Raw genomic sequence first — 112,731 nt, 5'->3', positions numbered from 1 at the left:
CCGACACCGCCGGCAATGGTGCAATGCCTGCCAATCTTGGTGCTGCCGGAAATCCCGACACATGCCGCCATCGCCGTATGATCGCCGATCTGCACGTTATGGGCGATCTGGATCTGGTTGTCGAGCTTGACCCCGTCACCGATGCGAGTGTCAGCCAGGGCACCACGGTCAACCGCAGTATTGACGCCGATCTCGACATCATCACCGATGCTCACGCCGCCAATCTGGGCAATCTTCTGCCAGACACCCTTGTCGTTGGCAAAGCCGAAGCCTTCGCCACCGATCACCGCGCCAGACTGAATAACCACACGTTTACCGATACGTACGTCGTGGTACAGGGTCACCCGCGGAGCCAGCCAGCCGCCCTCGCCGATCACGCAACGCGCGCCGATAAAGCACTGGGCACCGATGGTTACGCCCGGGCCGACCTGCGCACCGCTTTCGATCACCGCGCAGGCACCAACGCTGGCACTGGCATCAACCTGGGCATCGGCGGCAACCACGGCGCTGGGATGAATTCCCGCTACAGCCCTGGGCTTCGGATCGAACAGGTGGGAGAGGCGTGCGTAGGCGAGGTACGGGTCGGGAACGATCAGCGCGTTACCGGCAAAGCCTTCGGCGTCGGCCGGCTTGAGCAGGATCGCTGCCGCGTGGGTTTCACCCAGGTACTTGCGGTACTGCGGGTTGGCCAGGAAGCTCAACTGCCCCGGCCCGGCTTCCTGAAGGGTCGCCAGGCCAGTGATTTCCAGCTCCTCAGGGCCACTCAGGGTGGCTCCGAGGAACTCGGCCAACTGACCGAGTTTCATGGTCACGGTCATGATCAACGGGACTGATTCATGCGCTCGATGACCTGGCGGGTGATGTCGTACTGAGGTTTGACATCAATGACCGCGCCACGCTCAAGCACCAGGTCGAAACCGCCTTTCTTGATCACTTCTTCAACCGCGCCGTCCAGTTTCGGCTTCAGTTGCTTGAGCATTTCGCGGTCGGCCACGGCCTTGGACTCGTTCAGTTCCTTGGACTGGAACTGGAAGTCACGGGCTTTCTGCTTGTATTCAAGCTCCAGGCGCTCGCGCTCAGGCTGGGCCATCTTGTCACCACCGGCACGGATGCGGTCGGCAATGCCCTTGGCGCTGCTTTCCAGGTTCTTCAGCTTGGTCAGCTGTGGGCCGAACTTCTTCTCGGCGTCGACGGCGTACTTCTTCGCCGCGTCCGACTCGAGCAGGGCCATTTGGTAGTTCAGGACGGCAATTTTCATTTCGGCGAAAGCCGGGGTTGCGACCAGGGCCGCAGCCAGTACTGCCAGTTGAGTCAACTTACGCACGATGCACTCCTACAGAATCCGTTGTCGTTAGCAAGGGGCAGACCTTAGAAGGTCTGACCCAGAGAGAATTGGAACACCTGGGTATCGGCTTCGTCCGGTTTCTTCACCGGCATTGCCAGGCTGAAGCTCAACGGGCCGAGAGCGGTAATCCAGGTCACGCCCAGGCCGACGGAGCTGGCCAGGCCCGACAGGCCGACCTTTTCGCAGTTCGGCTTGGAACCGCAGTTGGTGTCGAAAACGTTACCCACATCCCAGAAGACCGAGGTGCGCAGCGAGCGTTGGTCCTTGACGAACGGCAGCGGGAACAGCAGCTCTACACCACCTTGGACGAGGACGTTACCACCGAACGGCAGCGGGTCCTGATCCGGGTCTTCAATGGTGCCTGGCTTGTTGCCCTTGCTCGGGGTACTGCGTGGGCCCAGGCTGCTGTCCTTGAAGCCACGTACCGAGTTGAAACCGCCGGCATAGTAGTTCTCGTAGAACGGCAGACCGGAGGTCGAACCGAAGCCATCACCATAGCCCAGCTCGGTGTGCAGGCGCAGGGTGTAGTCGTTGGTGATCGGCTTGAACAGCTGACCACGGTAATCCAGCTTGAAGAACGACAGGTCGCTACCCGGAGTGGTGGCTTCCAGTACCAGGCTTTGCGAGTGACCACGGGTGGCCAGCACGCCCTTGTTCAGGGTCGACTCGGACCAGCCGGCCGAGGCCTTGAAGTTCAGGTACTTGTCGCCTTCCTTGTCGACGAAGTCAAAGATCTCGTCAACGGTGTATTTACCGGTCTTGATCTCGTCCTGCTGTACGGTCAGGCCGAAGGTCAGGCGCGAGGTCTCGCTGATCGGGTAACCGACGCTGACACCGGCACCGAGGCTGTCAACCGCATAGCTGGCGACGTCGACGTCGAGGTCATCGTAGTCGGTGGTGCGGTAGAAGGCGTTGTAGCCCAGGCTGACGCCATCGGCGGTCCAGTAGGGGTCAACGAAGCCGAAGTTGTAGCGGCTCTGGTATTCGCTGCGGGTCAGGCCGATGGAAACCTTGTTACCAGTACCGAGGAAGTTGGTCTGGCTGATCGAACCACCGAGGATCAGACCGGCGCTCTGGGCGAAACCGACGCTGGCGGTAATCGAACCGGAAGCTTGCTCTTCAACGCTGTAGTTGACGTCGACCTGGTCGTCGGTACCTGGGACAGCCGGGGTCTCGACGTTGACTTCCTTGAAGAAGCCCAGGCGCTCCAGACGGGTCTTGGACTGGTCAATCAGGTAGGTCGAAGCCCAGCCACCTTCCATTTGGCGCATTTCGCGACGCAGCACTTCGTCTTCGGACTTGGTATTGCCACGGAAGTTGATGCGGTTGACATAGGCGCGCTTGCCCGGATCGACCACGAAGGTGATGTCGACCGTGTGATCGTCATCATGAGGTTGTGGCACGCCGTTGACGTTGGCGAAGGTGTAGCCTTCGTTACCCAGACGACGGGTGATCAGCTCGGACGTGGTGGTCATCACCTTGCGCGAGAACACCTGGCCTGGCTGCACCAGCAGCAGCGACTTGACCTGGTCTTCCGGCACCTTGAGGTCACCGGAGAGCTTGACGTCACGAACGGTGTACTTCTCGCCCTCGTTGACGTTGACGGTGATGTAGACGTGCTTCTTGTCCGGGGTGATCGACACCTGGGTGGAAGCGATGTCCATGTTGATGTAGCCACGGTCCAGGTAGTAGGAACGCAGGCGCTCCAAGTCACCGGAGAGTTTCTCCCGGGCGTACTTGTCGTCATTCTTGAAGAACGACAGCCAGTTGCTGGTCTTGAGCTCGAACAGGCCGATCAGGTCTTCGTCAGGGAAGACGGTATTGCCGACCACGTTGATGTGCTGGATTGCAGCAACGGTGCCTTCGTTGATCTTGATCTTCAGGCCCACGCGGTTGCGCGGCTGCGGCACCACTTCGGTGTCGACCTCGGCCGAGTAGCGGCCCTGGGCAACGTACTGGCGTTGCAGTTCGTTACGCACGCCCTCAAGGGTGGCTCGCTGGAAGATCTCGCCTTCGGACAGACCGGACTGCTTCAGCCCCTTCATCAGGTCTTCAGTGCTGATCGCCTTGTTGCCTTCGATCTCGATGCTGGACACCGAAGGACGCTCGACCACGGTAATGATCAGGACGTTGCCGTCCCGGCTCAGTTGGATGTCCTGGAAGAAACCGGTCTTGAACAGGGACCGGGTGGATTCCACCAGGCGCCGGTCATCGGCCTCATCGCCGACGTTCAATGGCAAGGCACCAAAAACGCTGCCCGCGGAGACCCGCTGCAGACCATTGACACGAATATCGGAGATGGTGAAGGACTCGGCGTGAACTTCAGCGATCATCAGTACGGCGAGAACCGCAGTTAGCAGCAGACGTTTCATGAAGTCCTTTCTTATTCCAACTGGCAATAAACGACCCGCCGCGGGACGCGGCAGGTTCGCAATTGAGCGAAGCTTTACAGTCGACCCAAATCGTTGATCAGGGCAAGCAACATCACCCCGACTACCAAACTGATACCGATCTGGATCCCCCAACCTTGCACCCGATCCGATAACGGACGACCACGCGCCCACTCGATCAGGTAGAACAGCAAATGCCCCCCATCCAGTACAGGAATGGGCAGCAAATTAAGAACCCCCAGGCTAATGCTCAGGTAGGCGAGGAAATTCAGGAAATCCCCAACACCGGACTGGGCCGAAGCGCCCGCCACTTTAGCAATGGTTATCGGTCCGCTCAAGTTTTTTACCGAGAGCTCGCCGAACAGCATTTTCTTCAACGATTCGAGGGTCAGGACGCTCATGTTCCAGGTGCGTGAAAGTCCCTCCCCTACAGCCTCGAGCGGCCCGTAGCTGACCTCGCGAAGCATGGCATCCGGCCACTTCACCCCTTTGACCCCGGCGCCCAGATATCCCGTGGCCGTTTTGCCCTCGCCACGGCTGGCCAGGGTTACCGGCAACTCCAGCGGCGCACCGTCGCGCTCGATGCGCAGGACGATCTTGCTGCCAGCCCGACCACGTACGGTATCGACCACTTGCTGCCAGTTGTTCAGCGCCTGGCCATCGAGCGCCAGCAAACGGTCACCGGTTTTCAACCCGGCAGCCTTTGCCGGCCCCTTCGGGTCGAGTTCAGCCAGCACCGGCGGCAATACCGGGCGCCACGGGCGCAAGCCCAGCGAGCGAATCGGGTCCGGATCGTCGGCGCCCTTGAGCCAGTTATTGAGGGTCAGCACGTGCGGGCTGTCGACCGACGCGCCCTCCTCGCGCACACTGATGTGCAACTGGCCGCTTTCACCCAGACGGCGGATCAGTTGCAGGTTGACTGCCGCCCAGCCACTGGTTGGCTTGCCATCAATGGAAACAATTTCCTGGCCAGCCGTGAGCCCGGCCACTTCGGCGATACTCCCCGCTTCGACCGCACCGATGACCGGACGCTCCTGCTGGGTGCCGACCATGGCCAGGATCCAGAAGAAGAAAAACGCCAGGAGAAAGTTGGCCACCGGGCCCGCCGCGACAATCGCGATGCGCTGACGCACAGACTTGCGGTTGAAGGATTGTTCGAGCTGCTCGGGGGGCACCGCACCTTCGCGCTCGTCGAGCATTTTCACGTAGCCGCCCAGCGGAATCGCCGCTACCACGAACTCAGTGCCATGCCGGTCATGCCAGCGCAGCAACGGCATGCCAAAACCAACGGAAAATCGCAAAACCTTGACGCCGCAACGCCGGGCCACCCAGAAGTGACCGAATTCGTGAAAGGTGACCAGCACACCCAATGCCACCAGGGTGCCGATAATCATGTAGAGCGCACTCATGTCTTTCTCCGAATGACGTTCAGCGGCACCGGGCCTGACGCACTGCTGCGCCAGACCTCAGCGGCCGTGATGAGCCAACCATTGTCCGGCCAGCTGCCGCGCACGCTGGTCGGCGGCAAACACCGCATTGAGCGACTCGACTGCAACCACCGGCTCTTGATCGAGCACTTGTTCGATCATACTCGCGATCTCGGGGAAGCGGATGCGCCGCTGGAGAAATGCTTCCACCGCCACTTCGTTGGCCGCATTAAGTACCGCCGGCGCGCTATTACCCGCCTCGGCCGCCTCGCGGGCCAGGCGCAGGCAAGGGAAGCGCTGTTCGTCCGGCGCCTTGAAGTCCAGGCGGGCAACCGCGAACAGGTCCAGTGGCGCCACCCCCGAATCGATACGCTCCGGCCAGGCCAGGGCATTGGCGATCGGCGTGCGCATGTCCGGATTGCCCAACTGGGCCAATACCGAACCGTCGACATAATCGACCAGCGAGTGGATCACACTTTGCGGGTGCACCACCACCTCGACCTGGCTGGGCCGTGCATCGAACAGCCAGCACGCCTCGATAAGCTCCAGGCCCTTGTTCATCATGCTTGCCGAATCGACCGAGATCTTGCGGCCCATGGACCAGTTCGGGTGGGCGCAAGCCTGTTCAGGGCTGACATCCATGAGCTCGGCCATCGGCGTTTCGCGAAACGGCCCGCCAGAGGCGGTCAACAGGATACGGCGCACGCCAACCTGGGCCAGGCCGCGGGAATAATCACCCGGCAGGCACTGGAAGATCGCATTGTGCTCGCTGTCGATCGGCAGCAGCACGGCGCCACTGCGCCGCACCGCCTGCATGAACAAGGCGCCGGACATCACCAGCGCCTCCTTGTTTGCCAGCAGCACCTTCTTGCCTGCTTCGACTGCTGCCAGGGTCGGACGCAGGCCGGCAGCGCCGACGATCGCAGCCATCACGGCATCGACCTCGGCAGCTGACGCGACCTGGCACAAGCCCTCTTCACCGACCAGCACCTGGGTGGCCAAACCCGCTACTGCCAGGCCTTCACGCAGCTGCTGTGCAGCCTCGGCCGAAGGCACCACAGCAAACGCCGGGGCATGGCGCACGCACAGGGCCAATAGCTCTTGCAGGCGCGAGTAGCCGCTCAGGGCGAACACCTGGTAACGATCCGGATGACGAGCGATCACATCCAGGGTACTGAGGCCGATCGAGCCGGTCGCGCCCAGCACGGTAATACGCTGTACGCCGCTCACATTACGCCCCAATTGGCTGCCCAGAGCAGCACGGCAAACACCGGAATGGCTGCGGTGAGGCTGTCGATACGGTCCAGCACGCCGCCATGACCCGGCAGCAGGTTGCTGCTGTCCTTGATCCCCGAGCGGCGCTTGAACATGCTTTCGGTCAGATCGCCAACTACCGAGACGAAAACCACGGCTGCAGCGCCGAACAGGCCGAGCACCAGCTCACCCGCGCTCCAGTCACGAGAGATAGCCACTACTGCGGTAATCACCAGGCTCAGGGCCAGGCCACCGTAGACGCCTTCCCAGCTCTTGCCCGGGCTCACCTGCGGGGCCAGCTTGCGCTTGCCGAAGGCGCGGCCGGAGAAGTACGCACCGATGTCCGCCCCCCAGACCAGCACCATGACCGCCATGATCAGCCAGTTGCCCAGCGGCCACTGCTTGAGCAGCACCAGGCCTTGCCAGGCCGGCAACAGGATCAGCAGACCGATCAGCAGGCGGCAGGCAGCACTGGCCCACAGCTCGCTGCTGCGCGGGTACGTCAGCACCAGCCAGGTTGCCAGCGCCCACCACAACACCGAAGCCCCCAGCACCCAGGGTGCCAGGTCCGGCATCAGGTAGAGCAGCATCAGCAGGCCGGCGACCACGGCAGCGTAAGCCACACGCAGGGCTTGCCCGACCAGGCCGGCCAGACGCGCCCATTCCCAGGCCCCCAGGGTCACCACTACGCCGATGAACAGGGCGAAGTCGCCGCCGTTCAACAGGAAGAAGCCACACAGGGCGATCGGCAGCAGGATCAGCGCCGTAATGATGCGTTGTTTAAGCATTAAGCACGGGCTCCAGCTTCGACCTGCTCGCTGGTTTTCCCGAAGCGGCGCTGGCGCGAAGCGAAATCGGCCAGCGCGGTACGCATGGCCTCGTGTTTGAAGTCCGGCCAGAACAGGTCGGAAAAGTACAACTCGGCGTAGGCCAGCTGCCACAGCAAGAAATTGCTGATGCGGTGCTCGCCACCGGTACGGATGCACAGGTCGGGCAGCGGCAGGTCGCCTGTGGCCAGGCAGGTCTGCAGCAGCTCGGGGGTGATGTCGTCCGGACGCAGGTGGCCGGCCTGGACTTCCCGCGCCAGGCGCTGGGCGGCCTGGGCGATATCCCACTGACCACCGTAGTTGGCGGCGATCTGCAGGATGAAACGATTGGCGCCGGCGGTCGCCGCTTCGGCCTCACGCATGGCAGCCTGCAGCTCAGGATGAAAGCGCGAGCGGTCACCGATGATACGCAGGCTGATGTTGTTGTCGTTGAGGCGCTTGGCTTCCCGGCGCAGGGCCGAGAAGAACAGCTCCATCAACGCCCCGACCTCTTCGGCCGGGCGCTGCCAGTTTTCACTGGAAAAGGCGAACAGGGTCAGCACCTCGACCTTGGCCTCGGCGCACACCTCGATGACCGCGCGCACTGCGTCCACGCCGGCCTTGTGCCCGGCAACACCGGGCAACAGGCGCTTCTTCGCCCAGCGATTATTCCCATCCATGATGATCGCGACATGGCGCGGCACCGATGGGGACACACCTTGCTTGGTCTTTTCCATTGAAAAAAGTCCCGACCCTTAAACGGCCATCAGGTCCTTTTCTTTTGCCTTCACAGCGACTTCGATGTCAGCTACGGCCTTGTCGGTCAGCTTCTGCACATCATCAGCTGCACGACGCTCTTCGTCTTCGCTGATTTCTTTCTCTTTGACCAGATCTTTGAGCTGGCTCAGCGCATCACGACGAATGTTACGCACGGCAATACGGGCATCTTCAGCCGCATCGCGCGCCTGCTTGGTGAAGCCCTTGCGGGTTTCTTCAGTCAGGGCCGGCATCGAGATCAGCAGCAGTTCACCCAGGTTGGTCGGGTTGAAGCCCAGGCCCGAGTTGAGAATGGCTTTTTCCACCGCAGCCAGCATGTTGCGCTCAAACGCCACGACCTGAAGGGTACGGGCATCTTTAACAGTCACGTTGGCGACCTGGTTGATCGGAGTGTCAGCGCCGTAGTAAGGCACCTGGACACCGGCCAGAATCTGCGGGTTGGCCGCACCGGTACGAATCCGGCTGAACGCGTGCTGCAGCGATTCCAGGGACTTGACCATGCGTTCCTGGGCGTCTTTCTTGATTTCGTTGATCATTTTTGAACTTCCTCGATCAGAGTTCCTTCAGCGCCGCCATGCACGATGTTCAGCAGGGCGCCGGGCTTGTTCATATTGAAGACGCGCAGCGGCATCTTGTGATCGCGGCACAGGCAGATTGCCGTCAGATCCATCACGCCCAGCTTGCGATCCAGTACTTCATCGTAGGTCAGATGATCGAACTTCTCGGCATGCGGGTCTTTGAATGGGTCTGCAGTGTATACACCATCGACCTTGGTTGCCTTCAATACCACGTCGGCATCGATTTCGATGGCGCGCAGGCAAGCCGCGGAGTCGGTGGTGAAGAACGGGTTGCCGGTACCGGCAGCGAAGATTACGACTTCTTTGGAGTTCAGGTGGCGCATGGCTTTGCGACGATCATAGTGATCGGTAACGCCAACCATGGAGATGGCCGACATGACGATCGCGGTAATGTTGGCGCGCTCCAGCGCGTCGCGCATGGCCAGGCCATTCATTACGGTCGCCAGCATGCCCATGTGGTCGCCAGTGACGCGGTCCATGCCGGCTGCACTGAGCGCCGCGCCACGGAACAGGTTGCCACCGCCGATTACCAAACCGACCTGAACACCAATGCCGACCAATTGGCCGACTTCCAATGCCATGCGATCCAGGACCTTGGGGTCGATCCCGAACTCTTCCGAGCCCATCAGGGCCTCGCCGCTAAGCTTGAGTAGAATGCGTTTATAGCGAGCTTGATAACCACTGCCCTGCTGAGCCATTGCGAATCTCTCCTGCGGCGTTTGTAAAAAAATCTGGCGGGCTGTTTTCAGCCTGCGCGTAACTCTAGCGTGGCGCAGCTACTGCGCCAACGAAAGGCGGCTTTGTAAGCCGCTCCCGCTTTGACAAAGAGGCTGCGCGCGTGAGCGGGCAGCCTCTTCGGGGCGACAGAGGTGAATCTGTCTTATTGCTTGGCAGCAGCCAGCTGAGCAGCAACTTCTTCAGCGAAGTTGTCGACTGGCTTCTCGATGCCTTCGCCTACTTTGAAGTAGGTGAAGGAAACGATTTCAGCACCGGCTTTCTTGGCCAGCTCACCGACCTTGATTTCCGGGTTCATGACGAACGCTTGCTCGACCAGGCTGGCTTCGGCCAGGAACTTCGAGATACGGCCTTTGACCATGTTCTCGACGATGTTCTCAGGCTTGCCCTTGATCTTCTCTTCGTTCAGGGTCAGGAAGACGTTCTTCTCGCGCTCGATTGCTTCAGCCGAAACTTCCGACGGCAGCAGGAACTCTGGGTTGCTTGCCGCCACGTGCATGGCGATTTCTTTGGCCAGCTGGACGTCGCCGCCCTTCAGGACAACAGCAACACCGATCTTGTTGCCGTGCAGGTAGGTGCCGACAACGTCACCTTCAACGCGCACCAGGCGACGGATGTTGACGTTCTCACCAACCTTGGCAACCAGCGCTTCACGAGCCGATTCGCGGGAAGCGATCAGCGGAGCGGCGTCGGTCAGCTTCTCGGCGAAAGCTTGGTCAACGCTTTCAGCGACGAAGGTTTTGAAGTCGTCTTGCAGAGCCAGGAAGTCGGTCTGCGAGTTGACTTCCAGCAGGACGGCGGATTTGTCGTCGGCCTTGATGGCGATTGCGCCTTCAGCGGCAACGTTGCCAGCCTTTTTAGCGGCCTTGATGGCGCCCGAAGCGCGCATGTCGTCAATGGCTTTCTCGATGTCGCCGCCGGCCTTTTCCAGGGCCTTTTTGCAATCCATCATGCCTTCGCCGGTACGCTCACGCAGTTCTTTGACCAGCGCTGCAGTAATTGCTGCCATTTCAAATTCCTCTTGGATAGGTTTTCAACCATTCCACCCGATACTTGACGGGCGTTCAATTCTGTAAATCCACTCACCAGCACTCATGCAGTAACAAGGTTGCAACGGCGATGCTGACAAGAGGATTTCAAGGTGGCAAAAAGGGGGCAAAGCCCCCTTTTCGCGTGCCGAGTAGACGCCAGGCGTCAATTACTCAGCAGCTGGTGCTGCTTCTTCGGCGTACACTTCGGTACCGCCAGCAACGTTGTTGCGGCCACGGATCACGGCGTCAGCCATCGAACCCATGTACAGCTGGATAGCGCGGATGGCGTCATCGTTACCTGGGATGATGTAGTCAACGCCTTCTGGGCTGGAGTTGGTATCGACAACGCCGATGACCGGGATGCCCAGCTTGTTGGCTTCGGTGATAGCGATGCGCTCGTGGTCAACGTCGATCACGAACAGGGCATCAGGCAGGCCGCCCATGTCCTTGATACCACCCAGGCTGCGATCCAGTTTTTCCAGGTCACGGGAGCGCATCAGGGCTTCTTTCTTGGTCAGCTTGGCGAAAGTGCCGTCTTCGGCCTGGGTTTCCAGGTCGCGCAGACGCTTGATCGAAGCGCGGATGGTCTTGTAGTTGGTCAGCATGCCGCCCAACCAGCGGTGATCGACGTACGGCGAACCGCAACGTGCTGCTTCTTCAGCAACGATCTTGCCAGCGGAACGCTTGGTGCCGACGAACAGAATCTTGTTTTTGCCCTGGGCCAGACGCTCTACGAAGGTCAGTGCCTCGTTGAACATTGGCAGGGTTTTTTCAAGGTTGATGATGTGAATCTTGTTGCGCGCACCGAAAATGTACTTACCCATTTTCGGGTTCCAGTAACGGGTTTGGTGACCGAAGTGCACACCGGCCTTCAGCATATCGCGCATGTTGACTTGGGACATGATAGTTCCTTGATAAGTCGGGTTGGGCCTCCACGTATCCCAATGACCAACCCGCGATCCGTGGATCGAAGGCACCCAGGTCATCGTGTCGACACGTGTGTGGGTTTAGTGCTTCCGGAGCTATCCCCGGAAAGCGGCGCATTTTATACCACACAAGCCCGCCAAGCGAAACCAGAATTACCATTGAACGTCACAGGCTTTTGCACACATCGCCCATTAGCGCCAGAATGGCCCTTATATAAAGGCTGTATCAGCGCCATGGCCGCCTGAATCGGGCCTGGCTCTGTTAGAATCCGGCCTTTCCCCAGATTATTTGCGCCTTGCTGCGCCGTAGAGAGCCTGTAATGACCGTTACCATCAAAACCGCCGAAGACATCGAAAAGATGCGCATCGCCGGCCGCCTGGCCGCCGAAGTCCTGGAGATGATCGAAGAGCACGTCAAGCCCGGTGTCACCACCGAGGAGCTCGACCGCCTGTGCCACGACTACATCGTCAACGTCCAGCAAGCGATTCCGGCGCCGCTCAACTACAAGGGCTTCCCCAAGTCGATCTGCACCTCGGTCAACCACGTGGTCTGCCATGGCATCCCGGGCGACAAGCCGCTCAAGGACGGTGACACCCTGAACATCGACGTCACCGTGATCAAGGATGGCTACCACGGCGACACCAGCCGCATGTTCCACGTCGGCACCGTACCGGTATGGGCCGAGCGCCTGTCCCAGATCACCCAGGAGTGCATGTACAAGGCCATCGAGCTGGTCAAGCCAGGCTGCCGCCTGGGCGACATCGGCGAAGTGATCCAGAAGCACGCGGAAAAGAACGGTTTCTCGGTGGTGCGCGAGTTCTGCGGCCACGGCATCGGCAAGGTGTTCCACGAAGAGCCGCAGATCCTGCACTACGGCCGCGCCGGCACCGGCATGGAGCTCAAGGAAGGCATGACCTTTACCATCGAGCCGATGATCAACCAGGGCAAAGCCGACACCAAGGTGCTGGGCGACGGCTGGACCGCCATCACCAAGGACCGCAAGCTCTCGGCCCAGTGGGAACACACCCTGGTGGTGACCGCGACCGGTTACGAAATCTTCACCCTGCGTAAAGACGACACCATTCCCCGCACGTCGGCCTGATTGTCACAGGAAAGCCTCTCGATGCCCCAGGTGGATCCCGAGCTGTTCGATCGCGGTCAGTTCCAGGCGGAACTGGCCCTCAAGGCAAGCCCTATCGCTGCCTTCAAGAAAGCCATCCGCCAGGCCGGCGAGGTGCTCGACAACCGCTTTCGCAGCGGCCGCGAGATCCGCCGGCTGATCGAGGACCGCGCCTGGTTCGTCGACAACATCCTGCAACAGGCCTGGAACCAGTTCACCTGGAGCGAAGACGCCGATATCGCCCTGATCGCCACCGGTGGCTACGGGCGCGGCGAGCTGCACCCCTACTCCGACATCGATCTGCTGATCCTGCTCGACAGTGCCGACCACGAGGTTTTTCGCGACTCGATCGAACGCTTTCTGACCCTGCTCTGGGACATCGGCCTGGAAGTCGGCCAGAGCGTGCGCTCGGTCGATGAATGCGCAGAACAGGCCCGCGCCGACCTGACGGTAGTCACCAACCTGATGGAAAGCCGCACTATTGCCGGCCCCGAGCACCTGCGCCAGCGCATGCTCGAGGTCACCAGCACCGCGCACATGTGGCCGAGCAAGGAATTCTTCCTGGCCAAGCGTGCCGAGCAAAAAGCCCGGCACCACAAGTACAACGACACCGAGTACAACCTGGAGCCCAACGTCAAGGGCTCGCCAGGCGGCCTGCGTGATATCCAGACGGTACTGTGGATCGCCCGGCGCCAGTACGGCACCCTCAACCTGCACGCTCTGGCCGGCGAAGGCTTCTTGCTGGAAAGCGAGAACAACCTGCTGGCCTCGTCCCAGGAATTTCTCTGGAAAGTGCGCTACGCCCTGCACATGCTGGCCGGGCGCGCCGAGGACCGCTTGCTGTTCGACCACCAGCGCAGCATCGCCGCCCTGCTCGGGTTTGGCGACGAAAACCCCAAGCGCGCCATCGAGCAGTTCATGCAGCAGTACTACCGGGTGGTGATGAGCATCGCCGAGCTCAGCGACCTGATCATCCAGCACTTCGAAGAAGTCATCCTCGACGACGACAGCGCCAGTGCCCAGCCGCTGAACGCGCGTTTCCAACTGCATGACGGCTATATCGAGGCAGTACGCACCAACGTCTTCAAGCGCACGCCGTTCGCCATGCTGGAAATCTTCGTGCTGATGGCCCAGCACCCGGAAATCAAGGGCGTGCGCGCCGACACCATTCGTCTGCTGCGCGAGCACCGGCACCTGATCGACGACGATTTTCGTAATGATATCCGCAACACCAGCCTGTTCATCGAGCTGTTCAAGTGCGAGATCGGTATCCACCGCAATCTGCGGCGGATGAACCGCTACGGCATTCTCGGCCGTTATTTGCCGGAGTTCGGCCTGATCGTCGGGCAGATGCAGCACGACCTGTTTCACATCTATACCGTCGATGCGCACACCCTTAACCTGATCAAGCACCTACGCAAACTGCAGTACACCCCGGTTTCGGAAAAATTCCCGCTGGCCAGCAAGCTCATGGGCCGCCTGCCCAAGCCAGAGCTGATTTATCTCGCCGGGCTTTATCACGACATCGGCAAGGGTCGTCAGGGTGATCACTCCGAGTTGGGCGCGGTGGACGCCCAGGCCTTCTGTGCGCGTCATCAGCTACCGAGCTGGGACAGCCGGCTGATTGTCTGGCTGGTGCAGCATCACCTGGTGATGTCGACCACCGCCCAGCGCAAGGACCTGTCCGACCCGCAGGTAATCTACGACTTCGCCCAACTGGTGGGCGATGAAACCCGCCTGGATTACCTTTATGTACTAACGGTGGCCGACATCAACGCCACCAACCCGAGCCTGTGGAACTCTTGGCGCGCCAGCTTGCTGCGCCAGCTCTACACCGAGACCAAGCGTGCCCTGCGCCGCGGCCTGGAAAACCCGCTGGACCGCGAAGAGCAGATCCGCCAGACCCAGAGCGCAGCACTGGACATCCTCATTCGCGAGGGCACCGACCCGGACGACGTCGAGCAACTGTGGTCGCAATTGGGTGACGATTACTTCCTGCGCCATACCGCCGCCGACGTGGCCTGGCACAGCGATGCCATCCTCCAGCAGCCGGCCGACGGCGGGCCGCTGGTGCTGATCAAGGAAACCACCCAGCGCGAATTCGAAGGCGGCACCCAGATCTTCATCTACGCCCCCGACCAGCACGACTTCTTCGCCGTGACGGTGGCGGCCATGGACCAGCTCAACCTGAACATCCATGACGCGCGGATCATCACCTCGAGCAGCCAGTTCACCCTCGACACCTATATCGTGCTCGATAACGATGGCGACTCGATCGGCGACAATCCCGTGCGGGTCAAGCAAATTCGCGACGGCCTGACCGACGCCTTGCGCAACCCCGACGACTACCCGACCATCATCCAGCGCCGGGTACCGCGCCAGCTCAAGCACTTCACCTTTGCCCCGCAGGTGACCATCCATAACGATGCCCAGCGCCCGGTGACCATCCTCGAACTCAGCGCCCCCGACCGCCCCGGCCTGCTGGCGCGGATCGGCAAGATCTTCCTGGAGTTCGACCTGTCGCTGCAAAATGCCAAGATTGCCACCCTCGGCGAACGGGTCGAAGACGTGTTCTTCATCACCGACGCCGACAACCAGCCCCTGTCCGACCCGCAGTTGTGCAGCCGCCTGCAGGATGCGATCGTCGAGCAACTGCGCGTCGACCAGGCGACCGGGGTGCCTTTGACCCGCCTGACCATTTGACCGTTTGACGAGACCTTGCGCCGATGAACAACGCTTTGAACCAGCTTCAGCCCTACCCGTTCGAGAAACTCCGTGCGCTGCTCGGCAGCGTGACGCCTGCGGCGGACAAACGCGCCATTGCCCTGTCGATCGGTGAACCGAAGCATGAGTCGCCGGCGTTCGTCGCCCAGGCCCTGGCCGACAACCTGCAGCAGATGGCCGTGTACCCGACCACCGCCGGCCTGCCGGCGCTGCGTCAAGCCATCACTCGCTGGTGCGAACGCCGTTTCAGCGTCCCGGCCGGCTGGCTGGATGCCGACAAACACGTACTGCCGGTCAATGGCACCCGTGAAGCGCTGTTTGCCTTCACCCAGGCGGTGGTCAATCGCGCCGAGAACGGCCTGGTCATCAGCCCCAACCCGTTCTACCAGATCTACGAGGGCGCAGCGCTGCTGGCCGGCGCTACCCCGCACTACCTGCCCTGCCTGGACAGCAACGGCTTCAACCCGGACTTCGACGCCGTGTCGGCCGAGACCTGGCAGCGCTGCCAGATCCTTTTCCTCTGCTCCCCAGGCAACCCGACCGGCGCCCTGGTGCCAATGCAGACCCTGAAAAAACTGATCGCCCTGGCCGACCAATACGATTTCGTGATCGCCGCCGACGAGTGCTACAGCGAACTGTACTTCGACGAACAAAGCCCACCGCCCGGCCTGCTCAGCGCCTGCGTCGAGCTTGGGCGCAGCGACTTCAAGCGTTGCGTGGTGTTCCACAGCCTGTCCAAGCGTTCCAACCTGCCGGGCCTGCGCTCGGGCTTCGTGGCCGGCGACGCCGAGATCATCAAGCCGTTCCTGCTCTACCGCACCTACCACGGCTGCGCCATGCCGGTGCAAACCCAGCTGGCGAGCATTGCCGCCTGGAACGACGAAGAACACGTGCTGGCCAACCGCGACCTGTACCGCGAGAAGTTCGATGCAGTACTGAAGATCCTCGCCCCGGTACTGGATGTGCAGCGCCCGGACGGTGGTTTCTACCTGTGGGCCAAGGTGCCAGGCGATGACGCCGAGTTCACCCGAGACCTGTTCGAAGCCCAGCACGTGACCGTGGTGCCGGGTTCGTACCTGTCGCGCGAAGTGGATGGCGTCAACCCGGGTGCCGGGCGGGTGCGCATGGCGCTGGTGGCGCCGTTGGCCGAATGTGTCGAGGCGGCCGAACGGATTCGCGCGTTCTTGCAGCAATAAGCTCAGACTCATCGCGGGTCAAGCCCGTTCCCACAGTTGCAGGAGCGGGCATGGCCGGTGATTGCCTTACTTTACCGGCCCCAGATTCGCCTCACTCATATCCAGCTCCCCCAGCACCTGACGCACCACGTCATCGCCGATCTGGTGCTGACGATGCAGGTTGTACAGCTCCAGGCGCTGGGCCCGCAGCGCGCGCAGGCGCAAGCGCCGCTCAAGGTGGTCCATCTGTGCGGCCAGGGCCTGGGCTTCGGCGCTGTCGTTGAAGGTTTCGAGCTGATGCCGGTACTCGGCCATCAACCGCGCCTTGAGCTCGGCCGCCAGCGCCGCCTGGGAGGCATCCAGCGGCGTACCAGCCTCGCTCAGGTCTTTGCCCTCAAGGGCGTGAATCGCCGCTTCAGCGGTGCGCCGCCAGGCGTCCTGGGCCTCTTGGCGCAGGGCGTCGTCGGGGCTCTTGGTGACACCGCGCAATAGCAGTGGCAAAGCGATACAGGCAGCGACCAGCGACAGCAGAATGACCCCGGCCGCGATGAAAATCAGCAAGTCTCGCTCGGGGAAGTCCTTGCCGGCGCTGATCAGCAGCGGCACCGACATGACACCGGCCAGGGTCACCGCCCCGCGCACCCCACCAACCGTCAACAACCAGCAGGAACGGGCGTTGGGCACCAGCACCAGGTCTTCCTTGCCGCGCCAGCGGCGGATCACCCCGATCAGGCGCCAGATGCTCTGCACCCAGATAAAACGCAAGGCCAGCAGCACGGCGAAGATCGCCACCACATCCATGCAGCGCCACAGCAAGGTCGGCCACAGCGAGGCTTCGTGGCTGGTCACCGCCTTGATGATGTCGGGCAACTGCAAGCCCAACAGCAGAAAGATCAGACCGTTGAAGGCGAACTCCAGCAACGACCAGACGCTGCGGTTGAGCAGGCGCGTGCTGGTCTGGCGCGGCAACAGGTCGAGCCAGCTCTGCATCATCCCCGCCGCCACCGCCGAGAGAATGCCGGAGGCGCCCAGGCGCTCGGCCAGCACATAAGCGGCAAACGGCAGCAGCAACATGAACACCACGTGAGTGGCCGGGTCGTCCCAGCCGCGGGCGATCATCCAGGCGCGCAAGCGCCCGACCAGCCAGCTCAGGGCCACACCAATGGCCAGGCCGCCGACAGCGACCAGAACAAAGGTCAGGCTGGCCTCAGCGAGGGAGAACACCCCGGTGATCGCCGCCGCCAGGGCGAACTTGAAGGTCACCAGGCCCGAGGCATCGTTCATCAGCGCCTCGCCCTGGAGCATGTGCATCAAGGGCGTCGGCAGGCGGTCCTGGGTGATGGCCGAGACCGCTACGGCGTCGGTCGGCGACAGCACCGCGGCCAGGGCAAAGGCCACCGGCAACGGAATGCCGGGCAGGATCCAGTGAATGAAATAGCCGGCACCGACCACGGTAAACAGCACCAGGCCGACCGCCAGGGTCAGGATCGGGCCGCGCAACCGCCAGAGGTCACGCTTGGGCATCCGCCAGCCATCGGAAAACAGCAACGGCGGCAGGAACAAAAACAGAAACAATTCCGGGTCCAGGGCCACGTGCAGGCCCAGGGTAGGCCATGCCAGCAAGGCGCCGGCGGCAATCTGCACCAGCGGCAAGGGCAGCGGGATCATCCGCCCGACCAGTTTGGAAACACTCACCAGCATCAGCAGGATGAGAACGGTGTAGGCTGATTGCATTCGGCGAGTCCTGTTCAATTCAAACGCATTCAACGACTTATGCTGGCCTGGGCACGGCATTGCCATTGAAACGACATATTAGCCGCTTAGGCTGCCGGCGCACCGCTGCACAAAAGTCGCAGAACCGCCCAGAACCTGTAACACAATGCTACAAAGAGCCATGGCAACGGCAACCCAAAGCCGCCGACCATGGCATAATCCTTCACCATTTTTTCCCAGGAGGGGCAAGACATGACCAAACGCGACACGCCATTGCACCTTTATGGAATCAAGGCCTGTGACACCATGAAGAAAGCCCGTACCTGGCTTGAAGACCAAGGCCTGGGCTACGATTTCCACGACTACAAGACCCAGGGCATCGACCGTGCAAGCCTTGAGCGCTGGTGCGATGAACATGGCTGGCAAACAGTACTCAACCGTGCTGGCACCACCTTCCGCAAACTCGAAGACGCCCAGAAGGCCGATCTCGACCAGGCCAAGGCCATCGAATTGATGCTGGCCCAACCGTCGATGATCAAGCGCCCTGTGCTCGACCTCGGTAAGCGGACCCTGGTCGGCTTCAAGCCTGATCTGTACGCGGCCGCCCTTCAGTAAACCGGCGCCGAGCTTTCATTCAATTCGCAAGAGGTAACTGCATGTCCACTACCCTGTTCAGCCTGGCCTTCGGTGTCGGCACCCAGAACCGTCAAGGCGCCTGGCTGGAAGTCTTCTACGCACAACCGTTGATCAACCCGGCTGCCGAACTGGTTGCGGCCATCGCCCCGGTCCTGGGCTATGAAGGCGGCAACCAGGCGATCGCCTTCAGCACCAGCCAGGCCGCGCAGCTTGCCGAAGCCCTCAAGAGCGTCGACACCGCCCAGGCCGCACTGCTGACCCGCCTGGCCGAAAGCAACAAGCCACTGGTCGCCACCCTGCTGGCCGAAGACGCCGCACTGACGTCCACCCCGGAAGCCTACCTGAAGCTGCACCTGCTCTCGCACCGCCTGGTCAAGCCGCACGGCCTGAACCTGGCCGGCATCTTCCCGCTGCTGCCGAACGTGGCCTGGACCAGCCAGGGCGCCATCGACCTGGCGGAACTTGCCGAGCAGCAACTGGAAGCGCGCCTGAAGGGCGAGCTGCTGGAAGTGTTCTCGGTGGACAAGTTCCCGAAAATGACCGACTACGTGGTCCCTGCCGGCGTTCGCATCGCCGACAGCGCCCGTGTGCGCCTGGGGGCCTACATCGGCGAAGGCACCACCATCATGCACGAGGGCTTCGTCAACTTTAACGCCGGCACCGAAGGCCCGGGCATGATCGAAGGCCGCGTCTCCGCGGGCGTCTTCGTCGGCAAGGGTTCAGACCTGGGCGGCGGCTGCTCGACCATGGGCACCCTGTCCGGTGGCGGCAACATCGTCATCAAGGTTGGCGAAGGCTGCCTGATCGGCGCCAACGCCGGTATCGGCATCCCGCTGGGCGACCGCAACACCGTCGAAGCCGGCCTGTATATCACTGCCGGCACCAAGGTAAACCTGCTGGACGAGAACAACCAGCTGGTCAAAGTGGTCAAGGCCCGCGACCTGGCCGGCCAGACCGACCTGCTGTTCCGCCGCAACTCGCTCAACGGCGCCGTGGAGTGCAAGACCCACAAGTCGGCCATCGAGCTGAACGAAGCGCTGCACGCCCACAACTAAGTGGTACCATCGGGTCTGGCCTAACGCCAGGCCCGATTTTCAGGTCCGATCATCATGTTCCAGCCCTCCCCCTGGCGCGCTGACTTTCCAGCCATCGACGCCCTGCAACGCCAGCACCAGACCTACCTGGACAGCGCCGCTACCACGCAAAAACCGCAAATCCTGCTCGATGCCTTGAGCCACTATTACGGTCATGGTGCTGCCAACGTGCACCGTGCCCAACACCTGCCCGGCGCCCTGGCTACCCAAGCCTTCGAACGCAGCCGGGAAAAGGTCGCCGGCTGGCTGAATATCGCCGACAGCCAGCAGATCGTCTTCACCCATGGCGCCACCTCGGCCTTGAACCTGCTCGCCTACGGGCTTGAGCCACTGTTCGAAGCCGGCGACGAAATCGTCATCAGCGCCCTGGAACACCATGCCAACCTGCTGCCCTGGCAACAGCTGGCGCAGCGCCGCGGGCTGAAGCTGGTGGTCCTGCCACTGGACAGCCGCGGCCTGATCGATCTGAACATCGCCCTGCAACTGATCGGCCCACGCACACGGGTGCTGGCGGTCAGCCAGCTGTCCAACGTGCTCGGCGCCTGGCAGCCACTGGAGCCCCTGCTGGCCCATGCCCAGGCCCAGGGCGCGCTGACTGTGGTCGATGGCGCCCAAGGCGTGGTCCACGGCCGTCACGACGTACGCCAGTTGGGTTGCGACTTTTATGTATTCTCCAGCCACAAGCTCTACGGCCCTGACGGCGTCGGCGTGCTCTACGGCCGCAGCGAGGCCCTGGCGCGCCTGCGTCATTGGCAGTTCGGCGGCGAGATGGTGCAGATCGCCGACTACCACAGCGCCAGCTTTCGCCCGGCACCCCTGGGTTTCGAAGCCGGTACCCCGCCGATTGCCAGTGTGATCGGCCTCGGTGCCAGCCTCGATTACCTCGCAGGTCTCGATGCCAATGCGGTCGCCGAGCATGAAGCCGGCCTGCACCGGCATCTGCTGCGCGGCCTCAACGACCGCGAAGGCATCCGCCTGCTCGGCCAACCGCAACTGGCCCTGGCCAGCTTCGTGGTCGAGGGGGTGCATAATGCCGATCTCGCCCATATGCTCACCGAGCAAGGCATCGCCGTGCGCGCCGGCCATCACTGCGCCATGCCGTTGCTGAAAAGCCTCGGCCTGGATGGCGCGATCCGCGTGTCCCTGGGCCTGTACAACGACTCCGACGACCTGCAGCGCTTCTTCGAAGCCCTGGACCAAGCCCTGGAGTTGCTGAGATGAGCCTGCCCCTGGCTGCGCAGCAAGCGCTGGATGTTTTCGAACAGGCGACCGGCTGGGAACAGCGCGCACGCTTGCTGATGAAATGGGGCGAGCGTCTGGCGCCCTTGAGCGCAGAGGAACAGTCCGAAACCAACCGTGTACACGGCTGCGAAAGCCAGGTCTGGCTGGTGGCCGAGCAGCAGGACGGCCAGTGGCGCTTCAAGGGGGCCAGTGATGCACGGATCATCCGCGGCTTGCTGGCACTGTTGCTGGTGCGGGTCGAAGGGTTGTCCAGCGCTGAGCTGACGCAACTGGACCTGCCCGCCTGGTTCAATCAGCTGGGCCTGGGCCGCCAGCTCTCGCCTTCACGCAGCAACGGCCTGAACGCCGTCCTGCAACGCATGGCTCAGCTTGCCGCCGGTGCCTGAGCCTTGCTGCGCTCGGACGGGCGGCGGGCGCCAGCCACAAGCTTTTCCACCGCCTTGCTGGCGGCGACCATGCCGAAGGTCGCGGTGACCATCATCACCGCGCCGAAGCCGCCGGAGCAGTCCAGCTTCACCCCCTCGCCAACAAAACTCTTCTGCAAGCAGACGCTGCCGTCACCTTTGGGATAGCGCAGCTGTTCAGTGGAGAACACACAGGGCACGCTGTAGTTGCGGGTCACCGTGCGAGAAAAACCGTAATCGCGGCGCAACGTCGAACGCACCCGCGAGGCCAGCGGGTCATTGAAGGTCTTGTTCAGGTCGGCAACGCGGATCTGGGTTGGGTCGATTTGCCCGCCGGCACCACCGGTGCTGATGATGGTGACCTTGTGGCGCTTGCACCAGCCAATCAGCGCGGCCTTGGCCATGACGCTGTCGATGCAGTCGATCACGCAATCGATGTGCTCGCCGATGTACTCGGGCAGGGTTTCCTTGGTGACGAAATCCACCACTGCATGCACTTTGCAGGCCGGGTTGATGGCCCGCAGGCGCTCAGCCATGACCTCGGCCTTGGCGCGGCCGATATTGCCCTCCTGGGCATGCAACTGGCGGTTGGTATTGCTGACGCAGACATCATCGAGGTCGAACAGGGAGATTTCGCCGACGCCACTACGGGCCATGGCTTCGGCCGCCCAGGAGCCGACCCCGCCGATACCGACGATGGCCACATGGGCCTCGCGCAGGCGCTGCAGGCCGTTGTCACCGTATAACCGGGCGACACCGGCAAAGCGTGGATCTTCTGTACTCATGGCCCAACCCCGAAAAAACCGGCGCGCATTATAGGCCTCTTGCGGCGCGAAGGCACCCTGCAGTACCTGCCGCCCGAGCCATGCATTGGTAAAGGTAGTTGTAATCCTGCTTTAATGTCCTATGCAATCCAAAGACTTGGACGACAAAAGTACGGGCTAAGAACTTCAGCGCCTGAAGCTAATCCAATCTTCTGCCACCGACCTGTTCCCACACTGCCTGGGCAGGAAGTACGCAGGATTCGCGCCCTCTGGCGCCCGCCCGTTCCACCTTTCGGAACCCGAACTATCTATGTCATCGCGTAAATTTGGTATCAACCTGGTGATAGTCATGGCAATCGCCGCGCTATTCACCGGGTTCTGGGCGCTGATCAACCGCCCGGTTTCCGCCCCCAACTGGCCGGAGCAGATTTCCGGCTTTTCCTATTCGCCGTTCCGCCAGGGCGAGAGCCCGCAAAAGGGCCAATACCCGAGCGAGGACGAGCTGCGCCAGGACCTTGAGCAGCTCAGCAAGCTGACCGACAGTATCCGGATCTATACCGTGGAAGGCACCCAGGCGGAAATCCCGCGCCTGGCCGAAGAGTTCGGCCTACGCGTGACCCTGGGGGTGTGGATCAGCCCGGACCTTGAGCGCAACGAGCGGGAAATCGAGAAAGCCATCGAACTGGCCAACAGCTCGCGCAGTGTCGTGCGGGTCATGGTCGGCAACGAAGCGCTGTTCCGCAAGGAGATCACCCCGCAGGCGCTGATCCAGTACATGGACCGGGTACGCGCCGCGGTAAAAGTACCGGTGACCACCAGTGAGCAATGGCACATCTGGAAGGAACATCCGGAGCTGGCCAAGCATGCCGACCTGGTCGCCGCGCACATCCTGCCGTATTGGGAGTTCATCCCGATGAAGGATGCCGGCCAGTTCGTTCTGGACCGTGCCCGCGACCTCAAGCAACAATTCCCACGCAAACCCTTGCTGTTGTCTGAAGTCGGCTGGCCGAGCAACGGCCGCATGCGTGGCGGCGCCGAGGCCACCCAGGCCGACCAGGCCATCTACCTGCGCACCTTGGTCAACAAGCTCAACCGCCAGGGCTACAACTACTTCGTCATCGAAGCCTACGACCAGCCATGGAAAGCCAGTGACGAAGGCTCGGTGGGCGCCTACTGGGGCGTGTTCAACGCCGCCCGCCAGCAGAAGTTCAACTTCGAAGGCCCAGTAGTGGCCATTCCGCAATGGCGCGTACTGGCGGTCGGTTCGGTGGTACTGGCGATGCTCTCGCTGACCCTGCTGCTGATCGACGGCTCGGCCCTGCGCCAGCGCGGCCGCACCTTCCTGACCTTCATCGCCTTCCTCTGCGGCTCGGTGCTGGTATGGATCGGTTACGACTATAGCCAGCAATACAGCACCTGGTTCAGCCTGACCGTGGGCTTTTTGCTCGCCCTTGGCGCCCTTGGCGTGTTTATCGTGCTGCTGACCGAGGCCCATGAACTGGCCGAAGCTGTATGGATTCACAAGCGCCGCCGGGAGTTTTTGCCGGTACAGGCCGACGCCGCCTACCGGCCGAAAGTCTCGGTGCATGTGCCGTGCTACAACGAGCCGCCAGAGATGGTCAAACAGACCCTCAACGCCCTGGCGGCGCTGGATTATCCGGACTACGAAGTCCTGATCATCGACAACAACACCAAGGACCCGGCGGTCTGGGAGCCGATCAAGGCCCACTGCGAGATGCTCGGCGAGCGCTTCAAGTTCTTCCATGTCGCGCCCCTGGCCGGCTTCAAGGGCGGTGCGCTGAACTACCTGATCCCGCATACCGCCAAGGACGCCGAAGTGATCGCGGTGATCGACTCGGACTACTGCGTCGACCGCAACTGGCTCAAGCACATGGTGCCGCACTTCGCCGACCCGAAAATCGCCGTGGTGCAATCCCCCCAGGACTACCGCGACCAGAACGAGAGCACCTTCAAGAAGCTGTGCTACAGCGAGTACAAGGGCTTCTTCCATATCGGCATGGTCACCCGCAACGACCGTGATGCGATCATCCAGCACGGCACCATGACCATGACCCGGCGCTCGGTGCTCGAAGAGCTGGGCTGGGCCGACTGGTGCATCTGCGAAGACGCCGAGCTCGGCCTGCGCGTGTTCGAAAAGGGCTACTCAGCGGCGTATTCCCACGAGAGCTATGGCAAGGGCCTGATGCCCGACACCTTCATCGACTTCAAGAAGCAGCGCTTCCGCTGGGCCTACGGCGCCATCCAGATCATCAAGCGCCATGCCGCAAGCCTGCTGCGCGGCAAGGACTCGGAGCTGACCCGTGGCCAGCGCTACCACTTCCTGGCCGGCTGGCTGCCGTGGATCGCCGATGGCATGAACATCTTCTTCACTGTCGGCGCCCTGCTGTGGTCGGCGGCGATGATCATCGTGCCGCAACGGGTCGACCCGCCGCTGCTGATCTTCGCTATTCCGCCACTGGCGCTGTTCGTGTTCAAGGTCGGCAAGATCGTGTTCCTCTACCGCCGCGCGGTGGGCGTGAACCTCAAGGACGCTTTCGCCGCGGCCCTGGCGGGCCTTGCGCTTTCGCACACGATTGCCAAGGCGGTGCTGTACGGTTTCTTCACCAGCAGCATTCCGTTCTTCCGTACGCCGAAGAACGCCGACAGCCATGGCTTGCTGGTGGCGCTTTCCGAGGCGCGTGAGGAGCTGTTCATCATGTTGCTGTTGTGGGGCGCCGCGGCCGGGATCTACCTGGTCCAGGGCCTGCCGAGCAATGACATGCGCTTCTGGGTGACGATGCTGCTGGTGCAGTCGCTGCCGTACCTGGCGGCGCTGATCATGGCCATGCTGTCGTCGCTGCCTAAGCCTGTGGATGCAGCGCAGCCGGCCCAGGCCTCCTGATCCTGAGATAACCTGTAGGAGCGGGCTTGCCCCGCGATGCGATGCCGGCCGAAAGTCCGCAATCGCGGGACAAGCCCGCTCCTACAGGGCTCTGAATTGCTATAAGATAACCCCCCTCGAATTCGTGCCCTGCCTTGCCCCGGAGTTCCTCATGACGGCCCCAGCCGACCTCTCGCCTACCCTTGAACTGGCCTGCGACCTGATTCGCCGTCCGTCGGTAACCCCGCTGGACTTCGACTGCCAGAAACAGATGATGCAGCGCCTGGGCGATGCCGGTTTCATGCTCGAACCGATGCGGATCGAAGACGTCGACAACTTCTGGGCCACCCATGGCACCCAGGAAGGTCCCGTGCTGTGCTTCGCCGGCCACACCGACGTAGTCCCGACCGGCCCGGTGCAGGCCTGGCAGAACGATCCGTTCGACGCCCTGATCGATGCCGACGGCATGCTCTGCGGGCGTGGCGCTGCCGACATGAAAGGCAGCCTGGCGGCCATGGTGGTGGCCACAGAGCGCTTCGTCGCCGACTACCCCAACCATCGCGGCAAGGTCGCCTTCCTGATCACCAGCGATGAAGAAGGCCCGGCCCACCACGGCACCAAGGCCGTGGTCGAGCGCCTGGCGGCACGCAACGAGCGCCTGGACTGGTGCATCGTCGGCGAGCCGTCGAGCACCAGCCTGGTCGGTGACGTGGTCAAGAACGGCCGCCGCGGCTCGCTCGGCGCCAAGCTCACCGTGCGCGGCGTCCAGGGCCATGTGGCCTACCCGCACCTGGCGAAGAACCCGATCCACCTGGCAGCTCCCGCCCTGGCGGAACTGGCAGCCGAACACTGGGACGAAGGCAATGCGTTCTTCCCGCCGACCAGCTTCCAGATCTCCAACCTCAACTCCGGTACCGGTGCCACCAACGTGGTGCCAGGCGAGCTGACTGCGCTGTTCAACTTCCGTTTCTCTACCGAGTCGACGGTCGAGGGCCTGCAACAGCGGGTTGCCGCCATCCTCGACAAACACCAGCTGGACTGGCACGTGGACTGGGCACTGTCGGGCCTGCCGTTCCTCACCGAGCCGGGCGATTTGCTCGACGCGGTATCGGCCAGCATCAAGGCGGTTACCGGCCGTGAGACCAAGGCATCGACCAGCGGCGGCACTTCCGACGGGCGCTTCATCGCCACCCTCGGCACCCAGGTGGTCGAGTTGGGCCCGGTCAACGCCACGATTCACCAGGTCAACGAGCGGATCCTGGCCAGTGACCTCGATGTGCTGACCGAAATCTACTACCAGACCCTGACCCGGTTGCTTGCCTGATGCTCACCTGCCCGATCTGTAGCGCCGCGCTGAGCACGCTCGACAATGGCGTGGCCTGCCCGGCCGGCCATCGTTTCGACCGTGCTCGCCAGGGCTACCTGAACCTGCTGCCAGTGCAGCACAAGAACAGCCGTGACCCGGGCGACAACCAGGCGATGGTCGAGGCCCGCCGCGACTTTCTCAACGCTGGCTATTACGCCCCGGTAGCCCGGCGCCTGGCCGAGCTTGCCGCTGAACGCGCACCCGAGCGCTGGCTGGATATCGGTTGTGGCGAGGGTTACTACACCGCACAGATCGCCCAAGCGCTGCCCGAGACCGATGGTTACGCCCTGGATATCTCCCGCGAGGCGGTCAAGCGGGCCTGTAAGCGCAACCCGGCGGTGACCTGGCTGGTGGCGAGCATGGCCCGGGTGCCGCTGGCCGATGCCAGCTGTCAGTTCCTGGCCAGTGTCTTCAGCCCGCTGGACTGGCAAGAGGCCCTGCGCCTGCTGAGCCCCGGCGGCGGCCTGATGCGCGTCGGCCCGACCAACGAGCACCTGATCGAGTTGCGCCACAAGCTCTACGATGAAGTGCGCGACTACGCCGACGACAAACACCTGGCACTGGTGCCAGCGGGCATGCAGCACGCCCATAGCGAAACCCTGAAATTCCACCTCAGCCTTGCCGATAGCAAGGCCCGCGCCGACCTGCTGGCCATGACCCCGCATGGTTGGCGCGCCAGCGCCGATAAACGCGCGCGCGTCATCGACCAGGCCGAGCCTTTCGAGGTCACGGTATCGATGCGTTACGATTACTTTGTGCGCCAAGACTGAGCGCACCCGGAGCCCCTATGCGCCAACCCGATATCGAGATTTACCTGAAAGACGCCGACGTCGACCACAAGCAGATCGCCGCCTGGCTCACCGAGGCACTCGGCCCGTGCAGCGATTGGCAACAGAAAGGCCAGACCTACAAGTGCAAGGCCGGTAACATTCCAGTTACCTGGTTACCGAAAGCTGTGGGCAAATGGAACAGTCTTTACCTGGAAAGCGACCAGACGCCGTGGGCAGACGACATTGAATGCGCTCGCGCCGCCTTTGCCGCGCTGAACGTCGAAGTGCGTTGCGCACCGGGCAGCTGGGTCGAGGAAGAAGGTGAAGAGGACGCCGATCGCTGGATCCGCATCAGTGCCGACGGCGAAGAAGAAATCACCTGGCGCACCAGCTGAAAGAACTTTTTCGAAAAGGCCCGCCCCGGTCGTCCGGCGGCGGGCCTTTTCGCTTCTGGGCCCAGGCTCGAGGCTTGTGGCCCGGCGCTTACAGCCCGACTACGTCTTCTGCCTGCAGGCCTTTCTGGCCCTGAGTCAGACTGTATTCGACCTGCTGCCCCTCGAGCAGGGTGCGATGCCCCTCACCCCGGATGGCACGGTAGTGAACGAACACGTCCGCGCCACCTTCACGCTGAATGAAGCCGTAACCTTTGGCGTCATTGAACCACTTTACACTTCCAGTCTCACGAGACGACATCTGAACTACTCCGGATTTTTATTTTGGAATCGCCTTGCATGCAGAGAGGTCACCACCCCCTGCCGACGCAGCTTGCCGAAATCTCTTGCAAGCGGCGGACCGAGTATATGACACACTTAAATTAATTTTCATGACCGGGGCGCTTTTTGCTGAACTTGCGCAGATACGGCACACTAGCCCACTGAGCAATTACTCGAAAATCTCATCCAGAGCACACACCGTATGACCCGTTCTCCCCTGCGCCGCCTGATCTTCGGCGCCCTGCGTCGCCTGTTGTACCTGTGGGTTCGCTCCGAGACCATCAACCAGTCATCCTTCACCTTGAACCTGGATCGCAGCCGGCCAGTGTTTTACGCCCTGCAATCGCCATCGCTGACCGACCTTGCGGTACTCGATCGCGAGTGCACCAAAGCCGGGCTGCCTCGCCCGGTACTGCCCGTAGCCGTCGGGACCCTGCAAGAACCTGCCGCGTTCTTTTACCTGACCCCGGAGCCAGACTGGCTTGGCCGTCACGACAAGCGCGGCGCCCCGCCCACCCTGGCACGGCTGGTCAACGCCGTCAGCCAGCATGCCGAGGAAGACGCGCAGATCATCCCCGTCAGCGTGTTCTGGGGCCAGTCGCCGGCCAGCGAATCCAGCCCCTGGAAGCTGCTGTTCGCTGACAGCTGGGCGGTTACCGGGCGCCTGCGGCGCTTGCTCACCGTGCTGATCCTTGGGCGCAAGACCCGCGTGCAGTTCTCGGCGCCGATCCATTTGCGCGAGCTGGTGCAGCACAACAAGGGCCACGAGCGCACCATGCGCATGGCCCAGCGGCTGCTGCGTGTACATTTTCGCAACCTCAAGACCGCCGTCATCGGCCCGGACATCTCCCACCGCCGTAACCTGGTCAAAGGCCTGATCCACGACCCGCTGGTGCGCCAGGCCATCGCCGATGAGGCCGAGCGCGAGAAGATCCCGCTGGCCAAAGCCGAAGCCCAGGCCCTGCGCTACGGCAATGAGATCGCCTCGGACTACACCTACACCGCCATCCGCTTCCTGGAAGTGGTGCTGAGCTGGTTCTGGAACAAGATCTACGACGGCATCAAGGTCAACCACATCGAGCAGGTGCAAGGCATCGCCCCGGGCCATGAAGTCATCTACGTGCCTTGCCACCGCAGCCATATCGACTACTTGCTGCTCTCCTACCTGCTGTTTCGCAACGGCCTGACCCCGCCGCATATCGCCGCCGGGATCAACCTCAACATGCCGGTGATCGGCGGCCTGCTGCGCCGCGGCGGGGCGTTCTTCATGCGCCGCACCTTCAAGGGCAACCCGCTGTACACCGCAGTGTTCAACGAATACCTGCACACGCTGTTCACCAAGGGTTTTCCGGTCGAGTACTTCGTCGAAGGTGGGCGCTCGCGCACCGGACGCATGCTGCAACCGAAAACCGGCATGCTCGCCATTACCCTGCGCAGCTACCTGCGCTCTTCGCGCACGCCAATCGTCTTTGTCCCGGTGTACATCGGCTATGAACGCGTGCTCGAAGGCCGCACCTACCTGGGCGAGTTGCGCGGTGCGAGCAAGAAGAAAGAATCGATCTTCGACATCTTCAAGGTCATCGGCGCACTCAAGCAGCGCTTCGGCCAGGTCGCGGTCAACTTCGGCGAGCCGATCCGCCTCGGCGCCTTCCTCGATCAGCAGCAACCTGGCTGGCGCGAACAGGAACACGGCCCGCAGTTCCGCCCGGCCTGGCTCAACGAGACCACCTCGCGCCTGGGCGAGAAAGTCGCCCAGCACCTGAACGAGGCGGCGGCGATCAACCCGGTCAACCTGGTGGCCCTGGCGCTGCTCTCCACCAGCCGCCTGGCCCTGGATGAACGTGCTCTGGCGCGGGTGCTGGACCTGTACCTGGCGCTGCTGCGCACGGTGCCCTATTCGCCGCACACCACCTTGCCCGAAGGTGATGGCCTGGCCCTGATCAGCCACGTCAAGGGCATGGACCTGCTGGCCGAACAGAGCGATGCGCTGGGCAAGATCCTCTACCTGGACGAGCAAAATGCTGTCCTGATGACCTACTACCGCAACAACGTGCTGCACATCGTCGCTCTGCCGGCCTTGCTGGCGAGCTTCTTCCAGAGCAGCTCGCGCATGAGCCGCGAGCTGATTCTGCAGTACACCCGGGCGCTGTACCCGTACCTGCAATCGGAGCTGTTCATTCGCTGGGAGCTCGATGAGCTGGACGCGGTCATCGACCAGTGGCTGGAGGCTTTCGTCGAGCAAGGCCTGCTGCGCTTCGAAAACGGCGTGTACCTGCGCCAGGCACCGAGTTCGCGGCAGTTCGTGCTGCTGACCCTGCTGGCCCGTGCCATCACCCAGACCCTGCAGCGCTTCTACATGGCCACCGCCCTGCTGCTCAACAGCGGCCAGCACACCCTGAGCGCCGAAGAGCTGGAAGACCTGTGTGTGATCATGGCCCAGCGCCTGTCGATTTTGCATGGCCTGAACGCCCCGGAGTTTTTCGACAAGACCCTGTTCCGCCACTTTATCCAGACCCAGATCGAGCAAGGCGTATTGCACCCGGATACCAACGGCAAGCTTGGCTATCACGCGAAGCTCAGCGAATTGGCCGAAGGCGCAGCCAAGCGGGTGCTGTCGGCAGAGGTGCGCCTGTCGATCCGCCAGGTGGCCCTGCATCGCAGCGAAGAAACCACCGAGACTGCGGCATAGGCCATACTGGCCTGAGCCTTTGGAGCTATACCCATTGACCCGGTTGGCGACCGTCCCAGCGGCGCCACCGATAAGGAGCTACTGATGAAGAAACTGTCCCTGATCCTTCTGGGCAGCCTGCTGGCCGCGTGCAGCAGCACCCCTGAAGCGTCCAAGGCCAGCCTGGATGGCGAAGTGTTCTACCTGCAGCGCATCGCCCTGCCGCCCGCCGCCACCCTGAGCGTCGCCCTGCAGGACGTGTCGCTGATGGATGCCCCCGCCGTCACCCTGGCCAGCCAGAGCGGCCCGGTCAAAGGCAATGTGCCGCTGCCCTTCCACCTGAGCTACGACCCGGCGCAGGTCAAGCCCGGTCACCGCTATGCAGTCAGTGCGCGGATCGAACTGGATGGCAAGCTGCTGTTCATCAATACCGAGCATCACGGCGTACAGCTCGACGGCAACGACCCGCAGCCGGTGCGCATCAAGGTCGATGCCGTTCGTTGATTGATTGTTTTTCCTTCGCATAAGGATGCTGCCATGTTTCGCCCAGCTCTAACCTTCACCGGCCTGTGCGCCGGCCTGCTGCTGTCGGCCAGCGCCCTGGCGCTGTCGCTCGGCGACCTCTCGCAGAAAGATGCCTCCACCGGCCTTAAAGACGCCCTGACCCAGGGCGCCCAGGTCGCGGTCAAACAACTGGGCACCCCCGGTGGTTTCAGCAATAACCCGGATGTGCGCATCGAGCTGCCGGGCAACCTTGGCAAGGTGGCCAAGAAGATGAAGACGTTCGGCATGGGCGCCCAGGTCGAGCAACTGGAATCCAGCATGAACAAAGCCGCCGAAGCGGCCGTGCCGCAAGCCCAGGCGCTGCTGGTCGATGCGGTGAAAAAAATGACCGTGGATGATGCCAAGGGCATCCTCAGCGGCGGCAATGACTCGGCCACCCAGTACCTGAGCAAGACCAGCCGCGAACAGATCCGCGCCAAGTTCCTGCCGATCGTCAAGAAGGCCACCGACCAGGTCGGCCTGGCCCAGCAGTACAACAACTTTGCCGGGCAAGCGGCGACCCTGGGCGTGCTGGATGCCAAGAATGCCAACGTCGAAGGTTACGTCACCGAACAGGCGCTCAACGGCCTGTTCGAGATGATTGGCAAGCAGGAACAAACCATCCGCCAGAACCCGGCTGCTGCGGCTACCAGCATCGCCAAGAAGGTGTTTGGCGCGCTTTGAGCCTCTCGCTCCAAAGGGCTGCTTGCGCAGCCCATCGCCGGCAAGGCCGGCTCCCACAATAGATCTGTGTCACCGCCCTCAGGCTTTCTTGACCCTGAACCACGCCGCATACAAGGCCGGCAGGAACAACAGCGTCAACGCCGTCGCCACGATCAGGCCGCCCATGATCGCCACCGCCATCGGCCCGAAGAACACGCTGCGTGACAGCGGGATCATCGCCAGCACCGCCGCCAGAGCGGTCAGCACGATCGGCCGGAAGCGCCTTACCGTCGCCTCGATAATTGCCTGCCAGCGGTCAAGCCCAGCGGCGATATCCTGCTCGATCTGGTCGACCAGGATCACCGAGTTGCGCATGATCATGCCCGACAGGGCAATGGTCCCGAGCATGGCGACAAAGCCGAACGGCTGGCGGAACACCAACAGGAACAGGGTCACGCCAATCAGCCCCAGGGGCGCGGTGAGAAACACCATCACCGTGCGCGAGAAGCTGCGCAATTGCAGCATCAGCAGGGTCAGCACCACGACGATGAACAACGGCACCCCGGCGTTCACCGACTTCTGCCCGCGGGTAGAGTCTTCCACCGTGCCGCCTACCTCCAGCAGGTAGCCATCGGGCAGTTCGGCACGCACCGGGTCCAGGGTCGGCAGGATCTGCTGGACCAGGGTCACCGGTTGTTCTTTGCCGTAGATGTCGGCGCGCACGGTGACATTGGGCAGACGGTTGCGGTGCCAGATGACGCCCTCCTCAAAGCCGTATTCCAGGGTCGCCACCTGAGACAGCGCCACACTACGGCCATTGTCGGTCGGCACCGCCAGGCTTGGCAGGTTGGCAAGCTCGCTGCGCTCCTGCTGGGTACCGCGCAGGAGGATCTCGATCAGCTCGTTGTCCTCACGGAACTGGCTGACCGCAGAGCCGGTCAGCGAGCTTTGCAGAAACTTCGCCAGGTTCGCCGTGCTCACTCCCAGGGCGCGGGCGCGGTCCTGGTCGATGTTCAGGTAAACCACCTTGCTCGGCTCTTCCCAGTCGAGGTGGACGTTGACCACATGGGGGTTCTCACGAACCTTGGCCGCCACTTTGCGGGCCAGGGCGCGGACTTGCTCGATATGCTCGCCGGTGACCCGGAACTGCACCGGGTAGCCCACGGGCGGGCCGTTTTCCAGGCGCGTGACCCGCGAGCGCAGGTCGGGGAATTGTTCATCGAGGGTGGCGATCAGCCAACTGCGCAGTTGTTCACGCTCCTCGATTGTTTTCGCCAGCACCACGAACTGGGCGAAGCTTGGCGCCGGCAGTTGCTGGTCCAATGGCAGGTAGAAGCGTGGCGAACCCGTGCCCACATAGGCTACATAGTTGTCGATGCCGGCGCGTTCCTTGAGCAGTGCTTCCAGACGTTTGACCTGCTCGGCGGTGTTACTCAACGAGGCGCCTTCGGCAAGCTTGAGGTCGACCATCAGCTCCAGGCGCCCGGAGGCCGGGAAGAACTGCTGGGGCACGAAGCGGAACAACAAAATGCTGCCGATAAACAGGGCGATGGTTGCCAGGATCACCGTCTTGCGCCGCTCCACGCACCAGCCGACCAGGCGCCGCACGCGCTGGTAGAACGGTGTGCCATACGGATCTGGCCCACCTTCGGCAGTGCCATGCTTGGCCGCGTGCAGCTTGGCCAGGTCCGGCAGCAGGCGCTCGCCCAGATAGGGCACGAACACCACCGCGGCAATCCACGAGGCGAGCAAGGCGATGGTTACCACCTGGAAGATCGAGCGGGTGTATTCACCGGTGCCGGACTGCGCGGTGGCAATCGGCAAGAAGCCTGCGGCGGTGATCAAGGTGCCGGTCAGCATCGGGAAGGCGGTGCTGGTCCAGGCATAACTGGCGGCCTTGAGCCGGTCGAAGCCCTGCTCCATCTTGATCGCCATCATTTCCACGGCAATGATCGCGTCATCCACCAGCAAGCCCAGGGCCAGCACCAGCGCGCCAAGGGAAATCTTGTGCAGGCCGATGCCGAAGTAGTACATGGCGGCAAAGGTCATCGCCAGCACCAGCGGGATCGCCAGCGCCACCACCAAGCCGGTGCGCATGCCTAAGGAGAAGAAGCTCACCAGCAAAACGATGGCCAGCGCCTCGACCAGCACCTGGACGAACTCGCCCACACCGGTCTTCACCGCCGCCGGCTGATCGGACACCTTGCGCAGCTCCATGCCGGCCGGCAGGTTGTGGGCAATGCGGGCGAACTCGGTTTCCAGCGCCTTGCCCAGTACCAAAATGTCACCGCCGGCCTTCATCGATACCGCCAGGCCGATGGCGTCCTCCCCCATGAAGCGCATGCGCGGCGCGGGTGGGTCGTTGAAGCCCCGGCGCACCTCGGCAACATCGCCGATACGGAAGGTGCGATCGCCCACCCGGATCGGGAACTGCTGGATCTGCTCGACCGTGGTAAAGCGCCCGCTGACCCGCAGTTGCAGGCGCTCGCTCGGCGTCTCGAAGAAGCCTGCAGTGCTCACCGCATTCTGCTCTTCCAGCGCCTGCTGCACCGCCGCCAGGGGCAGGCCGAGGGTGGCCAGCTTGAGGTTGGACAGCTCGATCCAGATCTTCTCGTCCTGCAGGCCCAGCAGCTCGACCTTGCCGACGTCCTTGACCCGCTGCAGCTGGATCTGCACGCGGTCGGCGTAGTCCTTGAGCACGGCGTAGTCGAAGCCGTCGCCGGTCAGCGCATAGATATTGCCGAAGGTGGTGCCGAATTCGTCGTTGAAGAACGGCCCCTGGATACCCTGGGGCAAGGTGTGGCGGATATCGGCGACCTTCTTGCGGATCTGGTACCAGAGCTCGGGGATGTCGGCCGAATGCATCGAGTCGCGGGCCATGAAGGTGACCTGCGATTCACCAGGCCGCGAGAACGAGACGATCCTCTCGTACTCGCCGGTTTCCATCAGCTTCTTTTCGATGCGTTCGGTGACCTGGCGCGAGACTTCCTCGGCGCTGGCGCCGGGCCAGAGGGTGCGAATGACCATGGCCTTGAAGGTAAAGGGCGGGTCTTCGCTCTGCCCCAGTTTGGTGTAGGACAGTGCGCCGACCACGGCCAGCAAAATCATCAGGAACAGCACGATCTGCCGATTGCGCAGGGCCCAGGCGGAAAGGTTGAAACCCATCGGGACTTACTCCTTGACCGCCAGATTCACCACACGATTGGACCGATCCACCGGACGCACCTGTTGCCCCTCCTGGAGCACATGCACGCCGGCCGCTACCACCCAGTCCGAGGCATTCAGGCCTTCGAGCACCGGCACGCTGCTTTCACCGTAAGCACCGACCCGCACCGGCACGCGCTTGAGGGTGTTGTTGGCATCGACACGCCAGACGTAGGTCTGGCCGTTCTCTGCGGTCAGGGCCGAGAGCGGTACCGCCAGGGGAATCTGCTCGGTGTGCTGGATGAACACCCGGGCGCTCTGGCCAAGCTCGGCCGGCACCTTGCCGGCGGTAAAGGCGATGCGCGCCGCAAAGGTTCGCGAGCGTGGATCGGCCGAAGGTGACAGCTCACGAATACGGCCATTGAAGCGTTGATCCGGTTGCGACCAGAGCTCCACCGACACCGGCTGACCTACCTTGAAACGGCCGAAGTGCTGTTCCGGCAGGCCGATCAGCACTTCACGCTCGCCATCGGTGGCCAGGGTGAACACCGTCTGGCCAGCGGACACCACCTGCCCCACTTCGACCTGGCGCTTGGCAATCACCCCATCCTGAGAGGCCCGCAGCACGGCGTATTCCGCCTGGTTGCCGGCCACATCAAACTCGGCGCGCACCTGTTTGAGCCGGGCCAGACCCGCGCGGTAAAGGTTTTCAGCATTGTCATATTGCGAACGGCTGACCATCTGCCGGTCGAGCAGGGTCTTGTAGCGGTCGCGTTCGGCCTTGACCAGGCTCAGGTTGGCTTCGGCGGCGGCCAGTTGTGCACGGCTGGCTTCCAGTTGCAGGCGCACATCCTGAGGGTCAAGCTCGGCCAGCGCCTGCTCGGCCTTGACCCGCTGCCCTTCCTCGACCAGGCGCTTGCTGACCTTGCCACCGATACGGAATGCCAGCTCCGGCTCGAAGCGCGCACGCACCTCGCCGGGGTAACTGTCGGCAGCGGCGCTGGCCGGCTGCGGCTGCACCACCATGGCCGGACGAAGGGAAGTCTGCGGTGCGCTTTCCTGCCCACAGGCAGCAAGCAGCAACACAAGACCGACGGGCAAAGCGAGGGGCAAGGCATGGCGCAACATGATGAATGACCTTTCGCGAATGGCGCTTTGAATATTTATACTGATGGGTATATTAAATCAGGGAGCCGGACCGGGGAAGCAGGCGTACGAGAGAATTCCGACATTTATGCCGGGCGCAGCACGTCGATATTTGCCCGCCGAAATACCGGTCGCGATGTACCATGTGCACTTACTGGAATATGTAACTTTTCACTCATGCCCAAAGTCACTGCTGCTACCGGCCCCGGCCGGCCCAAGGACCTGGCAAAACGCCAGGCCATTCTCGAGGCAGCCAAGGCGCTGTTTCTAACCCTTGGCTATGCCAACACCAGCATGGATGCGGTCGCGACAGCGGCAGGTGTGTCAAAACTCACGGTCTACAGCCACTTCACCGACAAGGAGACGCTGTTCTCTTCAGCGGTGGTCGCCACCTGCACGGCGCAATTGCCCGAATTGATCTTCGAGCTGCCTGAAGGTGTACCGCTGGAGCAGGTGCTGCTGAAGATCGGTCGCGGTTTTCAGGCGCTGATCAGCAGCGACCTGTCGGTCAAGCTGCATCGGCTGATCATGGCCCTGGGCAATCAGGACCCGAAGCTCAGCCAGATCTTCTTCGAGGCCGGCCCGATGCGGGTCCTGCATGAGATGGAGGCGCTGCTGCGCCAGGCGGATGCGCGCGGGTTGCTGCGCATCGAGCTGCCGGCCAACGCCGCCGAGCACTTCTTCTGCCTGCTCAAGGGCGCGGCCAACTTCCGCCTGTTGCTCGGCTATGCCCCGGCGCTGGATGCCGAGGCCGCCGAGGCCCATGTCCAGGAAGTGGTGGCGCTGTTCATGCGCGCCTACCGCCCCTAAGGCTTGAGGGCTTTTTTCGGGTAGATGTCGTAGCGGCTGGATTTGCCTTCCAGGCAGTGGCTGGGCTTGGGCCCGTCGATGATCGGCGCCTTGCGCGGGCGCTTGACCACCACCCGGTGGCTGGCCAGGGCCAGGGCGGCGGCGAGCAGCGCCGGGGCGTCGAGGTCGTCACCGACCAGCGGGCGGAACACGCGCATTTCCTTTTTCACCAGGGCGCTCTTGTCGCGGTGCGGGAACATCGGGTCGAGGTAGATCACCTGCGGCGGTTCGCCCTGCCAGTTGTGCATGTGCTCGATGGCATTGCCGGTGAGCAGGTGCATGCGCGCGACGATCGGGCCCACCTCGGCATCATTGCGGGCGCGGGCCAGGCCATCTTCGAGCAAGGCCGCCACCAGTGGCTGGCGTTCGATCAGGGTCATCTGGCAGCCAAGGCTGGCCAGCACGAAAGCGTCCTTGCCCAGCCCCGCCGTTGCATCGAGCACCTGTGGGCGTACGCCTTGAGCAATACCCACGGCCTTGGCGATCATCTGCCCGCTACCGCCGCCGAACACCCGCCGGTGGGCCGCCGCGCCTTCAACGAAATCCACCCGCACCGGCCCCGGCGCCTGCGGGCCGAGCTGCTGGATCTGCAGGCCACTGGCACCGACCTGCACGGCAAAGCCTGCGCTATCGTCGCTCAGCGGCAACTCCAGGCGCTGTGCCCACTCGACAGCCTGGGCCTGAAAATCGGCCGTCAATGCCTCGACCCGGATGCCGCCGTCCGCCAGTTGCTCCACCATCAAATCCTGTACTCAAAAAAATTAAATGATCGTCGGCCACGGCCGATATACGAAGTATTCGCTATTTTGCCAGACCAGAACCCTCTGCGACTGCCATGACCGACATTCTTCAGCTCAACTCAGGTTATATCTCGCCCGTCGGCGACTATGGCCGGCACAATACCCAGGCACTGGGCGGCGTCAGCCACCTGTGGCAGGACTTTTTTGCCCGCGCCCTGGCTGAGCAGCAAGGTCAGGAAGACGCAGCCAAGGCCATGGCCGCCGAGCAATTCGACAAGGTCACCGGCGAACCGCTGGGCGGCAGCCAGGTGCTGGCGCAGATTCACAGCCAGCGCCTGTGCGATGTGCATGACACCGAACTGGCCCCGCCCGAGCCGCTGTTCCTGCCGATTGCCGAACTCGAACCTGAACTGCTGGAAAAACTCGCGCCGCCGTTCAGCGCCGCCGAACTGATCGAGCAGCAGCGTCAGTTGGACATCAGCAACACCTGGGTACGCCCGATCGTCATGAGCCAGGGTCAGCCATTGCCTGAGCCAGGCCCGGCACCACAGGCCAAGCCGCTGTATCTGCCGATCGCCGAATTCGAGATGGACCTGCTGGACAAGGCACCCGAACCTTTCGACGAAGCCACCATGGCCGTGCAGCAATCGCAGCTGGACTTCGACAATCGCTGGGCCCGCCCGGTGGTGCTGAACAACGTTCGCATCGCCGCCTGAGCCTCAGCGGCAGATCTGCCAGAAGCCCATGTCCAGATGAAAGTGATTACGGTGCGCGCCGTTGTAGTCGGGCCCCAGCACCGTATTGAAGCTGTCGCAGGCACTGGCGTGCACATCCCTTAAGAACTTCGCTTTGACGCCCTCCCCCGGCCAGTCCTTGAGCAACTGAATACGCTGCCCGTCGGCCAGGCGAAAGCCGGCGATGTCCAGGGCATTGGCCGTGGCGTGCTGGCTGAGGCGGCCATTCTTGCGGTTGTACATGTTGCGACAGGCGAAGCTGCCCAGGTGATCGACCTGCACCACCGGTTGGGCAAAAGCACGCTGCGCCGCCGGTTGCAGGGCATGGCGTTCGAACAGCGCATAAGCCACCGCCATCGGGCAACTGGCGAGAAAGCTGCTGCTCAGGCGCACCGAGGAGCCTTCGACCCGCACCACGTTTTCCAGCGGGCACGGCGCGTTGGCCGGGCTGTCGGACTGCCTGCGATAGCGCAGGTTCGAGGTTGCCAGGGCCTGCTCGCACAGCTGCGGATCATCCTGCAGACGGCCCAGCTTATACGGTGTCAGCAGGTTCGGCGGCTGGCGCACATCCAGCGCCGCCCAGGGGTTCCAGGCATCTGGCAAACGCCAGCCCATGCGCCAGGCAACGACGCTTACGGCAATCGACATCAGGCACAGCACAGCGAGCAGTCCTTTGCGCATGGTCGATCAACGCCTGAATAACTGGTTGAGCTGGTCGAACGACAACGCCTGGTCGGCGTAGTCGAAACGGCCTTGATCGTGAATCCGTTGCGCGGCGTAGAAAAACGCGCCGTAGGCCGCCCGCGCCAGCGACGAGCCAACACTGATGCGCTTGACACCAAGGGCCTGGACATCGGCAAAACTCAGCTGCACACCGCTCAGGCCCATCAGTACGTTGACCGGCTTGGGCGCTACCGCCTGCACCACACGGCGGATCTCTTGCGCGGTGCGCAGGCCCGGGGCATAGAGCACATCGGCGCCGGCTTCGGCGAAGGCCTGCAGGCGGGCGATGGTGTCATCCAGGTCCATGCGCCCGTGCAGCAGGTTTTCCGCGCGGGCACAGAGCATGAACGGGAAGTCCAGGCTACGGGCGGCGGCCACCGCCGCTTCGACCCGCTCCACGGCGTGATGAAAGCTGTAGATCGGGTCTTCGGCGTTGCCGCTGGCATCCTCGATGGAACCGCCGACCAGGCCGACGGCGGCGCCCTGCAGGATCGCCTCGGCGCACCCCTTGGGATCGTCGCTGAAGCCATTCTCCAGGTCCGCGGCCACCGGCAACGCCGTGGCGTCGACAATGCAACGGGCGTTATCGAGGGTTTCATCCAGGCTCATGGCCCCTTCGGCATCCGGACGCCCCAGGGAGAACGCCAGCCCGGCACTAGTGGTGGCCAGCGCCTCGAAGCCGAGGCTGGCCAGCAACTTGGCGGAACCGGCATCCCAGGGGTTGGGAATGACGAAGGCGCCATCGCGTTCATGCAGGGCTTTGAAGGCTTCGGCACGCAGGGTTTGCACATCCATGATCATGACTCCCGGGCAGGCGGCAGGGCAGGTCAGAGCAAGCCGAGTTGTTCGGCTTCTGGTGTCCTGTCCAGTTCAGGCAAGGCTGCAAGCCCCGGCAGACGTTCCATCAGGCCCTGATGGAAACGCTGGGCCAGGGCGGCGGCCAGGCGGTTGTCGGCAGTATGCAAGAAAACGTAGGGGCTGCGCCCCTCCTCGATCCAGGCCGCGACTTTGTCCAGCCACGGCTGCAGGAACGGCTCGTTGGCAGCAAGCTCGGGGTGGCCGATGAACCGTATCTGCGGGTGCTGGGTGAAGGCGGTCGGGCGTGGCGGCACGCGCGGCTTTTTCGACTGGGCGTGAAGCACCTCGGGGCTGCGCGACGTGCAGCTGAACAGCGCCCGGGGATCAAGACAGATGCGCTCGACGCCGCGATCGAGCAGCAAGCGGTTGAGCATGCGCTCTTCATCGCCCTTGCTGAAGAACGCCGCATTGCGTACCTCCACGGCGATGGGCACGGCGGCCTCGTCGAGGAAATTCACCAGCTCACCGAGGCGCGCCGGACCGAAGGTTGCCGGCAACTGCAGCCAGTAAGGGGCTACGCGTGCGCCCAAGGGCTTGAGCAAGTCGATGAAGGATTGCGCAGCCGCCAATTGACCGTGCAGGTCACCACTATGACTGATATCGCCGGGGAACTTGGCGGTAAAACGAAAGTGCGCGGGCATTACCTGCGCCCAGCGCTCGATCGTCGCCGGTGCCGGACGGGCATAAAAGGTGGTGTTGCCTTCTACGGCATTGAAGACCTGGCTGTAGAGGCCGAGAAACTCGCCGCTTTTGGCGTCAGCCGGGTACAGGTACTCGCGCCAGGCGTTTTCACTCCAGGACGGACAACCGACAAAATAGGGAAGCGTGGACAGACTCATCCATCAAATGTACAGGTCCAGCCCCAGTACTTCCATCTCCCAGTCAACGAAACCAGCAGTGGTCAGGTAGCTGGCCAGGGCATGGGCGGTGCGTTTGTTGCGGGCCCGCGGGAAGATCATGTCCTGGGGCCGTGCCGGCAGGCCGCCAGGGCGCGCCTGGCCGTGGCTGGCGCTGGCTTGCGGCTGCACTTCGAACTCGCCCGGCAGATCCTCGTCGTCCACATCATCGCTGCGCACCGGCGCTTTGCGCGGGGCACGCTTGATGGGGTAGGACTGCGAGGAAAAACCGTCGATACGCATGGCGATTACTCAAGAGCAATGATGGCAATTTAGCAGCATCGTTGATCCTTCGCTAATGCCCGATTGATAACTGGACCACAGTTCGGGCAAAAGGTTTTACTTGGCCTGGGAATAGTCGACGAGTTGCACTCAGCGCGCTTTCGGCGTGGCCACTTTGTCGCGCAGGTACACAGGCTGCGCAAGGTCTGCGGCAATGGCCTCGCCACGCTGCCAGGCGAACGTCGCCAGGCTCAGCAGGTCCTGGGCATGGGGCAGCAGGCTGGCATCCTGAGCGTTGACCTTGACCGCCAGGCGGTCGGCATAGCCCCAGCCGGTGCCGGCACCGAACCAGTCGCCGCTGGCGCCAAGCGGCAGCGCAACCTGCTCCGGTGGCAGCACTGCCTCGGTGCCCTGCAGGCGCATTTCGCCGTCGACATTCTGATAGCAGCCCCAGTAGACCTCGTCCATGCGCGCATCGATTGCCGCCGCCACTTGCTGTACGCCCTGCTCGCGCAGGGCACGCTGGGCCAGCACGGCCAGGTTGGACACCGGCAATACCGGCCGTTGCAGGGCAAAGGCCAGGCCCTGGACCACGCCAATGGCAATGCGCACGCCGGTGAAGGCACCCGGGCCACGGCCAAAGGCGATGGCATCGAGCTGTTGCAGGGTGACGCCGGCATCGGCCAGCAGTTGCTGGATCATCGGCAGCAGCTTCTGCGCGTGCAGACGCGGGATCACCTCATAATGGCTGGAAACCTTGCCGTCATGCAGCAAGGCAACGGAGCAGGCTTCAGTGGCGGTATCGAGGGCCAGCAAGGTGGTCATCGGGGGTTCCAGGGGCAAGAAAAAAGAGCGGCATTATAAACAACAACGGCCCGCAAGCGGGCCGTTGTCTGCACTACCGAGCGTCGATCAGCTCAGTGCGGCCAGGACCTTGGCGGTGATCGCATCCACCGAGCCGACGCCTTCGATATGGCTGTACTTCGGCTTGCCTTCCGCGGCCGCCAGCTTCTGGTAGAAGTCAACCAGAGGCTTGGTCTGGGTGTGGTAGACCGACAGGCGATGACGTACGGTTTCTTCCTTGTCGTCATCACGCTGGATCAGGTCTTCGCCAGTGGTGTCATCCTTGCCTTCCACCTTCGGTGGGTTGTACTGGATATGGTAGGTACGACCCGAAGCCAGGTGCACGCGGCGACCGGCCATACGACCCACGATCTCTTCGTCGTCTACGGCGATTTCCACAACATTGTCGATGGTCACGCCCGCTTCCTTCATGGCTTCAGCCTGAGGAATGGTGCGCGGGAAGCCGTCGAACAGGAAGCCGTTCGCGCAGTCAGCCTGGGCAATGCGCTCTTTGACCAGGCTGATGATCAGTTCGTCGGAGACCAGCTGACCGGCGTCCATGACCTTCTTCAGTTCCAGGCCCAGCGGGGTGCCGGCCTTGACTGCGGCGCGCAGCATGTCGCCAGTGGAAATCTGTGGAATACCGAACTTCTCGGTGATGAACTTTGCCTGAGTACCTTTACCGGCCCCGGGAGCTCCCAGCAGAATTACGCGCATCTCGTGCTCCTCATTTTTTTGTAAGCAAATCAGTGGGTTTGCCACGCAGGGCCAATCCCGGAATTTGGGTGATGATCGTAATTTCGATCAAAAGGCTGCTCAAGATACACAGCGCCCGCAAGCCACACAAGCGGTCGAAAGTCGGAAAAACCCGTGCACAGTGGCCGTCTTGAGCACAGGTTGCGCTGGGCGCAACCTGTTGCTTTACAAGCATTCTGCCCGCCCTGTGCAACGGATCGGCGGGCCGGGTTTTGCACTCACCCGGTATTGCGCAAACCCGCCGCGATACCGGCCACGGTAACCAGCAAGGCCTGTTCCAACGGGCTATCCAGAGCGGCTTCGCGCCCGCGCGAGCGCGCCAGCAGTTCGGCTTGCAATAGATGCAGCGGGTCCAGATAGGTGTTGCGCAAGCGGATGAATTCCAGGGTCTCGGGGCTGTGTGCCAGTAGCACCGGCTGCCCGGTCAGCCCCAGTACCACCTGGCACGCCTGCGACAATAGGTCGCGCAAATGTGCACCCAAAGGTCGCAGTTCTGGTTGCACTAGACGTTCGTCGTAGGAGCGGGCGATATCGGCATCGGCCTTGGCCAGGACCATTTCCAGCATGTCGATGCGTGTGCGGAAAAACGGCCACTGCTCGCGCATCTCGGCCAGCAACGGCCCCTGGCCACGGGCCAGGGCATTGTTCAGTGCCGCTTCCCAGCCAAGCCAGGCCGGCAGCATCAGGCGCGTCTGGGTCCAGCCGAAAATCCACGGGATCGCCCGCAGGCTTTCAATCCCGCCGGCGCGACGTTTGGCCGGGCGGCTGCCCAGCGGCAGGCGGCCCAACTCCTGCTCCGGGGTGGATTGACGGAAGTACTCGACGAATTCGGGGTTGTCACGCACCACGCCACGGTAAGCCTTGACGCCGTCGGCGGCCAACTGGTCCATCAGCGCGCGCCAGGCCGGTTGTGGCGGCGGCGGTGGCAGCAAGGTCGCCTCCAGCACCGCGGCCAGGTAGAGGTTGAGGTTCTGCTCGGCGATGTCCGGCAGGCCGAACTTGAAGCGGATCATCTCGCCCTGCTCGGTGGTACGGAAACGCCCCGCCACCGACCCCGGCGGCTGCGACAGGATCGCCGCGTGGGCCGGGCCGCCGCCACGCCCGACGGTACCGCCGCGACCGTGGAACAACAGCAACTCGACCTGTTGCTCGCGGCAGATGCGCACCAGGCTTTCCTGGGCGCGGTACTGGGCCCAGGCCGCCGCCGTGGTACCGGCATCCTTGGCCGAGTCGGAATAGCCGATCATCACTTCCTGCGGGCCATGCAAGCCGGCGCGGTAGCCCGGCAGGCCGAGCAGGCGCTCCATCACCGGCCCGGCGTTGTCCAGGTCGGCGAGGGTTTCGAACAGCGGCACCACGCGCATGGGCCGCAGTACGCCGGCTTCCTTGAGCAGCAGTTGCACCGCCAGCACATCAGAGGCGGCACCGGCCATGGAGATGACATAGGAGCCCAGCGAGGCCGCTGGCGCTGCGGCAATCTCGCGGCAGGTGGCAAGCACTTCGGCGGTGTCGGCCTGGGGCTTGAAGTAGCTTGGCAACAGTGGCCGACGGCTGTTGAGTTCCTGCTGCAGGAAGGCGACGCGTGCGTCTTCATCCCACTCGGCATAGCGACCAAGACCCAGGTATTCGGTGATTTCGCTGAGCGCCGAGGTGTGCCGGGCGGCGTCCTGGCGCACATCCAGGCGTACCAGGAACAGGCCGAAGGTCACCGCCCGGCGCAGGCAGTCAAGCAGCGGGCCATCGGCAATCACGCCCATGCCACAGGCGTGAAGCGACTCGAAGCACAACTGCAAGGGCTCGAACAGTTCGCGGTTGTCCTGCAGCACTTCGGGGGCAGGAGCCTGCGCGGCGGTCAACGAGGCGTGGGCCCAGGCACGGGTGATCCGCAAGCGCTCACGCAACTGCTTGAGCACGGCCCGATAGGGCTCGGCGGAGTCACCCACTTTGGCCCTGAGCGCCTCGCTGGCCTGCTGCATCGACAGCTCGGCAGCCAGGGCATCGATATCACGCAAGAACAGGTCAGCGGCCATCCAGCGCGCCAGCAACAACACTTCGCGGGTAACCGGCGCGGTGACATTGGGGTTGCCATCGCGGTCGCCGCCCATCCACGAAGCAAAGCGAATCGGTGCCGCCTCCAGTGGCAGGCGCAGGCCGGTGGCCTGGTGCAGGGCCGTGTCGACCTTGCGCAAATGATGCGGGATCGCCTGCCACAGCGAATGCTCGATCACCGCAAAGCCCCATTTGGCTTCGTCCACCGGGGTTGGCCGGGTGCGGCGGATTTCTTCGGTGTGCCAGGCTTCGGCGATCAGGCGTTGCAGGCGTTCGCGGATCTGCTCGCGCTCGGCGGGGATCAGGTCGCGGTGATCCTGGGCGGCCAGCTGCGCGGCAATCGCGTCGTACTTCTGGATCAGGGTGCGCCGGGCCACTTCAGTCGGGTGAGCGGTCAGCACCAGTTCAATGCTCAGTTTGCCCAGTTGCCGGGCCAGGGCATCGTCGCTGTGGCCGGCAGCCTTGAGCCGCGCCAGCAACTCGGGCAGCACACGGGCTTCGAAAGGTTCGGGCTGGCCGGCGTCGCGGCGGCGGATCAGCTGATACTGCTCGGCGATGTTGGCCAGGTTGAGAAACTGGTTGAAAGCCCGGGCCACCGGCAGCAGTTCGTCTTCGGCCAGGTCGTTGAGGGTCGAGCTCAGTTGCTCGGCACTGCCGCTGCGGTCGGCCTTGGCACTGCGGCGAATGTCCTCGATGGTCTGCAAAAACGCTTCGCCGTGCTGCTCGCGCACGGTGTCGCCCAACAACTCGCCCAACAAATGAACATCTTCACGCAAGCGCACATCGATATCAGTCATCAGCCCTGTCTCCGGCATTCGGGAAAACCGCTCTGGGCCCAGAGTGCCCCAGTAGTGGTCGAGCTTCAAGGCAGAGCCACGGCTGAACTACGCTCAACTTAGGGCTCAACTTCGGACTCAGCTCAGCGCTCAACTCAGGCCCACAGGAGAACATCATGAAAATCCGTGATCTTGCCCAGCATTGGGAACAGAACGCCAAAGGCCCGTTGAGCCCCACTGGCCATGTCCTGCACCTGGACATGGAAGCAGCGGCGCGCCTGGCGGCCCTGGCCGAAATGTACCCCAAGCGCCAGCCCGAAGAGCTGCTCGGCGAGCTGCTGGGGGCAGCGCTTGAGGAGCTGGAAGCGAGCTTCCCCTATGTCCAGGGCTCGCAGGTGATTGCCACCGATGAAGAAGGCGATCCGCTCTACGAAGACATCGGGCCGACCCCGCGTTTTCTTGCGCTGTCTCGCCGTTACCTACAGGAAATGAGCAGCGCCAAAGGCGACATCAGCGCTTGATTCACCCCGTCTGCAGCTGCGTTCCGAGCGCCTGCGCAGGCGCTCGCGTACCGCGGACACAGCTGAAAGTTCAACGAAAAAACCACTGACCGATCAGTCAGAAAAAACCGTAACCACGCGGCACATTTTTCTGAACTATTGAAAAAACGCTTCGGTCACAGCCAATAGCCATTACGGCAAAACCCTCTCAGAACCGGGTAAAAACACTCCCGACGCTGATGGGGCACGCCGATGGACTGTTATGGAATTCGTTGTTCATCAGGAGTGATCCAATGGAGTTGACCACCATGCAGACCCGTACCGCAAACACCTCATCCACTCACCTGCGCGGGCTCAAACTGGCCGCGCTGGCACTGGGCAGCAGCCTGGTCCTGGCCGGCTGTGCCGGCAATCCACCCAGCGAGCAGTACGCTGTGACGCAATCGGCGGTCAATTCCGCTGTCAGCGCCGGCGCTACAGAGTTTGCCGCCGTTGAAATGAAGGCCGCGCAGGACAAGCTCAAACAGGCGGAAATCGCCATGCACGACAAGCAGTACGACGACGCCAAGCGCCTGGCCGAACAGGCCGAGTGGGACGCCCGCGTCGCCGAGCGCAAGGCCCAGGCCGCCAAGGCCGAGAAAGCCGTACAGGATGCCCGCCAGGGCGTTCAGGACCTGCGTGAGGAAGGCATGCGCAGCGTCGAGTGACGCCCGCCCGCCGACCCGTGCATTCGTAATCGATCAAAGGATGAACCATTATGCGTAATCACGTGATGATCCCAGCCCTTCTGGCCCTGAGCGTTGGCCTGGCCGCCTGCGCGACGCAGCCGAACGCCAACCTGGAGTCGGCCCGGAGCAACTTCTCCGCCCTGCAGAGCAACCCGCAGGCCGCCAAGGTCGCGGCCCTTGAAACCAAGGACGCCCAGGACTGGCTGAACAAGGCCGACCAGGCCTACATGGACAAGGAAGACCAGAACAAGGTCGACCAGCTCGCCTACCTGACCAACCAGCGAGTTGAAGTGGCCAAGCAGACCATTGCCCTGCGTACCGCCGAAGGCAACCTGAAGAACGCTGCCGCCCAGCGTGCCCAGGCCCGTCTTGATGCCCGCGATGCGCAGATCAAGAAGCTGCAGGACAGCCTCAACGCCAAACAGACCGACCGCGGCACCCTGGTGACCTTCGGTGACGTGCTGTTCGACTTCGACAAGGCCAACCTCAAGAGCAGCGCCTACCCGAACATCACCAAGCTGGCGCAGTTCCTTCAGGAGAACCCTGACCGCAAGGTAATAGTGGAGGGCTATACCGACAGCAAAGGCAGCGCCAACTACAACCAGTCGCTGTCCGAGCGTCGCGCCGCCGCCGTGCGCATGGCGCTGGTACGTGCCGGGGTGGATCCGGCGCGGATCGTCGCCCAGGGGTACGGCAAGGAGTATCCGGTTGCCGAGAACACCAGCAACTCGGGCCGTGCCCAGAACCGGCGGGTGGAAGTGACCATTTCCAATGACAACCAGCCAGTGGCACCGCGCTCGGTGAGCCAGCTGAACTGATGTTCGCTGCGCAGTAACAAAAATCCCGCCGAGTCTGGCGGGATTCTTGTTTGTGTTGCGGGCCTCATCGCGGGTCAAGTCGAGGCGTCGCACCGCCGCTCCCGCAGAGGGCCTGCATTTACCCCTTCTGTGGGAGCCGGCCTTGCCGGCGATTGGGCTGCAAAGCAGCCCCGGGGCTTACTGGACTTCTTGCGGGGTCTCCTGCCCCAGGCAGCGCACGGCCTGCTTCTTGTTGTTCACCAGGACGCCGGTCAGGCCCTTCTGTGCGGTGTCGAACAACACCAGCACACCATCAACGCATTGCGCCACCTGGTTGGCCGGCTGCAGGGAGATCTTGTAGTCCTCGCCCGGAATGGTCTTGAGCATGGTGAAATCGGACAACAGCAAGGCATCCTCAGGCTTGGCGAAATGCAGGTAACCGTAGTACCACAGGGCCGCGACGGTACCGATGATGCTGCAGACACCGGTAATGATCAGCGGGATGGCGTTGCGTTCTTCACTCATTGCGACTTCTCGTCAGGGTAATTGGGGACTTCGGCCAGGCGCCGCAGCCCGTTGAAATGGCTCGGGTCGTCCAGAAAGCGCAACATGACCTGGCGCCAGGTCTTGTCGGCAAAGGTCTGCACATGCCCGCCACGGGTCAGCTGCAACACCCTCGGTGGTGGCGCAGCCTGGTACAACTGGATGCCGTTGGCCAGCGGCACGATGGGGTCGTCGATGCTGTGGAAAAACAACTTGGGCGGCGCCTTGATCCGAGCAATCGAATGGATCGCACTGTCGCCATCGGGCACCAGCCACGACAACGGCACCTGTAGCGGCCAAGTCATCCAGGAGTTGCTCAGGGCAAACCGCCCGACCTGGCGATAGCTGGCCGGCACGCCATCGAAGACCATGGCCTTGAAGCGCTCGGCCTGCCGGGGATGCTCGGCCAGGTAGTGAATGGCCATTGAACCGCCCAGGCTTTGACCGAGCAGGACCTGTGGTTTGCCCTGCACCTCGGGCGCCTGGTCCAGCCAGTCCAGCGCTGCGGCGATGTCCTGGTAGACCTCGGGCAACTGCGGTTTGCCCTCGGACAGGCCGTAACCGCGGTAGTCGAGCAACAGCACCTGATAACCCTGCTCCGGCAACCACCAGCTGCCACCCAGGTGCCAGGCCAGGTTGCCGCCATTGCCATGCAGGTGCAGCACCGTGCCCTTGACCTCGACACCGGCCTTGGCCGGCAGCCACCAGCCGTGCAGGCGGGTGCCGTCGGCCGCGGTCAGGGTAACGTCGCGGTACTCCAGCCTGGCTTTTTCCGGGGTGAACGGCTGGCCAGGCTCGGGAAAGAACAACAGCGAACTGCAGCCGCCCAGACTCAGCAGCACCAGCAGCAGGCCCAGGGGCCTGCGCCATGCATCAGAGAATGTTCGAATAATCGGCTTCAATCCGGTCCAGGCTCAGGTGGTTGAGGAAGTTGGAGAAACACATCCAGGCCGACAGCGCGTTGAGGTCGCGAAACTGCTCCGGCAGGTACTTGGGCGGTTCCACCAGGCCTTCATCGACCAGTTGGCGCAAGGTGCGCATGTCTTCAAGGGTGGTCTTGCCGCAGAACAACAAGGGGATCTGTTCGAGCTTGCCCTTGCGCACGGCCAACTGAATATAGTTGTAAACCATGATAAAGCCCTTGAGGTAGGACAAGTCCTTGGTAAACGGCAGGCCGTTGGGCACCGACCCGCGGAATACCCGGCTGGCGTTGCCGTAGCTTTCGGCCATCTCGAAGCCCTGGGCGCGGAAAAACTCATAGACCTGCATGAAATCCGCGCCCTCCTCGACCATATGGATGGCCCGGGTACGGTTGGTCAGCTTGCGCAGGCGGCTGGGGTAGGAGGCAAAGGCGATCACCTCCATGAGGATCGCCAGGCCCTCCTGGGTCACGGTCGATGAGGGCGGGCCCTTGGCCAGGAAGGTGCAAATCGGCTGGTTGAGGCCGTTCAGGGTAGTGCCGACGTGCACCAGGCCTTCATGCACCTCCAGCGCCCGTACGTCGCGGCTGTTGAACATGGCGTCGGCGCGGATCTTGATGTAGTCGGCACCGGCGGCGGCGTCGGCGACGATACCGTCGGACTCGAACACGCGGATGGTGTCTTCAGCCTCATTGAACACTTTGTTCAGGCGGCCCTGGAGCATCTCCACGGCCTGCTTGGCGGTGAGGTTCTTCGGCTCGTCCTTGAGGTCGCCGCGGCCGTCGATGTTGTTCAGGTAATCCGAGAGCATCAGGCCCAAGTCGGCCAGGGTCGGGTCACCGGCATGGAAGGCGTCGGAGGCGGCGCCATACAGCTCTTGGGAGATCAGGCCGAAATCCTCGGTGCCACGCGCTTCGAGCATGCGCACCACCATGCGGTATTCCTTGCACATGCGCCGCATGATCTGCCCGACCGGGTTGAACTGGCCGAGCTGGCGAGTGATGTCGCGCTCGATGTTCTGGAACTCGAGCTTGACCGCCGCAGAATCGAACGACAAGGGCCGGCCCTGGTAATAGGCGCGGTCTACCGCTGGCGGCTCCTTGCCTTTGGACATGAGGAAACCCTGGCGAATGCTGTCATCCCACTTCACCGCATCGAGCACGCGAATGGGCGTTTGCGCCAGGACAATGCGATCAGACAGGGCGCGTATCGTCTGCTGGTACTCGTCCACCCTACACTCCTTGAGTTGCAACTATCACTTGCCGGCCCGCGTGAAGCGCGCCACTTCGATGAACAGGTCGGAGTTGGCCGGGTCGTCCAGATAGGCCAGGACACGCTCGGCCGGGCTGTCGATCAGGATGCCTTCGCCGTTGTCTTCCGGCACCTCGATGGTGCGACCACTGAGTTCTTTCTTGCGTACGGCTTGGTTGACCTGCTCGACATCGAGGTTGTAGACCACCAGCTCCTTGTTATCGAGCACTTCGAAGCCGCCGATCAGGAAATTGCCGCCCAGGCGTTTGGGCACGCCGGCCGAGAGGTACCAGCGATTGCCGTGCTGGGACACAGTGAAGGCGTACTCGTCGCGCTTCTTGTCCTTGCCGATGGCCACCGCCTTGTAGGCGTTGCCACCGCTGCGGCTGATCTGCAGGGTCAATGATTCACCCCAGGCGTCCTTGCTCGTCCATGTGCCCAACAGGGCCTTGGGCGCGGGCTTATTGGCCGGGATCGGCTCGTTGAAGGTGACCAGACAACCGCCAAGCAGCAAGAACGACAATGCCAACAGCAGGGTTCTGGCTTTCATCAACCTCTCCTTGAATTAGGTTCGCGCCTTACACCGACGCCAATACCAGATGCAGGTACCGGGTAAGAATAGCGAGCATCGGCGCTTCAGCCTGGGCGTGTTCGCCGTCGAGCAGGCCCTGATATTCCATCTGCTCGATAATCGCCGTCAACACCAGGGCATCCTGTTGCGGCTGATGCGAGCCTACCACTTGCAGCATCTGCACGGCGCCGCGCAGGAGGATCTGCTCGTGCGACTTGACCAGTTCGGCCAGCCGCGGGCACAACAGCGCCTCCTGGCGGAAGGCCTGCTCGGCCATGAGAAAGTCACGGCGGTTGTGCAACTGGCGCTGCACGTAGTCGGTGGTCATCTTCGCCACTTCGTCGGCCAGGCGCGCCCGCGACTGCGGGCTGCCATCGCCCTGGGACAACAACTGGCGCAGCACCACCTCGGTGTTTTCCCAGAGTTTGGCCAGGTAGGCCGCGCTGCGTTCGACATATTGGGCGAAGGTGTCGGTGAGCAGGTCTTCGATGTCCTTGAAGTAATAGGTGGTCGCCGACAGCGGCACCCCGGCCTCGGCGGCCACCGCACGGTGACGTACGCCACGCACGCCATCACGCACGACGATGCGCATGGCCGCATCAAGGATTTGCTGGCGGCGAAGTTCGCTACCTTCGCGGCTGGCCTTGCGGCCCTGGTACTGCACGCTTTCGGCCACCGCTGTAGCCACGCCGGCGGCGCCTTGTTGAGTCATTGCGGGAGTCACTGCTGGTCTACCCCAAACGTTGGATCCGATCGAAGAATTTATTGCAGGCATGAAAAAGCCGCCCCGGAAGGCGGCTTGTTCAGTTCGCTCAGGCCTGAGGGCGCATGTGCGGGAACAGGATGACGTCGCGAATCGATGGCGAGTTGGTCAGCAGCATCACCAGACGGTCGATGCCGATGCCTTCACCGGCGGTTGGCGGCATGCCGTATTCCAGGGCACGGACGAAGTCGGCATCGTAGTGCATGGCTTCGTCGTCACCGGCGTCCTTCTCGGCCACCTGGGCCATGAAGCGCTCGGCCTGGTCTTCGGCATCGTTGAGCTCGGAGTAGGCGTTGGCGATTTCGCGGCCACCGATGAACAGCTCGAAGCGGTCGGTGACGTTCGGGTTCTCGTCGTTGCGGCGGGCCAGCGGCGAGACTTCGAACGGGTACTGGGTAATGAAGTGCGGCTGCTCCAGCTTGTGCTCGACCAGCTCTTCGAAAATCATCACCTGCAGCTTGCCCAGGCCTTCGAAGCCGAGGACCTTGGCACCGGCGTTCTTGGCGATTGCGCGGGCCTTGTCGATGTCCTGCAGGTCGGCCGCGCTGATCTCAGGGTTGTACTTGAGGATCGAATCGAACACCGACAGGCGCACGAACGGCTCGCCGAAGTGGAACACCTTGTCGCCGTACGGCACGTCGGTAGTCCCCAGGACCAGCTGGGCCAGCTCGCGGAACAGCTCCTCGGTCAGGTCCATGTTGTCTTCGTAGTCGGCGTGGGCCTGGTAGAACTCGAGCATGGTGAACTCGGGGTTGTGCCGGGTCGATACGCCTTCGTTACGGAAGTTGCGGTTGATTTCGAAGACTTTCTCGAAACCGCCCACCACCAGACGCTTGAGGTACAGCTCCGGGGCGATACGCAGGAACATCTGCATGTCCAGCGCGTTGTGGTGGGTTTCGAACGGCTTGGCGGCGGCACCACCGGGGATGGTTTGCAGCATCGGCGTCTCGACTTCGAGGAAGTCGCGGGCCATCAGGAAATTGCGGATGTGCGCAATGACCTGCGAACGGACGCGGAAGGTGTGACGGGTCTCTTCGTTGACCATCAGGTCGACGTAGCGCTGGCGGTAGCGCTGTTCGGTGTCGGTCAGGCCGTGGTGCTTGTCCGGCAGCGGGCGCAGCGACTTGGTCAGCAGGCGCACGCTGGTCATTTCGACGTACAGGTCGCCCTTGCCGGAACGCGCCAGGGTACCTTCGGCGGCAATGATGTCGCCCAGGTCCCAGGTTTTGACTGCGGCCAGGGTTTCTTCCGACAGGGTCTTGCGGTTGACATAGACCTGGATACGACCGGTCATGTCCTGGATCACCATGAACGAGCCACGGTTGAGCATGATGCGCCCGGCAACCTTGACCGGAATCGCTGCAGCTTCCAGCTCTTCCTTGGTCTTGTCGACATACTGTTTCTGCAGGTCGTTGCAGTAGCTGTCACGGCGGAAGTCGTTGGGGAAGGCATTACCCTTGGCGCGCTCGGCAGCAAGTTTTTCCTTGCGCAGCGCGATCAGGTTGTTTTCTTCCTGTTGCAGGTCTTGCGGGTCGAGTTGTAAGTCGCTCATGTCGTCACATTTTCCATCACGGGTTCATTGTCCCTCGCCTTGGGCAAGGGATCGCGGGGCAAGCCCGCCCCGACAGGGGGCGGGCCGGGGCCGCGCGGTTACAGCCCTTGCTTGAGGCTGGCTTCCAGGTATTCGTCGATATCGCCATCGAGCACCTTGTCGCAGTCGCTGCGCTCGATGTTGGTGCGCAGGTCCTTGATCCGCGAGGCGTCGAGCACGTACGAACGGATCTGGTGACCCCAGCCGATGTCCGACTTGCTGTCTTCCAGGGCCTGGGAAGCGGCGTTGCGCTTCTGCATTTCCTGCTCGTACAACTTGGCCCGCAGCATTTTCATGGCGGTGTCCTTGTTGGCGTGCTGGGAACGTTCGTTCTGGCAGCTGACCACGGTGTTGGTCGGTACGTGGGTGATACGCACGGCCGAGTCGGTGGTGTTTACGTGCTGACCACCAGCGCCCGAGGAGCGGTAGGTGTCGATGCGCAGGTCTGCCGGGTTGATCTCGATCTCGACCTTGTCGTCGATCTCTGGCGACACGAACACCGCCGAGAACGAGGTGTGGCGACGGGCGCCGGAGTCGAACGGGCTCTTGCGCACCAGGCGGTGCACACCGATCTCGGTACGCAGCCAGCCAAAGGCGTACTCGCCCTTGATGTGCACGGTGGCGCCCTTGATGCCGGCGACTTCACCCTCGGACAGCTCCATGATGGTGGCGTCGAAGCCACGCTTGGCGGCCCAGCGCAGGTACATGCGCAGCAGGATGTTGGCCCAGTCCTGGGCTTCGGTACCGCCGGAACCGGCCTGGATGTCCAGGTAGGCGTTGTTCATGTCCATCTCGCCGCTGAACATGCGTCGGAATTCGAGCTTGGCCAGGGATTCTTCCAGGCCCTGGAGCACTTCGACGACGTCGTTGACGGCGGCTTCGTCGTTCTCTTCGACGGCCATGTCGAGCAGCTCGCGGGAGTCGACCAGGCCACCGGACAGTTCATCCAGGGTCTCGACGATCTGCGCCAGCATGGCGCGTTCGCGGCCCAGTTCCTGGGCGTACTCGGGCTTGTTCCAGACGTTCGGGTCTTCGAGCTCGCGGTTAACTTCGATCAGGCGGTCATGCTTGTGATCGTAGTCAAAGATACCCCCGAATGGACTCGGAGCGCTCGGTCAGGTCCTTGATGGTGTTCAGGATCGGTTGGATTTCCATGGGCGGGCAGCTCTCGTGCGTATTCTGTAGAAAAGCCGGAGAGTATAGCTGAGTTACAGCTTCAAGCGGCAAGCTACAAGCGACAAGAGGCCGGAGAAATGCCGGGCGCTGCGGTTTTTCTTGCCGCTTGAAGCTTGCCGCTTGTGGCTGCTGTCAATCCACCCCAACCTGGTTGCGCCCATTGTTCTTGGCCAGGTACAGGCCCTTGTCCGCCGCCGAGATCAACTGCCGGCAATGGCTGCCGATGCCTGGGGTCAGGGTCGCCAGGCCGATGCTCACGGTCAGGACCGAATCGGGGTTGGGCATGGTATGGGCGATGTTCATGGCCTCTACGGTCTGGCGCAGTTTCTCCGCGACCAGGCGTGCCCCGCCCGGCGAGGTGTTGGGCAGCACCAGGGCGAATTCCTCGCCGCCGTAACGGGCCGGAAGGTCGCTGGGGCGCGCGCAGGAGGCGCGAATGGCTTCAGCCACCTTGCGCAGTGCTTCATCCCCGGCCAGGTGGCCGAAGGTGTCGTTGAACAACTTGAAGTAATCGACATCGACCATCAGCAACGACAGCTGCGCCTGTTCACGCATGGCCCGGCGCCACTCCAGCTCCAGGTACTCGTCGAAATGGCGGCGGTTGGAAAGCCCCGTGAGGCCATCGGAGTTCATCAGCCGTTGCAGCACCAGGTTGGTGTCAAGCAACTGCTGCTGGCTGACGCGCAGGGCCCGGTAGGCCTCGTCGCGTTGCAGCAGGGTCAGGTAGGAGCGCGAGTGGTAGCGGATGCGCGCCACCAGTTCGATGTTGTCCGGCAGCTTCACCAGGTAGTCGTTGGCCCCGGCGGCAAAGGCCGCGCTCTTGACCAGCGGGTCTTCCTTGGTCGACAGGACGATGATCGGGATGTCCTGGGTGGCCGGGTTGTTGCGGTATTCGCGCACCAGGGTCAGGCCGTCCAGGCCGGGCATGATCAGGTCCTGGAGGATCACCGTGGGCTTGATCCGCACCGCCTGGGCCACCGCTTGGTGCGGGTCGGCGCAGAAGTGGAAGTCGATGTTCTCTTCGTGAGCCAGGCCACGCCGCACCGCTTCGCCGATCATTGCCTGATCGTCGACCAAGAGGACCATCGCCGAATTTTCATTCATGGTCGGAAAACCGTCGAGCGGTAAATCATTCATGCGCTGTCACCTGGTCACTGCCGGCCAGCCGGCATGGCTCAATACATATCGTCATTTTGGAAAAACTTCCATCAATCGCGAGGCGATTCGCTCCAGCGGGCGAATCTCCACGGCGGCGTCTATCGCGGCGGCTGCCTTGGGCATGCCGTATACCGCGCTGCTGTGCTGATCCTGGGCAATGGTCAAAAAGCCCTGTTGGCGCATCAGCTTCAAGCCCTGGGCGCCATCGCGGCCCATGCCGGTGAGCAACACGCCGACCGCGTCGCCGCGCCAGTAGCGGGCCACGCTTTCGAAAAATACATCGATGGAGGGCCGGTAGATCTCGTTCACCGGCTCCGCGGTATAGGCCAGGTTGCCGTTCTTGAGCAGGCGGATGTGGTGGTTGGTCCCGGCCAGCAACACCTGCCCCGGCTGTGGCGGCTCGCCTTCGCTGGCCAGGCGCACCGCCAGGCCCGACGCACTGCTGAGCCACTCGGCCATGCCGGCGGCGAACACCTGATCAACGTGCTGAACCAGCACGATCGCTGCGGGAAAGCTCTTGGGCAAGGCTTTGAGCAGCACTTCCAGGGCGGCCGGGCCACCGGCCGAGGAGCCGATGGCAACCAGGCCCTGGCGCTGGGCAGCCTCACGGACCGGCGCGGCCATGGCCCGGGTCGGGCTGCTGCGCTGCTGGCCGATCAGCCAGCCGATGTTGAGGATCTTGCGCAGCAGCGGCGCGGCGGCCTCGCGCGGGTCGCCAGCCCCCAGGGCCGGGGTGTCGACCACGTCGAGAGCGCCATGGCCCATGGCCTCGAACACCCGGTGGACATTCTGCTGGCGGTCGACGGTAACGATAACGATGGCGCAAGGGGTTTCAGCCATGATCCGCCGGGTTGCCTCGACACCGTCCATGACCGGCATGATCAGGTCCATGAGGATCAGGTCCGGCAGTTGCTCGGCACACAGCTTGACCGCCTCGGCGCCATTGCTGGCGACCCAGATCACCTCATGGGCCGGTTCGAAGGCCAACGCCCGGCGCAAGGCCTCCACGGCCATGGGCATGTCGTTGACGATGGCGATTTTCATCCCTGCGCTCCCCCGATCAACTCGACGACGGCGTCGAGCAAGGCATCATCGTGAAAACTGGCCTTTGCCAAATAGTAGTCGGCCCCGGCGTCCAGTCCACGGCGACGATCTTCTTCGCGGTCCTTGTACGAAACCACCATCACCGGCAGCGATTGCAGGCGGCTGTCACGGCGCAGCAAGGTGACCAGTTCGATACCGTCCATGCGCGGCATGTCGATGTCGGTGATCAGCAGGTCGAAGTCCTCGCTGCGCAAGGCGTTCCAACCGTCCATGCCGTCTACTGCAACGGCCACTTCATAGCCTTTGTTGCTGAGCAACTTGCGCTGCAATTCGCGCACGGTCAGCGAATCGTCGACCACCAGCACGCGCTTGCGCGCCGCCTCGCGCACGCTGCGCTGGCCGCGTTCGATACGTTCCAGGCGACCGGTGCTGAGGAGCTTTTCCACCGAGCGCAGCAGGTCTTCGACGTCGATGATCAGTACCACCGCGCCATCGTCGAGCAAGGCCCCGGCGGAAATGTCCTGGACCTTGCCCAGGCGCGCATCCAGCGGCATCACCACCAGCACCCGCTCGCCGATCAGGCGTTCGACCGCCACGCCATAGAGCATCTCGCGCTCGCGAATCACCACCACTTTGATGCTCTGCCCTTCGCCCTGGCTCGGCGGGCGATTGAGCAGCTGGCTGGCCGAAACCAGGCCGATATGCCGGCCCTCATGCCAGAAATGCTGACGGCCTTCGATCTGCACGATGGCCTCGGCCGGTAGCTCCAGCGTGCGTTCGATGTGCGCCAGCGGGAAGGCATAGGCCTCGGCGCCGACCTCCACCACCAGGCTGCGCACCACCGACAGGGTCAGCGGTACTTCAAGGTGAAAGCAACTGCCCTGGCCGCTGGCCTGGGTCAGCTCGATCGAGCCGCGCAGCTGGCGAACCATGTGCTGCACGGCATCCAGGCCGACACCGCGCCCGGAGACTTCAGTCACCCGGTCACGCAGGCTGAAACCTGGCAGGAACAGGAAGGTCAGCAGCTCGGCCTCGCTCATCTGCGCCACGGTCTCGGCAGGCGACAACTGGCGTTCAACGATGCTCTGGCGCAAATGCGCCAGATCGACGCCGCCACCATCGTCGCTGATCTCCAGCACCAGCAGCCCGGCCTGGTGCGAAGCGCGCAGGCGGATCAGCCCTTCCAGCGGCTTGCCGGCCACCAGGCGCCGTTCGGGCGACTCGATGCCGTGATCGACGGCATTGCGCAGCAGATGGGTCAAGGGCGCTTCGAGTTTTTCCAGTACGTCGCGGTCGACCTGGGTCTTCTCGCCTTCGATTTCCAGGCGCACCTGCTTGCCCAGCGAGCGGCCAAGGTCACGGACCATGCGGCTTTGCCCGGTCAGCACATCGGCAAACGGGCGCATGCGACAGGCCAGCGCGGTGTCATACAGCAGTTGCGCGCGTTGGCTGGCTTGCCAGCCGAACTCGTCGAGGTCTGAGGCCTGCTGCAACAGAATCTGCTGGGTTTCCCCGAGCAAACGTTGAGCCTGGGCCAGGGCATCCTGGACTTCCGGGCTCTGGCCGCTGCTTTCCAGTTGCTGCTTGAGGCCGTCCAGGGCGCGGATGCTTTGCCCGTGCATGCGCTTGAGGCGCTGCAGGGTGGCCAGATAGGGTTTCAAACGCTGGGTTTCGACCAGCGATTTGCTCGACAGGTCGAGCAGACTGTTCAGGCGCTCGGCAGTGACGCGCAAGACCCGCTCGCCGCCCTCACTCGTGCGCTTGCCGCTGCGCACAGGCGCTGCTTCGACCTCCGGCTCGGGTTCCAGCATGGCCGGCTCGACCAGCAGGGGTTCGGGTTCGGGCAAGGCAACGGCTGGCGGCGCCATAGCCGGCGGCGGTGCCGCGCCCGGGTCGAGCAACGCGGCCATCTGCACCAGAAAGGCTTGCACCGCGGCATCGATGCTGACGTCACCGGGGGTGGCGATACGCATCAACAGGTCAGTACCTTGCAGCAAGGCATCGATATGTTCCGGGCGCAGCAGCACGCGGCCTTCCTGGGCGCCGACCAGGCAGTCTTCCATCACATGGGCGACGCTCACCCCGGCGTCGACGCCAACAATCCGCGCCGCCCCCTTGAGCGAGTGGGCCGCGCGCATGCAGGCTTCAAGCTGATCGGCCTGGGTCGGGTTGCGCTCCAGCGCCAGCAACCCGACGCTGAGCACCTGGGTCTGGGCTTCGGCCTCCAGGCTGAACAGCTCGAGCAACGAGGCATCGCGCATTTGCTCTGGGGTCATGACAGGCTCCGGTTCACGGCAGACAGCACTTGTTCTTCATCCAGCACGCGGACACTGCGCCCGCGCCATTGCAGCACCGCTGCGGTAAAACGTGTTTCACCCTGCTCCACAGCCAGGCGGTCGGGGTCCAGGCCATGGATACCATCCACTTCATCGACCTGGACCACCACCGAACCACCCGCAGCGGCAATGATCAGCATGCGCGGCATGACCCGCGCCGAGGTCGCCGCCGCGGCCTGGGGTTCAAGGCCGAGCAGATCGCTCAGCGACAGGCACGGCACCAACGCACCACGTACATTGGCCACCCCATGCAGCACCCGCGAGCGCTGGTGCGGCAGGGAATGCACCTGCTGCAACGGTGCGACTTCGACCAGGCAACGGGTGGCCAGCGCCAGCCACTCCTCGCCCAGGCGAAACAGCAACAACGAGCGGCCACTGCTGGCTTGCTCGAGGGCCGCGCTTTGCTCGTGGGCTTGCTGGGACAGCGAGTAACGGTCCAGCAGGCGCGTGGCTGCGGCCGCATACACCTCGCAGTTTCGGCAATGGATATGCGCCTCGAGCAGCGGGCAGCGCTTGTCGCCATGGACCCCGATACGGTTCCAGCAGTCGTCGATGCTGGCGGCGTCACTGGCGACCAGTTGCACGTCGTTGTCACCCATCATTGTTCAGACTCCCGGTCGGCGCGCCGTGCGGCCCGTTCCTGCAGGCGCCGGGCGCCTGCGACATCACCTTGAGAAGCCAGCAACGCGGCCAGGTGCACCAGTGCCTCCGGATGCTGGGGGTCGAGGTACAACGCCTTGCGGTAATGGCTCAACGCATCGCTGCTGTCGCCGGCGGTGTCACTGAGCAAGCCCAGCCAGTAGAACACCTGGGCATTGGGCGGGTACTGCTGCAAATAACGTGCGCAGGCAGCCTGGGCCTGGGCGCTGCTACCGGCATTGGCCAGTTGCGCAATCTGCGCCAGCAATTCGCTCGCCGACTCTTGTGCGGCGGGCCTGGCAGGCGGTGGGGCAAAAGGCTTGATCCTGCGCACCAGGGCAGGCGCCGGGCGCGGCACGCTGGCCACCGTCAGCGGCACCGTCAAGGGCACTGGAATGGCCAACGGTTTGCTCGGCGGCGCAGGCTCCATCTCGGTTTGGCGCACATAGGCAAAAGACTGGGCGATACCCACCGGGCGCATGCCCATGCGCGCCAGCAGGCTGCCCTCGGCCGGGCCGATAAACAGCACGCCCTGTTCGTGAATCAGGTTTTTGAGCACCTTGAACACCCGTTGCTGGGTGGGTACGTCGAAGTAGATCAACAAGTTGCGGCAAAAGACGAAATCGTAGCTGCCTTCGCGGGAATTCAATGCCGGATCGAGCACGTTGCCCACCTGCAAGTTGACCTGCTGGCGAACCCGATCATCGAGGCTATGGCCCTCGGCGCTCTCGCTGAAATGCCGCTCACGAAAGTCCAGGTGCACACCGCGAAACGAGTTGCGCCCATAAAGCGCCTGTTCGGCCCGGCCAATGGAGTTGGGGCTGATGTCCATCGCATCGACGCGAAAGCTGTGGGCGGCAAAGCCGCCGTCGAGCAAGGCCATAGCAATCGAATACGGCTCTTCTCCGGTGGAGCACGGCAGGCTGAGGATGCGCAGCGGGCGCAGGCCGCCAAGCTCGGCCAGGCGTTTGCGCGCCAGGGTCACCAGGGCATTGAAGGACTCCGGGTAGCGGAAGAACCAGGTTTCCGGGACGATCACCGCCTCGATCAGTGCCTGCTGCTCCTGATTCGACTGCTGCAGGCGCAACCAGTAGTCATCCAGGTCCCGGGCCTCCAGGATCGCACATCGCTGGCGCAAGGCGCGCTCGACCATCGGCGCGCCGACCGAGGCAACGTCCAGGCCGATGCGATCCTGCAAAAAGCGAAAAAAGCGCTGCTCGCCACTCATGCTTGCCCCTCGCCACCTGCCGTAACGTCGGGCGGGTACAGCAGCTCGCGTACTTCGATGCCGAGCAGGTCCTGCACACCGATACGCTGCAGCAAACCATGGGCATCCTCACGCACCGGGCCCAGGTACGGTGCCTGCCGATTGTCCAGGCCATAAGGCTGAAACTCGGCAGGGTCGCAACGCAGGGTATCGGTGGCCTGTTCAAGGATCAGCCCCAGTAACAACGCCGGGCGCAACGGGTCGGCGCGGTAGTGCACCAGCACCAGGCGCGTGCTGGTGCGCACCGGCGCCGGCAAGCCAAAACTCAAGGCGCCGACATCGATCACCGGCACCAGCGCGCCGCGATGGGCCAGCACCCCGGCAACCCATGGCGGGGTTTGCGCAATGGGCTTGAGCGGCAGGCGCGGCAGCACCTCGGCGACTTCATGGGCGTCCAGGGCAAAGCGCTGCTCGCCGATACGGAATACCAGGTACAGAGTGCCGTGGGAGGCCGCGTCCTGGTTGCGGCGGGGCTGAAGGTCGTTCATCGGCAGGTCAGACTTTGAACCGCGACACGCCGCCACGCAGGCCGGTGGCCACCTGGCTCAGTTCGTCGATGGCAAAGCTGGCCTGGCGCAGCGACTCGACGGTCTGGCTGCTGGCATCGCCCAACTGCGCCAGGGCATGGTTGATCTGCTCGGCGCCGGTGGCCTGGGCCTGCATGCCTTCGTTGACCATCAGCACCCGCGGCGCCAGGGCCTGGACCTGATGAATGATCTGGGTCAGTTGCTCGCCGACCTGCTGCACTTCGAACATGCCACGGCGCACTTCCTCGGAGAACTTGTCCATGCCCATGACCCCGGCCGATACCGCCGACTGGATCTCGCGAACCATCTGCTCGATGTCATAGGTGGCCACGGCAGTCTGGTCAGCCAGGCGCCGCACCTCGGTGGCGACCACGGCAAAGCCGCGCCCGTACTCACCGGCTTTTTCCGCCTCGATGGCGGCATTGAGCGACAGCAGGTTGGTCTGGTCGGCGACCTTGACGATGGTTACCACCACCTGATTGATGTTGCCGGCCTTCTCGTTGAGGATCGCCAGCTTGTTGTTGACCAGGTCCGCCGCGCCCATCACCTGGTGCATGGTCTCTTCCATGCGCGCCAGGCCCTGCTGGCCGGAACCGGCGAGGATCGAAGCCTGGTCGGCAGCCGAGGTAACTTCGGTCATGGTCCGCACCAGATCGCGGGAAGTCGCCGCGATTTCCCGGGAAGTTGCGCCAATTTCAGTGGTGGTGGCAGCGGTCTCGGTGGCGGTCGCCTGCTGCTGCTTGGAGGTGGCGGCGATTTCGGTCACCGAGGTGGTGACCTGCACCGACGAGCGCTGCGCCTGGGACACCAGGTTGGTCAGCTCGCCCATCATCTCGTTGAAGCCGGTTTCGACGGCGCCGTACTCGTCCTTGCGGTCCAGGTTCAGGCGCACGCTGAGGTCGCCGCCGCTGAGCTTGTCCAGGGCATGGACAATCCGCTGCATTGGCGCGGTGATGGCGCGCATCAGCACCAGCCCGCAGGTGGTCGCGGCAAAAATGGCCAACAGCAGCGAGATGACCATGCTGAACTTGGCCGTGGACACGGCGCTGACGATCGACTCGGTCGCATTTTCGGCGGCATGACGATTGCGCTCGATCACCCCGTTCAAGTGCTTGCGTCCGTTGATCCAGGCAGGCGTGAGGACCTCGGCGAGCAGGCGCTGGGCTTGGGGGTAATCCTTCTTGCGGTAGGCATCCAGCACGATGTCCACCGCTTTGAGGTAATCCGTCTCAAGCTGGGTGAATTGGTCGAGGGTGGCCAGATCGTCCTTGTCGCGGATGGTCGACCGGTAGCTGGCCATGTGCTGCTTGAGGCGCTCTTCAAAACCCTTGTACAGCTCCATGTCGGCCGAGCTGATCTCGCGATGATCGCTCAAGCCGACCAATTGCTGGGTCAACACGTAGCTGTCGACCCAGGCGCTGCGGATCATGGAGCTGTAGTAGACCCCGGGAATGCTGTCGGTTCGCACCGCTTCCTCGCCGGCCTCAATTGCCACCAGTCGCGAATAGGCGGCGACCACCATCAGCGACATGATGGCGATAATCACGGCGAAACTCGCCAGGATCCGTTGGCGCAAGGTCCAGTTTTTCACAGTCAGCCCTCAAATGTTCTACGCGAGCAGGAAAAATGGGCAGAGTATAGCCCAGCGGCTGCGCGCATTTGCGGCTGACTTAACCGCTGGACCAGGCCAAACGGGCTAGATACTGGCCTTTAGCCCGATTTCATTGACTGGCGGCAAGTTTTACCTGGCTTTCCAGCTCGCTCTTGAGCGCTGGATCAAGCTTGAGCTGGCGCGCCAGTTCGTCCAGGTAGGCGCGTTCCATGAAATGTTCCTCGTCCACCAGCATGACACTGGCGATGTACATCTCGGCGGCCATTTCCGGGGTGCTGGCAGCGCGGGCAACGTCAGCCGGGTCCAGGGGTTTGTTCAGCTCGGCGTGCAGCCAGTGCTGCAGCGCCTGGTCGCTGGACAGCTTGACGAACTCGCCCTCGATCAGCGCCCGTTCGCGCTCATCGACGTGGCCGTCGGACTTGGCCGCGGCCACCAGGGCCTTGAGGATCGCCTGGCTGTGCTGCTCGACCTGGGCCGGCGGCAGGCGGTCGAGGGTCTGCGGCTCGCCCTGCACGGCGGCCCCCTGCTTGGCCTGCCAGTTGCCGTAGGCCTTGTAGGCGATCACCCCTAGGGCCGCCAGGCCACCATAGGTCAGGGCCTTGCCGCCGTATTTGCGAGCCTTTTTGCTGCCCAGCAGCAAGCCCATCGCCCCGGCTGCCAGGGCACCACCACCGGCACCGGAAAGCAGGCTGCCCAGGCCACCGCCGCCCTTGCCGCCGAGCAGGTCGCCAATACCGCCGGCTTTGTCGGCGGAACCTTTGCCGGCCTGGTTCTGCAGCAGGTCCTGGCCGGATTTGAGCAGTTGATCGAGCAAGCCTCGGGTGTTCATCGGGCATCTCCAAGGGAGGAAAGAAACCCCAAGAGTACTGCCGCTGGCTGAAGCGAAGCTGAATGCATTTGCTTCCAGATGTTGCCCAAGACCGGGCTACGCTGGACCCAGGCAACAGCAACTACGCTTAAAGCAGCTATACCTGCACTTTCACTGCCCCGAGATAATTTCAACAAGAGGGAACACCATGTTCGTGCACAAGACCGCCACGCTCTGCGCCCTGAGCACCGCCCTGCTGGCCAGCGCCGGCCTGCAGGCCGCCGATCCCTTGAAAGCCGTGGGCGCCAGCGAAGGCCAGCTGGATATCGTCGCCTGGCCGGGTTACATCGAGCGCGGCGAAAGCGACAAGGCCTACGACTGGGTGACCGGCTTCGAGAAGGACACCGGGTGCAAGGTCAGCGTCAAGACCGCCGCCACCTCCGACGAAATGGTCAGCCTGATGACCAAGGGCGGCTATGACCTGGTCACCGCCTCCGGCGACGCCTCGCTGCGGCTGATCGCCGGCAAGCGCGTACAGCCGATCAACACCGCGCTGATCCCCAACTGGAAAAACCTCGATCCACGGCTCAAGGATGGCGCCTGGTACGTGGTCGATAAAAAGGTCTACGGTACGCCCTACCAGTGGGGCCCGAACGTGCTGCTGTACAACACCAACGTGTTCAAACAGGCGCCTTCCAGTTGGGGCGTGGTGTTCGAGCCGCAGAACCTGCCGGACGGCAAGCCGAACAAGGGCCGGGTCCAGGCCTACGACGGGCCGATCTACATCGCCGATGCGGCGCTGTACCTCAAATCGGTCAAGCCTGAGCTCGGCATCCAGAACCCCTATGAACTGAACGAAACCCAGTACAAGGCGGTGCTCGACCTGCTGCGCCAGCAACAGCCGCTGATCCACCGCTACTGGCATGACGCCACGGTGCAGATGAGCGACGTCAAGAACGAAGGCGTAGTCGCCTCCAGCTCCTGGGGCTACATGGTCAATGGCCTGCAGGCCGACAAGCAACCGGTGGCCTCGACCATTCCCAAGGAAGGCGCCACTGGCTGGGCCGACACCACCATGCTGCATAGCGAGGCCAAACACCCCAACTGTGCCTACAAGTGGATGGACTGGTCGCTGCAGCCCAAGGTCCAGGGTGATGTAGCGGCCTGGTTCGGCTCGTTGCCAGCGGTGCCGGCGGCCTGTACCGGCAGCGAGCTGCTGGGCGCCGAAGGCTGCAAGACCAATGGCTTTGACCAGTTCGACAAGATCGCCTTCTGGAAAACCCCGCAGGCTGAAGGCGGCAAGTTCGTGCCGTATAGCCGCTGGACCCAGGACTACATTGCGATCATGGGTGGGAGGTAAGGCCCTATCGCCGGCAAGGCCGGCTCCCACCATGGACCGATGTACACCAGCCTGTGGGAGCTGGCCTTGCCAGCGATGGGTTTCGCCCCCACTTACCTGTGGAGCACCTGAGCATGACCCTTGCAGTCCAGTTCACCAATGTCTCGCGCGCCTTCGGCGAGGTCAGGGCCGTTGACCAGGTGTCGATCGACATTCACGACGGCGAGTTCTTCTCGATGCTCGGCCCCTCGGGTTCGGGCAAGACCACCTGCCTGCGCCTGATCGCCGGTTTCGAGCAACCCAGTACCGGTTCGATCCGCATCCATGGCGCAGAGGCTGCGGGCTTGCCGCCCTACCAGCGCGACGTCAACACGGTGTTCCAGGATTACGCGCTGTTCCCGCACATGAACGTGCGCGACAACGTCGCCTATGGCCTGAAGGTCAAGGGCGTGGCCAAGGCCGAGCGCCACACCCGCGCCGAAGAAGCCCTGGCCATGGTCGCCCTGGGCGGTTACGGCCTGCGCAAGCCGGTGCAGCTTTCCGGCGGCCAGCGCCAGCGCGTGGCCCTGGCCCGGGCACTGGTCAACCGCCCGCGGGTGCTGCTGCTCGACGAGCCCTTGGGCGCGCTGGACCTGAAGTTGCGCGAGCAAATGCAGGGCGAGCTGAAAAAGCTGCAACGCCAACTGGGCATTACCTTCATCTTCGTCACCCATGACCAGACCGAGGCGCTGTCGATGTCGGACCGGGTCGCGGTGTTCAACCGCGGCCGCATCGAGCAGGTCGACACCCCGCGCAACCTGTACATGAAGCCGGCGACCACCTTCGTTGCCGAGTTCGTCGGCACCTCCAATGTGCTGCGCGGCACACTGGCGCAGCAGCTCAATGGCAGCGAACTGCCCTTCTCGATCCGCCCGGAACACATCCGCCTTGGCGACCAACCGGCCGCCAGCAACGAAATCCAGGTCAGCGGCCTGCTCCACGATATCCAGTATCAGGGCAGCGCCACCCGCTACGAGCTGCAACTGGACAACGGCCAACTGCTCTGCATCAGCCAGGCCAACAACCAATGGCAGGAACACGCCGCGCCCTGGCAGCCCGGCCAACGCCTGCAGGCACGCTGGGCCCGCGAGGCGATGACCGCGCTGCTGGAAACCGTGCCCGGCGAGGGCCGCTGAGATGAGCCAGGCCCCGGCAACAGCCGCGCCGACAGCCATGCGGCGCTTCTCCAACCTGCTCTACCGGCGGCCCAACCTGTACCTGGCGCTGCTGCTGGTGCCGCCACTGACCTGGTTCGGCGCGATATACCTTGGCTCGCTGCTGAGCCTGCTGTGGCAGGGCTTCTACACCTTCGACGACTTCACCATGGCGGTCAGCCCGGAGCTGACCCTGGCCAACTTCAGCGCGCTGTTCAACCCGTCGAACTTCGACATCATCCTGCGCACCCTGGGCATGGCCATCGCCGTATCGATCGCCAGCGCCACCCTGGCCTTCCCCATCGCCTACTACATGGCCCGATACACCAGCGGCAAGACCAAGGCGTTCTTCTACATCGCGGTAATGATGCCGATGTGGGCCAGCTATATCGTCAAGGCCTACGCCTGGACCTTGCTGCTGGCCAAAGGCGGCGTGGCCCAGTGGTTCGTCCAGCAACTGAACCTGGGGCCAGTGCTGCTGTTCATCCTCGGCATTCCCGGGGTTGGCGGCAGCACCCTGTCGACCTCGCACCTGGGGCGCTTTCTGGTGTTCGTCTACATCTGGCTGCCGTTCATGATCCTGCCGATCCAGGCCTCGCTGGAGCGATTGCCGCCCTCGCTGCTGCACGCCTCGGCGGACTTGGGCGCCAGGCCGCGGCAGACCTTCATGCAGGTGATCCTGCCGCTGTCGGTGCCGGGCATTGCCGCCGGCTCGATCTTTACCTTCTCGCTGACCCTGGGCGACTTCATCGTCCCGCAACTGGTCGGCCCGCCCGGCTACTTCATCGGCAGCATGGTCTACGCCCAGCAGGGCGCCATCGGCAACATGCCCATGGCCGCCGCCTTTACCCTGGTGCCGATCGTGCTGATCGCCATCTACCTGTCCATCGTCAAACGCCTGGGGGCCTTCGATGCACTCTGAGCGCGCCTCGATCGGCCTGCGCCTGGCGGCCTGGGGCGGGCTGGTGTTCCTGCACTTCCCGATCCTGATCATCTTCCTCTATGCCTTCAACACCGAAGACGCCGCCTTCAGCTTTCCACCCCAGGGCTTTACCCTCAAATGGTTCAGCGTGGCGTTTTCGCGCCCGGACGTGCTGGAGTCGATCAAGCTGTCGCTGCAGGTCGCCTGCCTGGCCACGCTGATCGCCCTGGTGCTCGGCACCCTGGCCTCGACGGCGCTGTACCGGCGCAGTTTTTTCGGCAAGGAAAGCATCTCGCTGATGCTGATCCTGCCCATCGCCCTGCCTGGGATCATCACCGGGATCGCCCTGCTCTCGGCGTTCAAGACCCTCGGTATCGAGCCCGGGATTTTCACCATCGTCGTCGGCCACGCCACCTTCTGCGTAGTGATCGTCTACAACAACGTCATCGCCCGCCTGCGACGTACTTCACAGAGCCTGATCGAGGCGTCGATGGACCTCGGTGCCGACGGCTGGCAGACCTTTCGCTACATCATCCTGCCCAACCTCGGCTCGGCATTACTGGCCGGCGGCATGCTGGCGTTTGCCTTGTCGTTCGATGAAATCATCGTCACCACCTTCACCGCCGGCCACGAACGCACCCTGCCGATCTGGCTGCTCAACCAGTTGAGCCGGCCGCGCGATGTGCCGGTGACCAACGTGGTGGCCATGCTGGTGATGCTGGTGACCATGCTGCCGATCCTCGGCGCCTATTACCTGACCCGCGGCGGCGAAAGCGTCGCCGGTAACGGCAAATAACTCCTGGAGGACTAGACCATGCAAACCCGACTGTTGATCAACGGCCAACTGGTCGAAGGCGAAGGCGCAAGCTGTGCGGTACTCAACCCGGCGCTGGGCAGCGTGCTGGTGGAAGTCAACGAAGCCAGCGAGGCCCAGATCGAAACCGCCGTGCGCGCTGCCGACCACGCCTTCCAGAGCTGGTCGCAGACCACACCCAAGGAGCGTTCGCTGCTGCTGCTCAAACTCGCCCAGACCATCGAGGCCCACGGTGAAGAGCTGGCCCGGCTGGAGTCGGACAACTGCGGCAAGCCCTACGCCGCCGCACTCCACGACGAGATCCCGGCCATCGCCGATGTGTTTCGCTTTTTTGCCGGCGCCACCCGCTGCCTCGGCGGCTCGGCCGCGGGTGAATACCTGCCGGGGCACACCTCGATGACCCGCCGCGACCCGCTGGGCGTGGTCGCCTCGATTGCGCCATGGAACTACCCGCTGATGATGGTGGCCTGGAAGATCGCCCCGGCCCTGGCCGCCGGCAACACCGTGGTGCTCAAACCGTCGGAGCAGACGCCACTGACGGCGTTGCGCCTGGCCCAACTGGCCAGCGACATATTCCCGGCCGGCGTACTGAATATCCTCTTCGGCCGTGGCCCAAGTGTCGGCACGCCGCTGGTGAACCACCCGAAAGTGCGCATGGTGTCGTTGACCGGTTCAATCCCCACCGGGGCCAACATCATCGCCAGCACCGCCGACAGCGTGAAACGCATGCACATGGAGCTGGGTGGCAAGGCACCGGTGATCATTTTCGATGATGCCGATATCGACGCCGCGGTCGACGGCATCCGCACCTTCGGTTTCTACAACGCCGGCCAGGACTGTACCGCCGCCTGCCGGATCTATGCCCAGAGCGGCATCTACGAGCCATTCGTTGAAAAACTCGGCAAGGCCGTGGCCAGTATCAAGCATGGCCTGCAGAACGACCCGAACACCGAACTCGGCCCACTGATCAGCGCCCAGCACCGCGACCGGGTGGCGGCCATGGTCGAACGGGCGATTGCCCAGCCACATATCCGCCTGGTGACCGGTGGCAAGGCAGTGGCCGGTGACGGCTTCTTCTTTGAACCGACGGTGCTGGCCGATGCCCAGCAGGATGACGAGATCGTGCGTCGCGAAGTGTTCGGGCCTGTGGTCTCGGTGACCCGTTTCGACAACGAAGCTCAGGCCCTGGCCTGGGCCAACGATTCCGACTACGGCCTGGCGTCGTCGCTGTGGACCGCTGACGTCGGCCGCGCCCACCGCATCTCGGCGCGCCTGCAGTACGGCTGTACCTGGGTCAACACGCACTTTATGCTGGTCAGCGAAATGCCCCACGGCGGTCAGAAACTGTCCGGCTATGGAAAGGATATGTCCATGTACGGGCTGGAGGACTACACCTGCATCCGGCATGTGATGTTCAAACATTAAGGTAAGGACACCCATGGAAATCACCCGACGCGACTTCATCAACGGAGTCGCCATCGGCGTTGCAGCGGGCTTGACCCCGTTGCAACTGCTTCAGGCTGCCCCCAGCGGGCACTACTACCCACCGGCGTTGACCGGCTTGCGCGGCAGCCATGTCGGCGCCTTCGAAGTCGCCCACCAGATGGGCTGGGAAAAACAGACCTTCGCCACCGACGCCTTGCCGATCAGCGAGGCGTACGACCTGGTGGTGGTCGGCGGCGGCATCAGCGGCCTGTCGGCAGCCTTCTTCTACCGCGAGAAGCACCCCGCAGCGAAGATCCTGATTCTCGAGAACCACGATGACTTCGGCGGCCATGCCAAGCGCAACGAGTTCAGCGCCGGCGGGCGGATGATCCTCGGTTATGGCGGCAGCGAAGCCTTCCAGTCGCCCAACCACCTGTACAGCAAAGAGGTCAACGGCCTGCTGGCAAAACTCGGGGTGGACATCAAGCGTTTCGAGAGCGCCTTTGACCGCAGCTTCTACCCGGACCTGGGCCTGTCGCGCGCGGTGTTCTTCGACCGCGAGACCTTCGGCGAAGACAAGCTGGTCAGCGGCGACCCAACGCCAATGGTCGCCGATGACATTGCCCCCGCGCAGCTAAACGCCCGCTCGATCGGCGATTTCATCAACGATTTCCCCCTGCCCGAAAGCGACCGCAAGGCCCTGATCGACCTGCACGAAGCGCCCCGGGATTACCTGGCCGGCAAATCGCTGGAGGACAAGAACGCCTACCTTGAGCGCACCAGCTACCGCGATTTCCTCCTCAAGGACGTCGGCCTGTCGGCCAAGGCAGTCAAGTACTTCCAGGGCCGCACCAACGACTTCATGGCCCTGAGCATTGATGCAGTGGCCGCCGCCGACGCCTACAACACCGGCTTCCCGGGCTTTGGCGCAATGAACCTGGAACCCATCAGCGAAGAAGCCAAGGCGGAGATGGAAGAGCCGTACATTTACCACTTCCCCGACGGCAACGCCTCGCTGGCGCGCCTGCTGGTGCGCAGCCTGGTGCCGACGGTGGCGCCGGGCAAGGACATGGAAGACATCGTCCTGGCCAACTTCGACTACAGCCAGCTCGACCGCGCCGGGCAACCGGTACGCCTGCGCCTGAACAGCACGGCGGTCAGCGTGCGCAACGTCGACGGCGGCGTAAATATCGGCTTCAGCCGTGGCGGGCAGCTGGCCCAGGTGCGTGGCAAGCACTGCATCCTGGCCTGCTACAACATGATGATCCCCTACCTGCTGCGCGACCTGTCGGCCGACCAGGCCCATGCCCTGAGCCAGAACGTCAAATTCCCGCTGGTGTACACCAAGGTCATCGTGCGCAACTGGCAGGCCTTCAAGAAGCTTGGCGTGCACGAGATCTATGCCGCGACCCAGCCCTACAGCCGGATCAAGCTCGACTACCCGGTAAGCCTGGGTGGCTATGAGCACCCGCGCGACCCGGCGCAGCCTATCGGCTTGCACATGGTCTACGTGCCGACCAGCCCCGACAGCGGCATGAACAGCCGCGACCAGGCCCGCGCCGGGCGTGGGCGCCTGTACGGTACCTCATTCGAGGTGCTGGAGAGCCAGTTGCGCGAACAGTTGCAACGCATGCTGGGCCTGGGCGGCTTTGACCACAACCAGGACATCCTGGCGATCACCGTCAACCGCTGGCCCCACGGCTACGCCTGCTTTACCAACACCCTCTACGACGATCCCGAGCAGATCGAGCAATGGCAAGAACTGGCGCGCAAGCCCGTGGGCAAGGTCAGCATCGCCAACTCGGATGCGGCCTGGAGTGCTTATGCCCATGCAGCGATCGATGAGGCCTGGCGGGCGGTGGGGGAATTGGGCTGAATCCAGGAAACCTCCTTCATCCTCTAAGGCCTCGCCCTACGGACATCCCATTGCTGCAGAGTTATCGGTATCATAATCTGATACCATGAATAATCATCAGCGCAGTACGCTGAAGTCAATCTTCAGCAAACCGTTACCCAACAATCTGGAATGGGCTCGCATCGAATCCTTGCTGGTCGGTGCGGGGGCCCGGGTAATCGAAGGTCGAGGTTCACGCGTGCGCTTCGAACTCAATGGAGTGATCGCGACCTTCCATCGCCCCCATCCGGATAAAGATGCCAAGCCTTATCAGATCCGCGATGCGCGGTTGTTTCTGGAACAGGCAGGAGTGACCCCATGAATGTCATGAATTACAAAGGCTATGCCGCCCGTATCGAATACAGCGATGAAGACCAATTGCTGATTGGCCATGTCGCGGGTATACGCGATGTAATCGGCTTTCACGCGCAATCGGTCGCGCAACTGCGTAGCGCCTTCGAAGAAGCCGTGGATGACTACCTCGATACCTGCGCTCGCGTAGGTCGTGAACCACAGAAAGCTTACTCGGGGAAATTGAGCCTGCGCCTGGAGCCGACGCTGCATGCCAGCGTCGCACAAAAGGCGGAGTTGGCTGATAAAAGCATCAACCAGTGGGTCAGTGATGTGTTGAGCCAGGCGGCGCATGCCTGAGGGGCGATCGCGGGGCACGTCGACCGGCCCCGCGATGGGTTGCTTCAATCGCGCAAATCAGACTCGTGAATCGGCTGCTCGCGACTGGTCGCGCGTTGATACTGCGCCGGCCACACCGCTTTGTTGCCCCCCAGGTCGTCGTCGGCGTGCAGCGGCCAGTACGGGTCGCGCAGCAGCTCGCGGGCGAGGAAGATGATATCGGCCTGCGCCGTTCGCAAGATGGTTTCAGCCTGCATCGGGTCGGTAATCAAGCCCACCGTCCCGGTGGCAATCCCCGATTCTTCCCGGACTTTTGCCGCAAACTGTGTCTGATAGCCAGGCCCGGTGGGAATCTCGGCCTTCGCCGAGGTACCGCCGGAGGACACATCGATCAGGTCCACGCCCAACTGTCTCAAGCGCTTGGCCAGCTCGACAGTCTCATCGGGATTCCAGCCATCCTCGACCCAATCGGTGGCCGACAGGCGCACGAACACCGGCAGTTCAGCCGGCCAGACGTCACGCACCGCTTCGCTCACTTGCAGGGTCAGGCGAATGCGGTTTTCGAAACAGCTGCCGTACTGGTCACGGCGCTGGTTGCTCAATGGCGAGAGAAACTGGTGCAACAGGTAACCGTGGGCGGCATGCACTTCAACGACTTTGAAACCCGCCACCAGGGCCCGCCGGGCAGCATCGACAAACGCCTGGATGATCTCGCCGATCTGCGCTTCGGTCAGTTCGGTCGGTGCCGTGTGCTCCGGGTCGAAGGCAATCTTCGAGGGCCCCACCGGTACCCAGCCGCCATCGCTCACCTTGACGCTGCCATGCTTGCCCAGCCAGGGCCGATGGGTGCTGGCCTTGCGCCCGGCATGGGCCAACTGGATGCCTGGCACTGCGCCCTGGGCGGTGATGAAGCGGGTGATGCGTTGCAGCGGCGGGATCTGCGCATCGTCCCATAAGCCCAGGTCCTGCGCGGTAATGCGCCCGTCGGCAGTCACGGCGGTGGCTTCAGTGAAAATCAGGCCGGCGCCGCCCACCGCGCGGCTGCCCAGGTGCACCAGGTGCCAGTCGTTGGCCAGGCCGTCGACACTGGAATACTGGCACATGGGTGACACGGCAATACGGTTGGGCAGGATCAAGTGGCGCAAGGTGTACGGCTCAAGCAGCAGGCTCATGGGGCACCTCTCAAATCAAGTGGTAAGGCTCCAGATAGTTGACAGGCCGACTACTGAATCTTCCCCGCAGGTTCTTCGACCGATCATTCGAAGCCTAGACCACTTTGCCCCGTGAGTTCAGCGCGGCTCGATATGGGCGATCATCAGTTGCACGCTTTCCTGGCCGCGGAACTCGTTGACGTCGAGCTTGTAGGCCAGTTCGACCCAGCGCACGGTCGGATTGGGCCAGACTTCGCGGTCAATGCCAAAGGCGATGCCATCGAGCTTGAGCGAGCCGCATTCGCTCTTGAGCACCACCTTCAGGTGCCGCTCACCCACCACCCGCTGCTCGACCAACTGGAACACGCCATGGAACAGCGGCTCGGGGAAGTGCTGCCCCCAGGGCCCGGCATGGCGCAGGGCGCGGGCCAGTTCCAGGTGAAACTCCTCGACCGCCAGGGTGCCGTCGGACAGCAGGCGCCCGGTCAGGTCCTCTTCACGCAGTTGACGCCGGGTTTCTTCGTCGAACGCCTGGGCAAAGGCCGGGAAGTTCTCGGCCGGCAGCGACAGGCCGGCAGCCATGGCGTGGCCACCAAACTTGCTGATCAGTTGCGGGTGACGGGCGGCCACGGCATCCAGCGCATCACGAATATGAAAGCCCGGCACCGAACGCGCCGAGCCCTTGAGCATGCCCTCGCCAGCATCGGCAAAGGCAATGGTCGGGCGGTGATAACGCTCTTTGAGGCGCGAAGCGAGGATGCCGATCACGCCCTGGTGCCAATCCGGCTCGAACAGGCACAGGCCGAACGGCATCGATTCCAGCGGCAAGTCCTTGAGCTGGGCCAGGGCTTCGCGCTGCATGCCCTGCTCGATGGACTTGCGGTCCTGGTTCAGTTCGTCGAGCTGGCCGGCCATTTCCCGTGCCAGGTTGGCATCGTCACTGAGCAGGCACTCGATGCCCAGGCTCATGTCGTCCAGGCGACCGGCGGCATTGAGCCGTGGGCCGAGGATAAAACCAAGGTCGGTGGAGGTGATGCGCGCGTGATCGCGCCGGGCTACTTCGAGGATTGCCTTGAGCCCCGGCCGTGCCCGCCCGGCGCGGATCCGCTCGAGGCCCTGATGGACCAGGATGCGATTGTTGGCATCCAGCGGCACCACGTCGGCCACGCTGCCCAGGGCCACCAGATCGAGCAACTCGCCGATGTTCGGTTGCGCTGCATTGTCGTAGTGGCCCAGGCTGCGCAACCGCGCGCGCAAGGCCATCAGTACATAAAAGATCACCCCGACCCCGGCCAGCGCCTTGCTGGGAAACTCGCAGCCCGGCTGGTTGGGGTTGACGATGGCATCGGCCGCCGGCAGTTCATGGCCTGGCAGGTGGTGATCGGTCACCAGCACTTTCAAGCCCGCCGCCTTGGCGGCTGCCACGCCTTCGACGCTGGAGATGCCATTGTCGACGGTGATCAGCAGTTGCGGCTGGCGCTGCAGGGCCACCTCGACGATCTCCGGGGTCAGGCCGTAGCCGTACTCGAAGCGGTTGGGCACCAGGTAGTCGACATGGGCGGCACCGAGCAGGCGCAAGCCGAGCACGCCGACGGTGCTGGCCGTGGCGCCGTCAGCGTCGAAGTCGCCGACGATGAGGATGCGCTGACGTTCGGCCAGTGCGGTCACCAGCAGGTCGACCGCCGCCTCGATGCCCTTGAGTTGCTGGTAAGGCAGCAAGCGCGCCAGGCTTTTATCCAGCTCGGCTGCCGATTGCACGCCGCGGGCGGCATACAGGCGGGTCAGCAACGGCGGCAGGTCGCCAAGGAACGGCAGCGTGGACGGCAACGGGCGGGGATCGATACGCATGGGGCGATTGAGGCTTCTCGTGAATCAGGAAAATGTGATGGCGGTGCAATCGCGGCTTCAGCCGCGCTCGCCCATCAGCCATTGAAGCTGGACTTCATGCTGGCCGCGATCGTCGGTAACGAACACCGTGCCTTCGCTGATCATCACATCCCACTTGATCGCGCGCGGCATATCCTTGGCCAGGGTTTCCAGGACTTCCTGGGGCACGGCGGCGATGTTCAGGTTTTTCAGGTTCTTGACCGCCGGCACCACCTTGGTTTCCCACACGCGCAGGCTGCCATAGGCCAGCAGGCTGGTGCGTTCGGTACGGCGCGAACACCAGGTCAGGCGATCGGCATCCGGTTGGCCAACTTCGATCCAGTGCAGGATGCGGTCGTCCAGGCTCTTTTCCCACACAGCAGCTTCGTCTACATCCGACAGACCGCGGCCAAAAGCCAGTTGTTCGTTGTACCACAGGGCGTAGGCCAGCAAACGCACGGCCATGCGCTCTTCGGTTTCCGAGGGGTGACGGGCGATGGTCTGCTTGACGCTTTCGTACACGCCGCGGTCAAGGTCGGTGAGGTTCAGTTCAAACTTGTAGGTGGTGGACGGCTGGGCCATGGACGGGCTTCTTGCGGCAAGGAAAGTCGCCCAGTCTAACCGATCCGCATGTTCGTTGCGCCGCGGCAGTATCTGAGCGGCCCCAGCTATGATAAAAACGGGGGCCCTGACCCGCTGCCACGGACGCCTCATGCCTACGCCCAGCAAACCTCTCGCCGGCCTCAAAGTCATCGAACTCGGTACCCTGATCGCCGGCCCGTTCGCCTCGCGCATCTGCGCAGAATTCGGCGCCGACGTGATCAAGGTCGAGTCGCCCGATGGCGGTGACCCGCTGCGCAAGTGGCGCAAGCTGTACGAAGGCACGTCGCTGTGGTGGTTCGTGCAGGCCCGCAACAAGCAGTCGCTGACCCTCAATCTCAAGCATGCCGAAGGGCTGGAGATTCTCAAGAAGCTACTGACCGAAGCCGACATCCTGATCGAGAACTTCCGCCCCGGGGTGCTGGAAAAGCTCGGCCTGGGCTGGGACGTGCTGCACGCCCTCAACCCGAAACTGGTGATGGTGCGCCTGTCCGGCTTCGGCCAGACCGGGCCGATGAAGGACCAACCGGGTTTCGGCGCGGTTGGCGAGTCGATGGGCGGGCTGCGCTATATCACCGGCTTCGAGGACCGCCCGCCGGTACGTACCGGGATATCCATCGGCGACTCGATTGCTGCGTTGTGGGGTGTCATCGGCGCATTGATGGCCCTGCGTCATCGCGAGGTCAACGGCGGCCAGGGCCAGGTGGTGGATGTGGCCCTGTACGAGGCGATCTTCGCCATGATGGAGAGCATGGTGCCTGAGTTCGACGTGTTCGGTTTTATTCGCGAGCGTACCGGCAACATCATGCCCGGCATCACCCCCTCCTCGATTCACACCAGTGCCGACGGCAAGCATGTGCAGATCGGCGCCAATGGCGATGCGATCTTCAAGCGCTTCATGCAGGCCATCGGCCGCAACGACCTGGCCGACGATCCGGCCCTGGCCAGCAACGACGGCCGCGACGTGCGCCGCGATGAACTGTACGGGGTGATCGACCGCTGGGCCCGGACCCTGCCGCTGGACGACCTGATGCAGGTGCTCAATGACGCGCAAGTGCCAGCCAGCCGCATCTACAGCGCCGAGGACATGTTCAGCGACCCGCAGTTTCTCGCCCGCGAGATGTTCCTCCAGGCCAAACTGCCGGACGGCAAGCCGTTCAAAATGCCGGGGATCGTCCCCAAGCTCTCGGATACTCCGGGCTCCAGTGAGTGGGTCGGCCCGCAGCTGGGAGCACACACCGATCAATTGCTTGGCGGGCTGGGTTACGACGCCGCCGCTATTGCCCGGCTACGCAGCCAAGGGGCGGTCTGAACAAGGCCTTGCCTGAATCCCGTGGCAATGGTGGAGAGCCGAACATGACCTTTCACTGGCAAACCAGCCTGCGTCGTGGCTGGCCGTTGTTGCTGGGTTTGCTGCTGAGCCTGGGCATGCCGACTTCGGCCTGGGCCAAGGAGCGCTTGTTCTGGCTATTGCGTGACCTGCCGCCGCTGACCATTTTCGAAGGCACCGGCAAAGGCCAGGGGGCGATCGACCAGTTGCTGGCGCTGCTGATCGACCAGATGCCCGAATACGATCACAGCATTGTCCGGGTCAACCGCGCCCGGGGCATCCAGATGCTTCAGGAGCCCACCTTCACCTGCGACCCCACCTTGCTGTGGACGCCCGAGCGAGCGCGTTACGTGCACTTCTCGATTCCCAGCCTGGGCGTGCTGAGCAGTGGCCTGGTGGTTCGGCGCAAAGACCAGCACCTGCTCGAACCCTATCTGCAGGGCAATCAGGTCGACCTGCCGGCGTTGCTGGGCAACACTGCACTCAAGCTCGGTGTGGTAGCCCAGCGCAGCTATAGCACTGCGGTTGATGAACTGCTCAAGACTCTGCCTGACACTACCCTCAGCCGCCACTACGGTAACGATGCAGTCACCAGCCTGTTGCAGATGCAGCAGCATGACCGCCTGCAACTGGTGCTTGGCTACTGGCCAGAGGTGCGCTACTTGCTGCAACAACAAGGCTGGCCGACCGATGACTACACCTTCTTCCCGATCCAGAGCGTCGAGCAATACCAGTTGTTGCGGGTAGGCTGCTCCGACACGCCGCTAGGCCGCGAAGCCATCAGCCATATCAACAAACTGCTGCTGCCGTTGCGCAACGATACCTTGCCCGACCTCTACGCCCAGTGGCTGGCCCCGCAAATGCGCGAGCAGTACGTGCATGACAGCCTGCGTCTGTTTGGCGAGCACGACTGACCCGGGCCGAAACAAATCCCGGGCAAAAAGAAACCCCGAACGGTGGGGAGGCCGCCCGGGGCTAAACAGAAGCCCATCGGGGCTTCGCACGACAGCATCACGATATCGGAGCAAAATCCCGATCAGCTGTCCTTGTAAGATCTGATTGCGCTCATCGGCAAAGGTTCCGTCACACCCGGGCGCTGATCGGCCGCCCTTGCTGCAAGTGGCGCTGGGCCGCTATCACGCAGGGCTGCAAACGCCCCTCGACGATGAGCAAGTCGCGCTGCAAACCATCGACCAGGTCGACCAGCAGGCGCTGGTCCTGCAACTGGCTGGGTTTTACCGTACGCTGCAGCACGGTGCGGTTCGCTTCATCGCTCAGGCACAGGTCAAAATCACAACCGGTGCTCAGGCGCACCAACCTGACCCGGTAAGGTGCCAATGCTTCGCCGAGCAACAATCTGATACATTCCATCTCATTCATTGTTCACCTACCTGTCGAGAAGGGGTCTTTCACTGACCCTGCGGCAGCCGGAAAAGTTCTCACTGTGCGATTTCCTCGACCCAGCATGCCCGGCAAAAATGACAGATTGAAATCCAGCCGATTGATCGGAGCCTGCCTGTGATGGATCCTGCCTCTGGCGAACTGCGCATCATCCTTGCCGATGACCACCCGATCTTTCGCATTGGCCTGCGCGCCGTGCTCGAACAGATTCCATCGGTACGCGTGGTCGCAGAGGCCGGTAGCCCGCTGGAGCTGATGCAGCTGGTGCAGTCGCAGGATTGCGATGTGCTGGTGACCGATTTCATGATGCCCGTCGAGCAGCAGAACGATGGTCTGAAACTGCTCGAGCAGCTACGGCGGCACTCTGCGCAGTTACCCATCCTGGTGGTCACGATGCTCAACAACGCCGGATTGTTCCGGGCAATGCTGGCCCAGGGCGTCAATGGCCTGCTGAGCAAAGCCAGCCTGGCTGACGAGTTGCCCCAGGCCATCGCACGCTTGCAACGCGGCAAGATCTACCTGGCCGACTCGGTGCAGCAGTTACTGCTGCAGGAGGGCGCGGTGCGCGAAGACCTGGCCCGTGCCCAGACGGCCTTGTCGCCGCGGGAACTGGAAGTTTCCCGCCTGCTTGCCGCCGGCCACACGGTCGGCCAGATCGCCGCCCTGCTCAACCGCAGCAAGCAGACGGTGAGCAGCCAGAAGGTCAGTGCCATGCGCAAGCTGGGCCTGGCCAATGACGCTGCGCTGTACCTCTATATGCAGGAACATGGCCTGGGCTGAAAGTGGCTCACGCCCTGCGCCGCTGCTTGGCTTCTCCCGGCTCACGCTCCAGCATCCATTGGCAGAGTTCTACCCCTGCCATCGGCCGGGCAATGAAGTAACCCTGCATGACTGGGCTGCCCAGGGCCTTGATCGCCATCAGGTCGTCAACCGTCTCGACCCCTTCGACCACCACCTTGAGGTCCATGCGCCGGGCCATGATCAGGGCACCAGCGACCACCGCCGCCTTGCGACCATCGTCGGCCATGCCACGGACGAACTCGCTGGGCAGCTTCAGTTCGCTGAACGGCAGTTCGAGCAGGCGCTGGAGGTTGGATACGCCCATGCCGAAGTCATCGATCGACAGTTGGCAGCCCTGAATGCGCAGGTGCAGCAAGCCTTCGAGCTGGTTGCTGTCGAGCTGGCAGCCATGGGTTTCAATGACCTCCAGGGTCAGGGCGCTGGCCGGCACGTCATGACGTTTGAGGGCAGCGACGACCCGCTCGGCAAAATCGTCGTGAACCAGCATCTGCGGGGCAATGTTGACCGCCACCGGCAGTGGCTGGCCACTGTGCAGCCTGACCTTGGCGCTGAAAGCCAAGGCCTGGTCGAGCACATGCCAGCTCAGCGTCTCCAGCAAACCGGCGCCCTCGACCAGCGGGAAGAACTGCCCCGGGCCGAGCAAGCCAAGGCTCGGATGCTGCCAGCGCACCAACGCCTCGACCCCGGCCAGGGTGCCGTCGAAAGCGACCTTGGGCTGGTAATGGACCACCCATTGCGCTTTGCTCTGCGCCACTTCGGCCGGCGACATGGCCAACAGTTCGGCATGGGCCGGTGCGGCGACCGCCTGGGGGGGAGCACCGGGCTCATCCAGGTAGCGGCGCAGCAACTTGTGCAGAGAAACGCTGCAGGCTGGTTTCTGCAAGCTGCCGAGAACCCGCAAGCCCAGTTGCCGAGCCAGGTCGGCAACACTATCGAGCACCCCGCGTTCGGCACTGCTGAGGATAATCAGCGCTGCAGCAAGCCCGCTGTCGGCCAGGTGGCGGATCAGCTCCAGGCCGTCCTGACCGTCCATGTGCAGGTCGCAGATGGCGATGTCGACACGTCCGCGTCGCGACAAGGTCTGCCGGGCACCCTCGACCGACTCCGCCGTCAGCACATCGAAGACGCCATTGGCGTTGAGCATCTGATGCAAGGCCATCAGTTGAAAAGGATGATCCTCAAGGATCAGAACCTTAAGTGAGCGCATGAAAATTTCCCCGCAGTAGCCGATCTGAACGACAGCACTGTGCAACTCTAGGAAAATCGACCTGAAACGCCCATAGGACATGTCCTAAAGTTCAGGCAACAATTTCCACAGCTCCTGTTCAATATCCTGACTCAACTGGCCGATCACCACCTGCAACGCTGACCACGCCGAGTGCGCCGCCTGCGTAGAACAAGCCTGGCTGGCGCTTTCAAGTTGCCGACAGGCCTGTGCCAGGGGCAGCGCATCGATCAGGCAGGCCACGCCCTTGAGACGGTGCAATGACACCCCGATTCGCTCCCAGCCCTGCGCCTCAACGGCCGCTGCCAGCAGGATCGATTCTTCGGCCAGATTTTTCCGTAATTCTTCCAGCATGCGTTGCAGCACTGCAGGTTTAGCCTGGGTCATCTTCTGCAGGGTCTGCATCTTGAAACTGTGGCGGGGAGCCAGCTTCTCGATAACAGCCACCAGCTGGGCAAGCGCAACCGGCTTGACCAGGCATTCGTCCATACCGGCCTCAAGGCAGCGAGCACGTTCTTCCTTCATGGCGTTAGCGGTGCAGCCGACGATGGCGATGGCTGGCCGCTGGCTGCTGCGCTCCAACCGGCGAATGCCACGGGCCAGTGCATAGCCGTTCATCACCGGCATGTTGCAGTCGCTGAGCACCAGGTCGAACGCCCCGTTCTGCCAGGCCTGCAGCGCGCTCTGGCCGTTCTCCACGGCCAGCACTTCATGGCCGAGAAACTCAAGTTGCTGGCTGAGTACCAAGCGACTGGCAGACAGGTCGTCGACCACCAGGATCCGCCGCGCTGGCCCACCGGACAGGCCGGCGGCATCCTCCGTCGGCGCAGGCTCGGCGGCCAGGGCTTCCAGGGTCAGCTCGACACAGACCTCGGTGCCCTTGCCCAGCACACTGTGCAAGGTAATGCTGCCGCCCATCAACTCGACCAGTTGCCGGCAAATACTCAAGCCCAGGCCCGAGCCGCCATAGTCGGCGCCAGCATCGGCCTGTGAGAACGGCTGGAACAGTTCGCTCTGCTGTTGCGCACTGATGCCGATGCCGGTATCGCACACACACAGCCTGAGGCCAACGCCGTGCAAGCTGTCGTGCCCGCTGCGGCCGACCTGCAACTCCACCAACCCCAGGTGGGTGAACTTCAGGGCGTTACCCAGCAAGTTGGTCAATACCTGGCGCAAGCGTAGCGGGTCGAACCAGTACACCCCATCCACATCGCTTGCCAGTTGCAGGCGCAAATCCAGGCCCTGGCCCTGGGCCTGGGCGTGAAACTGCTCAACGATTGCGCTGAGAAACGGCTTGAGCGCCCGTGCCTGGGGCTCCAGTTGCAGGCTACCGGCCTCGATGCGAGCGAGATCCAGGCTGTCGCCGATCAGGGCAATCAGCTCACGGGCCGACTGATGGGCCGTTTCCAATCCTTGGGAAGGTTGCGCGCCGCGGGCAAGGGTGGTTTCCCGTTCAAGTTCGAGCAAGCCGATGATGACCGCCATGGGGGTGCGAATTTCGTGACTCATGGTGGCCAGAAACGCACTTTTGGCCTGGTTGGCCTGTTCGGCCTGCTGCCGGGCATGCACCAACGCTTCTTCCAGTTGCTTGCGCTCAGTGATGTCGATCCAGCCACCGAGCAAGCCCTGCAGCTGTCCATCGGCACGGTAGAACGGCACGGTCCACTGGTAGGCATCGGTACGCTGGCCCTGGAACTCAATATGCCGATCGACGAATACCGGCTTGGGATCCTTGAGTAGCTCCAGGTAATCGCCATGCAGCTGCTCGGCCAGTTCGACGGGAATGACCTCGATATCGGTCAGACGCTGACCCTTGACGTCTTCCAGGCGCAACGAGAACACCTGTTCATAGCTCTTGTTGCAGGTGATCAGCCGCCCTTCCAGGTCGCGTACATAGATGGGGTTGGGGATGCCGTCGAGCAATGCGCGCTTGAAGGCCAATTGGTCGTTGAGGGCTTCTTCAGCCTTTTGCCGCTGGCTGATCTGCGCACGCAGGCGGCTGCTCCAGACCAGCGACACCAACCCGAACAACACAGCAGCAGCCACGGTCCAGTAGATCCATGGCGCAATCCGCTGCCAGGCGGGTGCGGGCGGTGCCAGCGCACCCAGCCACTTCATGCGCACGGCGCGCAACTCGGCGACCGGGAACGCTTCCAACGCCTTGTTCAGGATGCTCTCCAGCTCCGGCGCAGTGCGCCGAACCGAGAAGCGGTCCGGCGCCCACTTGCCCTCCACCCCGCGCCCGACCTTGAGCACCGGGTCATTGCCGACCACGCTGTAGGCACCGATTTCACTATCGATGGTCGCCAACGCTTCGCCGCTGCGCACCTTTTCCCGAGCTTGCTCCAGTGAGTCCACCAACATCAGGCGAATACCGGGGTGATCCTGGCGAATGGTGTTTTCCAGCGCGTGCTGCGCTGGCAGTGCCAGGGTCTGCCCGGCCAGTTCATCCAGCGACGCCAGGCCCAGTTGCGGCTTGCGCACGATGAACACCCAGCTCTGGCCACCAATGGAATGGGTGAAGTCGAGAAACTCGCGACGTTCCGGGGTCTCGCTCAGGGTCGTGCTCATGTCAGCCTGCCCGCTCTTGAGCAGTTCCAGGCTCTGGGCAATCGACGAGGATGGCGCGTAGACAAACCGCAGCCCGGTCATCTGCGCGATGGTCGCCAGCACATCACTGTTAAGGCCAACCCAGGCCCCCTGGCGCGTGCGGAACAGGTAAGGCGGGTACTGGCTGCCGACTACGCTCACGCTCGGGTGGTTGGCGATCCATTGGCGCTCGGCCACGCTCAGTTCAACCCGGTTATGTGCCACGTCCGAGCCTAGCCCGGAGGTCCAGCGGCCGAGAATTTCGCGGCGCACCGACTCATCAATGCTGGCCAGCGCGTCGTTGAACATTGCCTGCAGCAGCCGGTCCTCGTTGCGCACGGCAAAGGCAAAGCCGATCGGCGGCAAGGCACTGGGGCCGACCACCTGCAACCCCAGGTACGGGCGCAGGGCGTTGAAAGCGCGGATGATGATTTCGTTGCCGATAAACGCATCCACTTCGCCCTGATTGAGCGCTTCCAGTGCGCTACTCAGGTTGGGCGCCAGCAGCACCTGACTATCGGGATAAACCCGGTGCATAACCTGGGTGTCGGCGTAACCGTCGAGCAGGACCACCTTCATGCCCGCCAGTGAGGCCGGCGGAATCGGCGCACCGCCGCGCACCACGACCATTGAGCGGTCCGGAATGTAATCGTCGGAGAACGCCAGGCCCGGCACGCTACGCTCGAAGCCATTGGCGCTGGTCAGTACATCGATATCGCCCTGGCGCAGGGCCTCGATGGCCTGCTCGCGCTTGGCAAAGGCCAGCACCTGGGTTTTCACCCCGAGGCGTTCAGCGACCAGGCTCAGGTAGTCGGCGCTGATACCCTGGTAGCGATTGCGGTCGATGGTGATATCCACCGGCTCGTAATCGGCAAACGAGATGCCCACCCGCAACACCCGTGCCGGGCCCAGCCACTGTTGTTGGGCGGAGGTCAGCGGCATTGGACCAAGCTCGGTAAACGGCGGCACCAGGGTAAAGGGCAGGCTCTGGGCGGCCTGGGCCCATTGTCCGGTACATAGCCCCAGCAGGCAAACCCATAGCAGCCCTGCTGCGCGACGACGTCCTGTGCTCATTGATACCCCTGATCCGTTGCTGCAAACCAATGCCAGTGTAGAAACAAAAAAGCCCGTCAGAGACGGGCTTTCATGTGCCGATCAGTCGATCAGAGCGGCTTTCCGCGATTACCGTGCTGGCTGACGAAGGCCTGAACGGCTTTCAGGTCGTTGGCCAGGACCGTGCACTTCTCGTCACGGGCAAACAGGTCGCTCAGGTGTGCAGGCAATTCCAGGGCCTTGCCGACACCGGCCTTCTCCACCGCTTCCGGGAACTTGACCGGGTGCGCGGTACCCAGCACCACCATCGGCGTGTCCAGGCTGCGACGGCATTCGCGGGCGGCCTTGACGCCGATTGCGGTGTGCGGGTCGAGCACCTCGCCCGTCTGGGCGAAGACTTCGGCGATGGTTTCGCAGGTTTGCGCATCATCGACCGCCAGCGAATCGAACAGCTTGCGTGCTTCGGTCCAGCGGTCCTGTTCGACGCTGAAACCGCCGCCCTGCTTGAAGTTGTCCATCAGGCCGGCGATGGCCGCGCCGTTGCGACCGTGCAGGTCGAACAGCAGGCGCTCGAAGTTCGACGAGACCATGATGTCCATCGACGGCGACAGGGTCGCGTGCAGGGTTTCCTTGACGTACTGGTTGCCGCTCATGAAGCGGTGCAGGATGTCGTTGCGGTTGGTGGCGACGATCAGTTGGCTGATCGGCAGGCCCATGTTGCGCGCCAGGTAGCCGGCAAAGATGTCGCCGAAGTTGCCGGTCGGTACCGAGAACGCCACCGAACGAGCCGGGCCGCCCAGCTGCAGGGCTGCGTGGAAGTAGTAGACGATCTGGGCCATGATCCGCGCCCAGTTGATCGAGTTCACCGCGACCAGGCGGGTGCCCTTGAGGAAGCCCTGGTCAGCGAAGCTGGCCTTGACCATTTCCTGGCAGTCGTCGAAGTTGCCTTCGATGGCGATGTTGTGGATGTTCTCACCGAAGAGGGTGGTCATCTGCCGGCGCTGAACTTCCGACACGCGCTGGTGCGGATGGAGGATGAAAATGTCGACGTTGTCGCAACGGCGGCAGCCTTCGATAGCGGCAGAGCCGGTGTCGCCACTGGTGGCGCCGATGATCACCACGCGCTCGCCACGCTTGGCCAGCACGTGGTCGAGCAGGCGGCCGAGCAGTTGCAGGGCGAAGTCCTTGAACGCCAGGGTCGGGCCGTGGAACAGCTCCAGTACCCATTCGTTGCTGTTCAGCTGACGCAGCGGCGCGACCGCGGCGTGAGCGAACTCGCCGTAGGTTTCTTCGAGAATCTTCTTGAAATCGGCATCGGCGATGCTACCGGTGACGAACGGGCGCATCACCCGGAAAGCCAGCTCGTGGTACGGCAAGCCGGCCCAGGAAGCGATTTCTTCCTGGGTGAAGCGTGGCAGGTTTTCCGGCACGTACAGGCCGCCGTCGCTGGCGAGACCTGCCAGCAGCACGTCTTCAAAATTCAGGGCCGGTGCCTGGCCGCGAGTACTGATGTAGCGCATTTTTGCAAACCTTCGGTTTGAGCTTCAAGCTTCAAGCTTCAAGCTGCAAGTCACCGCAGTCCCGCTGTGATCTTGCAGCTTGTAGCTTGCCGCTTGCCGCTGTTGTCAATTGAGTTGTTCGACGCGGATACGCACGACGTTGCCGACCACATCCTGCAAGGCTTCCAGGGCGGTGATGGCATCGTTCATGCGCTGTTCGACCACTCGATGAGTGAGCAGGATCATGGGCACCAGGCCGTCCTGTTCCTCGACTTCCTTCTGCATGATCGATTCGATGTTGATGCCGCGCTCGGAGAGGATGCTCGCCACCTGGGCCAGCACGCCCGGATGATCCTTGGCCTGGATGCGCAGGTAGTAGGCGCTTTCGCAAGCTTCGATCGGCAGGATCGGGTGGGCCGACAGCGAGTCCGGCTGGAAGGCCAGGTGCGGTACGCGGTTCTCCGGGTCGGACGTCATGGCGCGAACCACATCGACCAGGTCAGCCACCACCGACGAAGCGGTAGGCTCCATGCCGGCGCCGGCACCGTAGAACAAGGTGGAGCCGGCAGCGTCGCCGTTGACCATCACCGCGTTCATCACGCCATTGACGTTGGCGATCAGGCGGTCGGCCGGGATCAGCGTCGGGTGCACACGCAGTTCAATGCCGTTGGCCGTGCTGCGGGCCACGCCCAGGTGCTTGATGCGGTAGCCCAGTGCTTCGGCGTAATTCACGTCAGCGGTGGTCAGCTGGGTGATGCCTTCGGTGTAGGCCTTGTCGAACTGCAGCGGGATACCGAAGGCGATGGACGCCAGGATGGTCAGCTTGTGCGCGGCATCGATGCCTTCGACGTCGAAAGTCGGGTCGGCTTCGGCGTAACCCAGGGCCTGGGCTTCGGCCAGCACATCGGGGAACGCACGACCTTTCTCACGCATTTCAGTGAGGATGAAGTTGCCGGTGCCGTTGATGATCCCGGCCACCCAGTTGATGCGGTTGGCCGACAGACCCTCGCGGATCGCCTTGATCACCGGGATGCCGCCGGCCACGGCCGCTTCGAACGCGACGATGACGCCCTTCTCGCGTGCCTTGGCGAAGATCTCGTTGCCATGCACGGCAATCAGCGCCTTGTTGGCGGTGACCACGTGCTTGCCGTGGTCGATGGCCTTGAGCACCAGTTCGCGGGCGATGGTGTAGCCGCCGATCAGCTCGATGACAATGTCGATTTCCGGGTTCGTGGCAACCTCGAACACATCAGCGGTAATGGGGGTACCGGTAATCTGGCAATTCGGGTTTGGCGAACGCATGGCAATCTGTGCCACTTCAATACCACGCCCGGCACGGCGGGCGATCTCCTCGGCGTTACGCTGAAGTACATTGAAGGTACCGCCACCGACGGTCCCCAACCCACAGATGCCTACTTTGACCGGTTTCACTGTGAACTCCCCATGAAACGACCGGCTGGCAGCCGATCGTGAAACTGCCGCCACCCCAAAGTGGCGGCTTCAGATTGAATTACTTGGCCAGGGCCAGCTTGGCCACCTGCGGCGCCGGCTGGTAGCCCGGAATCACCTGGCCGTTTTCCAGGACGATGGCCGGCGTGCCGTTGACACCGATCGACTGGCCCAGGGCGAACTGCTTGCCGACCGGGTTGTCGCACTTGGCGGCCTTGATTTCCTTGCCGTCGATCATCTTGTCCAGCGCCGCCTTGCGGTCGCTCGAGCACCAGACCGCCTGCAACTGCTCGTCACCCGGCGAACCCAGGCCCTGACGCGGGAAGGCGACGTAGCGCACTTCGATACCGCGACGGTTGAGCTCAGGTACCTCGGCGTGCAGCTTGTGGCAGTACGGGCAGGTGGTGTCGGTAAACACGGTGATGTGCGACTTGGTTTCGCCCTTGGCAGGATAAACCACCTTCTCCGCCGCTGGAATGGCATTGATGGTCTTGGCGATGGCCTGCCGTTCGGTCTTCTCGGTCAGGTTGACCGGCTTGCCGTCCTGGATCTGGAACAGGTAGCCCTGCATGACGAACTGGCCATCGGCGCTGGCGTACAACACCCGGCCGCCTTGGAGCTTGACTTCATACAGGCCGTTCAGCGGGCTGGTGGCAACGCTGTCGACCGGCACGCCCAGTTCCAGGGATTGCAGGGTCTTGCGGATCGCCTGCTCGGCGTTGTCGGCGGCAGCGGCAAAGGTACTGACCAGCGCCAGGGCGGCGGCGGCGAAAATCTGGGTCACGCGCATGGGAACTCCTGAAGGCGGACAGGGGGCCGGATGCAGCACGCCCGTCCTGAAAAACGGGGTGTCATTGCGGCCCTCGGTGCAAACCGCCCAAGCCTACCACAGAAGCGGCGGCGGTCGGAGGCGTGCTCGATCGGGAGAACAAGGCAGATAGCGCCAGGTGTCGGTGATCGACATTTACCGACAAATCTTGTCCAGATGGCCCAAGGCATAGCTGCACGTACCTTGGGCGCCGGGTTGTATGTTCTGTAAGTGGATGAAGAATTTGCGCGCGTGCTCGCTCATGACCCTGACAAATTCATCTTTATCGGCGGCGACAGACACCTCGCGGTGGCAATTGACGCTCACCTGCAGACGACCATTGGCAGGGGTCAGTTTGACTTCGATTGGCTGGTCCGGAAAAAAGCAGCTGAACGATTGACCCTCGCTGACCTTCAGCAGTCCTTCTGACAAATAGCTCCACAGGTCGTCGACGTAATCAAACATGCTTTGATCAATAAGACGTTTACCATTGATAGATAGAACCAAAGCCCCTTCAATTTGATCCAGGTGGCGTACCTCGCCTTGAAACTCAAAAAAGTCAACGAAACCGTCGGCGATTTTAATGTAGGTTTCAACGATGATTCTATTTTTCATGTTCACCCTTGAATGTAATCACCGACTGCAAGCATCTAGAGCGGATATTCACCAGCCGTTACAGATGAAACAGCTAAACCACCTCAACCACTGCAACGTACCGCCTGCCTTCATACACGTTTAAAGAATACCCTTTTCTTAGTAAAGAGGATGGCGCGCTCTCCACCAGAAAATAGGCTTTACCAAGGCCGGTTCTGCACTCAGGCAGGTCTGGTTTATGCAGCAGGTCCTCAAGGCAACCCAGCAGATAACCTTCGAAGTAGATCAAATCCTCCAGAGAGCCCAGCGGCTGAGAACTGAACCAGAATCGAGCATACCCCATCAGTTCGACACTATCGGTCAGGACATATTCGATGGCGATTGATGTTTTGTTGCCGATGACGTTCATCAGAGTGCGCAGCCTTTGAGGTTTCTGGCAAATTTCGGAACACCTCACCTATCTACGGCACCCTATCAATCACCGTCTGCCAGCAAAACCTCATCTGCCTCACTGGCAGTTTTCAAAAATTCAATAAAAAGAAGCACACTGCCATCTGCATCCTTCGACAGGAGCGTGACGAGTATTTTTTGATGTTCAGGATAAATTCTTGTTCGACCATAAGGATCAATATAAATACCCGTCTTTTCGCGCAACCCAGCAAAGGCATCATGGACGCGTGCGACGTCAGCATCACTTAGCTGAAGAAAAGGCTTATCGCCTCGTTTGTCTGACAAATAAGAGAAGTCCAACATCAAAAACACCTTAAAAGTGAGAGGGGTAAGAGGTTACTACTTTATCCTTCACTGGGTCATAGATTGTGACATGACCTTTCTCACCCCGTGTACCGATCACCCTACCATAATCACGCTCATAACGAATTCGCCCATCATTCTGACGAACAACTCGGGTGGGGTGGTTCATGGTTTTGTCCTCTAGCTTCTTGTATTGGCTCGGCTTTCTGTACTTGCTTTTTGCTTGTAGCTTTCTATGTTCCGCAGGCGTGAATTTACTTTTGCCTACATCATTGTGCCGCCTGACATGCCGATTCGGAACGTGCCGGGTCCTTCTAGGTCCACAGGAGAGTCCCAGTGGATCGATCCACTCAATCGGGTTCGCACTGTACTGATAGAGGTTTATACCACCGGCCAGACTGATCGGGTCCGTCTGGATAAAGCGACCGATATCCGGATCATAGAACCGAAACGTGTTGTAGTGCAGACCCGTCTCACGGTCCAGGTACTGGCCCTGGAACCTGAGGTTCTGCTCTTCGATGAAATGCGCCTCACGCACTTCCTGCAGGGTATTGCCCCAGACCTGATAACGCGCCAGCCAGACCGCTTCGCCACTGTCATCCGTCAGTTGTTCGGGTAGGCCGTTGAGGTCATTGTGGTAGTAGCGCACCTGCTGGTGCAGCCCCGTACCATCAACCCGAGCCAAGGGTTCGTGGCTGTCTTCGACATACAGGTACAGGCTGGTCTGGCTGTATCGATGCTCCTGTAGCAAGCGCAGGCCATCCCAGGCGAAGCGGGTCTGGTCGAGCAGATTGCCCTGATCGTCGTATTCGCTTTTCTCGACACGCCGCCCCAGCGGGTCGTAGCTCATGTTCAGCACTCGCTCACGACCACCGTGCTGGCTGCGCACCTGGATCAGGCGGTGCTCGGCGTCGTAGCTGAAGTGCTGGATGCCACGCCGGCTGCTGCGTTTCTCGATCAGGCGGCCGAAGCCGTCGTAGCGATAGCGTTTGTCCTGGTAGGTGAGCACGCGGTTATGGCGCACCAGGCCGATGCCGGCTTGCGGCCCATCGAGCAGGTTGGCGGCGGCGTCGTAGGCGAAGGCTTCACTTTGGCCCTGGCCGGCGTCCTGGCTGGCCATGATCCGCCCGCTGGCATCGTAGTGCAGCAATTGCTGGTACTGGCTGCCGGGCTGCTGGTTGTAGCGGCTGATCAGGTTGTCTGCCGGATCGAAATCGAAGCGTTGCTGTACCTGAGCCGGTAGTTGTGGCGGTTGGTGGTTTGGGCGGCGCAGGCGCGAGCGCAAACGGCCGCAGCGGTCGTACTCGCTGCGGGTGCTGATACGGCCCTGGCTGCGCAGCACTTCGCGGTGCAGGCGGTCGCGCTCGAAGTCGCTGATCACCTTGCCGTCGAGGTTGAGCTGGTGCAGATGACCGCTGCCGTAGTACAGGCGGTTGAGCCAGCGACCATCGGGCAGCTGGGTCTGGATCAGGTTGCCGAGTTCGTCGTAGTGATGCTGCAGCACTCCGCTGGCGCTGTGTTCCTCCAGCAGTTGGCCAAGGGCGTCGTAAGCGAGCGCCAGCTGTTCGGTGTTGCCCGCATTGTCGGTGAAGCTGATGGCCGTCAGTTGATCGAGAGGATCGTAGCTGTACAGGGTTTCGCCATCGTCGGTGTGCTTTTTGATCAAGCGCCCGACGGCGTCCCGGTGCAATTGATGGATGATCGCTTCAGCACCGCCTCGCGGGGTGGGGAGGTACTCAACGCAACTGAGGTTATCCAGCCGGTCGTAGTGATAGCGGCTTGCGCTACCGTCCAGGTCCTGCTGTTCAGCCAGGCGATCAGCCAGGTCCCAGCTGAACCTGTAGCTCTCGCCATTTTCGTTGCTTAGCACCTGTAGGCGGCCGTAGGCGTCATAACTGAACTGCACCCGCCGACCATGCGGGTCGATACGCTGATGCACCTGACCACGCCGGTTATAGCGGTACTGGGTAGTGTGCCCAGCGGGGTCGGTATAGCTGCTGAGCTGGCCGTTGCGATCATGCTGATAGTGCTGGTTGCGCCCGTCCGGCAGTTGCGAACCGAGCAGGCGGCCCTTCGAGTCGTGTTGATACTCGGTGCGTTCGCCGAGGGCATCGGTGACAGCCTGCAGATGCCCGCGCCGGTCATAGCTGAAGCGGGTCGGATACCCTGAGCAATCGACCTGCTCAATCAGCAGGCCCAATTCGTTCCAGCGCAGGTGCTTGTGCTTGCCCGCCGCATCGATGATCTCCACCACCTGGCCGCGTTCGTCATGGCGGTAGCGAGTGGTGTGGCCCAGCGGGTCGGTTTCGCTGCTGCAGTTGCCGCGTTGATCGTAGCGATAGCTCCAGCGCTTGCCGGCCTTGTCGGTCTGTACCCGGGGCAGCGACCAGTGTTCCAGCCATTGGGTCGCCTCGCTGCGACCCAGTGGGTCGATGCTTTCGCAGAGGTTGCCGGATTCATCGTACAGATACTGCCATTGCCCGCCCTGCGGGTCGGTAGCGGCCAGCAGCTGGCGTTCGTCGTTCCACTCGAAATGCCAGGTGTGGCCGAGGGCGTCGGTGTACTGGGTGATCTGGTACTGCGGGTTCCAGTGGCGGCTGCTGACCCGCTGCAGGCCGTCGGTGACCCGGGTGATGCCGGCTTCAAGGTCGTAGTCGAAGCGGTATTCGTCGCCGTCGTCGGTCCAGTGCCGGGCCACGCGCCAGTCGTCTGCAGCACGAGTCCATTCGTAGAAGCAGCGCAGGCCGCTGGGCAACTGGTGCTCGACCATGCGCCGGCCCTGGTCATAGGCGAAGCGCCGTTGCAGCTGGCCGCTGGCGTCGCGCACTTCCGCCAGGTCGCCGTTGCTGTCATAGGCATAGCTAACCAGCAGCTCGTTCGACTCGTCGCTGTACCATCGCTCGATATGGCTGACCCGGGCTGGCCATTGGCTGCTGTAAACCAACTGCACCTGGACCACATCGAAGGTATCGCGCAGCCTGAGCAAGCGGCCGTTGGTGTCGTAGTCGAGGTAAAGGCGGTTGTCGTTGCGGTCACCCAGTTGCGCCAGGCGCAGGCGCTGCGGGTCGCCCGGGGTTGGCTGGAACAGGCGATAGAGGCCGTCGACGCTTTCGATCAGCAACTCGCCATTGTGCGCGCGCCGCACGCTCAGGCCTTCGCCGGCACTGAATACCGCATCACCCCGGGGAATGTTGCCCATGTCGACGACCCGCGCCTGTTCGTCGGTGAACAGCAGGCGCTCGCCGCCTTCAGGATGCGCTTCGATGGCGACGAAGACTTCGTAATCGACGCTCCAGCCAGCACCGAACAGGCCGTCGCGGCGCTCATCCCGGTTGTTGTAGTAGCGTTGCCAGTCCAACGGGATCAGCCCCGGCAGGCTGAAATCGAGTTCTTCCTCGCCGCTGAGAATCTTCGCCCCGGTGGGTACATGCACCGGGTTGGGTGAGCCGGCAATAGCGCTGGTGATCGCGCCGGTCACCTGGCTGGTGACGGCGCTGGCAATGCCGCCAATCGCCATGCAGCCGAACTTGCTGTAGAACTTGCCGCCGCGCCCGCGCAGCAGCATCAAGGCGGTAATCGCCAGGCCGATGCCCGGGGTCTTGCCGCTGCGAATCTCGCGGACCACGATCGAGCCGCCGCCGATGCGCACGTTATCGGAGATCAGCCCGGCGTCGACGATCACCGCCTCGCAGGTGCTGCGATCGCCGCTGCGGCAGGCCGGATGGCCGTTGATGGTGACCTTGCTCGAACCTTCGGCCAGGTACTGCGGCGGCATCGGCGGGTGCTTGCTGCAGAGGATCTTGTCGTCGTCGGCAGGCTCGGTGTTCGGCGCCGGGCTGGCGACGGTGGGCCGCCACATCTGCGAGAAAAAACCCTTGGCCATGTCGAGGAAGCTTTCTTCCTCCTCCTCGGCCGGCGGCTGAGCGGCATCACTGCCGGCGGGCGCCGCGGCGGCAACGATGACACCGGCGGCGCGGGCGGCCGGCTTGCCATTGGTGTGGGTGTTCTTCGAGCCGGTGAGGATGTTGGCCTGCACCGAGGGCGGGAACAAAAAGTTGCCGATGCCCTCGCATAAACTGCTCAAGCCTTTGTCGGCGCCGGTCTTGCTCATGGCCACGCCGACCACGATGCCCACCACTGCACCGAGCACGAAGCAACCCAAGCCACCGGTGGCCACGGTCAGGCCCAGTGCCGCAGTCACCGCGGCGGTGGCCAGGACGCCGATGGCGACGTTGGCGGCCACCTCCAGCACGCCGCTGACGATGTCGGCCATCATCGAGGTGTGCATCAGCGCATCGCCCTGGCGGGCGGCCCACAGGGCGTCAGACATTACTGACCGACAACGGCACGGCTACAGGGCACTTGAACCTGGTCATGCTTGATTTCCATATCGAGCGTTTGAGGTGTCGGAATCTGCTGGATGATCGCCCGAGCGTCAACCCCGGGGGTGATGCAAAGCGTGTAGTTCCTGCAGCCGCGCCCTGGCCACATGGGTGTAGATCTGGGTGGTCGACAGGTCGCTATGGCCCAGCAGCATTTGCACCACCCGCAGGTCGGCGCCGTGATTGAGCAAGTGCGTGGCAAAGGCATGGCGCAGGGTGTGCGGCGACAGGCTCTTGTCGATACCGGCCACCAGCGCCTGGTGCTTGATGCGGTGCCAGAAGGTCTGGCGGGTCATTTGCTCGCCGCGCTGGCTGGGAAACAACACATCGCTGGGGCGCCCACCGAGCAGCTCGTTGCGCCCGTCACGCAGGTAGCGCTCGATCCACACCACCGCCTCTTCACCCATGGGCACCAGACGCTCCTTACTACCCTTGCCCATCACCCGCAGCACGCCCTGACGCAGGTTGACCTGGTCCAGGGTCAGGCTGACCAGTTCGGTGACACGCAAGCCACAGGCGTACAGCACTTCGAGCATGGCGCGGTCGCGCTGGCCGATCGGCTCGCTCAGGTCCGGCGCCTGCAACAACGCCTCGACGTCGGCTTCCGACAGGGATTTGGGCAACGGCCGACCCAGTTGCGGCATTTCCACCTGCAGGGTCGGGTCGAGGCCGATCAGCTTTTCCCGCAGCAAGTAGCGATAAAACCCTCGCACACCGGAGAGAAAGCGTGCCGTCGAACGCGGCTTGTAGCCCTGTTCCAGGCGCCAGGCCAGGTGATCGAGGATCAGTTCGCGCCCGGCATTGGGCAACTCGACGCCCTGCTCCTTGAGCCAGCCGTTGAACAGCGCCAGGTCGCTGCGGTAGGCATCGCGGGTGTTGTCGGCCAGGCCCTTTTCCAGCCATAGGGCGTCAAGAAACTGATCGATAAGCGGATGTTCAATAGCGGGCATGACAACTCTGCGGCAGGCGACGAAAACGAAGAATTGCCGCTAGTCTTCCATAACACTGCCGGCATAGGGAGCCCGAATGAACGAACAACAGATATTGCTGGCATTTGGCGGGATAGGTCTGGCGGCGCTGTGCTGCCAATGGCTGGCCTGGCGCCTGAAGCTACCGGCAATCCTTTTCCTGCTGCTCAGCGGCATTCTCGCCGGCCCCGTGCTCGGCTGGCTCGCCCCACAGGAACTGTTCGGCCCGCTGTTGATGCCACTGGTATCACTGGCAGTGGCGCTGATCCTGTTCGAAGGCAACCTGACCCTGCACCTGTCGCAGTGGCAAGACATCGGCAGCGTAGTGCAGCGCATGGTCACCCTCGGCGCGCTATCGACCTGGCTGGTGATCACCCTCGCGACCCACTGGCTGCTGGATTTCGACTGGCTGCTGGCGACCCTGTTCGGCACCCTGACCCTGGTCACCGGGCCGACGGTGATCGTCCCGATGCTGCGGGTGGTGCGACCGAAAGCGGCCATCGCCAACATCCTGCGCTGGGAAGGCATCGTCATCGACCCGATCGGCGCACTGCTGGCGGTAGTGGTCTACAGCTTCATCATTGCCAGCGCCGCCGGTGATGGCCTGAGCCATAGCCTGGTGACCTTTGCCGGGGTGATTGTCTGCGGTAGCGCTTTCGGTGTGGCCGGCGGCTGGCTGCTGGGCCAGGTAATGCGTCACCAGTGGTTGCCCGAGTATTTGCACAATCTGGCTTCGTTGGCGGCGGTGCTGGGGATCTTCATTGCCGCCAACCACGTGATGCATGAGTCCGGGCTGTTGGCGGTCACCCTCATGGGCATGTGGCTGGCCAATATGAAAGGGGTGGATGTCCGGCAGATCCTGCACTTCAAGGAGAACCTCAGCGTGCTGCTGATCTCCGGGCTGTTCATCCTCCTGGCCGCACGCCTGGACCTCGATGCCTTGATTGGCTTGGGCCCGGCGGTACTGGCCTTGTTACTGATCATCCAGTTCATTGCCCGCCCCTTGAACGTCGCGCTGTCGACTGCGGGCTCGCACCTGAACTGGCGTGAACGCGCCCTGCTCGCCTGGATCGCCCCGCGCGGCATTGTAGCGGCGGCGGTATCGGCGATTTTTGCCATTCGCCTGGATCAAGCCGGGCATGAAGGCGCCCTGCTGCTGGTGCCGCTGACCTTCGCGGTGATCATCGGCACCGTGGTGCTGCAGAGCGCCACCTCGCGACCATTGGCGCGCCTGCTCAAGGTCGCCGAACCCGCGCCCAGCGGCTTTCTGATCGTCGGCGCCAACCCGCCGGCCCGCGCCGTGGCCAAGGCCCTGCAGCAACTCGATTGCCGAGTGTTGCTGGCTGACTCCAGCTGGGAGAACATCCGCGCCGCACGCATGGAGGGCTTGCCGACTTACTTTGGCCACCCGGCTTCGCAACATGCCGATGCCCACCTGGACCTGGTCGGGCTGGGCCATCTACTGGGGCTGTCACCTGCAGGCGAGCTCAATACCCTGGCCTGCACCCGCTTTCGCCATGACTTTGGCGCACAGCGGCTGTTCGTCCTGGCCAGCGGCCTGGAGGCCAAGCGCAGCGACAAGCACCGGGCCAGTGATGAACATCGCGGGCAGACGCTTGGGAACCAGCCGCTGACCTACGGGCAGTTGGCCGGCTTACTGAACAAAGGTGCCGAGCTGTATAGCACCAACCTGACCGAGGCCTTTGGCTGGACCGATTATCAGGCGCTGCATGGCGAGCGGGCGAACCTGCTGTTTGCCCGCGATGGTAGTGGCTGGGTGCATGTGTTCGGGCCGGACACTGCGCTGAAACCTGGGCCTGGGTGGACGTTGGTGGCGTTGATTCAACCAGATCAAGGCTAACCTCAAGGGCCTCATCGCTGGCAAGGCCAGCTCCCACAGGGGCCGGTGCAAGCCGATCCATTGTGGGAACAACTGTCTGTCATCTGGTTAACGGTGGGAGCCGGCCCTGCCGGCGATGAGGCCTGACCTGCTGACGTCAGAACCCGGGCAACACCGGCACCGGGCGCTTGTCTTCATCAATGGCGACAAAGCTGAACAGGCCGTGAATGGCCTTCTCGCGGCTGTCACAGCTCATGCTTTCGACAAACACCTCGACCTCGACCTTGAGGCTGGTGTTACCCACAGTCGCTACCCGCCCGACCAGTTCGACGATGGAACCTGCGGCAATCGGGTGTTTGAAGTCGATGCGGTCGGTCGACACGGTCACCAGCGGCAAGCGGCAGAAACGCGTGGCGGCGATGAACGACACTTCGTCCATCCAGGCCAGCGCGGTGCCGCCGAACAGGGTGTTGTGGTGGTTGGTGGTGGACGGGAATACCGCCTTGGTCACGCGGGTCACCGACAGTTCGGTGCGGCGTTCGATTTCCTGCTCTCTGGGGCTCATGGGCTTCACATAGGACGACAAAATTCAGACAACAAAAAAGCAGCCCGAAGGCTGCTTTTTTCGCATGGTGGCCGCAGCCACCGGTCAAGCTGTCCTCAGGACAGTTTTTCCTTGATGCGAGCGGCTTTACCGGACAGGTCGCGCAGGTAGTACAGCTTGGCTTTACGCACGTCACCACGACGTTTCACGGCCAGGCTGTCGATTTGCGGGCTGTAGGTCTGGAAAGTACGCTCAACGCCAACACCGTTGGAGATCTTGCGAACAGTGAAAGCACTGTTCAGACCACGGTTACGCTTGGCGATTACAACGCCTTCGAAAGCCTGCAGACGCGAACGATCGCCTTCCTTCACTTTCACCTGAACGACGATGGTGTCGCCCGGGGCAAAGGTCGGGATCTCTTTGGACATCTGCTCAGCTTCGATCTGCTGAATGATTTTGTTGGTCATGCTGTGCTCCTAAGGTAAATCGTCGGATCTACCATCGATACGTTAACTATCGTCCCGCTCTCGGAGGTACTCCTCGAGCAGCTTCTTCTCTTCTCCAGAAAGTGAGCGACTTTCCAGAAGATCGGCGCGTCGTTCATAGGTCCGCCCAAGGGACTGCTGTAAACGCCATCGCCGGATGTGTGCATGGTTGCCACTAAGCAACACGTCGGGAACACGCTGATCCGCATACACCTCAGGTCGGGTGTAATGCGGGCAATCCAGCAGACCATCGGTGAAGGAGTCTTCCTCCGCCGAGTCCGCATGCCCTAAAGCTCCAGGCAGCAGTCGTGTAACCGCATCGATCAGGACCATCGCCGGCAGCTCGCCGCCAGACAGGACATAGTCTCCAATCGACCACTCTTCATCGACATGAGCTTCAATAAAGCGCTCGTCGATGCCTTCATATCGACCGGCTATCAGAATCAACGATTCATGCTTCGCCAGGTCTTTGACCGCCGACTGGGTCAGCTTGCGGCCTTGTGGGCTCAGGTAAATCACCTTCGCCGCCTCTCCGGTTGCCTGCCTGGCACTCACCAGGGCGTCTTCCAGAGGCTTGATCTTCATCACCATGCCCGGACCACCGCCAAACGGCCGATCATCCACCGTATGGTGACGATCTGTGGTGTAGTCCCGCGGGTTCCAGCAGGTCAGTTGCAACAACCCCTGTTTCACCGCGCGGCTGGTAATGCCGTACTCACTGATGGCCGAGAACATCTCGGGGAACAGCGTGATGACGTCTACGCGCAGGCTGGCCATTGCTTAGAAGTCCGCATCCCATTCGACCCTCATTTCGCCTGCAACCAGGTCGATCTTCAACACGCATTGCTCGGTATAGGGCAACAGGCGTTCTCGATCATCCAGGCTGCCCGCGCAGGGCTTGACCACCATTACATCGTTCGCGCCGGTCTCCAACAGGTGATCAATCTTGCCGAACAGCTGTTCGTCCTGATTGATGACTTTCAGACCCACCAACTGGTACCAGTAGTACTCGTCAGCAGACAGGTTGGGCAAAAGGCTACGCGAGATACAAATCTCATAACCGCTCAGAAGACGGGCTTCATCACGATCATCGAGGCCTTTGAGCTTGGCGACCAGGTCCTTTTGAGTGGAACGGCCACTGACCAGCTCGACCTGTTTTACCTTCCCTTCGTGCCGAAGCGTCCAGTGACGGTAATCCAACAGGTTTTCAATCGGATCGGTAAAGGAAAAGACCTTCACCTCGCCGCGAACGCCGTGAACCGAAAAAATCTTGCCGACGACGATCAGGTCATCTGCATTTTCTGGCGTCGCGTTCATACTGTTCAGGCAGCAGCCTTGGCAGCTTCCTTCAGCAGCTGAGCAACGCGCTCAGACGGCTGTGCGCCAACGCTCAGCCAGTGAGCAACGCGGTCTTCTTTAACGGACAGGCGAACTTCCTGGCCACGAGCGATAGGGTTGAAGAAACCAACCTGCTCGATGTGCGAACCGGTAACCGGGTTACGCGAGTCGGTCACGGTCAGGGTGTAGAATGGGCGCTTTTTAGAGCCACCACGGGCAAGACGGATGGTTAGCATTGAACATCGTTCCTGTAGTCGGTGCTGCAAATCATAATGCACAGCGGGCACACGGGTGCCCGAAAGGCCGCATATTCTCAAGGAATACACGGACTTTTGCAAATGCCTTTTTACGCCGGGTAAAAAGGCCAGCCTGCCGATCTGCGGTTTGTGCAGCCTTTATATAAAGGCTGCGGCGTTCCCGCCGAGGCGGGGTTCCGATCGTCGGCCCGTTTCCAGGCCGCCGATCCGAATGGGGTTACAGCTTGGGCATGCCGCCGCCGGGCATCATGCCACCCAGGCCGCGCATCATCTTGGCCATGCCGCCTTTGGCAGAAAACTTCTTCATCATCTTCTGCATCTGCTTGTGCTGCTTGATCAGACGGCCGATGTCCTGCACCTGGGTGCCGGAACCGAGGGCGATACGGCGTTTGCGCGAACCGCTGATCAGGTCAGGGTCGCGGCGCTCGGCCGGGGTCATCGAGTTGATGATCGCTTCCATCTGCTTGAACTGCTTCTCGGCGGCGCCCTGGGCGCTGCCCATCTGGGCCAGGTTGACGCCGCCGATACTCGGCAGCTTGTCCATCAGGCCGCCCAGGCCACCCATGTTCTTCATTTGTTGCAGCTGGTCACGGAAGTCTTCGAGGTCGAAGCCCTTGCCCTTCTTCAGCTTCTTGGCCAGCTTGTCGGCCTTTTCCTTGTCGAGGGTCTGCTCGGCCTGCTCGATCAGGCTGAGCACGTCGCCCATGCCGAGGATGCGCGAGGCGATGCGGTCCGGGTGGAACGGTTCGAGCGCATCGCTCTTCTCGCCCATACCGATGAACTTGATCGGCTTACCGGTAATCGCACGCACCGACAGCGCGGCACCGCCACGGGCATCACCGTCGACCTTGGTGAGGATCACACCGGTCAGCGGCAGCGCATCGCCAAACGCCTTGGCGGTGTTGGCGGCGTCCTGGCCGGTCATGGCGTCGACCACGAACAGTGTCTCGATCGGCTTGACCGCGGCGTGCAGGTCCTTGATCTCGGTCATCATTTCGGCGTCGATGTGCAGACGACCGGCGGTGTCGACGATGACCACGTCGATGAACTTGAGCTTGGCCTCGCGGATCGCCGCTTCAGCGATGGCCACTGGCTTCTGGCTGATATCGGACGGGAAGAAGGTCACGCCGATGTCGCCCGCCAGGGTTTCCAGCTGCTTGATCGCCGCCGGACGGTAGACGTCGGCCGACACCACCATCACGGTCTTCTTCTTGCGCTCTTTAAGGAAGCGCGCCAGCTTGCCGGCGGTGGTGGTCTTGCCCGCGCCCTGCAGACCAGCCATCAGCACCACCGCAGGCGGCGCGGCGTTGAGCGCCAGGTCTTCGTTGGCGGCGCCCATCAGGCCTTCGAGCTCGGCCTGGACGATCTTCACGAACGCCTGGCCCGGGGTCAGGCTGCGTGACACTTCGGTGCCGACCGCACGCTCCTTGACCTTGTTGACGAAATCCTTGACCACCGGCAGGGCGACGTCAGCCTCGAGCAACGCCATGCGCACTTCGCGCAGGGTGTCTTTGATGTTGTCTTCGGTCAGCTTGGCCTTGCCGGTGACATGGCGCAGCGTCTGTGACAGACGGTCGGTCAGGTTTTCAAACATGGTGATCCTTTCGGGCTCTGTAGAACCGAGGTTTATCAGCTGCCTCTGGCGTATTCGGCCGGCCTTGGGCAGGGGCAGGCCGGCGATTATAACGAAGACTTGGCCCAGCGCACACCATGCCGTCGGCTGGCAGTCTTCCTAGGCGGGCGCGATCTATGCCAAACTCAGTCCCTTTCGGGCTTGCCTAACAGGACTTATGCTCCCCTTGTCACCCAGCTTGCTACCCAATCTCATCGCCGCCTGCCTGTATGCCGCCGCGACCTTCTATCAAGGCTCACGCCTGGCCCAGGGCACCAAGGCCGACAAACGCCTGCTCGGCCTGCTTGGCGCGCTGGCGGTCATTGCCCAGGGCACCGCGCTGTTCTGGCAGTTGCTCACGCCCCTGGGCCTGAGCCTGGACTTCTTCAGCGCCGCCAGCCTGATTGCCACGGCGGTGATCGCCCTGACCCTGCTGGCCTGCCTGCGCATCCCGGTGGAGAACCTGCTGCTGTTGCTGTTCCCGCTAGGCACCGCCACGGCCCTGATCGCCCAGTTTGCGCCGTCCGGCACGGTACCGCTGATCAACGAAGAGCCGGGCATCCTCGCCCATATCCTGCTGTCGATCCTGGCCTACGGCATGTTCACCATCGCCGTGGTCCAGTCCTTGCTGCTGCTGTTGCAGGATCACCAGCTCAAGCACAAGCACCCGTCCGGGCTGATCAAGAACTTCCCGCCGCTGCAGACCATGGAAAGCCTGCTGTTCGGCTTCCTCTGGGCTGGCTGGGGCCTGCTGTCGCTGTCGCTGATTTCCGGCTGGCTGTTCCTTGACAACCTGTTCGCCCAGCACCTGGTGCACAAGACCCTGCTGGCTTGCCTGGCCTGGATCGTCTTCAGCGTGCTGCTGTGGGGCCGTACGCGCCTCGGCTGGCGTGGGCACAAGGCGATTCGCTGGACTCTGGCCGGTTTCTGCCTGCTGATGCTGGCCTATTTCGGCAGCAAGCTGGTACGCGAATTCATCCTGCATATCTGACGGGCACAGGTAAATGGACGCTCTGCCGTTAGGACCGCTACTCGGCGTATTGGCACTGGCACTGCTCTGGTCGGCGCTGTTCACTGCGGTGGACACCGCCCAGCAGCTGAACGGCGCACGGCGCAACGCCCAGAGCGGCGAACACCCGGAACTTGCCGTCCCCCCCCAGGCCCTGGTGCTGTGCTCGACCCTGGGCAAACTGCTGGTGCTGGCCCTGGCCTGCCTGATGGGCCAGCGCTACAGCGGCGAACATGGCTTCTGGCTGGCCGGCCTGGGCGCCGCAGCCGTGCTGCTGATCGTCGCCGAATACCTGCCGCGGCAACTGGCCCGGCGCAACCCCCAGGCCTTTATCGGCCTGGGCAACAGCCTGCTCAAGGCGCCGCTCAAGCTGCTGCAACCCCTGGCCTGGCTGCTCGATGGCTGCGCGCGCCTGCTGCTGCGCCCGTTTCGCGTACAAAGCCATGCCGTGGCGGTGCACGACAACGACGCTGCCGACCGCTATGACACCGATGCGCCTGACACCGAACAGCGCCTGAACCTGCCCGAAAGCCTGCTGGCGCTGGACAAGATCACCGTCAACGACATCCTGGTGCCGCGCAACGATGTTGACGGCATCAACCTCGATGAGCCGATCGAGGCGATCATCGAGCAGTTGATCATCAGCCGCCACACCCGCCTGCCGGTCTACCACAGCGACATCAACCAGGTTGAAGCGATCCTCAACACCAAGCAGATCAGCCACCTGCTGCCCAATGCCGAGCTGACCCGCGAAACGCTGCAAGCGGCCTGCTACGAACCCTACTTCGTGCCGGAAAGCACCCCGCTGCAGCTGCAATTGCTGAATTTCCACAAGCAGCAGCGGCGCCTGGGGGTGGTGGTCGACGAGTACGGTGAAGTGCTCGGTATCGTTACCCTGGAAGACATCCTCGAAGAAATCGTCGGCGAATTCGAAGACGAGCACAGCCTCGACAACCCGCACATCCACCCCCAGGCCGACGGACGCTTCATCATCGAAGGCAACGTGTCGATCCGCGAGCTCAATCGCACCCTGGGCTGGCACTTGCCCAGCGACGGTCCAAAAACCCTCAACGGCCTGGTCACCGAAGCCCTGGAAAGCATCCCGGAAAGCGCGGTATGCCTGAAAATCGGCCGTTATCGCCTGGAAATCCTCGAAACCGAGGACAATTGTGCCAGTCGCATACTGGTCTGGACGCTCAAGCGCTAGCTATACTGAGGCTCGCTTACCCAGCCCCAGCCGTCTCGCCCGCTACCCGCACCGGCGTCACACGGCCCGTCAGCCTGGCTGCACATTGCGCGCAATAGCGGTACTGGTTCACACCCCGAACCTTGCCCGCGCCCGCCCCTATCCCAAAAAGGCGTATGTTCAGCCACGCGACCATAACAATTCGCTTCGGCGCGCGCCTTTGCCTGCCTGTTCAAACAGGTTGGGGCCATGCCCATGGAGCATTCGACTGTCAGGGATAATCGTATGACAACCAGCAGCACCTACTCCGAAACCGCCCAGGCCAGCCCCGGCAATTCGCCGGCGCGGGTCGCCACCGCCAGCTTCATCGGCACTGCCATCGAGTTCTACGACTTCTACGTGTACGCCACCGCCGCCGCGCTGGTAATCGGTCCGGTGTTCTTTCCGCAGACCTCCGGCACCGCGCAGATGCTCTCGGCATTCCTGACCTTCGGTATCGCCTTCCTCGCCCGGCCCCTGGGCTCGGCGCTGTTCGGCCACTTCGGCGACCGCATCGGGCGTAAGTCGACCCTGGTGGCCTCGCTGCTGCTGATGGGTGTCTGCACCACCCTGATCGGCGTGCTGCCCGGCTACGACAGCATTGGTGCCTGGGCGCCGATCCTGCTCTGTGTATTGCGCTTCGGCCAGGGCCTGGGCCTGGGCGGCGAATGGGGCGGCGCGGCCCTGCTGGCCACCGAGAACGCGCCCAAAGGCAAGCGCGCCTGGTTCGGCATGTTCCCGCAACTGGGCCCGTCCATCGGTTTTCTGGCGGCCAACGGCCTGTTCCTGACCCTGGCCATGGTCCTGAGCGACGAGCAGTTTCGCAGCTGGGGCTGGCGCGTCCCGTTCCTGCTCAGTGCCGTCCTGGTCATCGTCGGCCTGTATGTGCGCCTGAAGCTGGAAGAAACCCCGATCTTCGCCAAGGCCGTGGCCCGTCACGAGCGGGTGAAAATGCCGGTGGTCGAGTTGTTCGCCCAATACTGGGCCCCGACCCTGCTGGGCGCTGCGGCCATGGTGGTGTGCTATGCGCTGTTCTACATCTCGACGGTGTTCTCGCTCAGCTATGGCGTCTCGACCCTGGGTTACAGCCGCGAGACCTTCCTCGGCCTGCTGTGCTTCGCGGTACTGTTCATGGCCCTGGCCACGCCACTGTCGGCCTGGCTCAGCGACCGCTACGGGCGCAAGCCGGTGCTGATTGTCGGCGGCGTGCTGGCGATTGCCTCGGGCTTTACCATGGAGCCGCTGCTGACCTCGGGATCGACCACCGGCGTGGCGCTGTTCCTGGCTATCGAGCTGTTCTTGATGGGCGTGACTTTCGCGCCGATGGGGGCGCTGCTGCCTGAGCTGTTTCCGACCCACGTGCGTTACACCGGGGCGTCGGCAGCCTATAACCTGGGCGGGATTGTCGGGGCCTCGGCGGCGCCGTTCTTTGCCCAGAAGCTGGTGGCCATGGGCGGCCTGAGCTGGGTCGGCGGGTATGTGTCGGCGGCGGCTGTATTGAGCCTGATTGCGGTGCTGTGCCTGAAAGAGACGCGGCACTCGGAGCTTTGACAAGCGGGGCTGCTGCGCAGCCCATCGCTGGCAAGGCCAGCTCCCACAGGGTTCGCGCAATGCAGATCCATGGTGGGAGCCGGCCTTGGGTTTAGAACTCTACCGTGACCGCCTGCGAAGCACGGGTCGCCTTGGCCCGGGCGGCTTCGATCGACTCGTCACGGGCCAGGCACACGCCCATGCGCCGCTGGCCGTTGACCTCAGGCTTGCCGAACAGGCGAATGGCGGTATCCGGCTCGCTCAGGGCGGCGCCCAGGTTGGCGAACGCGGTCTGCTGCGACTGGCCTTCCACCAGAATCACCGCCGAAGCCGACGGGCCGAACTGGCGGATCAGCGGGATCGGCAAGCCCAGGATTGCTCGCGCATGCAGGGCGAACTGCGACAGGTCCTGGGAAATCAGGGTCACCAGACCGGTGTCGTGCGGGCGCGGCGAGACTTCGCTGAACCACACCTGATCGCCTTTGACGAACAGCTCGACCCCGAACAGGCCACGGCCACCCAGCGCCTCGGTCACCGCCTTGGCCACCCGCTCGGACTCGGCCAGGGCCACCGGGCTCATGGCTTGCGGCTGCCAGGATTCCTGGTAATCGCCCTTTTCCTGGCGATGACCGACCGGCGCGCAGAAGGTGGTGCCGCCGACATGACGAACGGTCAGCAGGGTGATTTCGTAGTCGAAATCGATAAAGCCTTCGATGATCACCCGGCCCTTGCCGGCACGCCCGCCTTCCTGGGCGTAGTCCCAGGCCTTGCGCACATCGTCAGCGCTGCGCAGCAGGCTCTGGCCCTTGCCCGACGAGCTCATTACCGGCTTGACCACGCACGGGAAACCCAGGTCTTCGACGGCCTTGGAGTACTCCTCGAAGGTATCGGCAAAATGATACGGCGAGGTCGGCAGGTCCAGCTCTTCGGCGGCCAGGCGACGGATGCCTTCGCGGTTCATGGTCAATTGCGCGGCACGTGCGGTCGGCACCACGGTGAAGCCTTCGTTTTCCAGTTCGACCAGGGTCGCGGTGGCGATGGCTTCGATTTCCGGGACGATGTAGTGCGGCTTCTCGGCTTCGATCACGGCCCGCAGGGCGGCGCCGTCGAGCATGTTGATCACATGGCTGCGATGAGCCACCTGCATGGCCGGGGCATTGGCGTAACGGTCCACGGCAATCACTTCAACACCCAGGCGTTGCAGCTCGATCACCACTTCCTTGCCCAGCTCGCCGCAGCCACAAAGCAGTACGCGGGTCGCGGTCGGCGACAATGGGGTTCCGATACGGGTCATTTCAGGTCCTCAGAGGGAAGAACATCCTGGGCCGCCCCGTACTCGGTGCAACCCGGTGAAAAGGAGCGCCATTTTACATGAACCGTGGCCGTCGGCCTCAGCCGGTGACCACCCGCTTGCGCGCGCGCCAGGCCATGGCCAGCCAAACCACGGTAACCCCGGCGAATTTCGACGCCAGGGCGGTGCCGACCACAGCCGGGGTCAGGGCGCCGATCATGCCGAAGAAGATAAAGGTGTCGATCGGGATACTCAGCGCCGAGCTCAACCACAGGCGATCATGCAACGGCCGCTTGGTCAGGGTGAACACCAGCCAGTCGATGCATTCGGACACGGCAAAGGCTGTGGCACTGGCCAGGGCGATGGCCGGCTCCGAGGTGATATAGGACAGCACCAGGGCCGCCAGCATGGCAATCAGCGCGCCGTGGCCGAAGCGGGTCTGGACCATGTCACGGAGGATGAACACCAGCCCGCCCCAGGCGGACCAGATGACGTCCAGGTGCGGGGCACTGGAGAAGGCGTAGTTGATCAGCACTACGCTGCTGATATAGGCAATCAGAAAGAACATGGGATCGACCGCTGGGCAAGCGCTACAGGGTACTGCAGCGACTGCCGGCGGCCAAGGGGCGGATCACGCGCCGACGCTGAAGACCAGCCCGGCGGCGACTGCCCGCTCATGGCACAGCGTGAGCACCTGGCGGCGCTCGCTGTTGTCCATCCGCCCCCAGCGAGTGATTTCAGCGGCGCTGCGCTGGCAGCCGGTGCAGATATCAGCGTCGTCCAGCGCGCAGATCTGCACGCAAGGCGAGGCAACCGGACGTTCAGGGCTGCTCATCAATCCTCCTGGGGTGCCAGGTCGCTGGCATAGCGCTCGGCATTGTGCACATAGTGCGCGGCGCTGGCTTCGAGCATTTTCTTCTGCGCGTCGCTCAGTTCGCGCACCACCTTGCCCGGCGAGCCCATGACCAGCGAGCCGTCGGGAATCTCCTTGCCCTCGGGGATCAGCGCATTGGCGCCAATGATGCAGTACTTGCCGATGCGTGCACCGTTGAGGATCACCGCGTTGATGCCGATCAGGCTGTAATCATCGACCGTGCAGCCGTGGAGCATGGCGTTGTGACCGACGGTCACGCCCTTGCCCAGGGTCAGCGGCGAGCCCATGTCGGTGTGCATCACCGTGCCATCCTGGACGTTGCTGTTCTCGCCGATATCGATCAGCTCGTTGTCGCCGCGCAGCACCGCGCCGAACCAGACGTTGGCGCCCGCCTGCAGGCGGACCTTGCCGATCAGCGTGGCGGTCGGCGCAACCCAGCTGCGCGGATGGGTTTCGACCCGCAGGTCGCCCAGACGGTATTTCATGCGTGGTTCCTCACGGTGCGGCGTGGCTGGCGGGTGCACCCGCTCAAATGGGGGTGAAACGTTCAGGTGGCTGATGCAGGCTGATGTTGGCATCGTAAAGCAAGTTGACCAGCTCGACGATCATGATTGCCGACAGGCCCCAGATCTTGTACTCGCCGTAGCGGTAGCTGGGCACGTACCAGCTACGGCCCTGGTAATCGATTCGGTGGGTATGGTCGCGCGGGTCCTGGCGGAAGAACTCCAGCGGTACGGTAAACACCGCGGCGATCTCGGCATCGTTGGCCTGGTACTCGACAAAATCCGGGATCAGGCCAACGAAAGGCGTGACCTTCAGGCCGTGCAGGGAGATCAGCGGGCTCAGCGGACCGATGATTTCCACCAGGCCTGGCGGCAGGCCGATCTCTTCTTCGGCTTCACGCAGGGCGGTGAAGATCAGGTCGGGGTCTTCCGGGTCACGGCGACCGCCCGGGAAGGCCACCTCGCCACCGTGGGTCGACAGCCCCTTGGCGCGCAGGGTCAACACCAGTTCCGGCTCTTCGCTGCGGGTGATGGGCAATAACACAGCGGCCTCGGGAAAACGTCGGTCCGTCTCCAGGGTACTCGGCGTATGACTGCTCACGCGGCGAAGTAGCTCGTCCAGCATTGCTCTCTCTCGATTCCAAAGCCTGTCCTGCATGATGCACCAAAGCCGCGAACCGCCCAAGCCCCGACGACGATCCGGCTTGCGGCGGCGGTGACAGTGGCGCCAAGATAGGCGCACCTAACAGGAATAAAAGCATGAAATTCTGCAGCGCGTGCGGCAATCCGGTGATTCAGCGTATTCCCGAGGGCGATACCCGCCTGCGTTTTGTCTGCGATCACTGCAAGGCCATTCATTACCAGAACCCCAATATCGTCGCCGGGGTGCTGCCGACCTGGGGCAGCCAGGTGCTGTTGTGCCGCCGCGCCATCGAACCGCGCCGTGGTTACTGGACCTTGCCGGCCGGCTTCATGGAGAACGGTGAAACCATGGACCAGGCCGCCCGCCGGGAAACCATCGAAGAAGCCTGCGCCCGGGTCGGGACCATGAGCCTGTATCAGCTTTTCGACCTGCCGCACATCAACCAGGTGCACGTGTTCTTTCGCGCCGAACTCGCCGACCTGGACTTCGCCGTCGGCGTCGAGAGCCTGGAAGTGCGGCTTTTCGACGAAAGTGAAATCCCTTGGGACGAGCTGGCTTTCCGCACCGTCAGTCGTACCCTAGAATGCTATTATCGTGACCGCATCGAGCAACGCTTCCCGATTGGCAACGAATGCCTTTCGCCCATGCTCGTCTTGTCACCCAACACCTAGCATTTTCAGGGATATCGTTTCATGCGCTGGTTGCTTGCCCTTTTCTGCCTCAGTGTGGCTTCGATGTCCCAGGCGGGTTTCACCGAAACCATCATTACCCGGCCGGTCGACAAGACCGCGCCTTCGCCACTGCAACCGCAACAGCCGAAGCCTGCGATGATCGACAAGATCCTGGTGATCAAGTCCGAACGCCGCCTGCAGCTCATCAGTGACGGCGCGCCGCTGAAGACCTACCGCATCTCCCTGGGCAAGCAGCCCAAGGGCGCCAAGGTGCAGGAAGGCGACAAGCGCACCCCCGAAGGCTTCTACTGGATCGATTGGCGCAAGCAGAGCGATCGCTACAACCTGGCCATGCATGTGTCCTACCCGAACATCAGCGACGCCGCCCGCGCCCGTCGTGAAGGCGTCCCGCCGGGCGGCATGATCATGATCCACGGCACGCCCCTTAGCGAGGAGTACCCGGAAGAGGTGTTCCACACCCTGGACTGGACCGAAGGCTGCATCGCCATGACCAACCGCGACATGCGCGAAGTGTGGAACATGGTGCCGGACGGCACCATGATCGAAATCCGGCCCTGAGCTCCGTCACCATTTGAGCCTGCGGCTCAGCCTCGAATCATCGGGCTTGAGCCACTGGGCGCTGAGCAGCACCGGTGCCAAGGTTGCGCCGGGTTCGACAGCGCCTTGCAAACGCCCGCGGCGCTGGCGCAGGTCGGCGTCCAGTTCGAACTGATGCTGCCCCTGCAACTGCAAGTGCGCCAACAGGTGCATGCCGACCGAGCAATCAACCCGCACCCGGGTGGCGCCCAAAGGCACTGACCATGGCGCAACCAGTGCCAGGTTGTGGCCAGCGATCTCACCCTGGCTGACCTGGCACTGCCGACCGCTACCCTGCACTTCGATCCGGCCTGTCCACTCGCCCGTCAGGCGATAGGACAAAGGCATTGCCAACGTGCGCTGCAACGGCTCGACAGCGGCGGTCCAGTTCCACGGCCAGCCAGCCACCTTGAGCTGCCAGTCCTGCCCCTGAAACCCGAGGTTGACCTGCGCCTGCAAACGCCAGGGCTGCCAGTGCCAGGCAAGCGGCCCCACCTGCCCCAGTCGCTGAGCCTGGCCTTGCCAGAGGCTGCCGGAGACACCCTGGGCGGCCATGGGCGCGAGCAACCAGTTCGCCGGTAACCCGGCCAACACGCTCACCAAGAACACCAGGCTGAACCAGCCGATGCGCTTCATTGTTGCAACTCCAGCTCGAAGGTCATGGCGGACTCAGCCTGCTCCAGTGACCAGCGCAGCGGGCGCAGGCCTTCGCCCTGCACGGCCAGTAACCAGCGCTGCAAACCTTGCTCATCGGCTGCGCGGCCCTTGATCTGCCAGCTGTGATTTTCCGCCAGTACCTGGTTGAGGACGATGCTGTTTGCCTGGGCTGATTGTTGCAGTTGCTCGACACTGAAGCGCGCGTCGACCGGCACGCTGGCCGCCGACCGCGCCAGCGCCTGCCACTGCTGCGCGGCCTGCCAGCGGGCCATGCCTTCGCGCATCACCAGGGTCAGCAGTAACAACGCGACCGTTGCCCAGGCGGCCGGCAGTAACCAGCGGCGCTGTATCCACTCACTCATGACGCCGCTCCCAGGTCGAAGACCAGTTGCAATTGATCTTCGCCACCGACGACTTCAACCAGCACACCGACCTGCTTGGCGATGGCCTCCCAGGTCGCGGCCGCAGGCGGCTGATCGCCACGAAGGCGCAGCGTCCAGCGTTGCCCGTCGAAGCCGGTGGCGGTCATGTGCCAGGCAGGCTGCGCTTGCAGCCATTGCTGCAACGCCGCCTGCAGCTGCTCGATCTGGCGCAGGCGCAGTTGGCGATCTTCCTCGGCCTGACGCAGGCGCTTGAGGACCTGGGCGGCCTGCCGCGGTGAAGTGACCGGCCCGGTCACGGCGACCACCTGCGCCTTGTAGACCTCGCTCTGGCGCCATTGCTGGGTCAGCCACAAGCCACTCCAGAGCAGGCCCAGTAGCGCGCACGCGCCAATCAGTCGCCATTGCCCGGGGGCCATGGGAAGCCGCAGCCGCAGCTCACGTGCCGGGCGCAGGTCAAACAGGCTGGGCAAACGCTCCAGCGCGACCAGTCGGGATGGCCAGGCACCCTCGAACTGTTCGCGTTGCAGGCCCGGCCAAGGTGCCGGCAGGTTCGGCCCGAGCAAGGTCGGCCAAGCCAGCCAGTGCTGTCGGGACTGTTCGGTTACGCCCTTGAGCAACAACAGATCAGGGCTGCGCTGCCAGCACAGGGACGTGCCTGCCGGCGTATCCGCCATCAACTGAAACTCGGCCCAGCAACGCTCCACGACTAGCCCCCAGTCCGTACACTGGGCCAACCACTGGCCGAGCAGCGCCTGATCGACGCTGACCAGCTCCAGCTGATTGCCCTGACGCGACACACAGCCACAACGGATGGACTCGGCGGGCTGCAGCAAACGCTCTTCAAGCAGCAGCGGCCACTCGTCACGCTTGAGCCCCGGTGGCGCCGCAAGCTGGCAATGGCTGCACTGGTTGCCCGGCAGGACCAGCGCCACGCAAGCGCCGTCAGGGCTGGGTGGCGGTCCCTCGCCGGCTTCGCGCCTGCCGTCTGCCAGGCGCAGCCAGCTCCAGGGCGCGTGCCCAAGGCCAGGCCGTAGCAGCAGCCAGTTGCTCGCGCGTGGAGATTGCCAGCGCTCAAGCCATTTCATCAGGGCGCCTCCGGCAGGGCGAAGGTACAGACATAAGGTGCTCCATCACGCTTGAACTCAAGCCGTATGCCGCGATCCGGGGCGGATCGCTCGGCAGAAGGAAAGGCCAGCCAGCGGCCCGAGTGAAAAAAGGAGAAGCTCGGCGCCGCAACCTGATCGAGCTGATCGCGCTCATGCCAATGCGGTTTCCCCACCGCATACAGGTCGGCGGAGGTTTCCAGCAGCAGGCGTTGGCCGCGTGGGTCGTAACTGAGGCGCTGGCGCTGCACGCGTGAACCGCCTTCAGCTTGCGGCCAGGCACTGCGGGCCACCCAGTGCAGTTGCAAGGCGGCGGGTTGCCAGTCCAGCCAATTGATTGCCAGAGGCAGGCGCTGCTCGTAGAGCTGACGCAACACCGTCGAGTCGAAGCGCCGCTCCAGGGCCAGGCAAAAATTCAGTACCGGCGAGGCCTGGGCAGGTTGTTGCAGGCGTTCGCGCACACCCACCCAGGCATTGACCAGCGCTGCCAGCAAGCCCCCCAGCACAGCAGTCAGGGCCAGGGCCACCAGCAGTTCGAGCAAGGTCAGGCCCTGCTGACGGCGCTTCATGGGCGCACCAGGAAGATGCGGTACTGGCCAAGGGGGTCGCGCCCGTCACGGTCGGCAAACAGGCGCAACTCGCCACGGCGCAGGTTGCGCACGCCCGTGGACGTCAGTTGCAGCTGCCAATGACAGAGGCCATCGCCCTGCTGCAATTGCCCGCCAACGCTGTTGTCCATCGGCCAGTACTGCTCGACGGCAAAACGCGCCTGCAGCTCCCGGGCACAGAACACGCCCAGGCGGTGTTGCTGCACGCTCTGCTGCACCGCCAGGCGCTGGCGCAGCACCTGGCTGGTCATGATGGCCAAGGCTGCGGCAATCCCTAAGGCCACGGTCACCTCCAGCAGGGTGAAACCTCGCTGTGCGCGCCTCACCGCGGTGCCCTGTGCAACTGGCCGGCGCCGTTCCACTGCCAACGCTGGGCCCCCTCCGGCCAATGCCAGTTCAAGGCAGCACTGCGGGCAACACCGGAGGGGGTGAACACCAGGCGTGGCTCGCGGCTGGCTGGCCAGTCGGCTTGCAAAACTGGCGGCCAGTCGCCCAAGGCAACGGGCTCGGTCTGCCAACGCTCATCGATCAGGCGGACAAATTCGGGACGGCTGCCATTCCAGCGCAGGCCACGAATCTCCCCGCCATGCAGCGCCAGCTCCGCCTGCTGGCGACTGGTACTGGCCAGGCGCTCAAGGGCCTGGTGCACCGGCGCCTTGCCGCTGTCGAGCCAGGCAATGCTCAAGGTGCTCATCAGCCCGGCAATCAGCAGCACCACAAGCATTTCCAGCAGGGTAAAACCACGCTCGGCGCGCATGCCTAGAGTTCCCAGTTACCCAGGTCGGCATCGATGCCTTCGCCGCCCTCGACACCATCGGCGCCCAGCGAGTAAATGTCGATGCGCCCGTGCTGGCCGGGGGCACGGTACTGATACGCCGTGCCCCACGGGTCTTGCGGCAGGCGGCGGATGTAACCGTCGGCGCGCCAGGCGCGTGGCAGCGGCTCTAGCGTCGGTTTGCTGACCAACGCCGACAGGCCTTGCTCGGCCGACGGGAAACGCAGGTTGTCGAGGCGGTACATGTCCAGCGCCTGCTCCAGGGTCGACAGGTCGGCCATGACCTTCTGCTTCATGGCCTTGTCCTGGCTGCCGAGCACGCTGGGGGCGACCACGGCGATCAACAGGCCGATGATGAAGATCACCACCATGATTTCCATCAGGGTG

The 112,731-nt window shown here is 62.9% G+C and carries 107 protein-coding genes (2 of these 107 cut by a window edge); 36 read left to right on the top strand and 71 right to left on the bottom strand.

All coding sequences use genetic code 11. From position 1 onward, the window contains the following. From lpxD to rpsB, 11 genes are all read right to left on the bottom strand, one after another. Window positions 1-818, bottom strand: the 5' portion of a protein-coding gene (gene lpxD / locus KHO53_RS16435; RefSeq protein WP_159388195.1) for a UDP-3-O-(3-hydroxymyristoyl)glucosamine N-acyltransferase. 238 nt of this gene lie to the left of the window's left edge; 818 of the gene's 1,056 nt are visible here — the first part of the coding sequence; the start codon lies at window positions 816-818; its stop codon lies off the left edge, out of view. Window positions 819-820: 2 nt separating this feature from the next. Next, the gene (locus KHO53_RS16430; RefSeq protein ID WP_010224837.1) at window positions 821-1,324 is read right to left on the bottom strand and encodes an OmpH/Skp family outer membrane protein; all 504 of its coding nucleotides are present in this window, start codon (window positions 1,322-1,324) and stop codon (window positions 821-823) included. Window positions 1,325-1,368: 44 nt separating this feature from the next. Beyond that, a complete protein-coding gene (gene bamA, locus KHO53_RS16425; protein WP_100782989.1) occupies window positions 1,369-3,717 on the bottom strand; it encodes an outer membrane protein assembly factor BamA in 2,349 nt (782 codons plus the stop codon). A 74-nt stretch (window positions 3,718-3,791) separates the two neighbouring features. Then, window positions 3,792-5,144: an RIP metalloprotease RseP gene (rseP, locus tag KHO53_RS16420; protein ID WP_010224841.1), complete on the bottom strand. Its 1,353-nt coding sequence runs from the start codon at window positions 5,142-5,144 to the stop codon at window positions 3,792-3,794. A 57-nt stretch (window positions 5,145-5,201) separates the two neighbouring features. Then, on the bottom strand, window positions 5,202-6,392 hold the full coding sequence (gene ispC, locus KHO53_RS16415; protein ID WP_213570520.1) for a 1-deoxy-D-xylulose-5-phosphate reductoisomerase: 1,191 nt from the start codon (window positions 6,390-6,392) through the stop codon (window positions 5,202-5,204). Then, window positions 6,389-7,204 carry a phosphatidate cytidylyltransferase gene (locus KHO53_RS16410; protein ID WP_100782988.1) on the bottom strand — a complete coding sequence of 272 codons (816 nt, stop codon included), beginning with the start codon at window positions 7,202-7,204 and terminating at the stop codon, window positions 6,389-6,391. The genes ispC and KHO53_RS16410 overlap by 4 nt, the downstream gene beginning before the upstream one ends. Then, the gene (gene uppS, locus KHO53_RS16405; protein ID WP_010224846.1) at window positions 7,204-7,959 is read right to left on the bottom strand and encodes a polyprenyl diphosphate synthase; all 756 of its coding nucleotides are present in this window, start codon (window positions 7,957-7,959) and stop codon (window positions 7,204-7,206) included. Before uppS ends, KHO53_RS16410 begins: the two co-directional genes overlap by 1 nt. An 18-nt stretch (window positions 7,960-7,977) precedes the next feature. Further along, window positions 7,978-8,535, bottom strand: coding sequence for a ribosome recycling factor (gene frr / locus KHO53_RS16400; RefSeq protein ID WP_036994076.1), 558 nt, complete (start codon window positions 8,533-8,535; stop codon window positions 7,978-7,980). Further along, the gene (pyrH, locus tag KHO53_RS16395) at window positions 8,532-9,275 is read right to left on the bottom strand and encodes a UMP kinase (protein ID WP_010224848.1); all 744 of its coding nucleotides are present in this window, start codon (window positions 9,273-9,275) and stop codon (window positions 8,532-8,534) included. Before pyrH ends, frr begins: the two co-directional genes overlap by 4 nt. Window positions 9,276-9,457: 182 nt before the next feature. Then, window positions 9,458-10,321 carry a translation elongation factor Ts gene (gene tsf / locus KHO53_RS16390; protein WP_010224849.1) on the bottom strand — a complete coding sequence of 288 codons (864 nt, stop codon included), beginning with the start codon at window positions 10,319-10,321 and terminating at the stop codon, window positions 9,458-9,460. A 189-nt stretch (window positions 10,322-10,510) separates the two neighbouring features. Continuing rightward, the gene (gene rpsB / locus KHO53_RS16385; protein WP_010224850.1) at window positions 10,511-11,245 is read right to left on the bottom strand and encodes a 30S ribosomal protein S2; all 735 of its coding nucleotides are present in this window, start codon (window positions 11,243-11,245) and stop codon (window positions 10,511-10,513) included. 344 nt (window positions 11,246-11,589) lie between these two features. Between rpsB and map the strand changes: the two genes are divergently transcribed. Genes map through dapC form a run of 3 tightly spaced genes read left to right on the top strand, consistent with a single transcriptional unit; the run spans window position 11,590 to window position 16,310 of the window. Next, window positions 11,590-12,372, top strand: a complete 783-nt coding sequence (gene map / locus KHO53_RS16380; RefSeq protein ID WP_010224851.1) for a type I methionyl aminopeptidase — start codon at window positions 11,590-11,592, stop codon at window positions 12,370-12,372. A gap of 21 nt (window positions 12,373-12,393) precedes the next feature. Next, window positions 12,394-15,093 carry a [protein-PII] uridylyltransferase gene (locus KHO53_RS16375; protein ID WP_036994075.1) on the top strand — a complete coding sequence of 900 codons (2,700 nt, stop codon included), beginning with the start codon at window positions 12,394-12,396 and terminating at the stop codon, window positions 15,091-15,093. 23 nt (window positions 15,094-15,116) lie between these two features. Continuing rightward, window positions 15,117-16,310, top strand: coding sequence for a succinyldiaminopimelate transaminase (gene dapC / locus KHO53_RS16370; RefSeq protein ID WP_100782987.1), 1,194 nt, complete (start codon window positions 15,117-15,119; stop codon window positions 16,308-16,310). Between the two features lie 66 nt (window positions 16,311-16,376). On the opposite strand, the gene KHO53_RS16365 is transcribed toward dapC, so the two are convergent. Then, a complete protein-coding gene (locus KHO53_RS16365; protein WP_213570519.1) occupies window positions 16,377-18,023 on the bottom strand; it encodes a Na+/H+ antiporter in 1,647 nt (548 codons plus the stop codon). Window positions 18,024-18,254: 231 nt separating this feature from the next. Here KHO53_RS16365 and KHO53_RS16360 point away from each other — a divergent pair, with 231 nt between their 5' ends. The 4 genes from KHO53_RS16360 to KHO53_RS16345 are packed head-to-tail and all read left to right on the top strand — an operon-like array spanning window position 18,255 to window position 21,360. Then, window positions 18,255-18,617, top strand: coding sequence for an ArsC family reductase (locus KHO53_RS16360; RefSeq protein ID WP_010224858.1), 363 nt, complete (start codon window positions 18,255-18,257; stop codon window positions 18,615-18,617). A 41-nt stretch (window positions 18,618-18,658) separates the two neighbouring features. Further along, entirely contained in the window at window positions 18,659-19,693 is a 1,035-nt protein-coding gene (gene dapD, locus KHO53_RS16355) for a 2,3,4,5-tetrahydropyridine-2,6-dicarboxylate N-succinyltransferase (protein WP_010224860.1), read from the top strand. 54 nt (window positions 19,694-19,747) lie between these two features. After that, window positions 19,748-20,953, top strand: coding sequence for an aminotransferase class V-fold PLP-dependent enzyme (locus tag KHO53_RS16350; protein ID WP_100782985.1), 1,206 nt, complete (start codon window positions 19,748-19,750; stop codon window positions 20,951-20,953). Beyond that, window positions 20,950-21,360, top strand: coding sequence for a SufE family protein (locus KHO53_RS16345; protein WP_010224864.1), 411 nt, complete (start codon window positions 20,950-20,952; stop codon window positions 21,358-21,360). Before KHO53_RS16350 ends, KHO53_RS16345 begins: the two co-directional genes overlap by 4 nt. Here KHO53_RS16345 and tcdA read toward each other — a convergent pair. Beyond that, entirely contained in the window at window positions 21,339-22,163 is an 825-nt protein-coding gene (gene tcdA / locus KHO53_RS16340; protein WP_010224865.1) for a tRNA cyclic N6-threonylcarbamoyladenosine(37) synthase TcdA, read from the bottom strand. The two genes, KHO53_RS16345 and tcdA, sit on opposite strands and share 22 nt — an antisense overlap. Before the next feature lie 289 nt (window positions 22,164-22,452). On the opposite strand from tcdA, the gene KHO53_RS16335 reads away from it, so the two are divergent. The 4 genes from KHO53_RS16335 to KHO53_RS16320 all read left to right on the top strand — a co-directional run bounded on the left by KHO53_RS16335 (window position 22,453) and on the right by KHO53_RS16320 (window position 27,554). Next, window positions 22,453-25,044 (top strand): glycosyltransferase, encoded by a 2,592-nt coding sequence (locus KHO53_RS16335; protein WP_036994069.1) that lies wholly within the window; start codon window positions 22,453-22,455, stop codon window positions 25,042-25,044. 151 nt (window positions 25,045-25,195) lie between these two features. Beyond that, a complete protein-coding gene (gene dapE / locus KHO53_RS16330) occupies window positions 25,196-26,347 on the top strand; it encodes a succinyl-diaminopimelate desuccinylase (protein ID WP_010224867.1) in 1,152 nt (383 codons plus the stop codon). Then, window positions 26,347-27,159 carry a putative RNA methyltransferase gene (locus KHO53_RS16325; protein WP_213570518.1) on the top strand — a complete coding sequence of 271 codons (813 nt, stop codon included), beginning with the start codon at window positions 26,347-26,349 and terminating at the stop codon, window positions 27,157-27,159. Before dapE ends, KHO53_RS16325 begins: the two co-directional genes overlap by 1 nt. Before the next feature lie 17 nt (window positions 27,160-27,176). Continuing rightward, entirely contained in the window at window positions 27,177-27,554 is a 378-nt protein-coding gene (locus KHO53_RS16320) for a hypothetical protein (protein ID WP_010224869.1), read from the top strand. An 88-nt stretch (window positions 27,555-27,642) separates the two neighbouring features. Here KHO53_RS16320 and KHO53_RS16315 read toward each other — a convergent pair whose 3' ends face one another. After that, window positions 27,643-27,852 (bottom strand): cold-shock protein, encoded by a 210-nt coding sequence (locus tag KHO53_RS16315; protein ID WP_009395290.1) that lies wholly within the window; start codon window positions 27,850-27,852, stop codon window positions 27,643-27,645. 222 nt (window positions 27,853-28,074) lie between these two features. Between KHO53_RS16315 and plsB the strand changes: the two genes are divergently transcribed. From plsB to KHO53_RS16300, 3 genes are all read left to right on the top strand, one after another. After that, window positions 28,075-30,561, top strand: a complete 2,487-nt coding sequence (plsB, locus tag KHO53_RS16310) for a glycerol-3-phosphate 1-O-acyltransferase PlsB (RefSeq protein ID WP_213570517.1) — start codon at window positions 28,075-28,077, stop codon at window positions 30,559-30,561. 84 nt (window positions 30,562-30,645) lie between these two features. Further along, the gene (locus KHO53_RS16305; protein WP_010224875.1) at window positions 30,646-31,044 is read left to right on the top strand and encodes a YbaY family lipoprotein; all 399 of its coding nucleotides are present in this window, start codon (window positions 30,646-30,648) and stop codon (window positions 31,042-31,044) included. Window positions 31,045-31,077: 33 nt separating this feature from the next. Continuing rightward, the gene (locus KHO53_RS16300) at window positions 31,078-31,767 is read left to right on the top strand and encodes a DUF4197 domain-containing protein (protein ID WP_010224876.1); all 690 of its coding nucleotides are present in this window, start codon (window positions 31,078-31,080) and stop codon (window positions 31,765-31,767) included. A 78-nt stretch (window positions 31,768-31,845) separates the two neighbouring features. Here KHO53_RS16300 and KHO53_RS16295 read toward each other — a convergent pair whose 3' ends face one another. Both KHO53_RS16295 and KHO53_RS16290 read right to left on the bottom strand, forming a co-directional pair. Beyond that, the gene (locus tag KHO53_RS16295; protein ID WP_213570516.1) at window positions 31,846-34,911 is read right to left on the bottom strand and encodes an efflux RND transporter permease subunit; all 3,066 of its coding nucleotides are present in this window, start codon (window positions 34,909-34,911) and stop codon (window positions 31,846-31,848) included. A 6-nt stretch (window positions 34,912-34,917) separates the two neighbouring features. Next, window positions 34,918-36,018, bottom strand: a complete 1,101-nt coding sequence (locus tag KHO53_RS16290) for an efflux RND transporter periplasmic adaptor subunit (protein ID WP_010224878.1) — start codon at window positions 36,016-36,018, stop codon at window positions 34,918-34,920. Window positions 36,019-36,213: 195 nt separating this feature from the next. On the opposite strand from KHO53_RS16290, the gene KHO53_RS16285 reads away from it, so the two are divergent. Further along, complete coding sequence (locus tag KHO53_RS16285; RefSeq protein ID WP_036994064.1) at window positions 36,214-36,846, top strand: TetR/AcrR family transcriptional regulator; 633 nt, start codon at window positions 36,214-36,216, stop codon at window positions 36,844-36,846. On the opposite strand, the gene KHO53_RS16280 is transcribed toward KHO53_RS16285, so the two are convergent. Beyond that, complete coding sequence (locus KHO53_RS16280) at window positions 36,843-37,625, bottom strand: class I SAM-dependent methyltransferase (protein ID WP_010224880.1); 783 nt, start codon at window positions 37,623-37,625, stop codon at window positions 36,843-36,845. The genes KHO53_RS16285 and KHO53_RS16280 overlap by 4 nt on opposite strands. A 95-nt stretch (window positions 37,626-37,720) precedes the next feature. On the opposite strand from KHO53_RS16280, the gene KHO53_RS16275 reads away from it, so the two are divergent. Beyond that, entirely contained in the window at window positions 37,721-38,341 is a 621-nt protein-coding gene (locus KHO53_RS16275; RefSeq protein WP_036994063.1) for a hypothetical protein, read from the top strand. Between the two features lie 3 nt (window positions 38,342-38,344). On the opposite strand, the gene KHO53_RS16270 is transcribed toward KHO53_RS16275, so the two are convergent. The 7 genes from KHO53_RS16270 to ppc all read right to left on the bottom strand — a co-directional run bounded on the left by KHO53_RS16270 (window position 38,345) and on the right by ppc (window position 45,503). Continuing rightward, complete coding sequence (locus KHO53_RS16270) at window positions 38,345-39,040, bottom strand: extensin-like domain-containing protein (RefSeq protein WP_010224883.1); 696 nt, start codon at window positions 39,038-39,040, stop codon at window positions 38,345-38,347. A 6-nt stretch (window positions 39,041-39,046) separates the two neighbouring features. Further along, window positions 39,047-39,877 carry an isocitrate lyase/PEP mutase family protein gene (locus tag KHO53_RS16265; protein ID WP_036994062.1) on the bottom strand — a complete coding sequence of 277 codons (831 nt, stop codon included), beginning with the start codon at window positions 39,875-39,877 and terminating at the stop codon, window positions 39,047-39,049. Window positions 39,878-39,909: 32 nt separating this feature from the next. Next, a complete protein-coding gene (locus KHO53_RS16260) occupies window positions 39,910-40,779 on the bottom strand; it encodes a DUF72 domain-containing protein (protein ID WP_213570515.1) in 870 nt (289 codons plus the stop codon). A 3-nt stretch (window positions 40,780-40,782) separates the two neighbouring features. Next, window positions 40,783-41,079, bottom strand: a complete 297-nt coding sequence (locus KHO53_RS16255) for a hypothetical protein (RefSeq protein WP_010224887.1) — start codon at window positions 41,077-41,079, stop codon at window positions 40,783-40,785. 129 nt (window positions 41,080-41,208) lie between these two features. Beyond that, entirely contained in the window at window positions 41,209-41,883 is a 675-nt protein-coding gene (tsaB, locus tag KHO53_RS16250; RefSeq protein WP_036994060.1) for a tRNA (adenosine(37)-N6)-threonylcarbamoyltransferase complex dimerization subunit type 1 TsaB, read from the bottom strand. An 87-nt stretch (window positions 41,884-41,970) separates the two neighbouring features. Continuing rightward, the gene (gene adk, locus KHO53_RS16245; RefSeq protein WP_213570514.1) at window positions 41,971-42,618 is read right to left on the bottom strand and encodes an adenylate kinase; all 648 of its coding nucleotides are present in this window, start codon (window positions 42,616-42,618) and stop codon (window positions 41,971-41,973) included. Between the two features lie 257 nt (window positions 42,619-42,875). Next, entirely contained in the window at window positions 42,876-45,503 is a 2,628-nt protein-coding gene (gene ppc, locus KHO53_RS16240; protein WP_010224890.1) for a phosphoenolpyruvate carboxylase, read from the bottom strand. Window positions 45,504-45,658: 155 nt separating this feature from the next. Between ppc and KHO53_RS16235 the strand changes: the two genes are divergently transcribed. The 3 genes from KHO53_RS16235 (at window position 45,659) to lptF (ending at window position 47,528) form a co-directional block, all read left to right on the top strand. Continuing rightward, window positions 45,659-46,003, top strand: coding sequence for a hypothetical protein (locus KHO53_RS16235; RefSeq protein WP_010224891.1), 345 nt, complete (start codon window positions 45,659-45,661; stop codon window positions 46,001-46,003). Window positions 46,004-46,275: 272 nt separating this feature from the next. Beyond that, window positions 46,276-46,689, top strand: coding sequence for a DUF4398 domain-containing protein (locus tag KHO53_RS16230; RefSeq protein WP_010224892.1), 414 nt, complete (start codon window positions 46,276-46,278; stop codon window positions 46,687-46,689). Between the two features lie 50 nt (window positions 46,690-46,739). After that, window positions 46,740-47,528 (top strand): lipotoxin F family OmpA-related lipoprotein LptF, encoded by a 789-nt coding sequence (gene lptF / locus KHO53_RS16225; protein WP_010224894.1) that lies wholly within the window; start codon window positions 46,740-46,742, stop codon window positions 47,526-47,528. A gap of 177 nt (window positions 47,529-47,705) precedes the next feature. On the opposite strand, the gene KHO53_RS16220 is transcribed toward lptF, so the two are convergent. The 15 genes from KHO53_RS16220 to KHO53_RS16150 all read right to left on the bottom strand — a co-directional run bounded on the left by KHO53_RS16220 (window position 47,706) and on the right by KHO53_RS16150 (window position 63,734). Beyond that, window positions 47,706-48,032, bottom strand: coding sequence for a PA3694 family proteiin (locus KHO53_RS16220; protein WP_010224896.1), 327 nt, complete (start codon window positions 48,030-48,032; stop codon window positions 47,706-47,708). Beyond that, entirely contained in the window at window positions 48,029-48,952 is a 924-nt protein-coding gene (locus KHO53_RS16215) for an alpha/beta hydrolase (protein ID WP_026001410.1), read from the bottom strand. The genes KHO53_RS16220 and KHO53_RS16215 overlap by 4 nt, the downstream gene beginning before the upstream one ends. Further along, on the bottom strand, window positions 48,924-50,201 hold the full coding sequence (locus KHO53_RS16210; RefSeq protein WP_010224900.1) for a flavohemoglobin expression-modulating QEGLA motif protein: 1,278 nt from the start codon (window positions 50,199-50,201) through the stop codon (window positions 48,924-48,926). Before KHO53_RS16210 ends, KHO53_RS16215 begins: the two co-directional genes overlap by 29 nt. A 24-nt stretch (window positions 50,202-50,225) precedes the next feature. Further along, window positions 50,226-50,771 carry a hypothetical protein gene (locus KHO53_RS16205; protein ID WP_010224902.1) on the bottom strand — a complete coding sequence of 182 codons (546 nt, stop codon included), beginning with the start codon at window positions 50,769-50,771 and terminating at the stop codon, window positions 50,226-50,228. Between the two features lie 28 nt (window positions 50,772-50,799). Beyond that, window positions 50,800-51,504, bottom strand: a complete 705-nt coding sequence (locus KHO53_RS16200) for a TetR/AcrR family transcriptional regulator (RefSeq protein WP_010224904.1) — start codon at window positions 51,502-51,504, stop codon at window positions 50,800-50,802. 100 nt (window positions 51,505-51,604) lie between these two features. Then, window positions 51,605-53,107, bottom strand: a complete 1,503-nt coding sequence (gene lysS / locus KHO53_RS16195; protein WP_010224906.1) for a lysine--tRNA ligase — start codon at window positions 53,105-53,107, stop codon at window positions 51,605-51,607. 98 nt (window positions 53,108-53,205) lie between these two features. Continuing rightward, a protein-coding gene (gene prfB / locus KHO53_RS16190; protein WP_100782011.1) for a peptide chain release factor 2 occupies window positions 53,206-54,301 on the bottom strand; the annotation gives its coding sequence in 2 pieces (ribosomal slippage) (window positions 53,206-54,228 and window positions 54,230-54,301; 1,095 coding nt in all). A 153-nt stretch (window positions 54,302-54,454) separates the two neighbouring features. Beyond that, window positions 54,455-55,459 carry a response regulator gene (locus KHO53_RS16185; protein WP_010224910.1) on the bottom strand — a complete coding sequence of 335 codons (1,005 nt, stop codon included), beginning with the start codon at window positions 55,457-55,459 and terminating at the stop codon, window positions 54,455-54,457. A gap of 51 nt (window positions 55,460-55,510) precedes the next feature. Next, window positions 55,511-56,524, bottom strand: a complete 1,014-nt coding sequence (locus tag KHO53_RS16180; protein WP_010224911.1) for a chemotaxis response regulator protein-glutamate methylesterase — start codon at window positions 56,522-56,524, stop codon at window positions 55,511-55,513. Further along, a complete protein-coding gene (locus tag KHO53_RS16175; protein WP_036994051.1) occupies window positions 56,521-58,800 on the bottom strand; it encodes a hybrid sensor histidine kinase/response regulator in 2,280 nt (759 codons plus the stop codon). Before KHO53_RS16175 ends, KHO53_RS16180 begins: the two co-directional genes overlap by 4 nt. Beyond that, window positions 58,797-59,462, bottom strand: a complete 666-nt coding sequence (locus KHO53_RS16170; RefSeq protein WP_010224913.1) for a chemotaxis protein CheW — start codon at window positions 59,460-59,462, stop codon at window positions 58,797-58,799. Before KHO53_RS16170 ends, KHO53_RS16175 begins: the two co-directional genes overlap by 4 nt. After that, window positions 59,459-60,727: a CheR family methyltransferase gene (locus KHO53_RS16165; protein ID WP_010224914.1), complete on the bottom strand. Its 1,269-nt coding sequence runs from the start codon at window positions 60,725-60,727 to the stop codon at window positions 59,459-59,461. Before KHO53_RS16165 ends, KHO53_RS16170 begins: the two co-directional genes overlap by 4 nt. Further along, entirely contained in the window at window positions 60,724-61,254 is a 531-nt protein-coding gene (locus tag KHO53_RS16160; protein WP_036994049.1) for a chemotaxis protein CheW, read from the bottom strand. Before KHO53_RS16160 ends, KHO53_RS16165 begins: the two co-directional genes overlap by 4 nt. A 7-nt stretch (window positions 61,255-61,261) precedes the next feature. After that, on the bottom strand, window positions 61,262-62,884 hold the full coding sequence (locus KHO53_RS16155) for a methyl-accepting chemotaxis protein (RefSeq protein WP_213570513.1): 1,623 nt from the start codon (window positions 62,882-62,884) through the stop codon (window positions 61,262-61,264). A gap of 130 nt (window positions 62,885-63,014) precedes the next feature. Beyond that, the gene (locus KHO53_RS16150) at window positions 63,015-63,734 is read right to left on the bottom strand and encodes a tellurite resistance TerB family protein (RefSeq protein WP_010224917.1); all 720 of its coding nucleotides are present in this window, start codon (window positions 63,732-63,734) and stop codon (window positions 63,015-63,017) included. A 187-nt stretch (window positions 63,735-63,921) separates the two neighbouring features. Between KHO53_RS16150 and ydcS the strand changes: the two genes are divergently transcribed. The 8 genes from ydcS (at window position 63,922) to KHO53_RS16110 (ending at window position 71,951) form a co-directional block, all read left to right on the top strand. Beyond that, the gene (ydcS, locus tag KHO53_RS16145) at window positions 63,922-65,073 is read left to right on the top strand and encodes a putative ABC transporter substrate-binding protein YdcS (protein WP_036994046.1); all 1,152 of its coding nucleotides are present in this window, start codon (window positions 63,922-63,924) and stop codon (window positions 65,071-65,073) included. A gap of 113 nt (window positions 65,074-65,186) precedes the next feature. Continuing rightward, window positions 65,187-66,227 (top strand): ABC transporter ATP-binding protein, encoded by a 1,041-nt coding sequence (locus KHO53_RS16140; RefSeq protein ID WP_010220211.1) that lies wholly within the window; start codon window positions 65,187-65,189, stop codon window positions 66,225-66,227. Between the two features lies 1 nt (window position 66,228). After that, window positions 66,229-67,167 (top strand): ABC transporter permease, encoded by a 939-nt coding sequence (locus KHO53_RS16135; RefSeq protein ID WP_010220212.1) that lies wholly within the window; start codon window positions 66,229-66,231, stop codon window positions 67,165-67,167. Continuing rightward, on the top strand, window positions 67,157-67,963 hold the full coding sequence (locus tag KHO53_RS16130) for an ABC transporter permease (protein WP_010220213.1): 807 nt from the start codon (window positions 67,157-67,159) through the stop codon (window positions 67,961-67,963). Before KHO53_RS16135 ends, KHO53_RS16130 begins: the two co-directional genes overlap by 11 nt. An 18-nt stretch (window positions 67,964-67,981) precedes the next feature. Continuing rightward, a complete protein-coding gene (locus KHO53_RS16125) occupies window positions 67,982-69,406 on the top strand; it encodes a gamma-aminobutyraldehyde dehydrogenase (protein ID WP_213570512.1) in 1,425 nt (474 codons plus the stop codon). A gap of 13 nt (window positions 69,407-69,419) precedes the next feature. Further along, window positions 69,420-71,282, top strand: a complete 1,863-nt coding sequence (locus KHO53_RS16120) for an NAD(P)-binding protein (RefSeq protein ID WP_213570511.1) — start codon at window positions 69,420-69,422, stop codon at window positions 71,280-71,282. A gap of 85 nt (window positions 71,283-71,367) precedes the next feature. Next, complete coding sequence (locus KHO53_RS16115; RefSeq protein WP_010220218.1) at window positions 71,368-71,622, top strand: type II toxin-antitoxin system HicA family toxin; 255 nt, start codon at window positions 71,368-71,370, stop codon at window positions 71,620-71,622. After that, a complete protein-coding gene (locus KHO53_RS16110) occupies window positions 71,619-71,951 on the top strand; it encodes a type II toxin-antitoxin system HicB family antitoxin (protein WP_010220219.1) in 333 nt (110 codons plus the stop codon). Before KHO53_RS16115 ends, KHO53_RS16110 begins: the two co-directional genes overlap by 4 nt. Window positions 71,952-71,995: 44 nt before the next feature. On the opposite strand, the gene KHO53_RS16105 is transcribed toward KHO53_RS16110, so the two are convergent. The 3 genes from KHO53_RS16105 to KHO53_RS16095 form a co-directional block, all read right to left on the bottom strand. Next, entirely contained in the window at window positions 71,996-73,102 is a 1,107-nt protein-coding gene (locus KHO53_RS16105; protein WP_010220220.1) for an NADH:flavin oxidoreductase/NADH oxidase, read from the bottom strand. Between the two features lie 117 nt (window positions 73,103-73,219). After that, a complete protein-coding gene (recJ, locus tag KHO53_RS16100; protein WP_010220221.1) occupies window positions 73,220-74,929 on the bottom strand; it encodes a single-stranded-DNA-specific exonuclease RecJ in 1,710 nt (569 codons plus the stop codon). A gap of 57 nt (window positions 74,930-74,986) precedes the next feature. Continuing rightward, window positions 74,987-75,529, bottom strand: a complete 543-nt coding sequence (locus KHO53_RS16095; RefSeq protein ID WP_010220222.1) for a YaeQ family protein — start codon at window positions 75,527-75,529, stop codon at window positions 74,987-74,989. A gap of 130 nt (window positions 75,530-75,659) precedes the next feature. Here KHO53_RS16095 and KHO53_RS16090 point away from each other — a divergent pair, with 130 nt between their 5' ends. Continuing rightward, window positions 75,660-76,859, top strand: a complete 1,200-nt coding sequence (locus KHO53_RS16090; protein ID WP_213570510.1) for a CaiB/BaiF CoA transferase family protein — start codon at window positions 75,660-75,662, stop codon at window positions 76,857-76,859. A 44-nt stretch (window positions 76,860-76,903) separates the two neighbouring features. Beyond that, window positions 76,904-77,791 (top strand): TIGR02285 family protein, encoded by an 888-nt coding sequence (locus KHO53_RS16085; RefSeq protein ID WP_100782003.1) that lies wholly within the window; start codon window positions 76,904-76,906, stop codon window positions 77,789-77,791. 169 nt (window positions 77,792-77,960) lie between these two features. On the opposite strand, the gene KHO53_RS16080 is transcribed toward KHO53_RS16085, so the two are convergent. Next, window positions 77,961-78,248 carry a DUF3509 domain-containing protein gene (locus KHO53_RS16080; RefSeq protein WP_100782002.1) on the bottom strand — a complete coding sequence of 96 codons (288 nt, stop codon included), beginning with the start codon at window positions 78,246-78,248 and terminating at the stop codon, window positions 77,961-77,963. 150 nt (window positions 78,249-78,398) lie between these two features. Here KHO53_RS16080 and KHO53_RS16075 point away from each other — a divergent pair, with 150 nt between their 5' ends. Next, window positions 78,399-79,058: a response regulator gene (locus KHO53_RS16075; RefSeq protein ID WP_100782001.1), complete on the top strand. Its 660-nt coding sequence runs from the start codon at window positions 78,399-78,401 to the stop codon at window positions 79,056-79,058. Window positions 79,059-79,065: 7 nt separating this feature from the next. Here KHO53_RS16075 and KHO53_RS16070 read toward each other — a convergent pair whose 3' ends face one another. The 10 genes from KHO53_RS16070 to xerD form a co-directional block, all read right to left on the bottom strand. Continuing rightward, complete coding sequence (locus KHO53_RS16070) at window positions 79,066-80,286, bottom strand: EAL domain-containing response regulator (RefSeq protein WP_026001138.1); 1,221 nt, start codon at window positions 80,284-80,286, stop codon at window positions 79,066-79,068. An 84-nt stretch (window positions 80,287-80,370) separates the two neighbouring features. After that, window positions 80,371-83,967, bottom strand: coding sequence for a transporter substrate-binding domain-containing protein (locus KHO53_RS16065; protein ID WP_317620804.1), 3,597 nt, complete (start codon window positions 83,965-83,967; stop codon window positions 80,371-80,373). An 89-nt stretch (window positions 83,968-84,056) separates the two neighbouring features. Further along, entirely contained in the window at window positions 84,057-85,466 is a 1,410-nt protein-coding gene (gene thrC / locus KHO53_RS16060; protein ID WP_010220231.1) for a threonine synthase, read from the bottom strand. Window positions 85,467-85,571: 105 nt separating this feature from the next. Further along, a complete protein-coding gene (locus tag KHO53_RS16055; RefSeq protein ID WP_213570509.1) occupies window positions 85,572-86,876 on the bottom strand; it encodes a homoserine dehydrogenase in 1,305 nt (434 codons plus the stop codon). A 79-nt stretch (window positions 86,877-86,955) separates the two neighbouring features. Then, window positions 86,956-87,684 (bottom strand): DsbC family protein, encoded by a 729-nt coding sequence (locus KHO53_RS16050; RefSeq protein WP_213570508.1) that lies wholly within the window; start codon window positions 87,682-87,684, stop codon window positions 86,956-86,958. A gap of 174 nt (window positions 87,685-87,858) precedes the next feature. Continuing rightward, window positions 87,859-88,317: a hypothetical protein gene (locus tag KHO53_RS16045; protein WP_159388181.1), complete on the bottom strand. Its 459-nt coding sequence runs from the start codon at window positions 88,315-88,317 to the stop codon at window positions 87,859-87,861. A gap of 73 nt (window positions 88,318-88,390) precedes the next feature. Next, entirely contained in the window at window positions 88,391-88,705 is a 315-nt protein-coding gene (locus KHO53_RS16040) for a hypothetical protein (RefSeq protein ID WP_010220235.1), read from the bottom strand. 65 nt (window positions 88,706-88,770) lie between these two features. Further along, a complete protein-coding gene (locus KHO53_RS16035; protein ID WP_010220237.1) occupies window positions 88,771-89,049 on the bottom strand; it encodes a hypothetical protein in 279 nt (92 codons plus the stop codon). Between the two features lie 10 nt (window positions 89,050-89,059). Further along, window positions 89,060-93,379, bottom strand: coding sequence for an RHS repeat-associated core domain-containing protein (locus tag KHO53_RS16030; RefSeq protein WP_213570507.1), 4,320 nt, complete (start codon window positions 93,377-93,379; stop codon window positions 89,060-89,062). Between the two features lie 105 nt (window positions 93,380-93,484). Continuing rightward, window positions 93,485-94,381 carry a site-specific tyrosine recombinase XerD gene (xerD, locus tag KHO53_RS16025; protein WP_010220239.1) on the bottom strand — a complete coding sequence of 299 codons (897 nt, stop codon included), beginning with the start codon at window positions 94,379-94,381 and terminating at the stop codon, window positions 93,485-93,487. Window positions 94,382-94,457: 76 nt separating this feature from the next. Here xerD and KHO53_RS16020 point away from each other — a divergent pair, with 76 nt between their 5' ends. Continuing rightward, window positions 94,458-96,260, top strand: a complete 1,803-nt coding sequence (locus KHO53_RS16020; protein ID WP_213570506.1) for a cation:proton antiporter — start codon at window positions 94,458-94,460, stop codon at window positions 96,258-96,260. A 136-nt stretch (window positions 96,261-96,396) separates the two neighbouring features. On the opposite strand, the gene KHO53_RS16015 is transcribed toward KHO53_RS16020, so the two are convergent. From KHO53_RS16015 to ffh, 6 genes are all read right to left on the bottom strand, one after another. Next, window positions 96,397-96,804 (bottom strand): acyl-CoA thioesterase, encoded by a 408-nt coding sequence (locus KHO53_RS16015; protein ID WP_010220243.1) that lies wholly within the window; start codon window positions 96,802-96,804, stop codon window positions 96,397-96,399. A gap of 95 nt (window positions 96,805-96,899) precedes the next feature. Further along, window positions 96,900-97,250 carry a 50S ribosomal protein L19 gene (gene rplS / locus KHO53_RS16010; protein WP_010220244.1) on the bottom strand — a complete coding sequence of 117 codons (351 nt, stop codon included), beginning with the start codon at window positions 97,248-97,250 and terminating at the stop codon, window positions 96,900-96,902. A gap of 42 nt (window positions 97,251-97,292) precedes the next feature. Then, on the bottom strand, window positions 97,293-98,045 hold the full coding sequence (gene trmD / locus KHO53_RS16005) for a tRNA (guanosine(37)-N1)-methyltransferase TrmD (protein WP_010220245.1): 753 nt from the start codon (window positions 98,043-98,045) through the stop codon (window positions 97,293-97,295). A 3-nt stretch (window positions 98,046-98,048) separates the two neighbouring features. Beyond that, window positions 98,049-98,585, bottom strand: coding sequence for a ribosome maturation factor RimM (gene rimM, locus KHO53_RS16000; protein ID WP_010220246.1), 537 nt, complete (start codon window positions 98,583-98,585; stop codon window positions 98,049-98,051). A gap of 5 nt (window positions 98,586-98,590) precedes the next feature. Continuing rightward, window positions 98,591-98,842, bottom strand: a complete 252-nt coding sequence (rpsP, locus tag KHO53_RS15995; RefSeq protein WP_010220247.1) for a 30S ribosomal protein S16 — start codon at window positions 98,840-98,842, stop codon at window positions 98,591-98,593. Window positions 98,843-99,080: 238 nt separating this feature from the next. Then, the gene (gene ffh / locus KHO53_RS15990) at window positions 99,081-100,457 is read right to left on the bottom strand and encodes a signal recognition particle protein (RefSeq protein ID WP_010220248.1); all 1,377 of its coding nucleotides are present in this window, start codon (window positions 100,455-100,457) and stop codon (window positions 99,081-99,083) included. Between the two features lie 196 nt (window positions 100,458-100,653). On the opposite strand from ffh, the gene KHO53_RS15985 reads away from it, so the two are divergent. From KHO53_RS15985 to KHO53_RS15975, 3 genes are all read left to right on the top strand, one after another. After that, window positions 100,654-101,466, top strand: a complete 813-nt coding sequence (locus KHO53_RS15985) for a cytochrome C assembly family protein (protein ID WP_010220249.1) — start codon at window positions 100,654-100,656, stop codon at window positions 101,464-101,466. Window positions 101,467-101,479: 13 nt separating this feature from the next. Continuing rightward, window positions 101,480-102,691: a transporter associated domain-containing protein gene (locus tag KHO53_RS15980; RefSeq protein ID WP_213570505.1), complete on the top strand. Its 1,212-nt coding sequence runs from the start codon at window positions 101,480-101,482 to the stop codon at window positions 102,689-102,691. A gap of 264 nt (window positions 102,692-102,955) precedes the next feature. Then, entirely contained in the window at window positions 102,956-104,260 is a 1,305-nt protein-coding gene (locus KHO53_RS15975) for an MFS transporter (protein WP_010220252.1), read from the top strand. Between the two features lie 91 nt (window positions 104,261-104,351). On the opposite strand, the gene purT is transcribed toward KHO53_RS15975, so the two are convergent. From purT to KHO53_RS15950, 5 genes are all read right to left on the bottom strand, one after another. Further along, the gene (purT, locus tag KHO53_RS15970; protein WP_010220253.1) at window positions 104,352-105,533 is read right to left on the bottom strand and encodes a formate-dependent phosphoribosylglycinamide formyltransferase; all 1,182 of its coding nucleotides are present in this window, start codon (window positions 105,531-105,533) and stop codon (window positions 104,352-104,354) included. A 97-nt stretch (window positions 105,534-105,630) separates the two neighbouring features. Continuing rightward, on the bottom strand, window positions 105,631-106,098 hold the full coding sequence (locus KHO53_RS15965; RefSeq protein ID WP_036994024.1) for a preQ0 transporter: 468 nt from the start codon (window positions 106,096-106,098) through the stop codon (window positions 105,631-105,633). Window positions 106,099-106,161: 63 nt separating this feature from the next. Next, window positions 106,162-106,365, bottom strand: coding sequence for a DUF1289 domain-containing protein (locus tag KHO53_RS15960; RefSeq protein WP_010220255.1), 204 nt, complete (start codon window positions 106,363-106,365; stop codon window positions 106,162-106,164). Then, a complete protein-coding gene (locus KHO53_RS15955) occupies window positions 106,365-106,889 on the bottom strand; it encodes a gamma carbonic anhydrase family protein (RefSeq protein ID WP_010220256.1) in 525 nt (174 codons plus the stop codon). Before KHO53_RS15955 ends, KHO53_RS15960 begins: the two co-directional genes overlap by 1 nt. 43 nt (window positions 106,890-106,932) lie before the next feature. Next, complete coding sequence (locus tag KHO53_RS15950) at window positions 106,933-107,532, bottom strand: CoA pyrophosphatase (protein WP_010220257.1); 600 nt, start codon at window positions 107,530-107,532, stop codon at window positions 106,933-106,935. 134 nt (window positions 107,533-107,666) lie between these two features. Between KHO53_RS15950 and KHO53_RS15945 the strand changes: the two genes are divergently transcribed. Both KHO53_RS15945 and KHO53_RS15940 read left to right on the top strand, forming a co-directional pair. Then, on the top strand, window positions 107,667-108,221 hold the full coding sequence (locus KHO53_RS15945; protein ID WP_100781995.1) for an NUDIX hydrolase: 555 nt from the start codon (window positions 107,667-107,669) through the stop codon (window positions 108,219-108,221). A gap of 21 nt (window positions 108,222-108,242) precedes the next feature. Then, window positions 108,243-108,800 (top strand): L,D-transpeptidase family protein, encoded by a 558-nt coding sequence (locus KHO53_RS15940; protein WP_010220259.1) that lies wholly within the window; start codon window positions 108,243-108,245, stop codon window positions 108,798-108,800. A 6-nt stretch (window positions 108,801-108,806) separates the two neighbouring features. Here the strand turns inward: KHO53_RS15940 and gspN are convergent, their stop codons facing one another. The 7 genes in view from gspN to gspG are tightly spaced (at most 2 nt apart) and all read right to left on the bottom strand, a layout consistent with a single transcriptional unit that may run on beyond the window. Further along, window positions 108,807-109,454: a type II secretion system protein N gene (gene gspN, locus KHO53_RS15935; protein WP_213570504.1), complete on the bottom strand. Its 648-nt coding sequence runs from the start codon at window positions 109,452-109,454 to the stop codon at window positions 108,807-108,809. After that, window positions 109,451-109,837: a type II secretion system protein GspM gene (gene gspM / locus KHO53_RS15930; RefSeq protein WP_010220261.1), complete on the bottom strand. Its 387-nt coding sequence runs from the start codon at window positions 109,835-109,837 to the stop codon at window positions 109,451-109,453. The genes gspN and gspM overlap by 4 nt, the downstream gene beginning before the upstream one ends. After that, window positions 109,834-110,943, bottom strand: a complete 1,110-nt coding sequence (locus KHO53_RS15925; RefSeq protein WP_213570503.1) for a GspL/Epsl periplasmic domain-containing protein — start codon at window positions 110,941-110,943, stop codon at window positions 109,834-109,836. Before KHO53_RS15925 ends, gspM begins: the two co-directional genes overlap by 4 nt. Further along, entirely contained in the window at window positions 110,943-111,530 is a 588-nt protein-coding gene (locus tag KHO53_RS15920) for a prepilin-type N-terminal cleavage/methylation domain-containing protein (protein WP_213570502.1), read from the bottom strand. Before KHO53_RS15920 ends, KHO53_RS15925 begins: the two co-directional genes overlap by 1 nt. After that, window positions 111,527-111,895 (bottom strand): type II secretion system protein GspI, encoded by a 369-nt coding sequence (locus KHO53_RS15915; protein WP_010220264.1) that lies wholly within the window; start codon window positions 111,893-111,895, stop codon window positions 111,527-111,529. The genes KHO53_RS15920 and KHO53_RS15915 overlap by 4 nt, the downstream gene beginning before the upstream one ends. Continuing rightward, window positions 111,892-112,326, bottom strand: coding sequence for a prepilin-type N-terminal cleavage/methylation domain-containing protein (locus tag KHO53_RS15910; RefSeq protein ID WP_213570501.1), 435 nt, complete (start codon window positions 112,324-112,326; stop codon window positions 111,892-111,894). Before KHO53_RS15910 ends, KHO53_RS15915 begins: the two co-directional genes overlap by 4 nt. 2 nt (window positions 112,327-112,328) lie before the next feature. After that, window positions 112,329-112,731, bottom strand: partial view of a type II secretion system major pseudopilin GspG gene (gene gspG, locus KHO53_RS15905; protein WP_010220266.1) — the 3' portion only. It continues 32 nt past the right edge of the window; the window shows 403 of its 435 coding nt (coding positions 33-435); its start codon lies off the right edge, out of view — the gene reads right to left on this strand; the stop codon is at window positions 112,329-112,331.

The organism is Pseudomonas sp. RC2C2, from assembly GCF_018390435.1.
Taxonomy (GTDB): Bacteria; Pseudomonadota; Gammaproteobacteria; order Pseudomonadales; family Pseudomonadaceae; genus Aquipseudomonas; species Aquipseudomonas donghuensis.
This window is presented reverse-complemented; position numbering and strand designations above follow the sequence as displayed.

Excerpts from the sequence above, each read along its gene's own strand:
- bamA (WP_100782989.1), bottom strand. The coding sequence starts at position 3,717 with ATGAAACGTCTGCTGCTAACTGCGGTTCTCGCCGTACTGATGATCGCT.
- rseP (WP_010224841.1), bottom strand. The coding sequence starts at position 5,144 with ATGAGTGCGCTCTACATGATTATCGGCACCCTGGTGGCATTGGGTGTG.
- KHO53_RS16410 (WP_100782988.1), bottom strand. The coding sequence starts at position 7,204 with ATGCTTAAACAACGCATCATTACGGCGCTGATCCTGCTGCCGATCGCC.
- uppS (WP_010224846.1), bottom strand. The coding sequence starts at position 7,959 with ATGGAAAAGACCAAGCAAGGTGTGTCCCCATCGGTGCCGCGCCATGTC.
- frr (WP_036994076.1), bottom strand. The coding sequence starts at position 8,535 with ATGATCAACGAAATCAAGAAAGACGCCCAGGAACGCATGGTCAAGTCC.
- pyrH (WP_010224848.1), bottom strand. The coding sequence starts at position 9,275 with ATGGCTCAGCAGGGCAGTGGTTATCAAGCTCGCTATAAACGCATTCTA.
- tsf (WP_010224849.1), bottom strand. The coding sequence starts at position 10,321 with ATGGCAGCAATTACTGCAGCGCTGGTCAAAGAACTGCGTGAGCGTACC.
- rpsB (WP_010224850.1), bottom strand. The coding sequence starts at position 11,245 with ATGTCCCAAGTCAACATGCGCGATATGCTGAAGGCCGGTGTGCACTTC.
- map (WP_010224851.1), top strand. The coding sequence starts at position 11,590 with ATGACCGTTACCATCAAAACCGCCGAAGACATCGAAAAGATGCGCATC.
- KHO53_RS16375 (WP_036994075.1), top strand. The coding sequence starts at position 12,394 with ATGCCCCAGGTGGATCCCGAGCTGTTCGATCGCGGTCAGTTCCAGGCG.
- dapC (WP_100782987.1), top strand. The coding sequence starts at position 15,117 with ATGAACAACGCTTTGAACCAGCTTCAGCCCTACCCGTTCGAGAAACTC.
- KHO53_RS16365 (WP_213570519.1), bottom strand. The coding sequence starts at position 18,023 with ATGCAATCAGCCTACACCGTTCTCATCCTGCTGATGCTGGTGAGTGTT.
- KHO53_RS16360 (WP_010224858.1), top strand. The coding sequence starts at position 18,255 with ATGACCAAACGCGACACGCCATTGCACCTTTATGGAATCAAGGCCTGT.
- dapD (WP_010224860.1), top strand. The coding sequence starts at position 18,659 with ATGTCCACTACCCTGTTCAGCCTGGCCTTCGGTGTCGGCACCCAGAAC.
- KHO53_RS16350 (WP_100782985.1), top strand. The coding sequence starts at position 19,748 with ATGTTCCAGCCCTCCCCCTGGCGCGCTGACTTTCCAGCCATCGACGCC.
- KHO53_RS16345 (WP_010224864.1), top strand. The coding sequence starts at position 20,950 with ATGAGCCTGCCCCTGGCTGCGCAGCAAGCGCTGGATGTTTTCGAACAG.
- tcdA (WP_010224865.1), bottom strand. The coding sequence starts at position 22,163 with ATGAGTACAGAAGATCCACGCTTTGCCGGTGTCGCCCGGTTATACGGT.
- KHO53_RS16335 (WP_036994069.1), top strand. The coding sequence starts at position 22,453 with ATGTCATCGCGTAAATTTGGTATCAACCTGGTGATAGTCATGGCAATC.
- dapE (WP_010224867.1), top strand. The coding sequence starts at position 25,196 with ATGACGGCCCCAGCCGACCTCTCGCCTACCCTTGAACTGGCCTGCGAC.
- KHO53_RS16325 (WP_213570518.1), top strand. The coding sequence starts at position 26,347 with ATGCTCACCTGCCCGATCTGTAGCGCCGCGCTGAGCACGCTCGACAAT.
- KHO53_RS16320 (WP_010224869.1), top strand. The coding sequence starts at position 27,177 with ATGCGCCAACCCGATATCGAGATTTACCTGAAAGACGCCGACGTCGAC.
- KHO53_RS16315 (WP_009395290.1), bottom strand. The coding sequence starts at position 27,852 with ATGTCGTCTCGTGAGACTGGAAGTGTAAAGTGGTTCAATGACGCCAAA.
- plsB (WP_213570517.1), top strand. The coding sequence starts at position 28,075 with ATGACCCGTTCTCCCCTGCGCCGCCTGATCTTCGGCGCCCTGCGTCGC.
- KHO53_RS16305 (WP_010224875.1), top strand. The coding sequence starts at position 30,646 with ATGAAGAAACTGTCCCTGATCCTTCTGGGCAGCCTGCTGGCCGCGTGC.
- KHO53_RS16300 (WP_010224876.1), top strand. The coding sequence starts at position 31,078 with ATGTTTCGCCCAGCTCTAACCTTCACCGGCCTGTGCGCCGGCCTGCTG.
- KHO53_RS16295 (WP_213570516.1), bottom strand. The coding sequence starts at position 34,911 with ATGGGTTTCAACCTTTCCGCCTGGGCCCTGCGCAATCGGCAGATCGTG.
- KHO53_RS16290 (WP_010224878.1), bottom strand. The coding sequence starts at position 36,018 with ATGTTGCGCCATGCCTTGCCCCTCGCTTTGCCCGTCGGTCTTGTGTTG.
- KHO53_RS16285 (WP_036994064.1), top strand. The coding sequence starts at position 36,214 with ATGCCCAAAGTCACTGCTGCTACCGGCCCCGGCCGGCCCAAGGACCTG.
- KHO53_RS16280 (WP_010224880.1), bottom strand. The coding sequence starts at position 37,625 with ATGGTGGAGCAACTGGCGGACGGCGGCATCCGGGTCGAGGCATTGACG.
- KHO53_RS16275 (WP_036994063.1), top strand. The coding sequence starts at position 37,721 with ATGACCGACATTCTTCAGCTCAACTCAGGTTATATCTCGCCCGTCGGC.
- KHO53_RS16270 (WP_010224883.1), bottom strand. The coding sequence starts at position 39,040 with ATGCGCAAAGGACTGCTCGCTGTGCTGTGCCTGATGTCGATTGCCGTA.
- KHO53_RS16265 (WP_036994062.1), bottom strand. The coding sequence starts at position 39,877 with ATGGATGTGCAAACCCTGCGTGCCGAAGCCTTCAAAGCCCTGCATGAA.
- KHO53_RS16260 (WP_213570515.1), bottom strand. The coding sequence starts at position 40,779 with ATGAGTCTGTCCACGCTTCCCTATTTTGTCGGTTGTCCGTCCTGGAGT.
- KHO53_RS16255 (WP_010224887.1), bottom strand. The coding sequence starts at position 41,079 with ATGCGTATCGACGGTTTTTCCTCGCAGTCCTACCCCATCAAGCGTGCC.
- tsaB (WP_036994060.1), bottom strand. The coding sequence starts at position 41,883 with ATGACCACCTTGCTGGCCCTCGATACCGCCACTGAAGCCTGCTCCGTT.
- adk (WP_213570514.1), bottom strand. The coding sequence starts at position 42,618 with ATGCGCGTAATTCTGCTGGGAGCTCCCGGGGCCGGTAAAGGTACTCAG.
- ppc (WP_010224890.1), bottom strand. The coding sequence starts at position 45,503 with ATGACTGATATCGATGTGCGCTTGCGTGAAGATGTTCATTTGTTGGGC.
- KHO53_RS16235 (WP_010224891.1), top strand. The coding sequence starts at position 45,659 with ATGAAAATCCGTGATCTTGCCCAGCATTGGGAACAGAACGCCAAAGGC.
- KHO53_RS16230 (WP_010224892.1), top strand. The coding sequence starts at position 46,276 with ATGGAGTTGACCACCATGCAGACCCGTACCGCAAACACCTCATCCACT.
- lptF (WP_010224894.1), top strand. The coding sequence starts at position 46,740 with ATGCGTAATCACGTGATGATCCCAGCCCTTCTGGCCCTGAGCGTTGGC.
- KHO53_RS16220 (WP_010224896.1), bottom strand. The coding sequence starts at position 48,032 with ATGAGTGAAGAACGCAACGCCATCCCGCTGATCATTACCGGTGTCTGC.
- KHO53_RS16205 (WP_010224902.1), bottom strand. The coding sequence starts at position 50,771 with ATGAAAGCCAGAACCCTGCTGTTGGCATTGTCGTTCTTGCTGCTTGGC.
- KHO53_RS16200 (WP_010224904.1), bottom strand. The coding sequence starts at position 51,504 with ATGACTCAACAAGGCGCCGCCGGCGTGGCTACAGCGGTGGCCGAAAGC.
- lysS (WP_010224906.1), bottom strand. The coding sequence starts at position 53,107 with ATGAGCGACTTACAACTCGACCCGCAAGACCTGCAACAGGAAGAAAAC.
- KHO53_RS16185 (WP_010224910.1), bottom strand. The coding sequence starts at position 55,459 with ATGAATGATTTACCGCTCGACGGTTTTCCGACCATGAATGAAAATTCG.
- KHO53_RS16180 (WP_010224911.1), bottom strand. The coding sequence starts at position 56,524 with ATGAAAATCGCCATCGTCAACGACATGCCCATGGCCGTGGAGGCCTTG.
- KHO53_RS16175 (WP_036994051.1), bottom strand. The coding sequence starts at position 58,800 with ATGACCCCAGAGCAAATGCGCGATGCCTCGTTGCTCGAGCTGTTCAGC.
- KHO53_RS16170 (WP_010224913.1), bottom strand. The coding sequence starts at position 59,462 with ATGATGGGTGACAACGACGTGCAACTGGTCGCCAGTGACGCCGCCAGC.
- KHO53_RS16165 (WP_010224914.1), bottom strand. The coding sequence starts at position 60,727 with ATGAGTGGCGAGCAGCGCTTTTTTCGCTTTTTGCAGGATCGCATCGGC.
- KHO53_RS16160 (WP_036994049.1), bottom strand. The coding sequence starts at position 61,254 with ATGAACGACCTTCAGCCCCGCCGCAACCAGGACGCGGCCTCCCACGGC.
- KHO53_RS16150 (WP_010224917.1), bottom strand. The coding sequence starts at position 63,734 with ATGAACACCCGAGGCTTGCTCGATCAACTGCTCAAATCCGGCCAGGAC.
- ydcS (WP_036994046.1), top strand. The coding sequence starts at position 63,922 with ATGTTCGTGCACAAGACCGCCACGCTCTGCGCCCTGAGCACCGCCCTG.
- KHO53_RS16140 (WP_010220211.1), top strand. The coding sequence starts at position 65,187 with ATGACCCTTGCAGTCCAGTTCACCAATGTCTCGCGCGCCTTCGGCGAG.
- KHO53_RS16135 (WP_010220212.1), top strand. The coding sequence starts at position 66,229 with ATGAGCCAGGCCCCGGCAACAGCCGCGCCGACAGCCATGCGGCGCTTC.
- KHO53_RS16130 (WP_010220213.1), top strand. The coding sequence starts at position 67,157 with ATGCACTCTGAGCGCGCCTCGATCGGCCTGCGCCTGGCGGCCTGGGGC.
- KHO53_RS16125 (WP_213570512.1), top strand. The coding sequence starts at position 67,982 with ATGCAAACCCGACTGTTGATCAACGGCCAACTGGTCGAAGGCGAAGGC.
- KHO53_RS16120 (WP_213570511.1), top strand. The coding sequence starts at position 69,420 with ATGGAAATCACCCGACGCGACTTCATCAACGGAGTCGCCATCGGCGTT.
- KHO53_RS16115 (WP_010220218.1), top strand. The coding sequence starts at position 71,368 with ATGAATAATCATCAGCGCAGTACGCTGAAGTCAATCTTCAGCAAACCG.
- KHO53_RS16110 (WP_010220219.1), top strand. The coding sequence starts at position 71,619 with ATGAATGTCATGAATTACAAAGGCTATGCCGCCCGTATCGAATACAGC.
- KHO53_RS16105 (WP_010220220.1), bottom strand. The coding sequence starts at position 73,102 with ATGAGCCTGCTGCTTGAGCCGTACACCTTGCGCCACTTGATCCTGCCC.
- recJ (WP_010220221.1), bottom strand. The coding sequence starts at position 74,929 with ATGCGTATCGATCCCCGCCCGTTGCCGTCCACGCTGCCGTTCCTTGGC.
- KHO53_RS16095 (WP_010220222.1), bottom strand. The coding sequence starts at position 75,529 with ATGGCCCAGCCGTCCACCACCTACAAGTTTGAACTGAACCTCACCGAC.
- KHO53_RS16090 (WP_213570510.1), top strand. The coding sequence starts at position 75,660 with ATGCCTACGCCCAGCAAACCTCTCGCCGGCCTCAAAGTCATCGAACTC.
- KHO53_RS16085 (WP_100782003.1), top strand. The coding sequence starts at position 76,904 with ATGACCTTTCACTGGCAAACCAGCCTGCGTCGTGGCTGGCCGTTGTTG.
- KHO53_RS16080 (WP_100782002.1), bottom strand. The coding sequence starts at position 78,248 with ATGGAATGTATCAGATTGTTGCTCGGCGAAGCATTGGCACCTTACCGG.
- KHO53_RS16075 (WP_100782001.1), top strand. The coding sequence starts at position 78,399 with ATGGATCCTGCCTCTGGCGAACTGCGCATCATCCTTGCCGATGACCAC.
- KHO53_RS16070 (WP_026001138.1), bottom strand. The coding sequence starts at position 80,286 with ATGCGCTCACTTAAGGTTCTGATCCTTGAGGATCATCCTTTTCAACTG.
- KHO53_RS16065 (WP_317620804.1), bottom strand. The coding sequence starts at position 83,967 with ATGAGCACAGGACGTCGTCGCGCAGCAGGGCTGCTATGGGTTTGCCTG.
- thrC (WP_010220231.1), bottom strand. The coding sequence starts at position 85,466 with ATGCGCTACATCAGTACTCGCGGCCAGGCACCGGCCCTGAATTTTGAA.
- KHO53_RS16050 (WP_213570508.1), bottom strand. The coding sequence starts at position 87,684 with ATGCGCGTGACCCAGATTTTCGCCGCCGCCGCCCTGGCGCTGGTCAGT.
- KHO53_RS16045 (WP_159388181.1), bottom strand. The coding sequence starts at position 88,317 with ATGAAAAATAGAATCATCGTTGAAACCTACATTAAAATCGCCGACGGT.
- KHO53_RS16040 (WP_010220235.1), bottom strand. The coding sequence starts at position 88,705 with ATGAACGTCATCGGCAACAAAACATCAATCGCCATCGAATATGTCCTG.
- KHO53_RS16035 (WP_010220237.1), bottom strand. The coding sequence starts at position 89,049 with ATGTTGGACTTCTCTTATTTGTCAGACAAACGAGGCGATAAGCCTTTT.
- KHO53_RS16030 (WP_213570507.1), bottom strand. The coding sequence starts at position 93,379 with ATGTCTGACGCCCTGTGGGCCGCCCGCCAGGGCGATGCGCTGATGCAC.
- xerD (WP_010220239.1), bottom strand. The coding sequence starts at position 94,381 with ATGCCCGCTATTGAACATCCGCTTATCGATCAGTTTCTTGACGCCCTA.
- KHO53_RS16020 (WP_213570506.1), top strand. The coding sequence starts at position 94,458 with ATGAACGAACAACAGATATTGCTGGCATTTGGCGGGATAGGTCTGGCG.
- KHO53_RS16015 (WP_010220243.1), bottom strand. The coding sequence starts at position 96,804 with ATGAGCCCCAGAGAGCAGGAAATCGAACGCCGCACCGAACTGTCGGTG.
- rplS (WP_010220244.1), bottom strand. The coding sequence starts at position 97,250 with ATGACCAACAAAATCATTCAGCAGATCGAAGCTGAGCAGATGTCCAAA.
- trmD (WP_010220245.1), bottom strand. The coding sequence starts at position 98,045 with ATGGCCAGCCTGCGCGTAGACGTCATCACGCTGTTCCCCGAGATGTTC.
- rimM (WP_010220246.1), bottom strand. The coding sequence starts at position 98,585 with ATGAACGCGACGCCAGAAAATGCAGATGACCTGATCGTCGTCGGCAAG.
- rpsP (WP_010220247.1), bottom strand. The coding sequence starts at position 98,842 with ATGCTAACCATCCGTCTTGCCCGTGGTGGCTCTAAAAAGCGCCCATTC.
- ffh (WP_010220248.1), bottom strand. The coding sequence starts at position 100,457 with ATGTTTGAAAACCTGACCGACCGTCTGTCACAGACGCTGCGCCATGTC.
- KHO53_RS15985 (WP_010220249.1), top strand. The coding sequence starts at position 100,654 with ATGCTCCCCTTGTCACCCAGCTTGCTACCCAATCTCATCGCCGCCTGC.
- KHO53_RS15980 (WP_213570505.1), top strand. The coding sequence starts at position 101,480 with ATGGACGCTCTGCCGTTAGGACCGCTACTCGGCGTATTGGCACTGGCA.
- KHO53_RS15975 (WP_010220252.1), top strand. The coding sequence starts at position 102,956 with ATGACAACCAGCAGCACCTACTCCGAAACCGCCCAGGCCAGCCCCGGC.
- purT (WP_010220253.1), bottom strand. The coding sequence starts at position 105,533 with ATGACCCGTATCGGAACCCCATTGTCGCCGACCGCGACCCGCGTACTG.
- KHO53_RS15965 (WP_036994024.1), bottom strand. The coding sequence starts at position 106,098 with ATGTTCTTTCTGATTGCCTATATCAGCAGCGTAGTGCTGATCAACTAC.
- KHO53_RS15960 (WP_010220255.1), bottom strand. The coding sequence starts at position 106,365 with ATGAGCAGCCCTGAACGTCCGGTTGCCTCGCCTTGCGTGCAGATCTGC.
- KHO53_RS15955 (WP_010220256.1), bottom strand. The coding sequence starts at position 106,889 with ATGAAATACCGTCTGGGCGACCTGCGGGTCGAAACCCATCCGCGCAGC.
- KHO53_RS15950 (WP_010220257.1), bottom strand. The coding sequence starts at position 107,532 with ATGCTGGACGAGCTACTTCGCCGCGTGAGCAGTCATACGCCGAGTACC.
- KHO53_RS15945 (WP_100781995.1), top strand. The coding sequence starts at position 107,667 with ATGAAATTCTGCAGCGCGTGCGGCAATCCGGTGATTCAGCGTATTCCC.
- KHO53_RS15940 (WP_010220259.1), top strand. The coding sequence starts at position 108,243 with ATGCGCTGGTTGCTTGCCCTTTTCTGCCTCAGTGTGGCTTCGATGTCC.
- gspN (WP_213570504.1), bottom strand. The coding sequence starts at position 109,454 with ATGAAGCGCATCGGCTGGTTCAGCCTGGTGTTCTTGGTGAGCGTGTTG.
- gspM (WP_010220261.1), bottom strand. The coding sequence starts at position 109,837 with ATGAGTGAGTGGATACAGCGCCGCTGGTTACTGCCGGCCGCCTGGGCA.
- KHO53_RS15925 (WP_213570503.1), bottom strand. The coding sequence starts at position 110,943 with ATGAAATGGCTTGAGCGCTGGCAATCTCCACGCGCGAGCAACTGGCTG.
- KHO53_RS15920 (WP_213570502.1), bottom strand. The coding sequence starts at position 111,530 with ATGAAGCGCCGTCAGCAGGGCCTGACCTTGCTCGAACTGCTGGTGGCC.
- KHO53_RS15910 (WP_213570501.1), bottom strand. The coding sequence starts at position 112,326 with ATGCGCGCCGAGCGTGGTTTTACCCTGCTGGAAATGCTTGTGGTGCTG.